At 68.0% G+C, this 87,757-nt stretch carries 79 protein-coding genes (1 of these 79 only partly in view); 34 read left to right on the top strand and 45 right to left on the bottom strand.

Annotation, left to right across the window (positions count from 1 at the left end; all coding sequences use genetic code 11):
* Positions 1-193, bottom strand: partial view of a nuclear transport factor 2 family protein gene (locus tag Aple_RS12025; protein ID WP_170321418.1) — the 5' portion only. 413 nt of this gene lie to the left of the window's left edge; only the first 193 of its 606 coding nucleotides appear in the window; it begins with the start codon at positions 191-193; the stop codon falls past the left edge of the window.
* A gap of 16 nt (positions 194-209) precedes the next feature.
* Positions 210-1,364, bottom strand: coding sequence for an alpha/beta fold hydrolase (locus tag Aple_RS12030; protein WP_218038266.1), 1,155 nt, complete (start codon positions 1,362-1,364; stop codon positions 210-212).
* Positions 1,365-1,580: 216 nt separating this feature from the next.
* Between Aple_RS12030 and Aple_RS12035 the strand changes: the two genes are divergently transcribed.
* From Aple_RS12035 to Aple_RS12065, 7 genes are read left to right on the top strand one after another with little or no spacing between them, the layout of a single operon-like run.
* Positions 1,581-2,438: an SDR family oxidoreductase gene (locus Aple_RS12035; RefSeq protein WP_170321419.1), complete on the top strand. Its 858-nt coding sequence runs from the start codon at positions 1,581-1,583 to the stop codon at positions 2,436-2,438.
* Positions 2,435-3,640 (top strand): homogentisate 1,2-dioxygenase, encoded by a 1,206-nt coding sequence (locus Aple_RS12040; RefSeq protein WP_155344624.1) that lies wholly within the window; start codon positions 2,435-2,437, stop codon positions 3,638-3,640. The genes Aple_RS12035 and Aple_RS12040 overlap by 4 nt, the downstream gene beginning before the upstream one ends.
* Before the next feature lie 4 nt (positions 3,641-3,644).
* Positions 3,645-4,547 carry an SDR family NAD(P)-dependent oxidoreductase gene (locus Aple_RS12045; RefSeq protein ID WP_155344625.1) on the top strand — a complete coding sequence of 301 codons (903 nt, stop codon included), beginning with the start codon at positions 3,645-3,647 and terminating at the stop codon, positions 4,545-4,547.
* Positions 4,540-5,595, top strand: a complete 1,056-nt coding sequence (locus Aple_RS12050) for an FAS1-like dehydratase domain-containing protein (RefSeq protein WP_155344626.1) — start codon at positions 4,540-4,542, stop codon at positions 5,593-5,595. The genes Aple_RS12045 and Aple_RS12050 overlap by 8 nt, the downstream gene beginning before the upstream one ends.
* Positions 5,588-6,712 carry a thiolase family protein gene (locus Aple_RS12055; RefSeq protein ID WP_155344627.1) on the top strand — a complete coding sequence of 375 codons (1,125 nt, stop codon included), beginning with the start codon at positions 5,588-5,590 and terminating at the stop codon, positions 6,710-6,712. The genes Aple_RS12050 and Aple_RS12055 overlap by 8 nt, the downstream gene beginning before the upstream one ends.
* Entirely contained in the window at positions 6,709-7,839 is a 1,131-nt protein-coding gene (locus Aple_RS12060; protein ID WP_155344628.1) for an acyl-CoA dehydrogenase family protein, read from the top strand. Before Aple_RS12055 ends, Aple_RS12060 begins: the two co-directional genes overlap by 4 nt.
* A 15-nt stretch (positions 7,840-7,854) precedes the next feature.
* Entirely contained in the window at positions 7,855-8,901 is a 1,047-nt protein-coding gene (locus tag Aple_RS12065) for an acyl-CoA dehydrogenase family protein (RefSeq protein WP_155344629.1), read from the top strand.
* Here Aple_RS12065 and Aple_RS12070 read toward each other — a convergent pair.
* Positions 8,898-9,446, bottom strand: coding sequence for a nuclear transport factor 2 family protein (locus Aple_RS12070; RefSeq protein ID WP_170321420.1), 549 nt, complete (start codon positions 9,444-9,446; stop codon positions 8,898-8,900). The two genes, Aple_RS12065 and Aple_RS12070, sit on opposite strands and share 4 nt — an antisense overlap.
* A 95-nt stretch (positions 9,447-9,541) precedes the next feature.
* On the opposite strand from Aple_RS12070, the gene Aple_RS12075 reads away from it, so the two are divergent.
* Complete coding sequence (locus tag Aple_RS12075) at positions 9,542-10,018, top strand: nuclear transport factor 2 family protein (protein ID WP_155344631.1); 477 nt, start codon at positions 9,542-9,544, stop codon at positions 10,016-10,018.
* Here the strand turns inward: Aple_RS12075 and Aple_RS12080 are convergent.
* Entirely contained in the window at positions 9,986-10,771 is a 786-nt protein-coding gene (locus Aple_RS12080; RefSeq protein ID WP_155344632.1) for an SDR family NAD(P)-dependent oxidoreductase, read from the bottom strand. The genes Aple_RS12075 and Aple_RS12080 overlap by 33 nt on opposite strands.
* A gap of 332 nt (positions 10,772-11,103) precedes the next feature.
* Here Aple_RS12080 and Aple_RS12085 point away from each other — a divergent pair, with 332 nt between their 5' ends.
* The 6 genes from Aple_RS12085 to Aple_RS12110 are packed head-to-tail and all read left to right on the top strand — an operon-like array spanning position 11,104 to position 16,397.
* On the top strand, positions 11,104-12,318 hold the full coding sequence (locus tag Aple_RS12085; RefSeq protein WP_170321421.1) for an ABC transporter substrate-binding protein: 1,215 nt from the start codon (positions 11,104-11,106) through the stop codon (positions 12,316-12,318).
* Complete coding sequence (locus Aple_RS12090) at positions 12,315-13,100, top strand: ABC transporter ATP-binding protein (RefSeq protein WP_155344634.1); 786 nt, start codon at positions 12,315-12,317, stop codon at positions 13,098-13,100. Before Aple_RS12085 ends, Aple_RS12090 begins: the two co-directional genes overlap by 4 nt.
* Positions 13,097-13,837, top strand: coding sequence for an ABC transporter ATP-binding protein (locus tag Aple_RS12095; RefSeq protein ID WP_155344635.1), 741 nt, complete (start codon positions 13,097-13,099; stop codon positions 13,835-13,837). Before Aple_RS12090 ends, Aple_RS12095 begins: the two co-directional genes overlap by 4 nt.
* A gap of 3 nt (positions 13,838-13,840) precedes the next feature.
* Positions 13,841-14,728 (top strand): branched-chain amino acid ABC transporter permease, encoded by an 888-nt coding sequence (locus Aple_RS12100; protein ID WP_155344636.1) that lies wholly within the window; start codon positions 13,841-13,843, stop codon positions 14,726-14,728.
* Positions 14,725-15,831 carry a branched-chain amino acid ABC transporter permease gene (locus Aple_RS12105; protein WP_155344637.1) on the top strand — a complete coding sequence of 369 codons (1,107 nt, stop codon included), beginning with the start codon at positions 14,725-14,727 and terminating at the stop codon, positions 15,829-15,831. The genes Aple_RS12100 and Aple_RS12105 overlap by 4 nt, the downstream gene beginning before the upstream one ends.
* Positions 15,831-16,397, top strand: a complete 567-nt coding sequence (locus Aple_RS12110; RefSeq protein ID WP_218038267.1) for a VOC family protein — start codon at positions 15,831-15,833, stop codon at positions 16,395-16,397. Before Aple_RS12105 ends, Aple_RS12110 begins: the two co-directional genes overlap by 1 nt.
* Before the next feature lie 30 nt (positions 16,398-16,427).
* On the opposite strand, the gene Aple_RS12115 is transcribed toward Aple_RS12110, so the two are convergent.
* Positions 16,428-17,285, bottom strand: coding sequence for a T3SS effector HopA1 family protein (locus tag Aple_RS12115; protein WP_155344639.1), 858 nt, complete (start codon positions 17,283-17,285; stop codon positions 16,428-16,430).
* A gap of 31 nt (positions 17,286-17,316) precedes the next feature.
* Between Aple_RS12115 and Aple_RS12120 the strand changes: the two genes are divergently transcribed.
* On the top strand, positions 17,317-17,817 hold the full coding sequence (locus Aple_RS12120; RefSeq protein WP_155344640.1) for a hypothetical protein: 501 nt from the start codon (positions 17,317-17,319) through the stop codon (positions 17,815-17,817).
* 476 nt (positions 17,818-18,293) lie between these two features.
* Here Aple_RS12120 and Aple_RS12125 read toward each other — a convergent pair whose 3' ends face one another.
* From Aple_RS12125 to Aple_RS12145, 5 genes are all read right to left on the bottom strand, one after another.
* Entirely contained in the window at positions 18,294-18,533 is a 240-nt protein-coding gene (locus tag Aple_RS12125; protein WP_155344641.1) for a hypothetical protein, read from the bottom strand.
* 115 nt (positions 18,534-18,648) lie between these two features.
* Positions 18,649-20,112 (bottom strand): DUF2079 domain-containing protein, encoded by a 1,464-nt coding sequence (locus Aple_RS12130; protein ID WP_246264394.1) that lies wholly within the window; start codon positions 20,110-20,112, stop codon positions 18,649-18,651.
* A complete protein-coding gene (gene dprE2, locus Aple_RS12135) occupies positions 20,109-20,855 on the bottom strand; it encodes a decaprenylphospho-beta-D-erythro-pentofuranosid-2-ulose 2-reductase (protein ID WP_155344643.1) in 747 nt (248 codons plus the stop codon). Before dprE2 ends, Aple_RS12130 begins: the two co-directional genes overlap by 4 nt.
* Positions 20,852-22,138, bottom strand: coding sequence for an FAD-binding oxidoreductase (locus Aple_RS12140; RefSeq protein ID WP_155344644.1), 1,287 nt, complete (start codon positions 22,136-22,138; stop codon positions 20,852-20,854). Before Aple_RS12140 ends, dprE2 begins: the two co-directional genes overlap by 4 nt.
* Positions 22,131-23,000 (bottom strand): decaprenyl-phosphate phosphoribosyltransferase, encoded by an 870-nt coding sequence (locus Aple_RS12145; RefSeq protein WP_155344645.1) that lies wholly within the window; start codon positions 22,998-23,000, stop codon positions 22,131-22,133. The genes Aple_RS12140 and Aple_RS12145 overlap by 8 nt, the downstream gene beginning before the upstream one ends.
* Before the next feature lie 266 nt (positions 23,001-23,266).
* Between Aple_RS12145 and Aple_RS12150 the strand changes: the two genes are divergently transcribed.
* Positions 23,267-24,865, top strand: coding sequence for a phosphodiester glycosidase family protein (locus tag Aple_RS12150; RefSeq protein ID WP_218038268.1), 1,599 nt, complete (start codon positions 23,267-23,269; stop codon positions 24,863-24,865).
* A gap of 110 nt (positions 24,866-24,975) precedes the next feature.
* Here Aple_RS12150 and Aple_RS12155 read toward each other — a convergent pair whose 3' ends face one another.
* Positions 24,976-25,152, bottom strand: a complete 177-nt coding sequence (locus Aple_RS12155) for a hypothetical protein (RefSeq protein ID WP_155344646.1) — start codon at positions 25,150-25,152, stop codon at positions 24,976-24,978.
* Between the two features lie 65 nt (positions 25,153-25,217).
* On the opposite strand from Aple_RS12155, the gene Aple_RS12160 reads away from it, so the two are divergent.
* From Aple_RS12160 to Aple_RS12170, 3 genes are all read left to right on the top strand, one after another.
* A complete protein-coding gene (locus Aple_RS12160) occupies positions 25,218-25,802 on the top strand; it encodes a SigE family RNA polymerase sigma factor (RefSeq protein WP_218038269.1) in 585 nt (194 codons plus the stop codon).
* A complete protein-coding gene (locus Aple_RS12165; protein ID WP_155344647.1) occupies positions 25,799-26,596 on the top strand; it encodes a hypothetical protein in 798 nt (265 codons plus the stop codon). The genes Aple_RS12160 and Aple_RS12165 overlap by 4 nt, the downstream gene beginning before the upstream one ends.
* A 421-nt stretch (positions 26,597-27,017) precedes the next feature.
* Positions 27,018-28,913, top strand: coding sequence for a VWA domain-containing protein (locus tag Aple_RS12170; protein ID WP_170321422.1), 1,896 nt, complete (start codon positions 27,018-27,020; stop codon positions 28,911-28,913).
* A 52-nt stretch (positions 28,914-28,965) separates the two neighbouring features.
* Here Aple_RS12170 and Aple_RS12175 read toward each other — a convergent pair whose 3' ends face one another.
* A complete protein-coding gene (locus tag Aple_RS12175; protein WP_155344649.1) occupies positions 28,966-29,676 on the bottom strand; it encodes a class I SAM-dependent methyltransferase in 711 nt (236 codons plus the stop codon).
* 146 nt (positions 29,677-29,822) lie between these two features.
* On the opposite strand from Aple_RS12175, the gene Aple_RS12180 reads away from it, so the two are divergent.
* Positions 29,823-30,503 carry a dihydrofolate reductase family protein gene (locus tag Aple_RS12180; RefSeq protein ID WP_246264396.1) on the top strand — a complete coding sequence of 227 codons (681 nt, stop codon included), beginning with the start codon at positions 29,823-29,825 and terminating at the stop codon, positions 30,501-30,503.
* A gap of 151 nt (positions 30,504-30,654) precedes the next feature.
* Here the strand turns inward: Aple_RS12180 and Aple_RS12185 are convergent, their stop codons facing one another.
* Positions 30,655-31,038 (bottom strand): PPOX class F420-dependent oxidoreductase, encoded by a 384-nt coding sequence (locus tag Aple_RS12185; RefSeq protein ID WP_155344650.1) that lies wholly within the window; start codon positions 31,036-31,038, stop codon positions 30,655-30,657.
* Positions 31,039-31,619: 581 nt separating this feature from the next.
* Here Aple_RS12185 and Aple_RS12195 point away from each other — a divergent pair.
* The 3 genes from Aple_RS12195 to Aple_RS12205 are packed head-to-tail and all read left to right on the top strand — an operon-like array spanning position 31,620 to position 34,271.
* Positions 31,620-32,459 (top strand): CPBP family intramembrane glutamic endopeptidase, encoded by an 840-nt coding sequence (locus Aple_RS12195; protein WP_218038270.1) that lies wholly within the window; start codon positions 31,620-31,622, stop codon positions 32,457-32,459.
* Positions 32,456-33,583, top strand: coding sequence for a sensor histidine kinase (locus Aple_RS12200; protein WP_218038271.1), 1,128 nt, complete (start codon positions 32,456-32,458; stop codon positions 33,581-33,583). Before Aple_RS12195 ends, Aple_RS12200 begins: the two co-directional genes overlap by 4 nt.
* Positions 33,584-33,587: 4 nt before the next feature.
* On the top strand, positions 33,588-34,271 hold the full coding sequence (locus tag Aple_RS12205; protein WP_155344651.1) for a response regulator: 684 nt from the start codon (positions 33,588-33,590) through the stop codon (positions 34,269-34,271).
* Between the two features lie 164 nt (positions 34,272-34,435).
* On the opposite strand, the gene Aple_RS12210 is transcribed toward Aple_RS12205, so the two are convergent.
* Together Aple_RS12210 and Aple_RS12215 are read right to left on the bottom strand one after the other, a co-directional pair.
* Entirely contained in the window at positions 34,436-35,368 is a 933-nt protein-coding gene (locus Aple_RS12210) for a MerR family transcriptional regulator (RefSeq protein WP_155344652.1), read from the bottom strand.
* 33 nt (positions 35,369-35,401) lie between these two features.
* Entirely contained in the window at positions 35,402-35,788 is a 387-nt protein-coding gene (locus Aple_RS12215; protein ID WP_246264398.1) for a hypothetical protein, read from the bottom strand.
* Between the two features lie 157 nt (positions 35,789-35,945).
* Between Aple_RS12215 and Aple_RS12220 the strand changes: the two genes are divergently transcribed.
* Positions 35,946-36,875 carry an ankyrin repeat domain-containing protein gene (locus tag Aple_RS12220; protein WP_155344653.1) on the top strand — a complete coding sequence of 310 codons (930 nt, stop codon included), beginning with the start codon at positions 35,946-35,948 and terminating at the stop codon, positions 36,873-36,875.
* 21 nt (positions 36,876-36,896) lie between these two features.
* On the opposite strand, the gene Aple_RS12225 is transcribed toward Aple_RS12220, so the two are convergent.
* Positions 36,897-37,583 carry an SDR family NAD(P)-dependent oxidoreductase gene (locus Aple_RS12225; RefSeq protein ID WP_155344654.1) on the bottom strand — a complete coding sequence of 229 codons (687 nt, stop codon included), beginning with the start codon at positions 37,581-37,583 and terminating at the stop codon, positions 36,897-36,899.
* Positions 37,584-37,656: 73 nt separating this feature from the next.
* Between Aple_RS12225 and Aple_RS12230 the strand changes: the two genes are divergently transcribed.
* Entirely contained in the window at positions 37,657-38,088 is a 432-nt protein-coding gene (locus tag Aple_RS12230; RefSeq protein WP_246264400.1) for a GNAT family N-acetyltransferase, read from the top strand.
* Between the two features lie 370 nt (positions 38,089-38,458).
* On the opposite strand, the gene Aple_RS12235 is transcribed toward Aple_RS12230, so the two are convergent.
* The 15 genes from Aple_RS12235 to Aple_RS12305 all read right to left on the bottom strand — a co-directional run bounded on the left by Aple_RS12235 (position 38,459) and on the right by Aple_RS12305 (position 59,298).
* On the bottom strand, positions 38,459-38,926 hold the full coding sequence (locus tag Aple_RS12235; RefSeq protein WP_155344655.1) for a hypothetical protein: 468 nt from the start codon (positions 38,924-38,926) through the stop codon (positions 38,459-38,461).
* 345 nt (positions 38,927-39,271) lie between these two features.
* Positions 39,272-39,481 (bottom strand): hypothetical protein, encoded by a 210-nt coding sequence (locus Aple_RS12240; RefSeq protein ID WP_155344656.1) that lies wholly within the window; start codon positions 39,479-39,481, stop codon positions 39,272-39,274.
* Positions 39,482-39,551: 70 nt separating this feature from the next.
* The gene (locus Aple_RS12245) at positions 39,552-40,679 is read right to left on the bottom strand and encodes an FAD-dependent monooxygenase (protein WP_155344657.1); all 1,128 of its coding nucleotides are present in this window, start codon (positions 40,677-40,679) and stop codon (positions 39,552-39,554) included.
* A gap of 189 nt (positions 40,680-40,868) precedes the next feature.
* Positions 40,869-41,597: a DUF6193 family natural product biosynthesis protein gene (locus tag Aple_RS12250; protein ID WP_218038272.1), complete on the bottom strand. Its 729-nt coding sequence runs from the start codon at positions 41,595-41,597 to the stop codon at positions 40,869-40,871.
* Positions 41,598-41,974: 377 nt separating this feature from the next.
* Positions 41,975-42,559: a DUF6461 domain-containing protein gene (locus Aple_RS12255; RefSeq protein ID WP_155344659.1), complete on the bottom strand. Its 585-nt coding sequence runs from the start codon at positions 42,557-42,559 to the stop codon at positions 41,975-41,977.
* Positions 42,560-42,869: 310 nt separating this feature from the next.
* Complete coding sequence (locus tag Aple_RS12260) at positions 42,870-43,853, bottom strand: epimerase (RefSeq protein ID WP_246264402.1); 984 nt, start codon at positions 43,851-43,853, stop codon at positions 42,870-42,872.
* Between the two features lie 160 nt (positions 43,854-44,013).
* The gene (locus Aple_RS12265) at positions 44,014-45,549 is read right to left on the bottom strand and encodes a carboxylesterase/lipase family protein (protein ID WP_218038273.1); all 1,536 of its coding nucleotides are present in this window, start codon (positions 45,547-45,549) and stop codon (positions 44,014-44,016) included.
* A 133-nt stretch (positions 45,550-45,682) separates the two neighbouring features.
* Positions 45,683-47,752, bottom strand: coding sequence for a prolyl oligopeptidase family serine peptidase (locus tag Aple_RS12270; RefSeq protein WP_155344661.1), 2,070 nt, complete (start codon positions 47,750-47,752; stop codon positions 45,683-45,685).
* Positions 47,753-47,924: 172 nt separating this feature from the next.
* The gene (locus tag Aple_RS12275; protein ID WP_170321423.1) at positions 47,925-51,464 is read right to left on the bottom strand and encodes a serine protease; all 3,540 of its coding nucleotides are present in this window, start codon (positions 51,462-51,464) and stop codon (positions 47,925-47,927) included.
* Positions 51,464-51,790 (bottom strand): CU044_2847 family protein, encoded by a 327-nt coding sequence (locus Aple_RS12280; protein ID WP_155344663.1) that lies wholly within the window; start codon positions 51,788-51,790, stop codon positions 51,464-51,466. Before Aple_RS12280 ends, Aple_RS12275 begins: the two co-directional genes overlap by 1 nt.
* A gap of 200 nt (positions 51,791-51,990) precedes the next feature.
* Positions 51,991-52,380: an integrase core domain-containing protein gene (locus Aple_RS12285; protein WP_155344664.1), complete on the bottom strand. Its 390-nt coding sequence runs from the start codon at positions 52,378-52,380 to the stop codon at positions 51,991-51,993.
* A 202-nt stretch (positions 52,381-52,582) separates the two neighbouring features.
* Positions 52,583-53,743: a cutinase family protein gene (locus Aple_RS12290; protein WP_170321424.1), complete on the bottom strand. Its 1,161-nt coding sequence runs from the start codon at positions 53,741-53,743 to the stop codon at positions 52,583-52,585.
* Positions 53,734-56,994 (bottom strand): WD40 repeat domain-containing protein, encoded by a 3,261-nt coding sequence (locus tag Aple_RS12295; protein ID WP_155344666.1) that lies wholly within the window; start codon positions 56,992-56,994, stop codon positions 53,734-53,736. The genes Aple_RS12290 and Aple_RS12295 overlap by 10 nt, the downstream gene beginning before the upstream one ends.
* Entirely contained in the window at positions 56,991-58,244 is a 1,254-nt protein-coding gene (locus Aple_RS12300; RefSeq protein WP_155344667.1) for a hypothetical protein, read from the bottom strand. Before Aple_RS12300 ends, Aple_RS12295 begins: the two co-directional genes overlap by 4 nt.
* Before the next feature lie 40 nt (positions 58,245-58,284).
* Positions 58,285-59,298 carry a tRNA nucleotidyltransferase/poly(A) polymerase family protein gene (locus Aple_RS12305; protein WP_170321425.1) on the bottom strand — a complete coding sequence of 338 codons (1,014 nt, stop codon included), beginning with the start codon at positions 59,296-59,298 and terminating at the stop codon, positions 58,285-58,287.
* Positions 59,299-59,709: 411 nt separating this feature from the next.
* Between Aple_RS12305 and Aple_RS12310 the strand changes: the two genes are divergently transcribed.
* On the top strand, positions 59,710-60,516 hold the full coding sequence (locus Aple_RS12310; RefSeq protein ID WP_155344669.1) for a hypothetical protein: 807 nt from the start codon (positions 59,710-59,712) through the stop codon (positions 60,514-60,516).
* 125 nt (positions 60,517-60,641) lie between these two features.
* On the opposite strand, the gene Aple_RS12315 is transcribed toward Aple_RS12310, so the two are convergent.
* Both Aple_RS12315 and Aple_RS12320 read right to left on the bottom strand, forming a co-directional pair.
* The gene (locus Aple_RS12315) at positions 60,642-60,929 is read right to left on the bottom strand and encodes a hypothetical protein (RefSeq protein ID WP_218038274.1); all 288 of its coding nucleotides are present in this window, start codon (positions 60,927-60,929) and stop codon (positions 60,642-60,644) included.
* 356 nt (positions 60,930-61,285) lie between these two features.
* Positions 61,286-61,450 carry a hypothetical protein gene (locus Aple_RS12320; RefSeq protein ID WP_174889815.1) on the bottom strand — a complete coding sequence of 55 codons (165 nt, stop codon included), beginning with the start codon at positions 61,448-61,450 and terminating at the stop codon, positions 61,286-61,288.
* A 215-nt stretch (positions 61,451-61,665) separates the two neighbouring features.
* Between Aple_RS12320 and Aple_RS12325 the strand changes: the two genes are divergently transcribed.
* Positions 61,666-62,130 carry a nitroreductase family deazaflavin-dependent oxidoreductase gene (locus Aple_RS12325; protein WP_170321426.1) on the top strand — a complete coding sequence of 155 codons (465 nt, stop codon included), beginning with the start codon at positions 61,666-61,668 and terminating at the stop codon, positions 62,128-62,130.
* Positions 62,131-62,186: 56 nt separating this feature from the next.
* A complete protein-coding gene (locus tag Aple_RS53185) occupies positions 62,187-63,119 on the top strand; it encodes an SDR family NAD(P)-dependent oxidoreductase (RefSeq protein ID WP_155344671.1) in 933 nt (310 codons plus the stop codon).
* Between the two features lie 50 nt (positions 63,120-63,169).
* On the opposite strand, the gene Aple_RS12335 is transcribed toward Aple_RS53185, so the two are convergent.
* The 4 genes from Aple_RS12335 to Aple_RS12355 all read right to left on the bottom strand — a co-directional run bounded on the left by Aple_RS12335 (position 63,170) and on the right by Aple_RS12355 (position 67,044).
* Positions 63,170-63,346: a hypothetical protein gene (locus Aple_RS12335; protein WP_246264403.1), complete on the bottom strand. Its 177-nt coding sequence runs from the start codon at positions 63,344-63,346 to the stop codon at positions 63,170-63,172.
* Positions 63,347-63,724: 378 nt separating this feature from the next.
* Positions 63,725-64,912: a glycosyltransferase family 4 protein gene (locus tag Aple_RS12345; RefSeq protein WP_155344673.1), complete on the bottom strand. Its 1,188-nt coding sequence runs from the start codon at positions 64,910-64,912 to the stop codon at positions 63,725-63,727.
* 72 nt (positions 64,913-64,984) lie between these two features.
* A complete protein-coding gene (locus Aple_RS12350) occupies positions 64,985-65,842 on the bottom strand; it encodes an SGNH/GDSL hydrolase family protein (protein ID WP_218038275.1) in 858 nt (285 codons plus the stop codon).
* Between the two features lie 11 nt (positions 65,843-65,853).
* Positions 65,854-67,044 (bottom strand): glycosyltransferase, encoded by a 1,191-nt coding sequence (locus Aple_RS12355; RefSeq protein ID WP_155344675.1) that lies wholly within the window; start codon positions 67,042-67,044, stop codon positions 65,854-65,856.
* Between the two features lie 326 nt (positions 67,045-67,370).
* Here Aple_RS12355 and Aple_RS12360 point away from each other — a divergent pair, with 326 nt between their 5' ends.
* Complete coding sequence (locus Aple_RS12360; RefSeq protein ID WP_170321427.1) at positions 67,371-68,168, top strand: PHP-associated domain-containing protein; 798 nt, start codon at positions 67,371-67,373, stop codon at positions 68,166-68,168.
* 100 nt (positions 68,169-68,268) lie between these two features.
* Here the strand turns inward: Aple_RS12360 and Aple_RS12365 are convergent, their stop codons facing one another.
* The 4 genes from Aple_RS12365 to Aple_RS12380 all read right to left on the bottom strand — a co-directional run bounded on the left by Aple_RS12365 (position 68,269) and on the right by Aple_RS12380 (position 73,919).
* Positions 68,269-69,201: a lysophospholipid acyltransferase family protein gene (locus Aple_RS12365; protein ID WP_155344677.1), complete on the bottom strand. Its 933-nt coding sequence runs from the start codon at positions 69,199-69,201 to the stop codon at positions 68,269-68,271.
* Between the two features lie 331 nt (positions 69,202-69,532).
* Entirely contained in the window at positions 69,533-69,958 is a 426-nt protein-coding gene (locus tag Aple_RS12370; protein ID WP_155344678.1) for a hypothetical protein, read from the bottom strand.
* 215 nt (positions 69,959-70,173) lie between these two features.
* Positions 70,174-71,595, bottom strand: coding sequence for an AAA family ATPase (locus Aple_RS12375; RefSeq protein ID WP_218038276.1), 1,422 nt, complete (start codon positions 71,593-71,595; stop codon positions 70,174-70,176).
* A gap of 203 nt (positions 71,596-71,798) precedes the next feature.
* Positions 71,799-73,919 (bottom strand): alpha/beta hydrolase, encoded by a 2,121-nt coding sequence (locus Aple_RS12380; protein ID WP_155344679.1) that lies wholly within the window; start codon positions 73,917-73,919, stop codon positions 71,799-71,801.
* Between the two features lie 175 nt (positions 73,920-74,094).
* Here Aple_RS12380 and Aple_RS12385 point away from each other — a divergent pair, with 175 nt between their 5' ends.
* Positions 74,095-74,685 carry a TetR/AcrR family transcriptional regulator gene (locus Aple_RS12385; RefSeq protein WP_218038277.1) on the top strand — a complete coding sequence of 197 codons (591 nt, stop codon included), beginning with the start codon at positions 74,095-74,097 and terminating at the stop codon, positions 74,683-74,685.
* Positions 74,686-74,834: 149 nt separating this feature from the next.
* On the top strand, positions 74,835-75,152 hold the full coding sequence (locus tag Aple_RS12390) for a hypothetical protein (protein WP_218038278.1): 318 nt from the start codon (positions 74,835-74,837) through the stop codon (positions 75,150-75,152).
* 25 nt (positions 75,153-75,177) lie between these two features.
* Here the strand turns inward: Aple_RS12390 and Aple_RS12395 are convergent, their stop codons facing one another.
* Positions 75,178-76,554, bottom strand: a complete 1,377-nt coding sequence (locus Aple_RS12395) for a PQQ-dependent sugar dehydrogenase (protein WP_218038279.1) — start codon at positions 76,552-76,554, stop codon at positions 75,178-75,180.
* Between the two features lie 171 nt (positions 76,555-76,725).
* Between Aple_RS12395 and Aple_RS52765 the strand changes: the two genes are divergently transcribed.
* Positions 76,726-76,911, top strand: coding sequence for a hypothetical protein (locus tag Aple_RS52765; RefSeq protein ID WP_174889816.1), 186 nt, complete (start codon positions 76,726-76,728; stop codon positions 76,909-76,911).
* Here Aple_RS52765 and Aple_RS12405 read toward each other — a convergent pair.
* The 3 genes from Aple_RS12405 to Aple_RS12415 all read right to left on the bottom strand — a co-directional run bounded on the left by Aple_RS12405 (position 76,908) and on the right by Aple_RS12415 (position 82,227).
* Positions 76,908-79,034: a prolyl oligopeptidase family serine peptidase gene (locus Aple_RS12405; protein ID WP_155344681.1), complete on the bottom strand. Its 2,127-nt coding sequence runs from the start codon at positions 79,032-79,034 to the stop codon at positions 76,908-76,910. The two genes, Aple_RS52765 and Aple_RS12405, sit on opposite strands and share 4 nt — an antisense overlap.
* A gap of 550 nt (positions 79,035-79,584) precedes the next feature.
* Positions 79,585-80,838, bottom strand: coding sequence for an FG-GAP repeat domain-containing protein (locus Aple_RS12410; protein ID WP_170321428.1), 1,254 nt, complete (start codon positions 80,836-80,838; stop codon positions 79,585-79,587).
* 153 nt (positions 80,839-80,991) lie between these two features.
* On the bottom strand, positions 80,992-82,227 hold the full coding sequence (locus tag Aple_RS12415; protein WP_155344683.1) for an esterase/lipase family protein: 1,236 nt from the start codon (positions 82,225-82,227) through the stop codon (positions 80,992-80,994).
* 549 nt (positions 82,228-82,776) lie between these two features.
* On the opposite strand from Aple_RS12415, the gene Aple_RS12420 reads away from it, so the two are divergent.
* Positions 82,777-86,469 carry an nSTAND1 domain-containing NTPase gene (locus Aple_RS12420; RefSeq protein ID WP_155344684.1) on the top strand — a complete coding sequence of 1,231 codons (3,693 nt, stop codon included), beginning with the start codon at positions 82,777-82,779 and terminating at the stop codon, positions 86,467-86,469.
* 274 nt (positions 86,470-86,743) lie between these two features.
* On the top strand, positions 86,744-87,205 hold the full coding sequence (locus Aple_RS12425; protein ID WP_170321429.1) for a hypothetical protein: 462 nt from the start codon (positions 86,744-86,746) through the stop codon (positions 87,203-87,205).
* Positions 87,206-87,757: the final 552 nt, after the last annotated feature.

Below are 87,757 nucleotides of genomic sequence, written 5' to 3' on the forward strand. Positions count from 1 at the left end.
TCCACCCCTTCTCTGAGCCGATCGACGAGACCCACCAGGTGGCGTCGTCGTGGAAGACCTGGTCCAGCATCTCCCAGCGCCGCCGATCGACACAGTGGGCGTAGAGGTGGATCCGGTCGGTGATCTCGGCCCTCGCGGCGAGCGCTTCCGCGCTGTAGTTCGCGGCCCGGCTGGGGGCGACGGTGGGTGGCATGAGCTGTCCCTTCAGATCAACCCCGGACATGGTCCGGGTGGGCGTCTATCCACGTGGACAATGAATCGATCATGGTTGCGAGCTGCTCGGGCTGCCCGTGCAGGTAGTGGCGACCCCCGCCGATGGCGGTAAGGGCGCGGTCATCGTGCGAGATGCTGTCGTAGAGCTCGCGGGCGTGCGAGGGAAAGCAGCTCTGGTCGGCCGTGCCGTAGATGACGTGGACCGGCGCGGTCACCCCGGGCAGCAGATCGGGGGCGTGGCCGTTGCTCCGGGTGCGCGACCACTGCGACAGCCAGGCTCTGACGGTCGTGAAATGGCCGAGGGTCGCGGGCTGGAAGTTGGCGTTCCAGGGCTCACCCCACAGCGTTCCCGGTTCCCGGTCGTTCGGGTCGAGGGACAGATCGACGTAGCGCGGGTCCGCGCCCACGCCGTGCACGACGAACGGCAGGTCGGCGATTCCTCGGCCGGTCAACTGGATGAGCGTCTCCTCCGCCCAGGCCGTGATGGCGTCGTTGCGGGCCCGCTGGGCGGTCCGGTACGCCCGGAGCCAGCCGGCGTCGTAGGGAGGGCCGTTCGCGGCGTCGTACATGTCCAGCCCGGGGTCGCGTTCGAATGGCGCCGTCTCGTCGGCGATCGAGGGGTCCATCGTCTCGGTGAGCAACTGCGAGCGGCCCGGATGGGCCATGGCGAGAACGAGGAGATCGGCCGGTGGGAGGTCGGCTCTGGTCAGATCGGGCCCGCCACCGCACGGGGACGACGTGATGCTCGGCCGTTCCGCCTGGTTCTGGTAGAGCGCCGCGAGCGCCCCGCCGCCGGAATTGCCGAACAGGACGACCTGGTCGTACCCCTCCGCCCGCAGGTACCGGATGACGCTGCCCACGTCGACCACACAGTTCTCCAGCAGGAGCGCCGAGTCGTTGCCGAGGTAGCGCGTGGTCATGCCGACGGCGTCATAACCGGCGTCCGCGATCGCCGCGAGGGCGTAGTGGCCCATGAAGTTCGAGGAGGGATGCATGGCGACGACGGCCGTCGCCGCCAGCCGGTCCGGGCGGGCCCGGTGCCGGGTGCACCACAGGGTGCCACTGATGCGGGCGACTCCCGAGTAGATCTCGTTGGCCGAAGGCGCGTCCGCCATCGGCACGGCCAGGAGGTCCGTGCGGGTGCGGCTCACGACCTGTCTCCGTTCGCTTATCGGATACACATCTCCGAATATTTCGCAATGTGTCATCGGGATCGAATCCTGTCAAGGTCACGGCCACCAGCCATGCTCTCGTGGAATGGACGGGCCTTGACAGCGTGCTGCCCGAACGGGGAAGGTAGATCAACCGATAATCGGACTTACATCTCCGACTGTCGTTGGGTTTATGAGTGGAGGTGGCACCACATCGTGACGCGAGAGACCGTCCTCATCACCGGCGGGGCACGCGGCCAGGGCCGTAGTCACGCGCTCGGCTTCGCGGCGCGCGGCGCCGACGTGGCCGTGCTCGACATCGGCCAACCGATCGACGGCCTCCCCTACGAGCTGGCCACCTCGGACGACCTGCGGGAGACCGCCGACCTCGTCGCCCGGACGGGCGTTCGTGGCCTGGCGGTCGCCTGCGACGTCCGCGACCCGGCTCAGGTCCAGGCGGCGGCCGGCACCGTGCTGGCCGAGTTCGGCCATATCGACACGCTCGTGCTCAACCACGGGATCTGGAGCACGGGGCGATTCTGGGAGGTGGAGGAGGAGGCCTGGACGTCGACATTCGACGTCAACGTGAACGGAAGCTGGCGGGTGGCCAGGGCGGTCGCGCCCTCCATGATCCAGCGACGCGCGGGCAACATCGTCATCATCGGGTCGACGTCGGCCACCACGCCGACCCAGAACTACGCGCACTACGCGGCCTCCAAGGCGGCGCTCGTGCAGCTCACCAAGATCTTCGCCGCTGAGCTCGGCGAGTTCGGGGTGCGGGTCAACTCCGTCAGTCCCGGGCTGGTCGACACGCCGATGGTGAACTTCCAGGCGGTCTACGATCGGGTCCGCCCCGGCGCCTCACGCGAGGAGTTCCTCCAGGGAGGTTATGCGATGACGCTGCTCGCCGGCCGCCGGCAACTCGATCCCAGCGCGGTCACCGCGGCCGTCCTGTGGCTCGTCTCGGCGCAGGCGGCCGATATCACCGGTCTCGACCTCGTCATCGATGCGGGTAACCGCCTGCTGCCGCGCCACAACCCGCGGCCGTGGACTCCCGAGGGGAACGTGTCATGACGTACTACCGGGCCGTCGGCTCGATCTCGCGTAAACGTCACACCGCCCATCGCCCGGACGGGTCGACCCTGGCCTACGAGGAGATGATCGGCGAGGAGGGGTTCTCGTCGACGTCGTCCTTGCTCTACCACCGCAATCTGCCGCCCGCCATCGTCCGGGCTTCGACGTGGCAGCCCGGCGACCTGCGTCTGCACGAGAACGAGCCGATGATTCCCCGGCACTTCACGCTGCACGGGCTCTTCCCGGAGGGGGGCGCCGGCAAGGACCTGATCCGGGACCGGCGGCTCATCCTGGGCAACGACGATGTCCGCATCACCTACGTCGTGGCCGCGGAGCGCTCGCCCTTCTACCGCAACGCGGTGGGCGACGAGTGCGTCTTCATCGAGCGGGGCGGCGCGCGCCTGGAGTCGGTCTTCGGCACCCTCGAGGTGACCGGCGGCGACTACGTGGTCGTGCCCCGGGGGACCACGCACCGGTGGGTCCCCGACATCGGTTCCGGTCCGCTGGGGGCCTACTGCGTCGAGGCGAACTCGCACATCCAGGCTCCGAGCCGGTATCTGTCCCAGCATGGCCAGTACCTGGAGCAGTCGCCGTACTGCGAGCGCGATCTGCGCGGACCCGCGGGACCGTTGCTGGCCGAGGATGTGGGCGAGGACCCGGGCGCCGAGACCGATGTGTACATCAAGCACCGGATCCGCGGCGGCATCGGCGGAACGATCCACACGATCCCGTTCCATCCGCTCGACGCGGTCGGCTGGGACGGGTGCCTCTATCCGTACGCTTTCAGCGTGCATGACTTCGAACCGCTCACCGGCCGCGTCCTGCAACCCCCTCCGGTGCATCAGGTGTTCGAGGGCCGCAACTTCGTGATGTGCAACTTCGTGCCCCGCCTGGTCGACTACCACCCCGGCGCCGTGACGGCGCCCTACTACCACGCCAACGTCGACAGCGACGAGGTCATGTTCTATGTCGCCGGCAACTACGAGGCCCGTTCGGGATCGGGCGTCGCCCCCGGTTCGGTGACCCTGCACACCGGCGGCCATTCGCATGGCCCGCAACCGGGGGCGTACGCGGCGTCCATCGGCGCGAAGGCGGTGGACGAGCTCGCCGTGATGGTGGACACGTTCCAGCCGCTGCTCCTGGGCGAGGGGGCCCTCGCCAGCGACGACGGCGTCTACCTGCGTTCGTGGCTCGAAGGGTGAAGAGATGAGCAGACTGCGGGACAGAGTGGCGATCGTCACCGGGGCGGGCCGGGGGCTGGGTCGTTCGTACGCCCTCCGCCTCGCCCGGGAGGGCGCCAAGGTCGTGGTCAACGACCTGGGCGGCGGGCTGCACGGCGAGCGGGGTGACGGCACCCCGGCGGACGACGTCGTCCGCGAGATCCGCGAAGCGGGCGGCCAGGCGATCGCCAATGGCGACGACGTCGCCGACTGGGAGGGCGCCCACCGGCTCGTCCAGGCCGCCCTCGACGCCTTCGGGGACGTCGACGTGCTCATCAACAACGCCGGGATCCTGCGGGACCGGATGCTGGTGAACATGACCGAGCAGGAGTGGGACGACGTGGTCCGGGTCCATCTGCGCGGTCATTTCTGCCCGACTCGGGCTGTGGCCGCGCACTGGCGGGCCCGGGCCAAGGAGAACCCCGGGCCGCGCGACGCGGTGCTGATCCACACGACGAGCATCTCCGGCTTGTTCGGCAGCCCCGGCCAAGCCAACTACGCCTCCGCCAAGTCGGGGATCGCCACGTTCGCCTACGAGTGCCACCTCGAGCTCAACGAGCGGCTCGGCGTGCGCTCCTATGCGATCGGGCCGAGCGCCCGTACCCGGCTGACCGAGAGCTCACCGGCGGCGGTCGAGGCCGTGGCGAAGCCGGAGGCCGGATTCGACTTCTTCGACCCGGACAACGTCAGCCCTTTCGTGGTGTGGCTCGCGTCGGCCGGGTGCGGCGCCCCCTCCGGAACGGTCTACACCGTGGAGGGCGATGAGGTGACCGTCGTCCAGCCCTGGACCCGGGGCCCTCGGATCAAAGCCGGTGACAGCCGATGGACGCTTGAACAGCTCGACCAGGCGTGGCCCGAGCTGTTCGGACAGGCGGGTGCGCATGCCTGACCGGCTCGGCAGTGTCCAGCTCACCGATGTCGTCCGCTACGCCGGAGCGAGCGGCGATCTGAATCCCATCCACTACGACCCGTCGTTCAACCGAGCGGCCGGGCACGAGGGGCTCTTCGCCATGGGCGCCCTCCACGGTGGATGGCTGGTGTCGCACGTGGTGTCCCAGGGGGCGTCCCCGCCGGAGGACGCGCCGTGGTTCCTCCGGCTCAGGTACCACGGGATCGTCCCCCTCGGGCTCGACCTGGAGGCCGAGTCGTCGGTCGGGCCCGACCGGACCACCGCCGACCTGACCGGTGGGGGCGAGCGCAAGGTCAGCCTCGAACTGGCCGGCCTCGACGCGCCGCCCGCGGCCGGCGGTGGCCGGGACGAGCAACGGTGCACGTTCCCGGTCGAGCTGGGCACGGCGAAACGTTTCAGCGAGGCGGTGCGATGGCCCGAGCCGATGGCCCCGGGTAGCCCGGTACCACCGACCTACCTGTCCGTGCTGAGCTTCTGGCTGCCCAATCCCGACCCCATCGACCGAGTCGGATTCGACCACTCCCGGACGCTGCTCGGTGAGACCTCGATCTCCATGACCCGAGGTCCGGTGCGTGTCGGCGAGGTCTTCGAAGTCCGGGAGTACGTCGGCGAGGAGCGCACGCGCGAGGGCCGGGCCGGTGTGATGCGCCTGGTCGATCTGGTCGCGGAACTCTCCGACGACACGGGACTGCGCGTGGCCTACCGGAACACCTTCATCCTGATGCCGGCGGCGGACGGGCCAGTGCGACCGTTGACCGGAAGCAAGGATCCCGAGACGGGGCAGGTCTTCTACCCGGCGAGGGCGCTGAGCGTCGACGGCCGGATGCGCCCATTGGTCGAATCCGCTCTCGCATCCGAGGGAGTCCTCTACTCGTGGACCACCTACGCGGGGACGGCGTACGGACAGGTCGATCTCGACGACGGGGTCAGACTGCAGGTACGGCTGGCGCCGGGCGACCATCAGATCGGGGCGCGGTACCGGCTGGCCGGCTCACCCGACGGGGACAGGTGGTTCGAGCATGCGTGACGTCATGGTCCTCGGCACCGGCATGGTGCCGTCCGGACGGTATGCGCCGGGCTCGGCGCGCCGGCTGGCCACGGACGCCTCGGTGGCGGCCCTCTCGGACGCAGGCTGCGCCTTCGCCGACCTCGACGCCTTCGTCTGCGGCTCCGCGCACCCGCTGACGCCGCGCGGGGTCTACCTCGCCAAGGAGCTGGGGGTCACCGGCCTGGCGGTGCTGCACGCCGAGCACGCCTCCGCCTCGGGCCTGGCCGCCATGCATCTGGCGTGGCTGGGGGTGGGCTCGGGAGCGTACGAGGCGGTGCTGGTCCTGGGCGTCGACTGCCCGGAGAGTGAGCAGTCCGCTCTTGAGATCATCGAGGGCGAGGGCAATCTGCCCGCTCCCGCGCTGTTCGCCATGTGGGCCAACCGCCGGATGCACGACCGCGGCACGACTCCGCGCCACCTGGCGGCGGTGGCCGCGAAGAACTGGAACTATGCCCGCGGCAATCCGTACGCGGCCCGGCGGGCGGCCGAGCCGATCACCGTGGAGAAGGTCCTCGCCAGCCGCATGATCGCGCCGCCGTTGACGAGCATGATGTGCACTCCGTGGGGCGAGGGCGCGGCCGCCGCCGTCGTCTGCTCGGCGGAGTTCGCGGCACGGCACGGCGCCGACCGCGCGGTGCGGATGCTGCATTCGCACATCGAGAGCGAGACGTACAGCCCCGGTCACGTCTTCCAGGGGGCGATCGTCGGGCCGCCGGCAATGTCCCGGCGAGCGGCCGCCGCGCTCTACCAGGCCACCGGGCGGGGGCCGTCCGACATCGACGTCGTGCAGGTGCACGATGCCTTCGCCATCGAGGAACTGTACTACTACGAACTTCTCGGCTTCGCCGCGGACGGCGAGGCCGAGGGCCTGGTCGAGAAGGGCGCTTTCGGTCCCGGCTCGCGGGAGCGCTTCGGCCTGCCGGAGTTCTCCACGCACGGCGGCCTCATCGCCGGCGGCCACCCAGGCGGCCCGACCGGGCTGGCCCAGGTCCACGAGACCGTCCGCCAGCTGCGCGGGGGCCGATCGGTCGGCCTGTGCCACCTGCTGGGGGCCGGATCCGTCGCCATCACGCAGCTGTACGAGCGACCTTCATGACCGCGGCGCTCCGCGCGGAGGCGGCCACCTGGCTCCGCGAGCACGCGCCCCGGTTCGAGCCCGCCGGCCCTGGACCACTCTCCCCCTTCGAGGTCGTCGACGAGGCCGAGGAGCCGGCGCTGGTCGAGCTCGCCCGCCGGTGGCAGCGGCACAAGTTCGAGGCCGGGTGGGCCGCCCTCTCGCTGCCGCCCGAGCTCGGCGGGCGCGGGCTGTCCCGGGCCGATGACGTGATGTTCACCGACGAGGAAGCGCGCTTCCACGTGCCGACCCATGTGCTGGAAGTGACGACCCGGATGGTCCTGCCGACTCTGGTGCACTGGTCGCCCGAGAAACGCGCCTCGATCGAGGGGATCATCAGCGGCCGTGACATGTGGTGCCAGCTGTTCTCCGAACCCGACGCGGGATCGGACCTCGCCGCGTTGCGCACCCGCGCCACCCGCCGGACCGACGGCACCTGGACCGTCACCGGCCAGAAGGTGTGGACGTCGTGGGCGCATCTGGCCCAGCGCGGTTACCTGCTGGCCCGCACCGGCGCCGACGGCCACGGCGGCCTGACCGCGTTCGAACTCGACATGGCGGCACCCGGTGTGTCGATCCGCCGCATCCGGCAGGCGACGGGGGCATCGACGTTCAACGAGGTCTTCCTCGACCAGGTCCCGTTACCCGCCGAGGCGCCGATCGGCCCGGTCGGTCAGGGCTGGGCCGTGGCCATGACCACGCTCATGAACGAGCGACTCGCCGTCGGCGCCGACCAGATCCCGTACGACGAGCTGCGGGCCGAGGCGGTGCGACGCGGCCTGCTGAACCAGCCCGACGTGGCCGCGGCCCTGGGCGCCCTCCGGGCCAGGCGGATCGTGCTGGAGCAGCTGCGGCAGCAGATGGTCCGGTCGGTACGGCGAGGCGGCGATCCGGGTCCCGAGGGCTCGGCGGCCAAGCTCTTCCTGGCCGAGAGCGTGTTCGAGGCTGCCCGGTTCGCCCGGCGGCTCGTCGGCGGCGACCTCGTCGTGGATGACCGGTGGAGCCGGCTCGCGCTCGCCTGGCCCGGCATCAAGAACGCGGGCGGGACCGATGAGATCCAGAAGACCATCATCGCCAACCGGATCCTCGGCCTGCCGAAGGAGCCGTAGACGGAAGGGTGACGCATGTACGCCGACGACGACGTGGAACGCCAGATCAGGGCCGAGCTGTCCCGGGTCGTGGATTCGGCGCGAAGCCGCCGGAGTCTCAGCGAACACGCCGAGCGCGGCGACGATGATGTGACCCGACGTCATCTGAGCGAGCTCGGGATCCTCGAGGCTATGCTCCCGGACGAGCCCGGGCGGACCGGTGGGCGGCTGCGACACGTTCTCGCGGCCGTCGAGGAGGCGGCCGTGGGACTGGTCGCGCCGGATCTACTCCCGTCGGCCTTGGCGCTCTGGACGGGTCTGGCGGCGTCGTGGCCTGGGATTACGCAAGGGGAGATCCTGTCCGGTCCGACCACGGTGGCCTGGCCCGGGGTCCTGGCCGGTGCGGAATCGGTGCGGCGGGCGGCGGAGGACGGGTCGGTCACCGGCCGCCTGGGCTACGTGCCGGGCGGATTGTCGGCCCAGCACATGGTTCTGGTGCTGCCTGACCCTTCCGGGGCCGTAGTCTCCCTGGTCGCGCTCGACAAAGCTCGGCGTGAACCCTTGCAGGTCCTCGACCGGAGCCGACCCGCGGCGGTGGTGGAGCTCCCTTCCGCGACGACCCGGGAGCTGGGACGCCTGTCCCCCGCGGACCTCACCCGGCTGCGCTCAGGGTGGCTGGCGGCCATCGCGGCCGACTGTCTCGGCGGCATGCGGGCCGCGCACGACGCCGCGGTCGGCTACGCCCGGCAGCGGACCGCCTTCGGCCGGAGCATCGGCAGCTTCCAGGCGGTGCGGCACCGGTGTGCGGACATGTTCGTCGACGTCGAGACCACACGCGCGGTCGTACGGGGCGCGATCGCCGCCGTCGATGAGGGCGGCGAAGACGCGCCGGCACTGTCCCTGGCCGCCGCCAGCCACGCCATGGACGCGTTCTGCCGCGTCGCCGAATCCTCGATCCTGGTGCACGGCGCCCTGGGGTTCACCTACGAGTGCGACGCCCACTTCTACGCGCGCCGGGCCTACAGCAACGCCGCGTGGCTGGGTGGGGTGAACGCCCTGCGCGCCGAGCTCGCCACCGTCTAGGCACCCTGAAAATGGGCATACGAGGGATCGGCGCCCAGTCCGCCAGGCCGGAGCCCTTGCTTGATCGTCGCCCAGACCGGATTGCCCGGCAGGTCGTCGCGCGACCAGTCGATGAGCATCACCCGGCGCGCGATCCGCCACTCCCCGTCGCGCCGCTCGAACCGGTCGAGGGCGCGACCGCCCATGATGCGCAGATGGGTCCCGCTGTCCTCGGGCTTGAGCACGAGGCTGGTCTGCGGGCCGACCGGATGCATCACCAGGTTGTACGTCTCGACGTTCGCGACACCGGCCTCGATGTCGAGGTCGATGATCACATTGGTGATGTGGTGCTGGCTGAACTCCGGCAGGTCGCCGAACCCGTCGACGAGCCGCCGCGCGAACTCCGCCGGTGTCGCGTCGGGGGCGTCGTAGGCGCGGATGTCGACCGCGTCCGGGAAGTAGGCCGACTTCACCAGTTCCGGGTCCCGCCGGTCGCACCCCCGGCAGTACCGCTGGAGCACGTCGCGTATCTCGAGGTGAGCGCTGATCTCTTCAATGGTGTACAAAGCCGTCCACCTTCTACTAGCCGATATTCGGATACTATCCTCCGAATAATGGATGGGGAATAGCTCCCTATCCAAGGTTCGGGAGGGAGGCCCCAATGGTCGAGGACCGCGCCCGGGGTCGGCAGGCGCTGGCTCGCTTCTACGCCGAGGAAGAGGCCTACCTCGCGCGGGCGGGGACGGACCCCGCCGCCCAGGCCCGGCTGCTCGCGTGCTTCGCCGAGGATGTCGTGATCCAGGAGGCGCCGAGCCTGCCGTACGGCGGCGACTGGCACGGCCACGCCGGCGTGCTGGCCCTGATGAACCGGCTCTCGGAGGTGTACGAGCGCGCCACGTTCGGCGACCGGACGGTATTCGCCGATGGTGACGACGTCTTCGTCCTCCTTCGAAGCACCGTCCGGTTTCGCGCGTCGGGGCGGGAGCTGCGGAACATCGTGCTCCAGCACATCACCTTCCGGGACGGGCTGATCGCCTCGATGAGCCCCTTCCACTGGGACACGCACGCGGTCGTCGCCTCGGCCGGGGACCGAGCCAAGGGGACGTCACAGGACGCCGGTGGCGCGGGCGATCTGTAGCGCGGCGGCCCCGGAGCTGAAGCCTCCGTCGACCGGGATGTCCGCGCCGGTCAGGTAGGAGGCCCCGTCGCTCAACAGGAAGATCACCACCTGGGCGATGTCGGCCGGCACCGCCGGTCGCCCGGCCGGTGTCACGGCGGTGACCGCGTCCCGCTGCCGCGGATTGGCCGCCACCATCGGGGTGTCGACGACGCCCGGATGCACCGCGTTGACCCGGATGCCCGACGCGGCGAACTCGAGCGCGGCCGCCTTGGTCAGTCCTCGCACCGCCCATTTGCTCACGCCGTACGCGACGGCGTGATAGCCGGCGAGCGCCACCGCGCTGCCGATGTTCACGATGGCCCCACCGCCCTGCTCGATCATGGCCGGCGCCACCGCCCGGATGCCGAGAAAGCTGCCGCGGGCGTTGACGTCCATGAGCTCGTCCCACAGGGACGGCGCCGTGTCCAGGATCGTCCCCGGCCGAGCGATTCCGGCGTTGTTCACCAGACCGTCGAGTCGCCCGTACCGGGCCAGCGCGTCGGCGACGATCCGCTGCCACGACTCCTCGGATCGGACGTCGAGGCCGGCGAAGTGGGCGGTGCCGGTGCCGTGGCGGGCGTTGAGCACCCCGGCCAGCTCGACGCCCTCCGCCTCGAGCAGGTCGCCGATCACCACCCGCGCCCCCATCGCCGCAACCAGTTCCGCCTCAGCTGCCCCTTGGCCGCGAGCGCCGCCCGTGATCAGCACGACCTTCCCATCGAGCGTGACCATGACCGTCCTCCCAGTGCTCCGATTATCGGATATAGATGACCACTTTCCAGATTCGTTCGGGCGAGCGTAGCAGCGGACAAGAGGGTGATGGAACGCAGCTGATCCAGGTAGTTCTCTCCATGTTCGTGCTTGACGTCACATTACGGACATGTTTCAATGAGCAACATTCGGATAGGCAACTCCGAAAATCGGATATCTTCAACACTCCAATCACACCATGGGCGACCACACCGCGCGGCGGGTGGGACGCGACCGGTGTGCCGCTCCAGGCACCCGGCTCGGGGGAGGGACATTCCACCTGGCTCCGCGGAGCCCTCACGCAAGGCAAGGCCATGAGAAGGAACAACATCGCGACGTCAGGGCTGCTCGTCCTGAGCCTTTTGGCGCTGATCTCGTGCAGCGTCGAAGAAGGTACGGGCGACACGGCCGCCGAGACGGTCACGGTCGGCATCATCGGGTCGTACACCGGGCCCATCTCGAACTTCGGGCCCGCGTGGGAGGACGGCTTCCGCGCCGGACTCGACGTGGCCACCAAGGGCACCAACCAGGTGGGCGACGTCAAGGTCCAGATCCAGGTGCGCAACGACACCAGCGACCCGACGACCGGTCTGAGCGTCGCCAAGGAGTTGCTGGGCGCGGGAGTCCGGATTCTCGCCGGGCCGGCAAGCTCGGCCGTCGTCGTGCCGGTCGCGCAGCTGGCCATCGACAACGACGCCATCCTCATCGCCGGCCCCACCGGAAGCGCCGACATCGACGGCATGGGGGCCGGCGTCTACCGCACGTCGCCGACGACGCCCCAGCTCAACACGGCGGTCATGCAGGCGGCCGCCGCCCGTGGCGCCAAGACCCTGATGTACATCGGCCAGGACTACGCGTACGGCAAGGCGGCCGTGGCCTCGCTCGAGCAGATCGGCCCGGACAAGGTGATCGAGGTCGACAACGTCCTCCTGCCCGTCGGGACGCAAGACTTCACCGCCGGGGTCGCCACAGCGCTCGCGGCCAACCCGGACGCGATCTTCGTCGGCTGGGCCGGTGAGGGACTGCCACAGCTCTTCAAGGCCCTCGCCGACCAGGGCGGGTTCGACAAGTCCCACATCATCACGATCGGTCCCGGCCGGCCCCAGTTCGAGTCGTACGCCGCCGCCCTCGGCGACAACCTCGACAAGGCCGAGCTGATCACCTACTACGCCCAGGACACCATGGGGAATGACGGCGAGAAGGCCATGGACGAGGCGCTGAAGCGGCTCGGGCTCAAGGCTCCCATCGACCACCAGCAGGCGGAGGGGTACCTCGGCGCGCTCATGGTGGTGAAGGCCATCGAGCAGGCCGGACCGAGCCTGAAGGTCGACGCCGTGCACAAGGCGCTGTCGGGCGCCAAGTTCGAGACCCCGGTCGGTACGGTGACGATCCGGCCCGAGGACCACATCTGCGTCCAGCCCATCTTCGGCTACGCGATGGAGAAGGCCGGTGCGGAATATCGGCTGAAGGTCATCAAGACCTACGCCGCCGCGGACGTCCTGTCGCCGGTGACCCGGACCATCCCATGACGGCCGCCCCGGCCAATGAGGTCCTGCCCGAGAGCGTCGCGCTCTCGGGCAAGGCCATCAACCTGGTGGTCGACGGCCACCACATCCTCGTCGACGTCTCCGTCGACGTCGCCGCGGGCGAGTTCCTCGCCATCATCGGGCCGAACGGGGCCGGCAAGACCAGCCTCATCAACGTGCTGAGCGTGGCCACGCCGCCGACGTCGGGCACGGTGCACCTGCGGGGCCGGGACGTGACCGGCCTGCCGCCACACCGGGTCGCCCGCAGCGGGCTGGGGCGCACGTTTCAGACGTCCAACCTCTTCCTCGGCCGGAGCCTGCTGGAAAACGCCCGGCTGGCCGCCAACGGCCGGGACGCGCGGCTGCGCACCGGGTTCCGCCGGGTGTTGAAGGACGACCCCGTCACCGAACGGGCCCGGGAGACCCTCGACCTGGTGGGCCTGGGAAGGCGGCCCGACCGGCTGGCGTCGGAGCTCTCCCACGGGGAACAGCGCAAGCTGGAGCTGGCCATGGTCCTCGCGCAGGGCGCCAGCGTCATCCTGCTCGACGAGCCGATGGCCGGCGTCAGCGTCGACGACGTGGCGGAGCTCGTGGAGCTGATCCGCAGGGTCCACCGCGAGCAGGGCAAGACCACCGTCATGGTCGAACACCACATTCATGTGGTCCTCGACCTGGCTGAGCGCATCGGTGTGATGCACCACGGCGCCATGATCGCGATCGGGCCACCGGACGAGATCATCGCGAACGACGTCGTCCAGACCGCGTACATGGGTGAACCATTGTGAAAGCCGATCCTCACCAGCGGGCGCCCGGGTCCGTCCTGTCCCTCCGGGACCTTCACGCCTACGTCGGGCAGTCGCACATCCTGCAGGGAGTCTCGTTCACGACCCGGCCCGCCCAGGTGACGGTCATCCTCGGCCGCAACGGGGTCGGCAAGACGTCCACCCTCAAGTCCGTCCTCGGGCTCATGAACCACACCGGCGTGATCGAGTTCGACGGCCGCCGGCTCAGCGGCCTGGAGACGCACGAGATCGTCCGGCTCGGCCTGGCCTACGTCCCCGAGGACCGGGATGTCTTCCACGGACTGACCGTGGCCGAGAACCTCCGCCTGGCCGAGCGGCGCGGCCTGACCCCGGACTATGACCGCGTCTTCGCGCTCTTTCCCGAGCTCCGTGATCGTCGCGGTCAGCGGGCGGGCACCATGTCGGGCGGCCAGCAGCAGATGTTGTCGCTCGCGCGGGCCCTCCTGCACGACAACCGCCTGATGCTCATCGACGAGCCGACGAAAGGTCTCGCGCCCCGGCTGGTGAGCGAGTTCGTCGCGACGCTGGAGCAGATCACCGCGCATACCAGCGTGTTGCTGGTGGAGCAGAACCTCGCCGTCGCGCGCCGACTCGCCGACCACGTCCTCGTGCTGTCGGAAGGCCGGGTCGTACGCGACGGGCCGGCCGAGGATGTGCTCGCCGACGACTCGTCCATCCGCCGGCTCCTCGGAGTCGCGGCCGACCACGAGGAGAGCTGACGCGTGTCGACATTCCTGCTGATCATCATCTCCGGTCTCGGCCTGGGTTCGCTGTACTTCCTGCTGGCCGCCGGCCTCTCCGTGATCTTCGGGCTCATGCGCGTGCTGAGCTTCGCCCACGGCGCGTTCCTGTCGGCCAGCGGCTTCGCCTCCTGGCTGGTGCTGCGGTCGTTCGAGGCGCCGTCGACACCCTGGCTGCTGCTCGCCCTCGTGGTCTCCGTCCTGACCGGCGGCGTCGTCGCGTACCTCGCCGAGGTGCTGCTCATCCGCCCCCTCAAGGGCAAGGAGCTCGAGCAGCTGCTGGCGACGGTCGGTCTCGGCATGGTCCTGGTGGCCCTGATGGCCGGTTCCTGGGGACCGGACGAGCACCTGATCCCCCGCCCCGCCTGGCTCACCGACACGACCTCGATCGCCGGGGCGCCCATCTCCAACAGCCGCCTTCTGCTCATCGGCCTGGCCGGCGTGGTGGTGGTCGGCATCCAGCTGATCCTGTCGCGGACCCGCTACGGCCTCATCATCCGGGCAGGTGTCGAGAACAGTGCCATGGTGTCCGCGCTCGGCATCAACGTGAAGCGCGCGTTCACCGTGGTCTTCGTCGCCGGCGGCATGCTCGCCGGTCTCGGGGGCGGCCTGGCCGGGACCTACTACGGGGGAATCTCCCCGTTCCTCGGTGACGGCATGCTCATCTTCTCGTTCATCGTGCTCATCATCGGCGGCCTGGGTTCGATCAACGGTGCCCTCATCGCCTCGGTGGTGCTGGGCGTGAGCCAGTCGGTGGCCAACTACTACATCCTCAACGGCATCGGGGACGTGCTCGTGGTGGTGCTCCTGGTCGCCACGCTGCTCGTCCGCCCGCAAGGTCTCCTCGGCCAGAAGGAGAGACTGGTATGACGAAGTCAGGCGCCCTCCGCTATGGAGGCGCCGGCCTCCTGGTGGTGGTCCTCGCCGTACTGCCCTTCCTGCACCGCAGCGTGGGCGGGTTGCTGCCCGGCCCGATCAACAGCCCGGGAAGCCTCCAGGTCCTGGCCCTCATGCTGGTGGCGGCGGCCGCCGCCATCACCCTGGACCTGATGTTCGGCTACACCGGGCTGATGTCGTTCGGCCATTCGCTGTACGTGGGGTTCGGCTGCTACGCGACGGTCATCCTGAGCAACAATCCGAGGCTGGGCTTCGCGCTGGGGGTTCCGCTGGCGATGGTGCTCAGTGTCGTCGTCGCCGTCGTCGGCAACGCCGCGGCACTGCGGCTGACCGGCATCGGCTTCAGTATGGCGACTCTGGCCATGGCGCAGGGGTTCGCGATCGCGGTCGAGCGCGGATTCCTGGGCAGCGGTGGCGAGGTCGGAGTGACCTTCGCGCGCGGCGTGCTTCCCGATCCGCTGCGCGGAGTGCTGAACACCCGCAACGTCTACTGGCTGGCGCTGGCGCTGGTCGTCGTGGTGTACGTGATCTGCGCCGTCCTGGTGCGCACCCACATCGGTCACGTGTGGCAGGGCATCCGGGAGAATCCACTGCGGACGAAGGTCATCGGTTACAACGTCTACGCCTACCAGCTGGCCGCCGCGACCATCTCCTGCACGCTGGCCGCGATGTGCGGAGTCGTCTTCGCGATCGTCATGGGCGGCGCCAACCCGGGCATCGCGGGGCTGCACTACTCGCTGGCCGTAGTGCTGATGGTCGTGCTGGGCGGGCGGGGAGTCCTGTGGGGCGCGGCACTCGGCGCGGTCCTCTACCAGTTCCTGACCCTGCGCCTGCCGACGCTCTCCGGCTCCCAGATCGTCACCGGGCTGCCCGAGTTCCTCCAGATCCCTCTGTCCCAGCCGAACTTCCTCCTCGGCGTGGCCTTCATTCTGATCATTCTCTTCATGCCGGGCGGGCTCGCGTCCCTCTTCACCCGGCGCCGGCGCGTGACGTCGAGGCGCGGCGGGGAATCCGATGGCGACGTGCCCGCGGCCGCCCGTGAACCCAACCTGGTCTCCGGAGAGGTAGGTCGTTGATGGTCCGCATCGGTGTATCCGAAGTGGTGCTGAGAACGTCCTGGTATGACCGTCTGTGCGGGTGGTACGGGGAGGTGCTGCGGCAGCCGCCGACGCTCGATCTGACACCAGAAGCGAACCGGGGAACCGACGATCCCGACCTCCCCACGCGCATGGCGTTCTTCGACCTGCCCAGCGAATTCCCCTATACCCAGCGCATCGCCGTCTTCGAGTGCCTCGATGTCGGCTCGACCGAACGCAGAAGCGTCGGCCTCCACCACATCCAGCTGAGATTTCCCGATCATGAGTCCCTCTTCGACGCCTACCGGAGACTCAAGCCGCTCGGCATCATTCCGGCCGAAACCGACAATCACGGCATCGCGACCAGCTTCTACTACCGCGATCCGGACTACAACCGGGTGGAGCTGTCCGCGCTGAACTTCGCCACGCTCGCCGATGTGCGCGCGTACACGACGACCGATCGGTTCCGCCGCAAACCGGAGGGTGAGCCCATCGACGTCGAAGAACTGATCAGGCGCCGCGAGTCGGGGGAACGCTACGCGGACATGCTGACGCCCTCGTGGTGAGGCGAGACACCTGTCAGGAAACGTTCAGGTCTATAGGCCGAGGTGCCGATGTGGTTTCTTCGGCATGACGCCGAAATCTCCTAATCCCGCCTCGATCAGACGCTGCAGCTCCTCCGCGCTCCGCACCGGCTCGGCGTGACCCTTGAGCAGACTGGCGATCACCGCGGCCCGGGTCCAGGTGAAACTCTGGTCTTTGCTCTGCCTGAGTCCCTGTATGTAGTCCACCGGTTCCTCCGCCCAGGAGATGGCCGGTGACACCTGCGAGTAGAACGGGGTGACGGTCTCGTCGGCATCCCCTTCCTGGAGCGCGTCGGTGACCGCGGCCACGATGCGGTCGCCGACGTAATCCGCATCGCCCTCCATCTGGTCGCCGACCCGGTAGTACACGACGATTTTGTCGTTCTTGACTTCCGTGGTCGGCTGGGCGGTGGCGGACAGGAACACCTTGAACTGCATCAGGTCAGAAAAGACAGTCTTGTCAGAACTCAGCGAGCCCAGCGCTTTCGTGGCGCGCACGGCGGCCTGCTGCGAGGTCAGGTTGATGACTATCCGTCGTTGACGATAATTGAGCCCCGTGGGCTTCTCCCCGATGTCGGGGTTGAGGAAGCCTATGTAGGATCCTATTTCCAGCGCCTGCGATACGTTCAGATACTTGCCGTCCTCGGTTTGCGCCTGAATCGTGAAGGCTTCAGTCGCCTCATAGATTTCTTCTATTTCCTTTTGGGACAGCGCGTCCTTGAGGTAGCCGACATCGCTGACCGCCATCATGTTGTATATCTTGGAGGCCAGGGTGTTCGGATCGGCGACAAGAGAGCCTTTCTTGTACCAGGTGTCATAGAGCTCTTTGTAGAACCGCTTATCACGATCCTCGTTCCTGGCGGACCGCACGCTGTCCTGGTACGGGGAAAGCGTGCCACGTTTGGTCTTGTTCAGCTGGCTCGACCTTCCGGTCGGCGATTCCGTCCGAGCGGACCTGCTGAGAGCCGTGCTCCGATCCCTGGATCTCGGCTCCCGTTCGGACTTACTCGAATCGGACCGTTCGGCGTCGGATCGTGTTCGCGTCGTCGTTGTGGTCGTCGACGTGGGCGGGGGCGGGCTGAGGGGAGGCGGCCTGTTCGCCGCGACCGGGAGCGGAGCCGGCTTGAAGGGCTTGAGGGGCGCCGAAGGCGTTGGCATCCCCAGGCGTGTGGGTGGGCCCACAGTACGCGGAACGTTCGAGGTGAGCGGCGAACTCGGCGAGGCGGGCATCGGGCGGCTTGGCACCGGTGGGCGGGTGAGCGGCGCGAATTTGAGTGTGAACGGGGGATCATTTGCGTTGCCGGGCATCCGCATTACAGGCGGCCGGCTCGCGGAAACCGACTTCAACGGCTGGGAGGTGAACGTCGGCGTAGGTGGACTCGATCGCCCGACGCTCGTCTGAGGTGGGTTCGTTCGGGCGGGCGGTGGCACCCTCGCAGGCGTCACCGGCGGCCGGACGGGCTGCGTCTGGGTTGGGGCCGATCTCGTCGGCGTGGGTGTGTTCAGTCGCCCGACGCTCGTCTGGGGTGGATTCGTGCGAACGGGTGGCAGCACCCTCGCAGGCGTCACCGGCGGCCGGACGGGCTGCGTCTGCGGTCGGACCGGTGTGGGCGACGGGAGATTGCTCCTTACCGGAGGCGTGCTGGTGTCCTGACTGGAGGAGGTACTTCCACCAGGGCGGCTGCGTGGCGGAGAGGTCCGCTTGCGGTGATAGGCCAAGGCTTCCGTCCGTGGATAAGGGCATGTCGTGAAGATAGGGAGCAATATCGTCCCTTAGCCCTAGATCACACCGCATCCTGATCGCCTATTCGGTCATCGATACGTACCCGCCGAAAAGCGACCCCGGTTCCTGAAGGCGCGGGCCTTCTGCCCGCAATGTCACACCGCCTGCCGGTAAGCGGTGGTCACGGCGTTCAGCGCCCAGCGCATGCGGCTGGCGAAAGACTCGGGGTGATCACCGGCTTCCTGAGCGACGTAGGCGACGCACACCGCGGCGTCGCCGTCGCAGGAGCACAGCCTGTCGTCGATGGCCGTCCTGATCTTGTCGGGCGAGAGGTCGTCCGAGGGCTGCAGCGGGGAGGTGAACAACACCTGGGCCAGGTCTGATGTGGTCAGCATGCCTTCACTGTGCGCCCGATTCCGGGCTGAGAACATCCGGGGCAACCACTGATTCGCCACGGTAAGAACCACGTAACCATCAGACGGGTCGTAGGGGTCGGCACACCGGAGCCGGTCACGGGCGATGCAGCACCACGTACCCCTCCTGGTCGAAGACCACCTGGTAGCCGTCGCGTTTGAGCTCCTCCACCCGTTCGCGCTGCCGGTCGGGCGACCCCCACGGGTAGGAGATCCGGGCCACGTCGGCGACGATCCACGGCGCGACGGCGGGCCGGTCCTCCCACAGCAGCACGGTGGCGCGGCCGGACAGATGCGGCCCGACGTGGTTGATCGCTTCCACCACGACCCCATCGGGTACGGCACGCACCGCCGCCTCCGCCGCCACCACATCAGGCTGCGACTCGTAGAACTCGGGCCGGATGAGCTGGTCGAACGGAAACCGCGGCACCACCGTCAGCGCCACCGCGCACGCCCCGGCCGCCCAGGCGAGCCCGAGCCCGCCGCGCCCGGTCCACCGCATGAGCCGCGCCGTGCCGTCCACCCCGGCGCAGATCACCACGGCCACGATGAACGCGCTGTGATGGAAGTCGGTGCCCCACCAGATCGACCGGTCCGACAGCATGCGTTCCAGGTACGGCGGCACCGCCATCAGGATGATCGGCGAGAACAGGCAGGTCAGCAGCGCGGGCCAGAGCAGGTACGCCAGCGTGTCGACCTTCACCATGGGACTGACGAGCGTGTGCAGCACCCCGATCGGGTCCTCGATCATCTTCCCGGCCACCGCCGGCACGTCGGTCCCGAGATGGTCGTACGCCCAGTACATGTGCGAATCTCCGCCGACGGCGGGAATGAGCATGCCGAGCGCGAAGAACGTGTAGAAGAGCCCGCCCCCGACGTACATGAGCCCGTCGAAGCGCCGTCCCTTTGTCAGGACGAACAGCCCGAAACCCACCACCATCAGGCCCATGTCCTCTTTGACCAGCGCCAGCCCCACGGCGGCCAGCGCGACCTGCCCGTGCCGTCCCGCGTGGAACCGCTCGACCATCAGCGCGATCAGCACCGGCGCGAACGCCACCTCGTGGAAGTCGAAGTTGACCGCCCGCGCGACCGGCCACGACAGCGCGTAGGCGATGGCCACGAGGTAGGCGGGAGCCGTGCCGAGCACCCGCCGGGTGTACCGCCAGATCGGCACGATCGCCAGGGCGAACAGCGCGGCCTGCGCGACGATCAGCGTCTCCGGGCCGTCGTGCACCCAGTACAGCGGCGCGAGCAGCGCCAGGATGGGCGAGAAGTGCTCGCCGAGCTGGTTGAAGTCCATCCCCTGGCCGAGACTCATCCCGCGGAGCGGACTGGTCGGCGCGCCGAACCCGGCCATTCCCCGGACCGCCTGATCGAAAAGCGTGAGATCGAGACTCGTCGTCCGGAACAGGTTGTGCCGCACCAGCCCGAGCAGCGTGTAGATCCCCATGGCCGCGAGCGTGATCGCCGCGACGGCCACGACATGTCTGGCCCGATCGCCAGCCAGCAGGGGAATCGCAGTCCGTGCGGCCATCCGGATCTGCGGGCGAATGGCTATCAACCGGGCAACCTACGGAAGATCGCTCGCGACAGCCGCCGGAGCACCGCCATGACCGGGCGCAACACCCCTGGAACCCAGATCGTCCCCGCCTGGGACCGCAGCCCGGCGTGGATCGCGACGGCGACCGCGTCCGGTGTGGTCGCGAAGGGCGCGGGCGGCAGGCCTTTCGTCATCTTCGTGTGCACGAATCCGGGGCGTACCACCAGGACGCGCACCCCGGAGCCGTGCAGCACGTCGGTCAGCCCCTGGGCGAACGCGTCCAGACCGGCCTTCGCCGAGGCGTATACGAAGTTGGCCCGGCGCGGCCGTTCCGCAGCGACGGAGGAGAGCACGACGAGCGTGCCGTGCCCCTGCTCGCGCAGCGCGTTCGCGCAGGCCAGCGCGGCCGACATGGCCCCCACGTAGGTGACGGCGGCGATCTCGGCGGCTTTCACCGGGTCGAGCGCGTTCGTGCCGAGCACCCCGCATGCCACGAGCACGACGTCGATGTCGCCTCTGGCGAACGCCTCGCCGAACGTCTTCTCATGATCGCCGACCGCCGTCGCCTCGAATTCCACGGTCTCCACGGCCGCGCCCGCCGTACGCAGCTCGTCGGCCGCCCTGGTCAGCGCCGCTGACGGGCGGGCGGCGAGCACCACCCGGCGGACCCGCCGCCGGACCAGCAGCCGGGCCGTGGCCAGCGCGATGTCCGACGTCCCGCCGACGACCAGCAGCGACTGCGGGTCGCGAAAAGCGTTGTTCACAGGCGCAGCCTCCTGGCCAGGTCGGACTGGAACACCCCGGCGGGATCCAGCAGGGCGCGGACCTCGCGGAACCGGGCCAGACCCGGATACATCGCGGGCATCGACTCGGGCGCGAGCCGGGCGTCCTTGGCCAGGTAGACCCGCCCGCCCGCGGCGATCACGGCCTGGTCGCAGGCGTCCAGGAGTTCGGGCAGCCCAGGCGCGGCGGCCGGGAAGTCGAGCGCGAGCGTCCAGCCCTCGATCGGGAACGACAGCAGCCCCTCCCCCGCGGGCCCGAGCCGTTTGAGCACCGCCAGGAACGACGGCACCCCGGATCGGGCGATCCGCCGGACCACACTTTTCAGGCCTTCGCCGTACGGCACCGCGAACTGGTATTGCACGAACCCGGCCGGCCCGTAGATCCGATTCCAGTCGCGAATCCGGTCCAACGGGTGGAAGTACGCGCCGAGCGGCATCGAGCGCACGCTCGCCCGGGGGGCTTTGCCGTACCAGAGGTGGTTGAAAAGCGCGGCCGTGTGGCGGTTCAGCAACCCGCCGGGCATGTGCGGCGGCACGCTCAGCAGCGGCCTCTGGAGCGCCGCCGTCGCGACCCGGCCCTCGGTGTGGACGGCCTGGTCGACGATGCCGCGCCCGCGCTCGGACAGGCAGTCGAGCCAGGCCACCGCGTATCGGGCGGTGCTGCCGGACAGGCAGGCCAGGACGTCGTCCAGGTCGCCGCAGCGGCGGGTTTCGACTCGCATCAGGGGCGAGCCGATCGGGATCGGGCGCAGGGTCGCGCGGGTCACCACCCCGGTCAGGCCCATCCCGCCGGTGGTGGCGTGGAAGGCCGCCTCGCCGGGTCGTACCGTCCGAATCGTGCCGTCGGCGGTGAGCAGGTCGAGCTCCTCGACGTGCGCCGCGAACGAGCCGTCGGCCGGATGGTTCTTGCCGTGCACGTCGGCCGCCACCGCCCCGCCGACCGTGACATGCCGGGTGCCGGGGACGACCGGGAGGAACCGCCCTCGCGACGCCAGCGTGCGGATCAGCTCGCCCAGGCTGGCGCCGCCCTCGGCGATTAGCCGGTCACCGATCAGGTCGAACCTCCGCAACCGGGTCAGGTCGACCACGACCCCGCCGCCGTTCTGCGCAGGATCGCCGTAACTGCGGCCGAGCCCCCGGGCGATCACGCCGCGTCGGCCCGCCTCCCGTACGGCCGCCGCGAGCTCGTCCACCGAGCCCGGCCGGAGCACCCGGGCCCGCGAGGGAGACGTCCGCCCCCAGCCGGCGAGCAGCGCGTCAGCCATTCGCGGCCACGAACAGCACCACCCACACGCCGCCGAGCCCCAGCAGCCAGCGATCCCCGAACACCACGCTCTCCGGCGCGCCGGCCGCGGCCCGGTCGATGTGCCAGGCATACCGCAGGAAGGCCAGGCCGAACGGGATGATCGTGAGACTGTGCGCGGGGAACGCCCACAGGCAGTAAACGGTCATCGCGACCGTCCCCGCCGCCTGCCAGACGAAGCGCAGGTAACTCACCGAATACTGGTCGAGCGACGGCCGGGCGGTCAGCCCGTCCGCGCCGAGCCGGGCCAGCTCGGAGAACCGCTTGCCGGCCACCGCGAACAGCGCCGTCGCGCCGATCACGATCAGGAACCACCGGGTCAGCGGCACCGCCGCCATCGCCCCGCCGTACACGGCCCTGAGCAGGAAACCGGACGACACCACCGCCAGGTCGACGATGGGCACGTGCTTCAGCCACCGGCAGTAACACACGTTGATCAGCAGATATGCGGCCAGCACCCCGGCCGCCACCGGCTGCCAGGCCAGCGTGAGCGTGAGCGCGGCCACGGCGAGCGCCGCCGCGCCGCCCAGCGCCGCGCTCTCCGGCACGATTCCGGCGGCGACCGGCCGCAGGCGTTTGTCCGGGTGGGCCCGGTCCTCGTTGGCGTCGAGCACGTCATTGAGGAAGTACACGGCGGACGCGGCGCAGCAGAACGCCACGAAAGCCACTGCCGTGGCGGCCAGTGTGCCGCCGTCGTACCGCTCGGCGGCCAGTGGCGCCGCGGCGACCAGCACGTTCTTCACCCACTGGCGTGGTCTCGCGGTGCGGACCAGACCGCCGAGCCTGGTGGGCGGGGCCACGAGGGCGGTGCTGGTGGTGCTCACGGGCGATCCCCCTGCGGTCGCTGATCTCCAGCCGATGCGGACGATATCCACTGGTCCGCTACCGGGGGGAGAACGGCGGGTGAAGGCTGGGCCGACCGACTGTGACCATCGGAGGCGGCACGTCCAGTGAATTGCCAGTGGGTGAGCGGACAGTGAAGACCGCGGGCCGTGGGCGGTTTCGACGTCGTAGAAGCGGGCGATGATGATCGCCAGGGGGAGTGCGGCTCGGCTGTTGGCGAGTCGCGGGGCGGGGACAGGGTGGAGTCGTGCAGGTCGGTCGTATCACTCGTGCGGGGCTCGGCATGGCCATCGCGCTGGCCGTCGCGGTGCCAGGGCCGATCTCCGGTGTGGTAGCGGCGGATACGCCGCCCATCCCGGCTGCCGGAACCACGGCGGAGTGGACCACGCGAACCGTCGCGCCCGGCGTGGAGGTGCGGACCGGAACGCTCAGGAACGCCGCCGCCTCGCCCAGCTGGACGGTCACCGTGCGGGCCCCCGTCAAGGCCCGGTTCACCGGCGCCCGGGCCTGGGCCGCGGTGGGGACCGAGTCGTGGGCCTCGGAAACCGCTGACATGTTGCGCACCGCCGGGTTCGAGCCGGCAGTGCGGCAGATACCGTGGCCGGACTACAGCGACACTCCCGGCGGTCCCATGGGCGTGCGGGTCAGGATCGGCTCGTACGCGACGCGGAACGCGGCGAAGAGCATCGCCTCCCAGGTCACCGTGGCCGGCTTTCACCCCGCCGTCGAGTGGACGGGCTATGACGCCGACCAGCCGGCCGATGTGCGGAACATCCATGTCGCGGTCATCGATCCCCGCACCTTCCTCGGCTCGATCACGGCCACCCACGAGGGCGACGTGACCGATCGGCGGCCGACGTCCTCGGTGGCCGCCACGCTCGGTTCGCTGGTGGGCGTCAACGGCGGCTTCTTCATCACCTCCGATGACGACGGCGTCCAGGGCACCCCGGCCGGGATAGGCGCGTACGACGGCGAGCTCACGTCGATGGCGGTGGGCTCGCGCGCGGCGCTGATCCTCACGGACGGCGGCCGGCGCAGCCGGATCACCGATCTGACCACGACCGTCACCGCACGCGCCGGCCGCTCCTCCTACGCCGTCCAGGGCATCAACCGCACGCCGGGGCTGGTGCGCGACTGCGGCCGTACCGGCGGGAAGCCCACCGAGGAGCCGCGCCAGGACGTCACCTGCACCGAGACCGACGACTTGGTCAGGTTCACCTCCGAATACGTTCACGCGCTTCCCACCGGCCCGGGCGTCCAGGTGGTGCTGAACTCCAGGGACCGCGCGGTGTCGATCGGCCGCCGGGGCGGCGCCGTTCCCCCCGACCACACCGTGCTCCAGGGCATCGGCTCGGCGGCCGACTGGCTCACCGCCCGCGCCGAGGTGGGCAGGAAGATCTCCGTGACGGAGGTCATCCGGGACGCCGACGGCCGACGGGTCAGGCTCGACGCGGACGACAGCATCGTCAGCGCCGCCCCGACCCTGGTGGAGGACGGGCGGACCCACATCGACGCCGCCGCCGAAGGCGTCGTCGACCCGGTGGACCTGTCCTTCGGCTACACCTGGGCGAACAAGCGCCAGCCCCGCACGATGGCCGGCATCGACCGGCGGGGCCGGCTCCTGCTGGTCACGGTGGACGGCCGCCTCAGCGGCGGCAGCGAAGGCTTCACGCTCACCGAGGGCGCGGCCTTCATGCGGTCACTCGGAGCGGTACAGGCGCTGAACCTGGACGGCGGAGGCTCCACGGCCATGGCCGTGAACGGGACACTCGTGAACCGCCCGTCGGACCCAACCGGCGAACGCCCTGTCGGCGACACGATCCAGGTACTCCCCCGGACCCCCTGACACATTGCGACCGTTTCGAACAGACTTTCAGGACCCGCAAGAAGTACGCTTTTCTTGGCTACGAATTTGGTTGGTCCATAACATCCCGGCGAGGCCTCAGGTGCCTGTCATCACGTGGAAGCGGTAGCCGATCCGCCGAAGTTGCTCTTGACGGTGATGCGTAGGGGGTTGAAGACCCAGCCCCGCTGTTCCGCGTAGCGGCCGCCGCCTTGGTTGGTGAGCGTGAGTCCCGGCCCGTTCTCTCCCTCGGTGAGTGCGATCGAAACCAGATCACGCCCGATCGGCACGAACGTCGTGACAACGATTCGGGCCTCTGCTGCGTGGTGAAGAGCAGGAGATGGGAGAAGACGGCATGAATCCGGAGCGAGCCCGCCTCCCCATGGCTGAGGGTGGAGAGCTTGGGGCGGACCATGACGCTGTCGCGTTCCTGCGCGTCGGCGTGGTCGGCGACCGTGACGAGCAGTTCGCCGCATTCGTCGACGCCGCCGGCCCGTACCTGCTGCACACCGCGGAACTGCTGTGCGGCGACAAGGCCCGTGCCCAGGATCTGGTCCAGGCGACTTTCGAGCGCACCTACCGATCCTGGAGCAAGGCGCGCGACGGCGACCCCCGCGCCTACGCGCGCCGCATCCTGGTGAACCTGCGCATCGACGGCTGGCGGCGCACCCGCCGCGAACTCCTGTCGGCACCCGGCGAACTGCCCGACCCGACGACACCCGACCACGCCGCCGCCGTCACCGCCCGCGGCACAGTGGTCCACGCACTCGCGCGACTGCCGGTCACCCAACGACGCGTGGTCGTCTTGCGTCACCTGCTCGACCTGACCGAACCCGAGGTCGCCCGCGAGCTCGGCATCTCGGTCGGAACAGTCAAATCCCACAACGCCCGCGCACTGACCAGACTGCGCGAGATCCTCTCAGAGGGTGATCGGTCATGAGCCCCCGAACCGGCCCGCGCACCCCGGACGACGTCGTCACCCACCTGCGCGAGGCCGCCCACGCAATACCCGACGTGCGGTTCGACACTCCAGCCGTACTCGCGACGGCACAGCGGGCGCTGCGCCGCCGCCGACGCCGGCAGACCGTCGCCGGCGCCGTCACGGCCGGGCTGCTCGCGTTGACCGTGGCCAGCCCGGTACGCCTGCCGGGCGTCGGCACCCTGACCATGCCCGGCGGCCACCAGGTACGCACCGTACTCGGCCTCGAAGACCCGGCCGCCCCCGCTCCCGCGCGGCCCGGCTTCGACCTGAGCGAACTGCTCGGCCTGTTCACCTCCGAGCCGCCCTCACCCGAGACGATGGCCGAGGAGGTCGCGAGCCTGCAAACCCACGTCCTGCCCGTGCTCAAAGACATCCAGCCCACCTGGTACGAGCAAGCCCCTTGCGACATCCTGGAATACCCACGCGGCACGTTCAGCGACAACGGAACATGCGGAGGCCGCCCAGCCGAGCAGCCGTTCGACGCCCTCGCGCGCGCCAACCTCAACCGGATCCTCGCCGCCGTCGAGCAAAGCGGAGTCCCCACCAACGAGCTGATGAACGCGAGGTACGCCCCAGACGGCACCGTCAAGTCCGCCGGCTTCCTACGCTCCGGCGGCGGGATCGAGTGGAACTTCGCCTACCTGTACTCCCCCGACGAACAACCACGCGAGTGGCAGAGCGCCCTGGGTCCCGTCACCATCACCCCGATCGGAGACACCGGCTGGTGGTTCGAGAAGTCACCGAACGACTGAACCGCAGCCGAAGGCAATCGACGCACGAGCGTACTCGGCACGCGCGCATGACCGGACATAATTCGGCTACAGCTCTTGTCGCATCAACGAATCCATCGACCTCATTGACGCCCCGATCGGTGGAAATGAATTTTCTTCACATTACTTGATCGCGGTTGCATTGGATTACACGAGAAGTCAGAATGTTGACGCCACACAAAAGCGTGTGCCACGATCCGGAACTAAATTTCCAGCGATGCTGGATGTGCACGGCGCGCGGCGCCCAAAAGATTTCAGGTTTGGACCCAAAGGCGGAAGTAGTCGGCTAGATTCATTCGGTCGCACCCGTTCTCCCTGACCACTCCTGAAACGGATCTCGGCCATGTACTTGTTAGGCAATAGGACGAACACCCGATGGTACGTCACCGGGGCGATCGCCATAGTGACAGTTCTGTCGTCGGTGGTTTTGGCCCCGCACTCTCAAGCAGCAGGAAGTCGCGCGGTCATCTTCTTGGTCGACACGTCGGGTTCGATGGCCGGCACGAAGCTCGGTCAGGCCAAGAGTGCGCTGAACGCCAGCGTCAACGCACTGTCACAGGCTGACGTTGCGGGACTACAGAATTTTGGCGGCAATTGCGGGGACGGCGGGACGCTGCAGGTCCCGCCCAGCTCAACGAACCGCACCGAGCTTCACGAGGCCATCGATGGCCTTTCGGCATCCGGCGGTACACCCACGACGGACGCGCTCGAGCTGGCTGCAGCAAATTTCCCGTCGGCTGCGACGGAGAAGATCCTGGTCCTGGTGTCAGACGGTGAGAGCACTTGCGGGGATCCGTGCCCGACCGCGAAGCAGCTGCACGACCAATTGGGTATTTCTTTTACTGCGTACACCGTCGGATTCCAGACCAGCGGGCAAGCCGAGACCGAGCTGTCCTGCATTGCGGACGCCACTGGTGGGAAGTACTTCGCAGCGACCGACACTGAAGGTATTCGAAACGCCATCAACGCGGCGTTGGGCTCGACACCGGTGGCCTGTCCAGCACTGGGCCAATCGATTTCGGCAACCCTGCGCAAGTACGGCGTCTACCCTGACCCCGAAGCGATGAAGCCATACATGATCGAGTATGGCAACCTTCCGCTGACCTTCACGTCGGTCGAGCTATCGCCCGGCGCCTCCTGCTCAGTGCAGTCCAATAATGGTTCCCTGCCCGTAAATCTCGTCTTTGGCGCCCCGCCCCTCGGTTTCGCGGTGACCATCGGTACGAGTACCACCCAGGCCAAGCTTGATTTCTTCCGGGCGCCGTCGAGTGAGGTGCCCAGCGTGGCGTGTAACTTCGCCGAGCTGAAAGCCAGCAGCGGGCTGGATTCCGTACCCACTCCGGCCGTTTTCGGCGGCGTGGACAAGTGCTTCCTCAACGCGGCGCGCGCCACCGCGGGCGGTGTCGTAGTCCGCTGGACGATCCCGGGCTTTACCGAGGAATGGAAGGACCCGACCTCCACTGTCCACAAGTACGTGTTCACGACCCGGTCAATGGAGTTCTACGTCGACCTGACGACTCTACTCAACAGCACCAGCGTGGCGAGCGTGCCGTTCGCTGATCTGGTGGACCTTGTAGAGAACTACATCCACGTCACGCTGGTCAACAACCTGCCGCACCTGATGAGTATTGCGGCAGTCCAGGACCCGCCAGCGCACTTGACGGTCCAGGATCCGTTGGGCCGCACCATCGGGTTCTCACGTGGCTCGCAATCCTACGCCGGCACGGGATACGTGGAGCAGGGAAACCACTCCGCCGCATGGATCGTCAACCCCGCGCCGGGGCGGTACGTTGTTACGGCGTCGGGACAGCCGCGCAGCAGTTTCCAGACGGAGTTCAGCGTCTCACAGCTCCTGGGTCACGGCGACCTGCCGCTGACATCGACGGTTGCCTGGAGTTCCCGACTCTCCAACCGGGGCACTGCAACTCGCTCGTTCACCGTGCCGAAGGTGTCGTCGACGCCCACGCTGCGCCTCCGTGTCGCTGGCTGCTCGCCGTCCCAGGGAATCGTTGTCAAGAAGGCCAACGCGACTGTGACCTACTCCCTGAGGGGCTCTACGTTCCCTCTGGGCGTACGCGAGATCCGTTGGAACTTCGGCGATCAGAAGCAGGCCGTCGGTCTGACGGCCAAGCACAAGTTCCGGGTGAGTGGACGGTACCTGGGTTCGGTGACGGTGATCGACCAGGCCGGGCAGAGCACGACGGTGAACCTCCCGACGATCGTCGTCCGGGCCCACCATTCATTGACGCCGAAATCCCCCCAGAGGCCGACCCTTCCCGCAGGGAAGGCAACACGGTAATCCAGGGCCGCCGGTGTTGCGCCGCTCTATGGAGTCCCGCCAGTTGTACCCCTTAGTTTCTGCGTGCGAGGACGAGCCGGCACCGTGGGCTGCCGTCCTCGCGTCGGCCGAGGGCCGTCAAGGGGACTGTTGTCACGGTGAATCCGGCTGCTGTCAGGTCGTTGCGGACCGCGTTCAGGTAGCAGGTGCCGTAGTACATGACGAAGGGGGGACGCCACACGGCATTTCGTACCTGCATGGCCAGGTCGAATCCGAGCAGCGTCCAGTACCTGCGCGATGTGATGGGCGGCGGCGCGCCGATCGGGAAGGCGAAGAGTCCGTCAGGCCGTAACGCGCGGTACACGCCAGCGAAGAGCGAGAGCCGTTGGGCGGGCAGGAAGTGTCCGAGCGCTCCGAAGCTGACGGCGAGGTCGAAGTCCTCGGCGAAGGGCAGGGCTCGAGCGTCGGACTGTACCCATTCGGCGTCCGGGTGTGTTCGGCGCGCTTGCGCGAGCATGCCGGTGCTGAAGTCGACACCCGTGATCCGTCCTTGGCACAGGGGTTTGAGGGTCCGCATGCCTGCGCCGGTGCCGCAGCACACGTCCAGTCCCTGCCCGAACGGCCCGAGCGGACGCAGAGCGTCGGTGGTTGCGTCAAGGACGCTATCGGGAGTGCGAAAGGGCGTGTGTTCGAATTTGGGGGCGAGCAGGTCGTAGCCGCGCTCGACCGAGGACAGCGCCTGGACCGTCAGTTCACGCAGCGAGGGGCCTTGGGGCGAAAACACCAACTAAGGGTACTTCTCGGATGCCGGGCGGACTGTCGGCTACGGGGTCGCGCATAGACACAGGACAGCCGGCGAGCCTGTGCCCTGGATGGTCGGGTGCTCGGCGAGCGTTCGATGAGTTCGCGTCCGGACGCCGGTGTAAGTTCGTGCCGGAAAACGAGCCAGAACACCAGGAGGAGGACACCATGGGCATGATCCACATCGACCTGTTCGCGACGCTCGACCTGGTTGGCCAGGCACCGGGTGATGCCGAGGAGGACCCCGACGGCTTTCCGTTCGGGGGATGGCAGGCGCCCTTGTTCGACGAGACGGTCGGCCAGCACGTCGGTGCCGGCATGCAGGGTATGGACGCCCTGCTCCTGGGCCGCAAGACCTACGACATCTTCGCCGCGTTCTGGCCGAATCAGGCCGACGGCGTCGACGGCGGGGTCGCCACGCTGTTCAACAGCATCCCGAAGTACGTCGCCTCGCGAGGCAACCCGGATCTTGACTGGGCGGGCTCGACGCAGCTGGGACCCGACCTGGTGAGCGCCGTGCACGAGCTACGTGACAAGCACGAGCACGTCCACGTGATCGGAAGCCTGAACCTGGTGCAGACCCTCCTGCACGAGCGCCTCTTCGACCGGCTCGACCTGTGGGTCTTCCCCATCATGCTCGGCGTCGGCAAGAAGGTGTTCGACGGCGGTACGGTGCCTGCCAACCTGGTGCTCCTCGAGCCGCCCGTCGCTTCGTCCAAAGGCGCGGTGCTCCTGCGTTACGGCCTCGGTACGGGAACCCCCGGCACCGGGGACATGCGGCGCGAAGACCGCGGCGTCGGTTCGAGCTGAAGCACGGACGCTTCCCGCGCGGGCGGGCGGACTTTCGTGACGAGGTGGTGACAGACCAAGACGCTGGCCCGCAGCTTGGGCCTGTATCGGGCGCGACCGGAATGCGGCAGAAGGGGACCGCAGCACAGGGTCATGGGTGGGTAGGGGCGGCTCAGCTGACGCCGACGGTCTGCCGCTCGGGCTCGACGACGGCGACGACGCGTTCCTCTCCTCGGGGATAGGGCTTGCCGGTGTACTTCGTTGCGATCTGGTCGATGATCTCCCAGGCCGAGTCGCCTTCGAGCCATTCGGTGACCCGACCGCGGACGATGACGGGCAGGAACGGGTTGTCGGCGGGGGCCATGGAGAGCGCCACTCGCGGGTCGCGACGCAGGTTGCGGGCCTTGCGCGAGTGCGGACCGGTGAGGAAGACAACGTGGTCGCCGTGAGTGCCGACCCAGAGCGGGACGGTGTGGGGCGAGCCGTCCGGTAGGACGGTGGCGAGGTGGGCCAGCGAGGTGCCGTCGAGAACGTGGCGTACGTCGGGGTTGAGCATCTTCTTCTCCTTGCGGGGGGTTGTCGGCGGCATAGTCGGCGACTGCGGTGGCGGCGTCGAAAGCGGGCGAACCCGCTGTTAGCGGGCGGTGTGGGCGCTGATCATCGCCAGGGCGCCGGTGGATGAGGATCAGCGCTCAACCTCGTAATGGAGGTGGTGACTCCCGGCGCCCGGGTCGCGCCCGGTGATGTAACCGTCGACCGACACCGCGTGGGCACTGAAGACCTTGCTCATCTTGACGACTCCTTCTTGGGTTCCTTCAAGAGACTCCATGACCATAACATCCAGAGTTCCTTGAGGGAACCCCAAGTGCGGGCCGATCGGGTTGTGCAGGTGGTCGTCGTACTCATCAGCCGTTGCGCATCCCGAGGAAAAAGACCGCCACCACGGCGATCACGACAGTGGCCATGCCCATGCTCCCTGCGTGCCATAACAGCCTGTTCGGAAAGGACAGGATGCCGCTGTGCGCGCTACGTCGCTTTCATGAACCTGCTATTGGGCTGCGCATCCCCCGCGAGAGCTACAGAAATCGTCCTCTCGATGGTGATTCGCGGACATCACCGCCTTTCTAGCGTTGCCTCATGGATCAATCGCCAAGGGAGGCCATGATGGGCACGACGCCCGCCGAACGCCACGAGAGAGGTGGTCGTCTGGTCCGGATCGTCCGCTCGCCGCTGGGCTGGATGCTGACGGGGTTGGTCGGCATCGCCGCGGTCTCGGCCGTGACCGGCGCGCTACCGTTGCTGGGGGCGGTCGCCGCAGTGGGGGTTTATTGGGCGGTCATGCGCTACGTCGCGAAGCGGCCCACGCCGGAGCTGGCCCGGCGGGGGGCCGCGCGGGAGGTGCTGGTCGGCGGCGGGATCGGCCTGGGCTTCGTGTTCCTGTCCACTCTCCTCATCACGGCGTTCGGGGGCTATTCGTTCTCCTGGGCGGGCAACAGCTTCTTTCCGGTCGTGATCGCCGCGGCGGCGACGATGGCAGCCACGGCGATCACGGAGGAGCTGATGTTCCGCGGCCTGGCCCTGCAGGCCCTGGAGCGGCTGGCCGGCAGCCGCATCGCACTCACGCTCACCGCGGTGTTCTTCGGCTTCGCGCACCTGGCCAACCCCGGTGCCAGCCTGTGGAGCTCGGTGGCCATCGCCATCGAGGCCGGAGTACTGCTGGGCGCGGCGTTCCTGTGGCGGCGCAGCATCTGGTTCGTCGTGGGTCTGCACTTCACCTGGAACACCACCGTGCAGCTGCTCGGCATCCCGGTTTCCGGGCACGCCGCCGAAGGGAGCCTCCTGACCGCGCACGTCACCGGCCCGGCCCTGCTGACCGGTGGGAGTTTCGGGCTGGAAGCGTCGATCATCACGGTTATGGTCGGGCTGGCGCTCGCCGTACCTATGCTGGTCTTCGCTCGCAGGAGGGAAGCGGTGTGACGCGGGACGAGTACGGCAAGGACGGCGCCCTGGCGCTGCTCCTTGCCCTGCTGGCCTTCGTGCCGGTGCTGTCGAAGATCGGGACACAGCTCGGCGACCTGTTCGCCCGGCCTGTGGACGCGCTGGGCATCGGACTGACCTTGGCGCAGGCCCTGCCACTCGTGGCCCGCCGCCGGTGGCCCGCGGTCTGCCTGCTGATCGTCGGGGGCGCGTTCGCGGCGCATCAGTCGCTGGGCTTTCCGACCACGTTCGCCAGCTTGGGGCTGTACCTGGCGCTTTATGCGGCCGGGGCCTACCAAGTGTCCTTCCGCCCCGCTCTGGTCGTCGTCGGGAGCGCGGGCTATGCCCTGCTGGCTGTCGGTCTGCACGGCCTGGGTTCGCCCCAGGGCGTACCGGATTATCTGGCGTTCTACCTGAGCCTGGCCGTGGCATGGCTGGCCGGAGGCGCCGTGCGGAGGTGGCGGATGCACGAGGTCGAGCGGCGGCGGCTGGCCGCCGAGGTGGCCACAGCTGCCGAGCGGGCACGCATCGCGCGGGAGCTGCACGACGTGGTGACCCATCACGTGACGGCCATGGTGGTCCAGGCCGACGCGGCGCAGTTCGTACTGACGTCCGCGCCGGAGCGGGCCGGCGAGGGGCTCGCGGCGGTCAGCGACACCGGCCGCCGCGCGTTGACGGAGCTGCGCTACCTGCTGGATGTGCTGGAGGCGACCGGCGCGTCGGCCTCGGCGGACCGAGCGCCCACCTTGGGCAAGGTGAAGGACCTGATCGAGCAGGCCAGGATGTCGGGTCAGCCCGTCGAGTGGGACGAGCAGGGCCTGCGGCGGCCGCAGAGCGTGGAGGTGGAACTGGCCGCTTACCGCGTGGTGCAGGAGGCACTCACCAATGCCATGAAACACGCGGCCGGGCGGCCGACCGTCGTTCAGATCCGGTACGGCGAGCAGATCGAGATCGACGTGACCACCAACGGGCCCGCCCTCGCCGCACCGAGCACCACAGGACGGGGGCTGGCAGGACTGCGCGAGCGGGTACGGATGATCGATGGTGAACTGGTGACCGGACCCCGGCCCGACGGCGGGTTCGGCGTCCGTGCCGTGATTCCGTGCAAGCCCGTCCAGGAGTGACTCGATGAGCAGCGATCCGATCCAGGTGCTCGTCTGCGACGACCAGCCGCTGGTACGCACCGGATACGTCACCATCTTCTCCGCGCAGCCCGACATGGAAGTCGTCGGAGAGGCCGACAACGGGCACGCGGCCGTGGAAGCCGCGCAACGGCTGCTCCCCGACGTGGTCGTCATGGACATCCGCATGCCCCTGCTCGACGGCATCGAGGCCACCCGGCGGCTGGCCGGCCCCGACGCCGTCGCACCACCGAAGGTCCTGGTCGTCACCACCTTCAACGTCGACGCGTACGTCTACGACGCGTTGCGCGCCGGAGCCAGCGGCTTCCTCCTCAAGGACGCGCCCCCGGCCGAGCTGGTGGGCGGCGTCCGCACGGTCGCCCGGGGAGAGGCGCTGCTGGCACCCGCCGTCACCCGATCGCTCATCGGCCACTACGCGGAACGGCTGCGCCCCTCAGACACCTCCCGGCCCGCCAGAGAAGAACTCATCCGCGCGCTGACCCGCCGCGAACTCGACGTGCTCGAGCTGATCGCCGCAGGCCTGTCGAACGCGGAGATCGCCGAGACGCTGTTCATCGCCTCCGAGACCGTCAAGACATATGTGTCGCGGATCCTGACGAAACTCGGCCTCCGCGACCGCGTCCAAGCGGTCGTCCTCGCCTACCGGGTGGGACTGGTATCGGGTCGGTAGGCGCGCGCACCTTCTGGACGGCATAGGCGATGCCGCACAGGAGCGGCACGAGGTCGCCAGATCGGGGCGGACCACCTCGGCCTCTCGGCCCACTGGAGCAAGGCGACGGCAGCGTGAGGGCCGGTTCACCACGCATGTCCGCGCGGAGAAGGCGGAGAGCGACCTCACCGACCCGCGCGCAGAGCCTGGCTGAACCAGCCGAACAGCGGCGCCATGCTCGGCGGCACCGGCCAGCCGTTGATCACCGCGAGCAGCTGCATGTAACGCTCGGCGAGCGGTTCGTCGGCCGCCTCCAGGCGGTCCAGCATCCAGTCCCGCAGGTGGGCGTCGTCGGCGCGGCCGAAGGTCTGCGCGTACCGGGTGGCGAGGGCGCCGACGATGGCGGCCGCCTGCGGCGACGCGGAGTCCACACCCGCGGCCACCGCCGCGCCGACGCGGTCGCGGACCTCCTCCGTGAGCTCGTGGTGCAGCCCCGTGGTGTCGCCCTGGGCGCGCTCGGCCGCCTGGTACTCGGCCAGCCGGCGGACCGCCGCGCGAAACTCCGGGTCCTGGACCAGTTCGGCCAGCTCCGCCCAGGCGTCCACCTGCTCGGGATCAGGGTCGTCGGGCAGGTCCGGCATGGCCGAGCGCATCATCGCGACCCACTCGGGATTGGCGTCGAGATCGCCGAAGACCTCGTCGATGAAGCCGGTGACGAGGCGGTGGCGTTCCTCGTTGGAGAGTTTGGCGAGCCTGTGCATGAGTTCCGTCTCCTCTAGCGTCGATCCCCGTCTGGCCACCGCGCGCAGCACGGCTCGGCGCAGCCGCAGGATGCGGATCTGCACGTCCAGCGCCTCGGCGTGCTCCTCGGCGACCTGCGCCACCGGAAGATCGCGTTCCAGCAGGCGCTGCACGGTGGGCAGATCGATCCCCAGCTCGCGCAGCGTGCGCACGAACTCCAGCCGGGCCAGCGCGCCGACGTCGTACAACCGGTAACCGGCGGGACTGCGGGTGGTGGGCGGCACGAGCCCGCGTTCGGAGTAGAACCTGATCGCCTTCACCGTAAGCCCGGTACGCCGGGCCAGGTCTCCGATCGTCAGCAGCACGTCACCGTCCATGCGCCCACTCTGCCGTCTCCCCTCAGGGGAGACTCAACCGCAATAACCGGGATCTTCACGGCTGCGGACGGTGGATTTGAGTAGCCTCTGTCCCGGACGCAGTGCCTTCAGATATGCCCATAGCTGGGGGTTCTCGGTCGCGGACCGTGAGAGCAGGACCTGCCGCTCTTGGAGATCAACGGCGATCACCTCGGCGGAGACTCGGCCGCCGACTTCAAGGATTTCAGCAGCCGATCGCCCAAAGGACCGCCAGGAAAGATCGAGCGGACCGATGATGCCGACCGGATCCCTGGCGAACACGTCGAGGAGCACCGTCGCCTCCGAGTCTGTGACCTCCGCGACAGTTCCAGCGAGGAGATCGCCGACGTTCACCGTCCTCAGAAATGCGGTGAGGGACTGTTCGTCGTCCACTATCCCCATGGCTCCAAGGATTCCGGCTGGCGTGACCTCTGGCTAGTGGCACGCCGGGGCCGATCGAAATGTCAGTCCGATCCGCCATGCTGGCCGCTCAAGGACGTCCACGTAGGTCCGTACAAGGAGCGCCGTTATCAACGCAGAGGGAGCCAACTGGTCCTGGATGGCTTTGCAGGACTGGACCAAGATCCAATCGGTTCGTGCCCGGCTCGACGCGGGTGCCGACCCGAACGCCGGGCCGTCTCACGGCTCGCCGTTGCATCTCGCGGCCAGATGGGGTTCGCCGGATGTGGTCGAGGAGCTGGCCGCGCTCGTGGACGATGTCGACACCGAGTATGAGGGCCGTACCGCGCTTTGGACGGCCATCTTCGCCAACCGTCCCGAGAACGCCGACATCCTGGTCGACGCCGACGCGGACCCATGGCGGCCGATGATGTCCGGATGGTCCCCCGGACGGCTCAGTTTGGCCACCCCAATACCCGACATGTACGACATGCCTCCCGGGGAAGCCGGGCTGTCCGCCGCGGAGGCCGAGGCCGTGGCGGAGGCTGGACGCCTGATCGCGGCGTTGGGCCGATTCCCCTACGACGGTGTCAGCCTGGCTTGTGTGGCCGGAGTCCACGCGGCCGAGGCGGTACGACGCCTTGGAGCCACACCCGCCGCCGACTACGTTGAAGCGATCATGTATGAGCCTCTGGCGAACTATGACGAGAGCCTGGCCATCGTCGGGGTCACCGACGCGCCCGGCGGATGCGTCGTCTCGCACCCCTGCGGGTTCACCGCGTCGACACCCGCAATCATGAAACAGCTGTCGGTCCGCACCGTGTGCTACGGCATGTACGCCAACCCCAAGAGCGGCAACCAGGGCAGCGTCACCCGCGATGGCGTACTGGAGGATTGGGACACCCACCCCGGCGGGGGTGACGTGCTCGCCGACGCGCCGTCAGACGAAGTTCTCGCCTCGTATCTTTACCAGCGCAAAGCCGTGGCCTACTGCTGCGCCCGCGCGGGCCTGCGACTGCCCGACGCCCGAGCGATCATCGGTCCACCCGACATGTGGGTGAAGCTGCCCCAACAGGACCACTGGCGCTAAACACCCCCACCGACATGTCCCTCACCCTGGCGGGCGCGGCGAGGGCAGTACGGACAGCTCGCAGGCGTAGGCGTCAATTGGTGCGCTCAGCACCCAGACGATCATCGCGGCCAGCGTCTGTGGCTGGATGCACAGCTCGGGATCGTACGGGCGCCCGAAGGCCCGCCTGACCTCACCCAGCAAGTCGGTCGCCGTCGCTGCGGGATAGACCGTGGTGACGCGTATCCCATGGGCGGCCTCTTCCTCGCGCAGTGAATCGGCCAACTCCCGCAGCGCCGCCTTGCTGGCGACGAACGCCGACCAGCGGGGGATGCCCGTCATCCCGGGTGAAGCGTTGACGAAGATCACGTGGCCCTTGGACCGTCGCAACGCGGGCAGCGTCAGCCGTACCAGCTCTGCGGCGGAGGCCACGTTCACCGCCAGCGTCCGCCGCCATGTCTCGGGGCCGGCGTCGGCGACGGCTTCGATGGGGGAGATTCCCGCGCAATGCACCAGCGCGTGCACCTCCCCCAATTCCCCCGCATCCTCCAGTGCTCCCACGGCGGCGGCCAGCGTCCCTGGTTCGGCCAGATCCGCCTCAATCCCCCGCACGTCCAGCCGCGCCACGCCGCGCCCCACGGCAGTCACCCGATGCCCAGCCTCCACGAGCGCGCCGACCAGCGCCGTCCCAATCCCTCCGGTGGCTCCAGTCACCAGCACATTTCCCATAACGGCCCCCTATTTCGCGCGCAATACCCGATCATGGCCCCCGGGGAAGTGGCACACAACATCCCTTCTGTACGTGCCTGGCTCTGGACTTCTGGCGGAATTTCAGGGCGGGCTGCCCAGCCCCGACGCCACCTATCACGGCGACCGGCTGCGCTCGGCGTTCGAGGACGACGACTGGGCGGCCTACCTGTTCACCAGCGGCGACCGGCCTGTCGGGTTCTCATTCGTGCGCGCGCTGTCCGGCCCTGCGCGCGTGCTGAACAGCTTCTTCGTGGTACGCGGCGCGCGCCGGTCCGGGATCGGGATGAAAGTTGTGCGGGAGGTGATCTCCCGCCACCCCGGCCCCTGGAAGATCGCCTTCCAGGACTCGAACACGGCGGCCGTCGCGTTCTGGCGGCGCGTCGCCACCGAGATCGCCGGCGACGCGTGGACGGAGGAGCGCCGGCCCGTGCCGAACCGTCCCGACGTACCCCCGGACGTCTGGATCTCCTTCACCACCGCCTGACCAGGGATCAAATGGAAGCGTAACCGGCGGGGCCCGTGGTGAACGTGCCCCGGCCCTGCGTCAGGAAGGGGGTCGCACCTACTACGCGCGAACTGGTGAGCGTCCGGCGCGAGTGCCTGGACCGGATGCTGCTCGTCGGGCGGCGGCATCTGCACACCGTCCTAGTCGACTACATTGATCATCACAACGCTACCGGCCGCACCAGACGCTGCCGGACAGGTGCGCAACTTGCCCACCGCTAGCCGATACAGGCACCCCGCGATCGCCTTGTCGGACTGATCCACGAGTACGCCCAGGCCGCATAGGGGTGACGAATTTCCCGGCACCGTCTATGCGGACTTCACCTAGCCGGGTGACCTGCGTGCCAAAATCAGATATGGGCTATGACCTGGCGTACGGGATGGCCCAAGGCGTTCGCGAAAGCTGCCAGTTCCTTGTCGTTGAACCAGCCTCGATCCGGGTTCCAAATAGCGATCTCAAACCGCGCGAAGCCGCAGGGCCAGTCGTAGTCCAGCGCGTCCAGTGAGGTCTGGCCGCCGCAGCACGGAACCTGAATCGCCAATGTGGTGAAGCCCTCTTCGTCACGAACCTCAGTGAGCTCGGCCCACCACTCGGTGTCGATCGAAGCAGCGCAGAGCGGGCAGCCGATCTTTATCAGGTTGGACCCGCAGTCGACAACGGTGAGGCTCTCATGCCAGGTGACTTCGATCTCGACGTCCACGCCGTCAGGGGTTCCGGGGGCGAGTTCCGCCGCGAGCGCGGCGGCACGTTCGGCGGCGTCTCGCTCAGGTTGCCAGTACGGATCGGCCGGGATGATCGAGAGCACGTCGTCACTCATTGCCCCTCGCAGCATGCCTGGGATGCATGCCGACAGATAGTACATGCCTACCTATAGAAGGCATCCTGACCGGGATTCGCGGGGCGAAGGTCGCGGACGATGACATGCCCTGGGCCCTTCGGGGCAACACAGTCCGGGCCGTGCACATCAAGGTGGTCGAGGTCGGTGGGAAAGGCGGCGGCAGGCCCGAGGTGTCCGCGATCGAGGTCGAAGACGATACGCGTACCGCTGCCGACCGGCGCATCGATTTCCCGGGGCTCGGCGAGCGGCCGGATGCCGGCGAGCTCCTGGCGACGATCTCCGCAGGCAGCGGAGCCAAGAGCAACCCCACAGGCGCCCTCACCCTCATCCTGTACACCGCCGCCCGATCCCCACGCCCTGGCCGAACTGCTGGGCGCCTTCCTCCCCGTCAACACCGCACTGGGCGAACCGCGCGCGGCGCTGGACCCCTGGCCGCTGGCTGGTCACCTGCGCCTGCCCAGCCAGGGCGCGACCCAGCAGGCCCGCGATGTGACCGGGATGGGGGACGTTGTCCAGCACCAGCAGCCACCCCATGGCAGGCCAGCCAGCCGACCGCCGCGAGGGCTTGGTCGTCGTCGAGTTGCCGCACGGCGACGCTAAACGGCTATCGCTCCGAGAAGCGGTCGAGCCGTAGGTTGACGTCGGGAAACGAGCCGTCGCCGAACAGGATCCGCGACGCCAAGGCACGACCGGGACGACTGCGTAGTAAGGTCACTGCCGCCTCTACCGCGGCGGGGGATCGGATGCCGGCGAACACGCGGCGCAGCAACAGTCGGCCGCGGAACCGGGTCCGTAACGCGCCCCCGTCGTAGCGGCGTAACACGCGTTGGTCGCCGGTGCGCAGGTACCCGGCGGTGACCGCCGCGGCGAGTTCGGACATGCGTAAGCAGGGGTCCAATCCCCCGGCGGTCAGCGGCGACACCGCGCCCGCCGCGTCCCCGACCAGCAGCCCGGCAGGACACGCCAACCGCCGCAGCACACCGCCGACCGGGATCGGACCACCTCGACGCTCGACCGGACCGGCGGGCGCCCCGCGGCCGGGCGCGTCCGCGGCGAAAGCGTCCAGCAGAGGGCGGATACCGGTGCGCATCGCGTCCGGATATCCTGCGACGCCAACATGCGCGTGCTGGCCGTCGTCGATGACCCACCCCAGGTACCCCGGAGCTACCCGGGGGTCCAGCACGCAGTGGAACGCCGGGGTGGTCGTGCCCGACGCGATCGGGTGGACGATCTCGGCACCGACGAGAAGGCGCCGGTTGACATCGAGGCCGAGATCACGAGCCACCCGGGAGCGGGCGCCGTCCGCGCCGACGATGAACCGGGCCATCACCGGTTCCGCACCCGCGAACCGCACAAAACCCATCGACACGTCGACGTACCGAACGCCCAAGAGGACCCGTGCCCCAGCTGACTCCGCCGCACGGAGCGCGTGCTCGTAGATGGCCGGCATGTCGGCTACGCGGTACTCGTCCCGGTCACTGGTGAGCCGGATCGGTGCCCGCCGCGACGGCGGATACAACAGCACGTCCCGGACGCCAGGCCCGAGCAGGTGGTCGGGCAGGTCGAAGTCATCGAGGGTGCGGCGTACGAAGATCCCCGTCGTGCGGATGCCCGTCGACAGCGACCTGCGGCTGTCGACGACCATCACATTCAGTTCCCGTTGCGCCAGCAGGCGGGATGTGTGCAGGCCAGCCAGACCCGCCCCCACGACCAGTACATCCACTGTCTGCATACTCTGGGACGGTAGGGGCGATGCCCCACCCGCGCGACCGTTTGCACGCTACCCGCACCGTACCTCCACACCGCCGCCACACGGGTCCTGGAAACAACGGAGATGCCGGTCATCCGTCCGTTTCTAGGCTGAGCTCAGAGACCCTCCAACCTGAACATCCGTTAGAAATTTCGCCGGACCGCAGCAACTTCAAGGATGCGTAGGCCGGTCGTTCGGACCGAGGTCAGCTGGAAGTCGGTTCACTGCGATGCTGATCGCTTCGGCAGGTGTGGGAACCCGGGTCAGCGCCGGGCCGTTCGACCATTCCCTGATGGTGTAGCCGCCTCCCCGAGAAGCTTCTATGGAGACAAAGCTCGGAGTGAAGGGGTACGGGGTGGCGGAAAAGCTCAGCGCCCAGTGGCTGGTATAGGGATAGAGCTTGCATAGCTTGGGTTCGGCGTAGGCCGCCTCGATGAGCGCCTGGTATTCAGGCCAGTCGGATTGCTGGGCGTCCTTGAGCGTGTACTGCCACTGTGCGGCGATGACGTCAGCGGAATTGCCGTCCGGCACCTCAAATCGCCCAGTCAGGAGATCGAAGTCCGCAGCTTGGTCGATCTCCTGGAGAGTGGCACCTTCAGCCCAGCCGTGCACCAAAGCTGGGACGTCGTTCAAGTCGTCCGTGACGCCCTCAATCAGGATCCCATTGTTCGCGGAACCACAGATACGCCACCGCCGTTCGAAAACCCATGCGGACACGAACAGCGCTTCGCGGTGCGGGACAACGCTGGGAGCTGTGGCATGACGCAATGGATCCGACGCGCTGGCAACCATGCTGAGAGACAGACCTTGATCGGCCGCCATAGCTTGTAGCGCTGCAGCAAGACTCCCTAGCTCGGCCACATCCGGATACAAGACTGCTGGGTCTGGTTCTTTCCTCATCAACGGCTCCGATCAGGAGACATGCGAAAAGAGATCGTAACCGCGACAGCTATCGAGATCTGTACGCAGCCGCCAAGAAGAGCTAGGGAGGCCAGCCAACAAACTCTGGGAACCACAGAATCCCACAGGCTGAACCACTCTCAGCCGCCGTCTATGCCTGGGGGTCACAGCTCGATCAACTGCGGACGGTTCGGCGGCGCCAACTATCGGTCCCATCCGCCAGCTATCGATCAAAGCCTCACTTGACGTTGGGGGCGTTAGTTGGCCCCTGAGCGCGATAGATGGCCCACCTGGGAACGCGAATCTCGCGGGAGCTTGCAGCGGCGTGGTCCACCGGCTGCGACTGGCCCGAGGGGGTCACAGACGATGGATCCGGCTCACCTCGGTTCGAGGATGACTCCGCACAGGTAGGTGGACCCCTCCAGCAGCTCCGGTGTCAGCGTGATGCCGGTGAGATGCTCGGCCAGGAGGAACGCCGGCCCGTCGCTGGGGTAGAGGTGCCTGTAGTCGGCGTCGATCCGCTGCATGGTCTTCACGACCTCATCCGGTACCTCTTCCGAGTAACCTTCATCAGCGATGAAGCAGAACCGGATCTCTCCATCTTCGCTCCAGTAGCAGTACTCGACGCCTTCGACGTCGCGGAAGTGGGAGACGAGGCGGGTTCCCGCCGACAGCGAAGCGATGATTTCTTCATCGATGCCGAGCCCACCGTTGGGCTCAACGATGAACACCCAGTCGCCTATGGTCGTGGCGCCGAGAAACGCGGTGTCGTAGCTGTTCCTGTGGCGAGTCTCGATCAGCTCCTCAAGCGTCATGGGCGTGAAATCCTCCGGCCGACCACCGAGCCGGAGCACCAGCTGCTCGGGTGCCAGGCCGCGGAGGTAGGTGAAGCAGTAGGCCTCCGCCAGCTCGGGGAAGCGCTCGTAGGAGAACCAGGCGTAGTCGCCAGGGGTCGCGATCATTTCGTCATCCTCGCAGCGCCAGGCACAGGCAGGCGCACGAGTTCGTGCTGCCCCTGGTGGAGAAATTCGCGCCGTCCCCTGGCCACGATCCACGTCACACGATCATCCGGCAGAGTGAGCACGTGGCCCAGATGGCCATGCATGTCGATGGCACTTTCGGCTATCACCAGTGGTTCCTGTTCGACGACGTGTGGGCCGCCGCCTACCCCGATCTGGCCGCCTCACTGCCGCACTACGGTCGTACGAGGGGCGACATGCCGACGTCCGACGACGACGCTCCCAGCACGAGGTCGGACCGGGCGGCTGAGTGTTACGGTCCTGGTGGGCGGCTGCGGGCCACGAGATCGCGGGCGGCGTCCAGCCATTCGGGCAGGTCGAAGGTGAAGCCCGCGTCGACCAGTCGTCCCGGCACGACCCGCCGACTCTTCAGCAGCAGTTCGGTGTCGCTGCGCGCCACGAACGCGCCGATCTCCGCCATCCATCGGGCGGCAGGCAACCCCACCCGTACGCCTACCGCCTGGCGCAGACCCGCCATAAACGCCCGCATCGGCAACGGATTGGGTGAGGCCAGGTTGACCGGCCCGGCCAGGTCATCACCTACCAGCAGGAACTTGACCGCGCGCACGAAGTCGCGATCGTGAATCCACGACATGTACTGCCGCCCACCGGCGACCGGCCCGCCCAAGCCCGACCGGGCCAGCCGCCACAACGTGTCGAACGGCCCGCCCCGGCCGGGCGCCATCACCATGCTGGTGCGTAGCGCGACCTTCCGCGTAGCTGGGGTTTCCGCCGCGAGCTGCGCGTTCTCCCAGTTCCGGGCGATGTCGACGCTGAACCCCCAGTAGGCGGGAACGCCGGGCTCGCCGCCGCCGATGACCCCGGTCGCCTCGTCGTTGGCGTGGTCGAAGCTGTGCGCGTATATGGTGGCGGTGCTCATCTGGAGCCACACCTTCGGCGGGCGGGCTGCCGCGGCGACAGCCGTACCGACGGCGGTGGCGGACTCCACCCGCGAGTCCATCATCTGCCGCAGGTTCTCCTTGGTGTAACGGCAGTTCACACTGCGTCCGGCCAGGTTGATCACCGCGTCCACGCCGTCGAGCTCGGCCGCCCACGCACCCGCCGTGCGGCCGTCCCACAGCACCGTACGCGCACCGGGCACCCGCGTCCCCGCGTGCCTACTGAGCACGACCACCTCGTGGCCCGCACCCGCGAGGGCGCCGGAGAGCAGCACCCCTAAATGTCCGGTCCCACCCGGTATCACGATCTTCATGGCATCCCCGCTTCCGATCGACACACCATCCTCCTCGACCGGTGCGCATCAGGCGGGGTCGGGGGCGTGAAGTTCAGCGCACGACCATCCCGGAACAGAACATCACCAATAAAGGAACTTCCGCTCCACCATGTCGATCGTCTTGCCCAGCGCATTGACAAGCTCGGCAAGTAGCTCCCGTGGCTCACACCGGCCGCGCGAGCAGTGGGAGCGCCGGGAAGGTGTGGTTCTGCCACAGCAGTCGCGAGGTCTCTTCCGGGTACGCGGCGACCATCGACGGCATGTCGAAGAGCTGTGCGAGGCGGTGGTCGGTGTCGTACGGAGGCCAGCCCGGGTCGCCGTGAGCGGCGAATGCCGTCCACGCCCTGCGGATCTGCGCGGAGAGCTCCTCCGCCGCCGGGGAGGGCGGGTCGCCGATCAGCATGGCGGGCTGTCCGCTGCTCAGGTTGCCGAAGACGAGCGGCACGTCCAGGCCGTGGCAGGCGCCGAGGCCACCGCCCATTCCCGGGGCGGACCAGGTCAGTTCGTAGAGGTGGGCCTGGCCGCCGCCGGCGATCTGCGCGTCGGCGAGGTGGAGGCTCGGCATGCGGAACAGCCAGTCCGCGTTGACCAGTTCGTACAGCTCCTCATCGGTTGCGGCCGGGAAGGCCTCACGGTACCGGCGGGCGCCGTCCGGGTCGGGGGCGAGCATGTGCAGAGCGGTCTCGGTCTGCTCGTGCGTGACCTGGCCGAGCACGCCGTCGATCAGGCTGAACAACCGGTGCTCGTCACGGGTGTGCCCGACGAGAAGCTCGACGTCCCGGGCGGCGCCGTCGGCCAGCGCCCGCCAAGGGGTCGCCGGCAGGACGTCACCGTCGACGACCGGTGCGTACGGGATCGGCCGGTGTGTGATCTGCCCCCAGCGGTCCCGCCATTGGACCATCTTGGCGAAGACCGCGTCGCCCACGGCGGGCAGCTGGGCCGGGGCCACCGCCGACAGGCTGGACACCGTGGGCCGTACCCCAAGCTCGGCGGCGAAGGCGGCGGCGATGTCGGCGGCCAGTTCGGGTGAGAAGAACGTCCCCGGCACGCTCTGCGCGATCGCCCGGCGGAAGAGCCCGGCGGCGCGCGGCATGGCGAGCAGCGCGGCGACCGATCCGCCGCCCGCCGACTCGCCGAAGACCGTGACCCGGTCCGGGTCGCCGCCGAACACCCGGATGTTGTTTCGCACCCACTGCAAGGCCGCGACCTGGTCGAGCAGTCCCCGGTTGGCCGGGGCTCCGTCGATCTGCGCGAAACCCTCAATACCGAGACGGTAGTTGAGGGTCACGACCACGGCTCCGCTCCCGGCCAGGTGCCCGGCGTCGTATTCCGGGAGGCTGGAGTTGCCGATGGCGTAAGCGCCGCCGGGGATCCACACCATCACCGGGAGCCCTGCCGCCGGATCCGGTTCCGGGGTCCAGACGTTGAGCGTCAACCAGTCGTCTCCGGCGGTGTCCTGGGACACCCCGAGTACGCCGGACTGCGGGGGCGGCGGGCCGTACACGACCGCCGGGCGCACGCCGTCCCAGCTGCGCACCGGCTGCGGCGCGGCGAAACGGAGGGCGCCGACCGGCGGCTCGGCGAACGGGATGCCGCGGAAGACCGCCAGGCCCGCCTCCCGGCCGCCGCGCAGGACGCCGGCCACCGTGCGGACTTCCGGCCCGGACTCGGACGACTTGCTGGATACGCTGACGGCCACTTTGCGGCTTCCTCTCCGTTCCCGCTCTGCTCCTGCGCGGCCGAGCATCGCAGCGCACGCCATCCACGGGCAAACCATTTTGGGGCAGCCCACATGAGCCTGAGTTGATCTTGAACGCTTCCCGGGCCTGCCGCTATGTGGTGTAGTCATTCAGGGGTTGCTGGAGAAGGTTACGGCGTAGGAAGTCCAGCTCCAGCAGGAGCAGGTTCTCGGCGACCTTCTCCTGGGCGGCCATATGGGAGACCCCGGGCAGCGGCAGGACGGTGTGCGGGCGGCCAGCGGCCAGCAGTGCGGCGGACAGTCTCAGCGTATGGGCGGCGAAGACGTTGTCGTCGGCCAGACCGTGCACGAGCATGAGCGGGCGGCGCAGGTTCGGGGCGTCGGCGATGAGGGAGCTGCGGTCATATACCTGGGGGTGCTCGTCGGGGTGGCCCAGGTAGCGTTCTTGCCAGTGGGTGTCGTACAGGCGGGTGTCGGTGACCGGTGCGCCCGCGATGGCGGCGTGGAAGACGTCGGGCCGGCGCAGTACGGCCCCGGCCGCCAGATACCCGCCGTCTGACCAGCCACGGATCGCCACCCGGCCCAGGTCCAGGTCGGGGAAACGGCCGGCGGCCGCGTGCAGCGCGTCAACCTGGTCTTCCAGCGTCACGCTCAGCTGATCGAGGTGGATGGCCCGCTCCCAGACCGGTCCCCGGCCCGGCGTGCCGCGCCCGTCCACGACCAGCACGGCGAAGCCCTGGTCGGCGAACCACTGCGAGACCGCGAAGTCGTCCAGCCCGCGCAGGACCAGAGCGCCGGCGGGCCCTGCGTACGGGTCGAGCAGGACCGGCAGCCGCCGCGAGCCCGGCACGTGCCCGGCCGGGAACATGATCGCGCCGCGCAGCTCCCGCTTGCCCAGCGACACCAGTTCCACCCTCGGACGCAGGACCGGAACCGCGCCGTTCGAGGTGATCCGCGTGGCCGCCCGCCCATCGGTCACCGTGACATGAACCCCGTGCTCCGCCAAGGTGCGGGTGACCACCAGCGTGACGCCACCGCCGCGCGTTCCGGTGTGCACCCCCGGCTCGGAGGTCACCCTGACCAGCCCTTCGGCTCTGGAGTAGCTGTACAGGTGGCGTTCGGTCGGCTCGTCGCAACACTGCGCCAGTACGGTGTCACCGTCCACCGCCAGGATCCGCAGCACCTGCAGACCCGGCGGCGTGACCAGGTCCTCCCCCACCATCAGTCGGCGGGTGTCGTCGCGGTCCACCGTCCAGACCAGCTCCCCGCTCGCCGTACGGGCGGGCGTCCCGCGCACGAGCGCCAGCCAGGCGTCGTCGGTGTCCTCGCGCAGCAGCGTGGTTGCGCCTGTCTCGGGGTCGGCCTCCAGAACGCGGGTGGTGCGCTGGTCGCGGCTTTGCACCAGCACCAGCAGGCCCTGCCCGGTCCATGACACCGCCGCGACGTACTCGAACGCCGTCCTGTCCCACATCACTTCGGTGCGCTCTCCCGCCGGCGTGGTCAGCCAGAGCGTCACTTCGGCGTTGGCGGTACCGGCCGCCGGATAGGCCATGATCCTGGGCGGCCCGGCGGGGTCGGCGGGGTCGGACAGGTGCCATTTGCTCACCCCGGCGTTGTCCACGCGCGCCACCAGCAGGCGCGTGCCGTCGGGCGCCCACCAGTAGCCCCTGTGCCTAGCCATCGACTCGGCCGCCACATGCTCGGGCAGTCCCCAGGTCACTTCGGGCCCGTCGGGTGTCAGCACCGGCCTGCCATCGACGTGCAGCGCGCCGTCGGACACGTGGGCGACATGTCGCCCGGCCGGGTCCAGGCGCGGGTCGGAGCCGGTCACACCGAGCGGGGTGATCACGCCGGTCAGCAGGTCAACGGTGTGTAACTCGCCGTCGAGCGCGTAGACGGCTTTGGTGACGGCGGCGTCGGTGGCATAGGCGACGACGCCGCTCGCGCGTTCGCGCGTGCGTTCCCTGCGTGCACGCTCCGCCTCCGGCAATGCCGCGCCCGTCGGGGTGCCGGCATCCACGAGCAGACGCTCCTGCCCCATGTCCACCGTCAGCGTCCACAGCTGGTTCACCGGGTCGTCACCGGCCGAGGACCTGAGGAAGACCACCCGGGCACCGTCCGGGGAGATCGTGAAGTCCCTGGGGACGCCGAGCGTGAAACGGGCCGTGCGGGCATGCTGCCGGGGAAGGGTGAGAAGAGGCATGGCGGATCATAGGCACGGGCTATCAGCCCGCCGCAAGGTGATTGTTTCCCACGCCAAGGACATCACCGAGTTCGGCAGCTGGCCCGAGTACCTGGACGACCTGGGAGGTGAACTCCGCCCGATCACGTCAGCGGATGCCGGACCCGGCCCGGAGCGCCGGGTGAGTGACGATCTACGAGGGAAGCCTGGTAGCGTCCTGCCTCTCCAATTCGGACAGCACAACCGGATCACGGCGAAGTTTGGCGAGCGACAAGCTGCCCTGGACCCGATCGATTTGAGAAAGCGTCGTGGCGGCCGTTATTCGTTTGGCCGGTTCAATGTTGCTGTCGACGCAGATGGCGTCAAGCAGCGAGATGGCTTTCTTGCGGTCGATGGTCGCGAGTTCGAGTGCAGCGCCGGGCGCCTGAGCGCTGGTGTGATCCTCCGCTATTCCCACCAGGATGGGCTTGGCTCTCGCTGGATCGAGTTTGGCCAGGGCGCCTAGCGCAGGCAACCGTGCCCGGCCCGTCAGGTCATCGCAGAGGGCGGTCAACAGCGCGATTCCTCGTTGGCGGTCGTACCGCGCGGCGCTCTCGGCGGCCTTCAGCCGGGTCGCCGGTTTGAGCTTGCCGTCTTTGACCAGGCGGGCCAGGCACCGCAAGCCCATGCGGACATCATGATCCGCGGCGTGTTCAGCCGCCTGCCGCCTTTGCAGACCGGTTAGCTGATCGTCTCCCACAATCCGATCGAACGCCTGTGCGCCTATCTCAGAACCCCACCCGGCTGCCGCCTCGGCGACCGCGACGCGGGTCTCGTAATCGAGGGCTTGGTCCGCCGCCATCGTGGTCAGGATGACACTGGTGCTCGGGTCGACCACCATGAGCTCATCGATGGTCGCCAGCCGCAGATCGGGTGCCACGTTCTGGTCTTCAGCGATCGATCGGAGCAGCGGAACTCCTCTGCCGGGCTCTTCGCGATTAATCGCCTTCGCGGCCCTCAGGCGCGCATCGGGCGGTGCCAAGGCATCGAGGCACAGCTCTTCCAGGATGCTTATACCCGCCCATTTGTCGATCATCAACAAGACCGCGCCGCACTCCGCACGGGTCGCCGCGGAGACCGTGGTATCGGCCGTGAGTCTTCGCATGAGGTCCGGTAGTTCCTCGTATCCGGCGTCGATCAAGGCACGGGCTGCCCGCAAACGTGCGGCATCGCTGAGACGGTGATCCCGGACCAGTTGAGCGAACAGGCTGACGCCGACTTGCCGGTCCGCGCCGAGCAGGTCGCTGGCCGCGTCGATGCGATACTCGTCGGGCACATCGCTGTTGTGGGCGAGGAACGCCAAGGCGACACGGCCCATTGAGGGATCGTGCTCATGCAACACTCTGGCTGCTCGTAACTGCACGTCGAACGCGTGCGGATCGTGGATCAGCCTCTGCAATGTCAGGATGCCCCGCGCGCGGTCAATTCTCGCGAGAGCCGTGGCCGCCTGATAACGCCGCCACCGGTCGGCTAAGGGGCTCACCGCTATGGACTCGAACTGCTCCGCCGCACGTTCAGGATCGAGATCGATCAGCGCATCCCTGGCGTCTGTCCAGCGCCGATCATTGGCGCCTATGGCGAGCATCGCGCAGAACGCCGCGCACGTCTGGGCGAAGAGGTCCTCGGGCAACCGTACGCCCTGTCTGACCAATTCGGCGAGGAACTCCGCATTCGCCTGGCGATGGGCCCGGGTGAGCAATCGGCGGAGAGCCGGCCGCAAGTCGATTCCCTCCTGTCCCCAGATGGCGGCCAGAAACAATTTCACCTCGAGGTGGGACCAGGGCCATTTCTCCTGAGGGAAAAATGGCCGATGGCCGCGGAACCGACCGGGCTTGCGAGTGGTACGTGCCACGTGGCAGGCCGCCAGGTACTCCTCGATCGTGTGGTGGATGAACACGAGCCGCCCTCGGCGCTCAACGAGGAGGCCAACGAGCTGCAACGTCTCGGTGACCAGCGCGGCCCAGCTCTCGCGCGGCATCGTCGGCGGCGGCGCCTGCATGGCCGGGTCGGCGTGACCGAACTGCCGATTGTGGGCAAGCTCTTCCATGCCGGACCGCAACTCGTCGAGGAGACGCTCGGCCGCCTTCTCAGCCTCGGCACCGTACGGCATGGCCTGCTCGCGTAGCTGGCGCCGGGCTGCACCTTGGACGCGGGCCTTGTCGAAGAGCCGCTCGATGAAGCGCTCGTACAGCTCCGCCCTGCTCATGGGGAGCCTCTGGCGTGGATCCGCAGCGTAGACAACGCAGATCATGGTCGCCTGGAGCGGAATGTGGGCGATTTGGCGCAATCGGCCGCGTTGGAGTTCGGCAACGAATCGGGCGGCGGATTCGGCCGGGTTCGGGAGTGCCAGCGCGGAGAACCAGAGGGTGGCGAAACGTTCCAACTGATCGTCGGTGAAAGGTTCGATTTTGAACGACGGCGCGTCATCGGTAGCGATCGGCATATGAGTGAGCTCGGGAACGGGCCGGCTGGCGACGAGGAAGCGCAGATACGGGGTGTCCTCGCGATTTCGATCGACAGCCTTGAGCACACGGGTTCGCGAACGCGTGCCGATCACCTCGTCGAGACCGTCCACCAGAACCAGCCAGGGGACGCCCGGCAGGGGTTCGCGGGAGAACAGGTCGGCGAGCCCTCCATCGGAGAGTTCGGCACCGAGCTCGTTCATGACACCGTCGGCGAGAGCGCGGTTGAACGGTTTCCTGCTGAGCAACGCGGAGGCGTGGATGGGGATGGGCACGTAGGGAGCGCTCTCACCGTCCAGCCATGTGCTTGCCGATCGATCAGTCAGGTGGCGGAGCAGACTGGACTTGCCCGCACCCGGCTCGCCGATGATCTGCGCCCCCCGATGATGACGCAACACCTCATCTGCGGTGACCACGTCGGACTCGTCGTCTATCGCGGTGGCCTGCTGCCGGAGGTAGACGACATTGAGCGGCGGCGCATCGCGCAGGGACAAGGGGTACGGGTGCTCGCGGGCAGCGCCCCTGATGGCGCGCAGGTAGGAGGTAAGCGCTGCGCCGGGGACGCGGAGTCCAGCCTCGCGGAGCTGGTTGTCCGACATCAGCCGGTGCCAAGCCCGGTTCACTCTCGCTGAGCGCTGAGCCTTCGCCACCTCTGGAAAACTGTCCAGCACGTCGGCGGAGGTCACCATGTAGATGACGGGCGTCTCCTCGATGAGGCGGCTCATCCGGATCACCCCACACACGCACCCGGTGCGCCAGTTCAACGCCGGGCTGCCGCTGTGGCCTCGACTCGCGCGGCCGTGCGAAGCACGCAGCAGCCGGGTGCCGTCGCTACGCACCGACGGTCCTTCGACGCGCAGACTGACGGAGTCGCCCTCGCGGAACAGCCCGGTGGGGTAACCGTACGTCCACAGCTCGTCGCCCGGTTCGGCGCTGTCGTTCAGGCAGATGACGGGGTGCTCCAACCCGTCGGGAAGGTGGAGCAGCGCGAGGTCGGACCCACCCTCATAGGCGGGACGGTAGTCGTCGCGTGTCACGGCGAGCGTGACTGCCCGTCCGGCCCAGGTGGCGTCGACCTGCGACCGTAAGATCCGGCCCTCCTGTCCAATGACGTGGGCCGACGTCAGGACCCGGCCAGGCGCGACGAAGAAGCCCGTCCCCTCGCCGACGTTGCTGGTGAGTTTCAGCGTGGCTTCACACAGAGCTGCGCGGAGCCTGGAACGTTCCGCCATCACGTCTTCGTACGATCCCATTCGAGTGTCACCTTCAGAGCGCACTTCGCGCTGCCCTTGCCGAGGATGGCGACGACCTTGCCCGTCTCGACCGCGAGTTCGCAGCCGAATTCGACCGAATACTTGGTCGCTTCACTCGGTGCGAGCGCGGTCCGCAGCTGATCGGCGAGCCCGCTGAGAGCCTCGGTGACCTCGTCGAGGGTGCCGTCGATCGCCGCCACTAGTGTGGAACCCGCCAGTTCCTCTTCCTCGTCGAATCCGCCCAACTGGGAGGCTTCTACGTAGAGCGCCACCCCGGTCTTCGATCGCAGCCGGACCAGTGTCATCGCTACCTCAATCTTGAGTACGCGCGGCTCCTACCGCATATACAACGACCAACGAGCCAAGAGGACGCGATGTCACCGATGACAGGATTGGCGTCTCCTCCATCACGACTCGCTGCCCACCCTGTGCCGTGCCAATAATCATGTAGTGCCTCTGACCTGGGATGAAAATGATCGCGAAGCTGCCCGCCAGTACTGATTGATCAGGCCCCCACAGCCTTTCTCCGACGAATCAGTGCAGTCATATCGATCATTCGGCCAGATTCGCCCAGGGGCGGCATCTGATCTCGGGACTGATGCGGACGATGGTCGTTGTAATGCCGCTCGAATTCGGCGAGCACACAGCGCAGATGCCGCTCACCATAGATCAACACATGGTCCAGGCACTCACGCCGTAGCATCCGGGCAAACATCCGCATAACAATTCGCCCGCGGCGCCCGGGCGGAGTCTTGATGATCCGTACGCCGTCGGCGAGCACCTGGTCGAAGACCTCGGAGAATTTGCCATCGCGATCTCTGATGAGGCAATTGAACCGGCCAGCACGCTCCCCCAGTTCTATCAGTATGTTCCGGGCCTGCTGCGCGGTCCACATCCCGCTGCCCGGTCCGGCCGCGGATGAGCGACCTGGCGGCGCGGTCCCGCCACCTCATACCGCAGTGTCGGCACACCACAGGCGTACAGCGGGGACCGCGAAGCGGCGCGGAGCCCCGGTCGGCCTGATCTGCGTGGCACAGCCCTCCTGCCTGGCAGGAGGGCTGTGGTCAGGCCGAGCGGGTGCGGCGGCCACGTGCAGGTCACTCGTAGAGCACGGAGTCCAGGAACGTCGCGCCCCGCGCGGTGCCGCCCCTGGTGTACTGCCCATGGGGGCATGACGCCACGTCGCGGAGACATTTCTGAAGCGGCTTGAGGTCATAGATTAAGGCTTTACCCTTCTTCGGATCGCAGACGATGTCATCCGGAATGCAGAAACCCTGGTACGGAAGGATGTCCTGGTCGTAGGGGCTGAGATCGAGCTGGTAGGCGGAATTGATCTCACCCGCCCGGAAGGCGATACCGGGACCGACCGAATACTTGTCCGGCCATTGCGGATCGCCGTACACCTGGACGCCGCGAACAAGTTCGTACACCTCTTCCCAGCCGACCTTCCCGGCCCGCTTGGACAGGTACTCGTCGATCACCCACGCGCCTTCGGAGTACCCCACGAGACCGAACTTCGTGGTGGAGCAGTAGCGGCGCCATTTCGCGATCTCTCGTTCGAGCCGGGTCACCCCTACATCTACGGCGGCGGCCATTTTGCGCATCGGCCTCAGCAGCCCGCCACGGCCTTTGAAGAGGTCCAGCGGATCGGTCGTCGGGTATCGCAGCATGACCGTTTCCAGAGCCGGTCTGTCGCGCTTCACCGCGAGGTCCCGTACCCGCTTCAAGGTGTCGCGGACGATGCGCGAGTCTCCGTACCCGCTGTCGTTGGGACCTTCTCCCATTCCGTGTACGCCTATCACCTTGACAGCGCAGTCCGGTTCGTCCCCGGTCTGTCCCCCGCGCGCCGGTCCCTCGACCGTGAACCAGGCGTCCGCGCTGCCGCCGTTCCCGATGACCGCCCATATCCTCAGCTGCCCGGCGGGGGCGTTACCAGGGATCGTCAGCTTGATGGTGAACTCGCCTTGCGCGTCGGCGCGGGCTGTGACCTGTGCACCAGGCGAGGCGTCGGTTCCGATGGGCACCGTCCAGTCGTTCGGCCAGCCCTCACCGGCCACGGTGACCGTGGTGCCGGGCGGGCCGCTGACGGGGTTGATGGTAATGGTCTCGCCTGCGGCCGCCGCAGGCAGCGGCACGAGGATCGCCAGGAATAATACAAATATGCTTACTAAGACATAACGATGTTGATACCACATATCGGACACCTGCCTTTGAGGTTGGGAAAGAACCGGTGAATCGTGGGCGATGCTCAGGGGCACACCTCCCCGAACGGTTCTCCTGGCACGTACCTGCGCCATTCCTCCCGGGTGAGAGAGCGGCCGGCGATGGCGCAGACGGCCCGGAATGGGTCCTTCGGCATCGCCACGTTCCACAGCAGGACACGCCCGTCCTCGCCTGCGGAGGCGAGGATCGTGCCGTCCGGGCTGAAGGTGACGTCGGTGAAACCTTTGCCGTGGCCGCGGAGCGGGCCGCCCAGAGGACGGCGGGTGGCCACATCCCACAGGCGAGCGCTGCCGTCACCGGCTCCGGTGGCGAGGATCGTGCCGTCCGGACTGAACGCCAGCCCCCACAGCGAGGAGCCCGGTACTCCGATGGGATCGCCAACAGTCTCATGGGTGGCGGGATCCCAGAGTTGGACGGTGCCGTCGTCCTGGGCCGCGGCGAGGACCTCCCCCTCCGGGCTGAAGTCCACATTATTGATGGCGTAACCGCCCTCCAGCGGATCGCCGACCGGCTGACCGGTGGCGGCATCCCATAACCGGACGGTGATGTCGACCCCGGCAGTGGCCAGGGTCCGCCCATCCGGGCTGAAGGCCACTGCATTGACGTAGTTCACCGGGCCCCAGTGACCGAGAAGGGGACTGCGGATCGCCCGACCGGTGGCGGCGTCCCAGAGGCGGGTGGCGCCGTCGTCTCCGGATGAGGCGAGCAGATGACCGTCAGGGCTGAAGGTGACATCGAGCACGGCGCCCAGGTGCGCCATGATCGGGGGGCCGATCGGCCGTTGCGTGGCCACGTCCCACCGGCGGATGGTCCGGTCGTTGCCCGCGGTGACCAAGGTTCGCCCGTCCGGGCTGAAGGCCACCGTGTTGATCTGGCCATCGTGCCCGTTCAGCGGGTCCCCGACGGGAAGGCGCGTGGCCGTGTCCCAAAGCCGGGCAGTCCCGTCCCAGCTCCCGCTGGCCAGTATCGCTCCATCCGGGCTGAACACCACCTCCGCGACAAGGCCGGCGTGCCGACTGAGCGGCTTGCCGGCTGGGCGGAACAGACTGAGGTCCCACAGCCTGCTGGTGCCGTCGGCGCCCGCTGAGGCGAGGGATCCGCCATGTGGATCGAAGGCCAGCGCGATGACTATCGCGGTGTGTCCCCGCAAGGGGTTACCCACTGGTTCACCTGTGGCGATGTCCCATAGCTGGATGGACCCGTCGCTGCCGGCGGCCGCGAGCGTCGCGCCGTCCGAACTGAACGCCGCCTGGGTGAAAGCCGTGGCGGGGCCCTTCAGCACCTTGCCGATGGGACGGCGGGTACGCACTCCCCACACCCGCATGCCGTCATCGCCGACGACGGCCAGCCGCTTGCCGTCACCGCTGAACTCGACTGTGCGGCCGCCGCTGAGTGGAGCACCCAGGCGCCGGCGGGTGCTGAGGTCCCACAGCTGAACGGACGCGCTCTCCCCTACTGTGGTCGCCAGCGTCCTGCCGTCACGGCTCAACGCGACCGCCGAGGAGCCCCGGGGAATCGTGAACGGCTTACCGCTGGGACGGCGCGCGGCCACATCCCACGTCCGAACGGCGCCATCCCGGCCGGCGGTGACCAGGGTGGCCCCGCCACGATCGAAAGCCACCAACGGCACAGTACTGCTGCCATGGTTGAGCGGACCGCCGATCGCCGTCAGGCCTGGCACAGTCCACAGCCGGATGGAGCCGCGATCGTCGCTGGTCGCGAGCAGGTCACCACGCGGGCTGAAGGCCAGCCCGTATGCGGAGAACCGATCGGTATCGGAGCGGCTGCCGATCACGCGACGAGTAGCGGCGTCCCACAGCTGGATAGCGCTTCCTCCGCCGATGGACGCCAGCGTTGAACCGTCCGGGCTGTAGGCCACCCCGTGGACGATGAGCGGATGCCACTGCAGAACCGTCTCAGCGGCGGTGGCGGTCGCCGCGAGCATGCCATAGCGGGCCTCGTCCGTAGGGGCGAATCTCCACGCGGCGGCGGACAGCAGTCCCGAAAGGACAGGATCCCGCTCCAACAGTTCGTCGCTCCGCTGCGAGGTCTGCCGGGACATGACCTCTTGCTGGTGCGCGCCTACGGCTTGCTGCCGATTCAGTACGGCGAGACCGGCGATGATCAGCACAACTACGAGCGGGGCGACAGCCCATTGGGCGATTGGCCGGAAATCCGGGCGACGTGCCTTGTTCGCGGCGATCGCCCAGTTCGGAGCCGGAACGATGAGGACGTCCCGGCCAGCCTCGTTGGCCTTCTGCTCGTCCACGGTGGGCACGATCACACGAGCGTTCCCGCCCACCGCCTCCAGTTTCTGCGCGTACCCTTCGACCGACTGGAGATTGCCCCAATCGTCGATCCTCCCGACGACGGCGTTCGTGCCCACCAGCCGGAAAACCGCCGGATTGCGGTAGAACGGCCGATGCCGTCGCCGTAATTCGTCGATCATTACGGCGAACGCGGCGCCGAGCGATTCGCCGACGACAGTGCCGATCGGCCCGTCTTCGGCTTCGATGGACCAGATCACCGTCCCGGTGACCGCCTTCCCCGCCTGTGCCCAAGCGCGAGTCAAGGCCAGCTGGAAGTCCTGGTCGGCGGTGAACAAGGTCATGCGCCTCGGGTCGGGCACCAAGCCCGGCGGCCATGAGGGAATCAGGGTTCCCGTAAGCCGTGCTTTCAGACCTCGGCTGCCGAGGTTGAACAGCACGTTCAGGCTCGCGCTCGGCCCTTTCCGTGGGGAGAAGCCGGTCAGGAACCGCAAGGTGACGGCGACGGTCAGGGCGGTGCCCGCGCATCGCCGATCGTCGTTGACGAAGGCGGACAGGGTGGCCAGCTGCCGGCTCAGCCCTTGATGATCCTCTGGCTCGGCCCAATCGAGGGTCAGCGGTGAGGTGTGCGCGGCCATGCACCACTGAAGGCTCGCCCGCAGGTAGCCGTCGTCCGGATTCTCTTCGAGCAGGCTCCGCGCCAGTCCGGCGGCGCTTCGCACCGCGTGCACCGCCGACGAGCTCCCGTCCGTGAACGGCGGGCCAAGCCTCCTGATGAGGTTCTCATCGGAGATGGGGTAATCGGCGGGCAGCAGTTCGTCGAGGAGGACATGCAGCGGCGTGTTCTCCTGGTGAAGAAGTCGCAGCGCGTGGACGTCGCCGGCCGCCACCAGTTCTCTGATCAGCCCGGCCAGCGGTTGCGCCGGGCCCACCAGGTCAGCGCAGATTCTCTCGATCTGCCCGGGTGTGACGGGGACATCGCCGTACAGGAGGCCCCTGGCCGGATCGTCGGTGCTCAACGGGGTTCTCCGGTCGCGCGGGCCACCATCGAGCGCAGCACATGACCGGCGGGCATGGCGGCAGCGAGGTCCTGCCAGGGACGCAAGGCCGTACGTGTCCTGACCGCCAGCAAGGAGCGTTTCATATCGTCTTCGGGAAGGAATCGTGCTTCGGCCGTGCCGATCGGCGGTCCCGCCAGCCCCACCTCGTACTCGACCTCGGCGCCGCCTGCGGCCAACGGAATACTGATCGCGCCCGCCAGGCCGCCGGGAACACGCTGCAGGGGGACAAAGTAGGCACGTTCGCCGTCGCCGCCGTGGACGTCCAGCGGTAAGACCATTACATGATAGGGATCGATCACGGGGGCCGGGTCAGCTGATGCCAGGCCGGCCTCCACGTCGATCTCCAACCGGCCGGTGTCGGTGACAGTCAGATCGATGACGAACGGGTCTTGGTAGATCCGCCGCGTTTGCCTGCGGATACGTCGCCGCGTGTCGGCGGCGGCCGGCAATCTGGTAGGCAGGTGCACGGACCCCTCATCCCGGGCCCCGGTCCCGCCCTCCGGGGCGAGGCGTTCGGATGCCTGCCTGGCCCAATAGGCCAGAAACGGATCCCGTACAGCGAGTTCGTCCATCAGCCCGCACAGGACCTGGCGAGTCGAGAGGGGTACGCGTGGCACTTTCGCTTCCAGCAGACGCGTGCACAGCGCTGTGCGACCGACCCGGACCGCGAGGTCGTCGCCCGCGCGCAGTCCCGCGCCGATCTGATCGAGAGCCGCGGTGAATCGTGATCCGGCGGGGGCGAACCAGTGTCGCAACCGGACATCAGGGCTGGCCATGCCTCCCCGGAGTGCGGCGATCACCTGCTCGGCGAGTTCGGAGACCAGGTGCCAAGGCAGCGTATGGAAGAGTTCCGGCAGCGGGAGTCCTTCGTCGGCGAGGCGCGACAGGAGCAGATGCCGCAGCGCGAGGTCCTCTCCGCTGATCACATCCAGGTCGCCGGCGTCCAGGTCGGCCTCAGGCCAGCGCCCCTCGATCCGGTCGATGATCGCCAAACCGGCCGCGGTGACGGGTATCGGCCGGCTCGACTCGGTGAGCTCGACCACGGCGTGACCGGTCGACTGGTGGACAAGGCCGAGGGCGCCATAGCCGAGGTCGAGTTCGACACGACGCCGCTGCCAGCCCTGCGTGAACCACGGCAGATGACGAGCGTCGGCGCGTTCGTCACCGTCGTTGACGTCCCCGAAGGGATCCCACGGTACGATTCCCACCTCGGGTACCCGTACGGAGACGACCCAGTTGCTGAGCGGTTTATGCGCCATCGTCGCAGCCGTCGCGCAAGAGGTGGACCAGACGGTCGGCGGCGGACCCGAGCCTTTCCGCGACCTTCACAGCTTCGTCCCGGTGCTCTTCCGGAACACAACGCCGCCACATCCGATGCAGCCGCGGCCACCGGTCCTCTGGTATCCGCTCGGCGAGATTGGCGGGAAGGGAGCCGACCCACGTGGCCATCTCGGTCATATCAGCGTCGGGCCAGCGAATCTTGAACTTCAGGCCACGCAGGATGACCTGGGCCCGCTCCACGGCGTCGTCGTCGAGGTAAATCGGGACGATTTTCCTGGGCACCGCGCGGATATGTTCGACACCCCGTCGTGACGGGTCGATGATCAGCTGATGGTGAGGATCATAGTAAACACCGTTGACGGTCAGGTCACGGGTGACGACATCGTCGATCAGATCTCCGCCCGAGGCGGGAAACCGGAATCCCGTGAGGCTCAACGATTTGTATTCCAGCAGCCGCGCCGCGTCCACATCGGCAGCGACCGAGAACACTCGTCCGGGCGAAATCCTCCGGACATGATCGCCGAGCCCGGCGAGCGTCAATAATTCGTCAGCGGTCTCGTACAATTCTCCGAGTAACATGGTGCCGCAGAAGTCGAGGTCATTGACCGGCTGGCCGGCGTCGGCGATCAGGTCGCGCACGGCGCCGCCGACGAGCCAGATCGAGTGTCCGTTCTCGACGATCGTGTCGATCAGCGACCGGACGAAGTCGCCGTCCGGTGACCATCGCGGAATCGCCTGGTCGACGGCGGCGGGGAAGTGGGCCGCGATGTCGGCAGCCGAGGCCAGATCCTCCTTCCGCAGCCGATGCGCGGCGTGCGGGCCATTTCGTTCGACCCGCACGCCGGTTTCCTCGTCCGTGGCGCTTGGCAGCGTCCGCGGCGGCGGCTGATCGCACTGCTCGTCCCCCGGAAGCAGAAGCCGGTCGTTGCGCCTGCGGAAAGGTTCCGGCTCCGGCGCGAACCCGAAGCCGAGAACGCGCATTCCATTGACATGATCGCCCTTTGCGAGAGGCCCGTTGCCCGGTCGTTCGTACCGCGCGCGTAGATCGTTAACCGCGGCGGGCTCCGCTGACGACATCACCATTGACATCCCCCATCAACCCAAAAGCACTAATATCCGGCTATTTACAGACAACAGCCTCACCAAGGGCCAGTTCTTTCCCGTCACTTTCGGAGGCCGGAGCCTATTCGGCCGGTGCGTCGCAGATGTAAGCTAAGCACCGGTTTGTCGCTGATGCGTCGCATGCGACTAGGAGGTGCGGCCATGCCCGACGATCATGTTCTTGACAGCACCAGGGCGGCGGGACGAGTCCTCCGCGACTTACTCCTGAATCGCAGGGAATATCGGACACGGTGGCAGCGACACCAGCAAAGAAGACCGTCAGCGAGTGCCATGAGCAGGCAGGCCATCGCTCTGGTGATCGCCAACTACCTGGTGGATTCGGGGATATTCCCTGAATCGGAGACAAAACTGGACCGCAAGCTGAAGGACCGCGTCGGCCGCGCACTCGACGGCAAAGTCCTGAGCCCGGAAACGCTCAACTGGTTCATCGAGGCGTTTCATCTGACGCCAGATGACGAGCAGATGTTACGTGAGGCGCACACCACAAAGAAGGTCGTCACCAATGTTCCGCTGGTGAACACCCTGCGGGTCCGGCAACCACTGCCCATCCCACAGCGGCACCGGACCATCATGCTTTTCGAGCGCCGGATAATCGACGCAACCGGGCGCGCCACCACCCATCACTCCGCGCACACGATCGTGGCGTGCGAGGACGGCGTCGACCACTACCCGTGCTTTCTGTCCCCCAGGACATCCGACATCGTCGTCATCCACGGCGGGCACGTCTCGGCCGGACCCGACCACGGCGCCGATCCACGGATCATAAAGATCACGCTATCCACGTCACTGCGCGAGGGAGACAGCACGTCTTTTGAATACCGCAGCGAATTCCACCGCGAGAAAGGCATCGACACGGAATATCGGCGGGTGGTCAACGCGCGGACGCAGAACATCGATATCGTCGTCAAGTTCCATCCGCGCCGACTGCCGAGCAAAGTTTGGTGGGCCGCCTGGGACGACTACCAGGCCGGAAACGTGGTGGAACAAGAGCCGGTGACACTCGACCTGGAACATCGCGCGCATCGTTTCCTGCCGTACATGGAAAACGCCGCGGCTGGCTTCCGCTGGGTTTGGTGAACCGCAGGACTGTCGCCGCGGAACCCCTGCTCGACCGCGTCACGCCGGAGTGCTCCAGGTCAGCGATCATGCCTCGCCACCGAGGTGTTCCAGGTACTCGGCGAGCCGTGCGCCCGCCGAAAATCTTATCCACGCATCTCAGGCGACAGTAACCGGATCCGGCGCAGGACCTCTCGGGGCAGCGGCGTCAACAGAGCGGCCAGGAAGGCCCGGTCCTGGGGAGCGAACCGCGCCCTGTCTCCACTCAGCTGCCGCTCCAGAACGGTGATCTGGTGACGCAGGGCAAGGATCTCGACGTCTTTGTCCCGATCGCTCATCGGCAGCAGCCGCAGCGCGGCCGCGTTGAGCCTGGGACTGACCGTCGTGACCGCGAGTCCGGCCGCGGCCGCCCCGAAATGCGGCCTGACCGTCACCAGCCTTCACACTTACGACCAGGCGTACAAGTTGGAGGTCGCATGCGGGCCTTTCATGGCGCCGGCGGAATGGCATCTGTACGGCGATGAGATCTTCGCCACGGTTGTCTACAGGACCACCACCGGAGCCGTACTGGACCGTACGCACTGGCCGTACAGCTAGGGCATGGTGCATCTGCTCGCCGTCACCCGGCACAGCACTGCGAGATGCCGAAAATTCATCCGTGCAGGTCAAGCCGCATGTTGCGATGAGCCTTGCGATGTCGCAAACGACATCGCAGCGGCTCCAGTACTTTGCGGATGATCAAATGCGCAGCGCAGATGGACGAATGCGAGGCTCTCCTACTCACGGCGGCTCAGCTCAAGCAGCGGAAGGCCGAGGAGCGAGCCCGGCGGCGGCAAGAGGTGGCCTCCTCCAGCGGGGCGTCAAGGCCCTTCGCCAGGAAGATGTCCAGCGCGGCGGCGTGCAGCTTCGCCACGTTCTCGCGGGCGTCCCGCCGCACGCTCTTCGATCGAGCCATGTCCGTCCCGTCACAATTTGAGGGTGCCCTCAAAGTTGGTGCGAGAGTCTGACTTTGAGGGCGTACTCAAACTTACCGGAAGGCCGTGACCGCAGCGCCGGCGTCCGAAGGGTCCTCGCACGAATCGGACTCCGCCTCGACGGACGCATGAAGGACCAGGCCGTCACACGACGGCGACTCCGATCACCTGACCCGATTGCCTGGAAGGCATGCCCATGGCCCGCAAACGACCGAGCCTCGCCCAGCGCGTCCTGGCTGCCCCGACTCTGCTCTACCGCGCAGGGCTGGGATGGCTCATGACCGAGCGGTACCTGATGATCGAGCACACCGGCCGGCGAACCGGACTGACACGACGGACCATCGTCGAATGCCTGCAGAAGACGCCGGAAGGGGGCGTGATCGTCGCATCCGCCCTCGGGACGAAGGGCGCGTGGTTCATCAACATCACTGATTCCGGCAAGGCGCGAATTCACCACGGACGCCGACGCTACGACGCCACCGTCAAGGTCGTTCCGCCACACGAGAAGGCAGCTCCGCTCACCGCGTTCTCGGCCGCGCACCCCACGGCCGCGCGTCTGTACGCCCGCCGCTTCCGAGCCGCCGGTGAGCCCGGGACGACGACGCTCGCCGACTACCCCGACCAAGTCGTCCTGGTCGAGTTCCGACCGGGCCGCGGCTAGCGCACACAGCCGCTCGCAATCCTCACCACCCACCCGCCCAGTAGGGAGATATACCCATGTCTGTCATCGCCATCGTCGGAGCCGGTCCCGGCCTGGGAGTCGAGATCGCCCGCGCATTTGGCAAAAAGGGCTTCACGGTCGCCATGGTCGCCCGCAACGCCGCGAAGCTCGACGCGCTAGCGGCCGGACTCCGGGCCGAGGGCATCGAAGCAGCCGGATTCCGGGGCGACATCGGCGAGCCCGACACCATCACCGAGGCGTTCACCCTGATCAAGGAGCGGTACGGCGCGATCGACGTCCTCGAGTTCTCCCCCGCCGATCCGACACTCGGCGGCGCCGGGGTTCTCAACGTCGACCCCGCGAACCTCCAGCCACAGATCGACTTCTACCTCAACGGAGCCATCCACACCGTCCGGCAGGTGGCCGCCGACATGATCGCCGCCAAGTCAGGCACGATCCTCATCACCACGGGCGGGGGCTCCATCACCCCGGTTCCCGCCCTCGCCAACATCAACATCGCCGCCACCGGGCTGCGCAACTGGACGCTGAACCTCCACAACGAGCTCAAGCCCCACAACATCTCAGATCAAGGTCTGCTTCGACCAGGCCACACGCCGTTTCTCGTACATGTCGCAGACCGACGACGGTTGCCAGGCGCGCCCGACCGCCCGCGCCGCCATCCTGCACGCCCTCAACCGCACCCTCGGCCGCGGCGGCCTGATCCTCACCTGCCGCACCGACGACTACGCCGACACCGTCACCGCCGCCGACACCGCACTGACCAGCGGCCCGGGCTCGATAGGAGTGGTAGAGCGTCGTGGAGTTACCTATTCACTGTTAGCTACCTGAATCGACGCAGGATACTGCCCCGTAACCTGATGGCGTTTCTCGATGACGCCCATCGGCTTGGCCTACTCCGCGCTGTCGGCCCGATCTATCAATTCCGCCATGCCGACCTCCAAGACCACCTCGCCGACCAGCCCACCTAACGTCCTCGACCAGGACGAACACCCAGACCGTAACGGTGAGCTGCATGTGATCAATCCGTCCGTTGGCCGCCAACCATGCCGATGCGCTCGTGGCCCGCCCACGCGGCGGCTCGCAGCTCGAACGTGCGGATCTTCCCGGAGGCGGTCTTCGGCAGCGCACCGAACTCGACCCGATCGGGAACCTTGAAGGCCGCGAGCCGGCCGCGGACATGCTGCCGCCTCCTCATAGTCATCGTCCGCGAACAGGCACAACGCCATCAGCAGGTAGACGACCACATGCGCCGGGAGCTTCCGCACCCGCTCCTCGCGGCATCCGTGCAGCTCGATCGCCTCATCCAGAACCTGCCGGGGGCACCAGCGACGTCAACGCCCCCAGCCCCACCAGATCCGTCAACCGGCCCGACACACCGACCTTGATCCACTCCGCCACCCGGCGGACGCTACCAGCGCAAACACCTATCTAAACGACATTGCCCCCGATGAGCGTTCCCGCCCGGCATCTCAAGGCGCATCCGGGGCACACGAGCGCGGAAAGCGCTGCAAAACAATGACAATCAGCGGAAGCCATAGGGGCAGGTTATCCATGAAGGGGTGGGGGAGTCAGATCAGCGCCTCCTGGTCATCAGGTCTACGACATCAGCGCGACTCCGGTGAGGCCGCAGCCGGCCCGGCACCGGCACCTTCGAGGGACCCTCATCCCCTCCGAGGACCGTCTCGTAGTGCTCGACGAGCCGCTCGCAGATGGCAGTCCACGTGCTGGCCTGCACGGAATCCCGGGTCTGCGCGCTCATCCGGTGTCGCGCGGCGGGATCCGCCACCAGGTGCTCCACCGCCTCCCGCATCAGAGCCGGCGATTCCGGCGGGTAGAGCAGACCGTTGTGCCCCGGCCGTACGAGGTCCAGCGGGCCGCCCGCGGCCGCCGCGACGACCGGGACTCCGGCCGCCAGCGCTTCCTGCACGGCCTGGCAGAAGGTCTCGTTGGCACCCGTGTGCACGAACACATCGAACGAGGCGAGGATCCGCGATAGGTCCTCGCCGGTGCGTAACCCGCAGAACACCGCGTCGGGGAGTCGGCGGCGCAGCGCCGGCGCGGCCGGGCCGTCCCCCACGACGACCAGCCTGACGCCCCGCAGGCCCGCCAGCTCGGTAAGCAGGTGCACGCGCTTGTCCGGAGAGAGGCGGCCGACGTAACCGACGATCACCTCGCCGTTCGGTGCCAGCTCCCGCCGCAGCCGCTCCGAGCGGTGGGCCGGGTTGAAACGGTCGAGATCCACGCCGCGGCCCCACAGCCGCAGCCGGGGAATCCGACGCTCGACCAGCTCGATCATCGTCGCGGTGGAAGGAGCGAGCGTGCGGGCCGCCCTGCGGTGGATATGTCGCAACCAGGACCAGATCATCGCGTCCATCCCGCGCACGCCGTACTGCCGGGCGAAACCGGCCAGGTCGGTCTGGAAGACAGCAACGGCGGGTACGCCAAGCTGGACGGCGGCGGCCACGCCCGCCGCTCCCACGACCGTGGGGGAGGCCAGATGTATGATGTCGGGCCTGAACTCCTTCAGCACAGTGCTGATCCGCCGGCTCGGCAGCCCCACCCGGAACGACCGGTAGAACGGCGGTTGGAATGCCGGGGTGGCGTGGACGGGGAACCCGGCGTAGGTGCCCGGTTCACGGCACGGGGCGATCACGGTCGCCTGGTGGCCCCGGTCCGCGAGATGCTCCAGAACCCGGCAGACCGAGTTCGTCACCCCGTTGACCTGAGGGAGAAAGGATTCGGAGACGATGGCGACTCTCATGCGGGTCTCCCTTGGTCGTGCCGTTCGGTGAACGGATCTGCGACTGGCGCGATCGCGTCCGTGGGTGGGTGCTCATGCCGGGGGTAGGCAGATGCGGCGCAGGACGGGCTCCAGTTCCTCCCGGAACCGGTCATCCAGCACGGTCGTCCGCCCACGCACGGCGTGCCAGGCCTCACTGAGGACGAGCGCGCCAAGCCGGGGCAGGAAGTCCCTCGCCCGTCGGACGATCCAGCCGGTGCCCTCGACCGCCATCCAGCGGGCGCTCGCCCACGCCGTGGCGCTCGCCCCGGATGGTTCCTCCTCCGGCATCGCACGGAAGGGGACCCCGCGACCGGCCAACTCGGCGGCGAACAGCCGGGCCAGCAGATGGTGGCCGCGCACGCTTGGATGCAGGCGGTCGACGCTCCACATCCGGCGTTCGTACAGGGCGGGATGGGCGGCCAGGTCGACGTGGACCGTCCCGTACGTCTCCGCCAGCCCATCAAGGATCATGTTGATCGCGCGCATCCGTCGTGTGAGCGGTCGTCGTACGAGGTCGGGGACGCCGAGCATCAGGCCGGGGTCGGGCAGGCGGGCGGTGAGGACGGTAGCGCCCGTACGGCGTAATCCGCCCACCACCGCCTCCAAGTCGTGGGCGATCGCGGGCAGCGAGAAGTCGCCCCGCAGGGTGTCGTTGACTCCGGCCAGCACAGAGGCCAGCGTCGGCCGCAGGGACAGGGCCCGGGGAAGCTGGCCGGTGGCGAGATCCCGGCAGGTCGCCCCGCTGTGCGCGAGGTTTTCGAATGCCACCTGCTCGCGGGGGCCGAGCGCATCCGCCAGCAGCCGGGCGTAGCCCCGCCAGCCGCCGCCGGGCAGCGGGTCGCCCAGCCCTTCGGTCACCGAATCACCAAGCGCGACCAGTCGCGTCGTCGTCATCGTCAGCTCTGCCATCGCCGTCGTGGTCACTGTCGATCTCCGATGAACACCGGGAGCTCCGGGGGGACAGGCAACTCGTGAGCCTGCAGGAACCCGGCCGCAGAGGAGGGCCAGCCGAACCGTGTCGCCTGGCGGCGGGCCGCGGTGCGACGGTCCTCCTCGTCGCGGGCCAGCAGCCGCTCGATCGCGTCCGCGTACGCCTCAGGACCACCTTGGACGGCGATCCCCGCGTCACCGATCACCTCGGGAAGGGCGCTGTGCGCGGACACGACGACGGGCGTTCCGGCGGCCAGGGCCTCCAGTGCCGCCAGGCCGAACGTCTCGACAGGTCCGGACGCGATGGCGACATCCGCCCCGGCCAGCAGGCGTGCGACCTCGTCACGGTCGGCGACGTGCCCGAGGAACCGGACCGGCAGCCCGCCGGCCAGCTTTTCCAGGGCGCGCCGTCGGGGGCCGTCCCCGGCGACCACGAGCACCGCCGGCACGCCCCGGCGGCGCAGCTCCCGCAGCGCCAGGATCGGCTGGTCCGGCCGTTTCTCCGGGGAGAGCCGGCTGCAGTGCACGAGCAGGTGCTCGCTGGGGCCTGCCAGTGTTCGCCGCAGCGCCGGATCGCGTCGGCTGGGGGCGAAACGGGTCAGGTCGACGCCAAGCGGCACGCGAACAAGGTTGGGCACACCCAGCCGCCGAAACTCGGCGGACGCCCAATCGGTGGTGCAGATCACCACGTCGAACGAGCCGGCGGTGGCCAGGTTGAGCCGGTCCGTCAACGTCCGGATGAATGGGGCCGGCGGGCCGCCCGGGTCGCGTACGGCACCGCCGATGCCGGGGAGGCGGGGAGTGAACAGGCGCAGCAGGCCGTCGAGGCTCTCATGCGACACCATGGCGGAACGGACACCGCGGGAGCGCGCCCAGCCGCCCGTCCAGCGGAGGGTCGTACGGTCCGACACCTCCAGCCGGTCGGGCTTCAGATCGTCGAGCAAGCGGACGAGCGGTCGGCGGGCGGTGATGACGCGGTATCCACCGGTGGCCGGCACGACCGGCCCAGGCACGGTGACGACCAGCCCGGCCCGGGTCTCCCGGTGTCCGGGACGATCGCCTGGAACGACCAGGACCACGTCGTGCCCCGCGGCCGTGTAACCGGCGCCCAGCTCTTCAAGGGCTGTCCGGAGGCCTCCCGAGCGAGGAGTGACGAAATTGGCCAGCCTTACGATCCTCATGGTCCATCCGGGCGTTGGGAACGGTCACCTGCTCCGATCGTGGACAGGACTGCCGCCTGGACAGATAACCCCGTATGGCCTGATCCCCAACCTTCTCCAAATACAGCTGTCGATTCCGTCATGGCATGGGACGGATGAGGCAGGAGCCGTCTTGATCAAACGGTGCCGACGATGGTTTCCGCTGGTGATTACCATGCGCGACATCGGTACGAGCACACCATGGGGGTGTGCATGAGTGACTCCACCGCTCCGTGACTGACCGGGGAGCGATGGCCCAGGCCGAGCCACGACCGCCGCCAAACCGTGCCAAGTCTACGATTTGCTATGTGAACGACGAGACGGGCAGCGCGCCGGGAGACGATACGACGCTGGCGGCTGCCGGTATTGGCCGGGCCGACCTTCATATGCATACCAACTTGGGTGACGGCTGGATCAGCCCCGCGCGGTTGGTCCAGACGGCGATTCTCAGGCAGCTCACGTTGATCGCGGTAACCGATCACGACCATGTCGAGGGTGCGCGGCGGGTCGAAGAACTGCTGTCCGAACAGAACTGCACGGTGAGGATGATCACCGGAGTTGAGGTCTCGACCCGTCACGGTCACCTCCTCGGCCTCTTCGTCAAGAAGGCGCCCAGGCCGCTGCGCCCAGTTCAAGAGAGTATCGATGCCATCAAGGAGCAGGGAGGCCTGGTGGTTGTGCCGCACCCCCTCGGGATGCTGGTTCCAAGCCTGAGCCGCCGGAGGATCGATTCACTGCTGGCCGCGGGGTACGAGATCGACGCGATTGAGACGTATAACCCCAGTCCGGCTAACTCGGCTCAACGCGCCGCCGTGCGCTCGGCCAACAAGGACTGGGGCCTGGCCGAGATCGGTGCGAGCGACGCGCACTTCTGGCAGCACATCGGTGCCGCCTACACACGCTTCCCCGGAACCGCACCCGATGATCTGCGCCGAGCCATCATCGACCGCACCACGCGAGCCGGTGGCCAGGACCAGCGGCCCGCCCGCCTCAACCCGGCCGTCTATGCCGCACAATGCGCCTGGAGCTGGTTTGTGGATCCTCCGCGCCGTATGATCCGCCGACGCCGCGAGTCCCGTGTCGAGAACCGGGCTCACGAAGGTTGATCCCGGTGCCGTCACGCACCTTGCCAGGCTCGGCACTGGTAGAGGCGCTGGCCATCGCGCTATGCAGACCGGCACCGCGCCCGCCGCTTCTATGTGGGTTCTATATGGCAATCGCCTTGGTGGCATCCGCTTCGGGTGCCTCCACATCGGCCGGCCAGAACCGGCGGAACATGAACCACTGCGTCGGGCAGTGCCGTACCACCTCTTCCTGACAGGCGAACATGTACTGCGTCAGGCGCTGTATCTCCTGCGTTCTCTCCGTGTGGTTGCTCACCGCGCGCGGGAAAATCGGCGGGAACGCTCGAATGTAGAAGCGATTGCGGGGCGCGTACCAGACATATCCCGGCACGATTGACGCGCCCGATTTGACGGCCAGCGTGGCCGAGCCGGCGGGCACGTAGGTCTTGTGGCCGAAGAACGTCACCTCCACGCCCCGTTCCCTGGTCACCGGTCGGTCGATGACGATCGCCACCGCTCGACTCGCGACGAGTTCCTGCATCACGCGGCGGACGGCACCCGACACCGGGATGATGTCGACGCCTTTCTCTCGTCGATGCCCTTGAAGGAGGCTGTTCAGCCGCGGGTCCTTGAAAGTGTCCGCAACAGCCGAGAGCGGGACGTGGCGCGCGGCGATGGCACCGGCTAAATCCCAGCTTCCAAAATGCCCCGTAGTGATGATCGCCCCCTTGCCGGGTGCCATCGCCAACCGGACGCATTCTTGCCAGGTCATGCCTTTAGTCAGATCCTGAGTGCGCGCATCGACATCCAGCATGTCCATGTAGGGCAAGCAAATCAATGATGCCGCGGTTCGGCCGTAGTTGCTCCAGGAACTCAGAGCGGCGCGCTTGACGCGAGGGTCGGAGGCGTGCAGATCCAGGACCTTGGCCATGTTCTCCCGGGTTACCAAGCGCTTGGAGCGCCACCCCAGGTAGGTCACCGAAGTAGCGGTTGCGGCAAGCCCGTGCCTCACACGTCGCGGCGTCTTACCCGCAACGGCAATGCCGGAGCGCGCAAGCCAGTATACGGACGACACTGTTCGGTCTCCCTACGTCCACCCAATTCCATCATCAAGACGGAGACCGAAGCAGACAATGCGGACATCTGAAACCTGCATGACCAGGCGGTTAATTAGATGGGTGAACCTCTCTGGTCTTAGAAGGTGGACACCGCGCCTGCGCCTGGCTGGCTTTCTGCGCGACCAGGTCGACGCACTTTACTGGCGTGCGACTTTCTCGAGGTCGGCACCTTGACCTGGGGGGATGCGAGGCGGACCGGCCCAACCATCCACCAGCGCGCTGCCTCCCATCCGGGCCATCGTCAAAAACGGCCACCGGGCATGTCCGTCCCCAAAGCGGGCGGAACCATCATTTGAGCCGGAACACGGGCAGCGGGTCGCCCTTGACGTCGATCCGCTCCAGGCGGCCGACCTCTGCCGGCAGCGGAGGCCAGTCCCGGTAGGGCAGGTACGCGAGCCGCCAGATCCAGTTCACCCGCGAGAAGAGAACCTCCCGCCAGCTGAGCGACACCCGTTCCCCGAACGCGATCCCGACGACCGCGTACGGCGTCGCCACAATGAGAATCGCAAGCACCAGGGACGTCAGATCGTCACCCGTGGCCGACGTCCTGCCCACTGCGAGCCCCACCACGAACGGCACGCCGATAATGGCCAGCCAGATCGCGGTCGCCCGGATGCGCCGGGCCAGCCGGGAACGAGGGGGCCGCTCGTCCGGCCGCAGCGAACGACGCGGAATGTCCTTACTCCAAAACCCTGACAGCGGCTCCTGCTTCACCGAACGCTCCTGCTGTCCGTGGCCATGCAAAAGTGGGCCAGACCCACACGCACTCGGCCGTTGACAAACATGGCAGACCATCATGCCGTGGCGACAACATCCCCTTAGGCTGCTTGACGACCATGGGAGGATCCCGCGCTGCTGCTACACCCATCTACGCCAGCGCCCACCCATTCCCTCTTCCCATCCGCGCCAGAGCCTGAGTAACTCATCCATCAGCAGGTAGGCGTCAGACGCGTCGGAGTGCGCTCCTGCCGGGCGGGGGCGCCGCCGAGGAGGGCCCGGGTGAGGGCCTGGGCGTCGCCCGACATGGCCTGCAGTGCACTGTCGAAGTGGTCGTCGGTCAAAGCCCGCTCCCCCGCGCGCAGCGCGATCAGGACCACCCGGCGCAGCAGCTCCTTGACGAACGACGCCGTCACGCCGTCGGTGGCCGCGACGACCTTCGCGACGTCGGCCTCGATCGCGCGGTCGCGGGCGTACAGGCGGATCAGCCGCTCCCGGGCGTCGGCGTCTGGCTTGGGCACCTCAACCGCGAGGTCCACCCGGCCGGGCCGCTGCACAAGGGCCGTCTCGAGTGACTCCACCCGGTTGGTGGTGAGCACGAACGTGACATCGACGTCGCCGGCGATCCCGTCCATGGCGTCGAGCAGCGAGAACAGCAGCGGCGACGTCTCGTGGTGACTGCGGTCCTCGGCGATCAGGTCCACATCCTCGATCACCATGACCGACGGCGCGAGCTTGCGCGCGAGGGCCACCGCGTAGTCGACGTACCGCATGGCCGGGCCGGTCATCAGGATCGCGGTGTGGTCCTTCAGCGCGCCGATCAGGTAGCGCGTGGTGTGGGTCTTGCCGGTGCCGGGCGGACCGTATAGGAGCAGACCGCGCCGCAGGTGCTGGCCTGCCTCCAGCAGCTGCCGGGCCTCCCGGGCGATGCCGACGACGTGCTCCTCGATCGCCTCCAGGCGCCCGGTCGGCAGGACCACCTCGTCCTGGGTGAGTTCGGGGCGCGGCAGGAAGGTCAGCAGCTCGTTCTCGCGGTGCTCGCTGAAGCCGAAGCTGAGCACCTTTCCCCGGAACGGGTCGTGCTCGCGCTTGAGCCGGTCCACCTCGTCCCGTACGGCTCCCGCTGCCGCCCGGTCGGCCGCGATCACCGTCATCAGGCACAACTTGCTGAAGTCCTCGCGATCGCTGATGCCGAGGATCACCGGCGTGCCGTCGGGAGCGTACGTGGCGACCATGCCGAGCTGGAGGACCTCGATGGTCGCGTCATGGTCCACCGGCGCGGTGCCGTAGTCGGGCAGGCCGAGCAAGCGGCTGCCGTCCCGCATGGCGCCGAGCAGCATGTTGATCACGCTCTCCCAGCGCCGTTCGCCGCCGACGACCCCGAACCAGCGCGCGTCCGGCGTGTGTGCGCGCAGGTAGCGGTCGGCGCCGGTCTGCAGGGCGACGTGCTCGTAGAGGCGGTACTTCTCCTCGACCACGACCACGTCGCTCAGCGGGCAGCCCAGGTGCTCGGTCACCTTGGCCACCAGCGGAGAGCGGGCGTTGTCCTCGGTGATGCGCTGGGCAACCGCGTCGTACACCTGGCGCAGACTCTCGGCGAGGGCCCGCGCGTCGTGTGGCTCGATTTCCGTCACCTGTCCATGGTGCGCCACGCAAGGAAAGTTTGCGCAGTATCGGCAGACGAGGCAATATCCACCAGCACCGCTTCCAGAGGCTTCTTCGTCCACGCCTCCTTCAACGCTCGTGGCACACGACCTGACGGATGAATAATCGGCCCCCGCAGAGCCGGACGTCGCTCCGCTGCGCCGTACACGCGAATCTTTATGAGGGCAGCGCCTCAGAGCAGTTCGGCGAGGAGTGTCGCGGCGCGGGCGGCGCCGTCGGTGGTCACGGGACGGTAGACGACCTCGCGGCCGATCTCGGCGGCGATCGCCTCGGCGAGCGAGTCAGGCGTGATGTCGTCGAAGTCCATGCGGCGACCCGCACCGTGGCGCCGCAACCGATGCGCGACATGGAAGTTCTGCTCGAAGTGGTGGCGCAATGGCACATAGATGAACGGGCGGCCCGTGGCGGTGAGCTCCATGCAGGTCGTCAGACCACCCTGGACGATCGCGAGATCGCAGGCGGCGAGGTGGCGGTATAACCGGGGCACATAAGCGTGAATCTCCAGCCCCGCCTGCCGGGGCAGCGAAGCCGGGTCGATGCGGGGGCCCGCGACGACGACCATGCGCAGCCCGGACACGCGTCGCGCGGCTTCGGGGAACGCGGCCACGATCCGGCGCAGGAGATCCTCGCCCACACCAGAGCCGCCGACGGTCACCACACAGACCCGCTCGCCCGGGTGGAAGCCGAGCTCCGCGCGCAGCGCCGCACGGTCGGCGTACTGCTTCGGGTCGAAGCCGGTGACGTAACCGGCGAAGTCGTAGTGCGCTTCGGTCCAGTCGCGGATCATCGGAAGGTCGCGGCCGAACCGTTCGTCCACAATGTCCTCCGGGTCGCCGACGAAGACGGCCCGATCGCGCAGACGCGGGGAGCGCGCGATGTGGTCGATCATTTCCGCGTTGTAGTCCGCCGCGACCAGCGCCTCGCGGTCACCGCCGTCGGCGAAGGGCAGGTAGCCGACGAAGTCGGTCATCCAAGCGTAGGTGAACCGCTTGAGCTCCGGGTTCTCGTGCAGGAAGTGGTCGACGTCCCAGGCCTCGTCGCCGACGACCAGGTCGTACGTCTCCTCGGTTACCAGGTCGTTGAACACCATGAAGTTGGACACCAGAATCTCGTCCATCCGGCGCAGCGCCTGGAAGCAATGCAGGTCGTGTTCGTCCGCCTCGCTCTCGATGTGCGCCGACTCGTTGGCCAGCCACCGGCTGGCGGGGTGTACCCGCTCCCCGGCCTCGTCGAGCACGCGGGTGACCGGGTGCTGGGTGAGCCAGTCGATCCGCACGTCCGGATGCAGTTGGCGCAGCTGGCGGGCGATGGCCAAATCACGCTGGGCATGACCCAGACCGATCGGCGAACACAGGTAGAGGACCCGCTTGCGCCGCCGGTCCCATCGACTCCACGTCCGCCGTCGTGGGGTGGGCGGGCGGAACCGCTCGACGAACTCGCTGATCAGCAAGTTCACCCGGACGGGATCCCGGGCAAGCGGAATGTGGCCGCCTCCCTCCAGGAGGACGAGCTCACCGCCGGTCCTGGCCACGAGCTGCTCGCTGCGCTCCATCGGGATCACGTGGTCCTGGTCGCCGTGAATCGCCAGCAGCGGGCTCCTGATCCGGGAACACCACTCCTCCAGATGCTCCTTGCTCGGTCGCTGCGCCTCGCTCTCCGCCACAAGGACGGCTCCGCTCGTCTCGCGCCCCCAACCGACGCCGTCCTCGATCGCCTTCGTCGAGTGCGGCTCGCTGAAGCACTGACCCATAAAAAACCAGAGGAAGTCGTCGTAGTTCTCCAGCCAGTATTGCCGGTTGTACTTGGCCCAGTGTGCCTGCGGATCAGTGTCCCCCTCCGGCACTCGGGACGCTTCGAGGTTCGGTGCCGGATGGTCCAGCGCCGCCCTGCTCCCGGCGATCGCCGGGCCGATGACGATCGTGCCCAGAACCCGGGACGGGTGGTCGGCGGCCAGTTCGAGCGCCCAGTTGGCGCCTCGTGACAGGGCAACCACGACCGCCTGCTCGGTCTGGGTGGCGTCCAAGACGGTCAGGGCGTAGGCCATCTGGGCGGACTGGCCGTAGGAGTCAGGGCTCAGGGACCGGTCGGAGCGCCCGTTGCCGGGCCCGTCGTAGGTGACCACCCGGTAGTGACGCGCCAGATACGACAGCTGCATCTTCCAGAATCGCTTGTGGATGATCGTCCAGGTGGGCAGCAGGAGGATGGTGGGCCCGCCGTCGCCGTGCACCTCGTAGTGGATCTTCACTCCGAGATGCTCGATGAAGCCCTCCGCGTCCGCGAGTCTTGCCTGCATCGCGCCTCCGCCGCCTCCATGATGCCGCTGTACTCGGCGACAGCCCTCGAGCCGTACGCCATGCGATCAGTTTGCAATGCGGTAATGTCGGTCGATCGACCGACCGACTGGAAGGAAAGTATCATCCGATCGACCGAACGACAAGAACATGTGTCTAAGGGCAGGAGGCGCGACCGTGGGTGACCAGACCGGCGTTACCGCGACCCGGATCCTCGAGGCGGCCCGGTCGCGTCTGCTCGCCGAGGGCTACGCCGGGCTGTCCACCCGCAGAGTCGCCGACATCGCCGGCGTCCCGCTGAGCCAGATCCACTATCACTTCGGCGGCAAACAAGGGCTCGTGCTCTCTCTTCTCGACCATGAGAACAGCCGTCTCGTGGATCGGCAGCGGCGCATGTACAGCGCGGAGGCACCCCTCTGGAAGCGCTACGAGCAGGCCTGTGACCTGCTTGAGGAAGATCTGGCGTCCGGCTACGTCCGGGTCCTTCAGGAGATGATCGCGGCAGGCTGGTCGGATCCCGACTTGGCGCGCCAGGTGCTGGGGATGATGCGGTCGTGGTTCGACATCCTGCAGGAGGTCGCCCGCGAGGCGGAAGGCCGTTTCGGCAAGCTGGGCCCGTTCGCGGCCACCGATGTCGCGGGGCTGGTCGGCCTGGCATTCCTCGGCGGCGAGGCCCTCATACTGCTCGGTGACGAGCAGTGGGGCCGGCAGGCCCGGGCGTGGCTGCGCAGCATCGGTGACCTCATCCGGCAGGTCGAGGAGGCCTGAGCGTCCCGTAGAGCCAAGACACCGGAATCCGATGGGGGCTGCCAGAATCCCGCCGTATCCGCATCCTCGGCGCCACCGCGCACCCCACCGGAGCGTGGGTCACCCAGCTCGCCCGCAACCTCGTCATGGATTTAGAGGAGGCAGGCAGCATGGCCGGATTCCTCATCCACGACCGCGACACCAAGTTCACCACCGCCTTCGACGCCGTGCTCGTCGATGCCGGCGTGAAGGTCATCAGGACCGGCATTCGGATCCCGCGAATGAACTCGATCATGGAGCGGTGGATCCAAACGTGCCGACACGAGCTGCTGGACCACCTGCTCATCTGGAACCAACGCCACGTGCTACACGCCCTGCGCGAGTTCGAGACGTTCCACCAGACGGCCAGCCGGACACGCCCCTGCTCGCTGATGACTTGGATTAACGACGCATCCGGCGAACGGATGCTCGGCGACCTCATCAAGTAGGTACAGCTAAGCCATCGGTGGGTCGTCAGCTGCCGGGCGTGAGCCGGTAGACGAGGCCGGCGTGGTCGTCGGTGACGTAGATCGAGCCGTCAGGGCCGGGCACGGCGGCGACGGAACGGCCCCATCGGGAGCCGTCCGGGTTCTGGAACCCGGTGACCAGCTCGGTCGGCACCCCGAGCGTGGCCGTGGCGTCGTCCCATGCGCTGTAGGCGATATACGGCGGGCGAGGTGGCTGCCGGTTCCAGGATCCGTGCGTGGTGATGAGCGCCCCGTTGCCGAGCGTTCTGGGCAGCGCGGAGCCGCGGGTGAAGGCGAACCCGAGCGGAGCGCTGTGGGCGGGCAGGCCGACCATCGTGTGGCCGATGCTGCCACAATTCAGAGTCCGGCCGTCCGGGTTGTTGATCGGGTCGTTCACGAACGGCAGGTCCAGCAGATCCTTGCGGCCGCGCGAGTCCGGCACGCAGTACGGCCAGCCCAGGTCGGTCCCGGGCGTGATCCGCGAGATCTGGTCGACCGGGTTCTCGTTGATGTACTCCCGCACCGTCTTCGCGTACTGGCCGGTGTCGTCGCGGAACGGGTAGGGCTGGTTGTCGGACTGATTGACCGCGACGAACAGGGTGCCGTCCGGCGCGAACGACAGGCCGAAGCCGTTGCGGACTCCGACGGCGATCATGCGGTTCCCGGTCCCGTCGAGCCCGACTCGCCAGATGGTGCCGCGCTCGGGGGTGGAGGTGCGATCCACCGGGTCGCGGTTCGTGCCCGAGCCGATGTTGTAGTAGACGACGCCGTCCCCCACGGCGACCGCTTTGCTGCCGTGACCACCGCCGGGCAGCCCGTCGATGATCACCCGGCGGTTCGTCACGGCGCCGCCGGCGTAGTCCCACGCGACGAGCCGGGTCGCCTCGCCGACGACCAGGATCGTGCGACCGTCCTGCTCGGTGAACACCACGCCCTGCGGGTTGGCCAGGCCGTCCAGCAGCGTCGTCACGGTCGGCGCCCTCCCGGCGGAGGTCGGCGCGAGAATCGACACCACACCGCGACGCCCGGTGGAGACGACCAGGCGACCGTCCGGGCTCCATGCCGCCACCCGAGCGTCCGGCACATCGGCCCATACCTCTGCGGTCCACCCCTCCGGCAGGTTCAGCGAGCGGCCGCTCGCCATGCCCGCGTCGGCGCCGCCGGCGACCGTGAGGGGCACCGGGGACAGCGGACCGATTCCCCGCCCGGCCGCGAGGGGCTCAGGCGAAGCGGCCGCCGGCGTGACCGCCGGCAGGCCCGCGTCGCGACCGCCCGCCGCACTCGCGCACGCGCCGACCCCAAGGAGCAGCGCTCCGGCAACGACGCGCACGCCGATCGTTCGCAGCCCCAAGCTCATCTCCTGCACGGAGTGGAACGTCTGCATATCCTGACGGTAAGCGTTCTGGCCGCTCAGACGGGGACCGACACTGCCCCTCAGCCTGGGAGTCGGGAGTCGTCGATCCGTCGCCGAGGGCATGTCGAACGTCGGCGGCCGGCGCAGGGGATAGAGCCGTCCGGCCCTTCTGGCCGCGATGACGCCGCCGTCGATGAGGATATGGCCAAGCCCGTCTTCAGGCCGGAGGACCGGTTCCTCCTGTCTGGACTGCTCCACCATCTGCCGATAGACAAGCTCCAGCAGCTGGCGCCGGTGGTCCGCCCCGACACGATCATGCGCTGGCACCGTCACCTGCTTAACGGCGACACGCCCGGCAGCATGGCCGGATTCCGCCATTATTCTTAGTGTGGTTCTGCGGCAGTCTCATGAGGGCGCATGGTTGTCTTTTCCGGTGATAGACCGGTGTATTTTCCGGCGAAGGCAAGGATGTCTGCGGTCAGGGCGCGTTCTTTGCTCGCGGGAAAGGCGGCGTGGGCGGTATCCGGTTCTCGGCGCATGAGGATCGGTCGATCACTGCCGGTGGCATGTTGGAGGGCCGCGCACATTTTGGTGACGTGGGCCTCCCCGGTCTGCAGATCGATTACCGCGCCGGTGAGGAGGAATGCGGGATAAGGGGCTCCGGGCGTGATGTTGTGGTAGGGAGAGTATGTGAGTAGCCATTGGAGCTGTTCGGGTTGGGAGGCGGTACCGAATTCGTCCGTCCACGTGCATCCCAGGCCGAAATTCTCGTAGCGCACCATGTCACACAGCGGGCCTTCGGCGATAATCGCGGCGTACAGGTCTGGTCGCTGTGTGGCGGCGGCGGTGACCAGTAGTCCGCCGGCGGATTGGCCAAAGATCGCCAGTTGGTCGCGGGTGGTTCGACCGGTGTCGATGAGCCAGGTCGCGGCGTCGTTGAAGTCGCTGATCGCGCGATGTTTGTGTGGTCCGCGACCGGCGTCGTGCCAGTGCTGGCCTTCTTCGCCGCCTCCGCGTACACAGGCGATCGCGTAGGTGCCGCCGGCGCTGACCCATGCGGCGGCCAGGGGGAAGAACCACGGGCGCATCGGCATGCCGAAACTGCCGTAGCCGTAAAGGAGGGTGGGGCGGGGGCCCTGATGTTCTTCAGCTGGAGTGAACAGGAGCAGCGTGATCTCGGCACCGTCGCCGGCGGGATAGCGAACGCTGCGGCTGCGGATTTCTGGAGTACGTCCGGCTATTGTGGTGCCGGTTTCTTGTTCCGTCTTCCCGCTGGCGGCGTCGTAGCGATAGATGGTGGGGGGTGTTGTCGCGTCGCAGTAACTGAACCGCGCGTGACGTCCGGGTGGGATGTTGGTGCGCAGGGATGACACGACGCCCGCGCCGGGAAGGGGCAGATCGGTGAGCAGCCGACCGCTGGCCAGGTCGTGCAGTGCCAGGGCGGAGGTGCCGTGGCGGGTGCGTGCCACCAGCAGGAGGGGCCGCGGAAGTGCCGGGTCGTCCAGGACCAGACACTCGTCCAAGGGGGCTTGTGGATCTTCGGCTACCAGCGTCCGCCATGTGGCCGGGTCGGTGTCGCGCCAGTGCGCCGTACAGATGCGGCCACACGGGGCCTGGTAGTCGGTGACCAGCAGCAGATTGCCATCCGTGAGGAAGCGTGGGAGAACACGGGCGCGTATGGTGCCTCCGTCCACGATCTTGATGAGACGCGGGGCTTCGGGATCGACGAGCTCGGCCACGTACACATCGTTGTGCGAGGCGGGCCCAACCGTCGCCGTGATCGCCAGATAACGGCCGTCGGCGCTGACCGTGAGCCCGTAATAGTGGTCTGGGGCATCCTCGCCGCCGAACACCACCGCGTCGGTCTGCCAGGGCGAACCGATCCGATGCAACCGCACCCGCCGTTGCAGACGCATGTCGCCGGGGGCTAGTTCCTCATCGGGAAGACGGCTGACGTAGTAGAACGCGTCTCCTCCCGGCAGCCAGGCCAGCGAGGTGTTACGGGCGCGTGGTAACGGCCCGTCCACCGTCTCGCCGGTACGCACGTCCAGCACCATGATGTCGCTGCCGGGCTGCTCGGCGACCTCCATTTGAACAGCCACACGTTCGCCCTCGCGCGATGGCCACCAGGAATACAGCCCGGTATGGCCGGACGGATCGATCTCTGCCGGATCGACAAGCACCCGCCTGTTCCCCTCGGCGTCAACGACGAGCAGGCGCTGTTGCTCATCCCCACGGAGCTGCTCGGCAAGAAACATGACCGAACCACGCGCCATCGGAGGCTCCGACACGCCGAAGGATGACACCTGATCCACCAAAGACGCCCACGATTGCCTTTCACGCCATCCGGCGCGATACGCGTGGAAGAGGCGATCCTGGGCCTTAGCCCAATCCCGCACACGCGCGTCATCGCCGTCTTCCAGCCACCGGTAGGGATCGGAAACCGGGAATCCGAACAGATCCTCCACCACATCGCCGCGCCAAGCAGCCGGGTAAAACAATCGCGCCACAAACGCCCCCAACGCATCGCGTCGCCTGCCATGGGCGAGGTACTGCGGCCTATACGCACCGCAGTACCTCGGCCCACTCAGTTATGACTCGCCACGAAGAATGTTGGCCAGCCAGCCGCGTACGCCCCCAATGCGAGCAGCCGGACCGGTCTCGCGATACGGTAGGTGTCCATTCATGCCAGCCTCCCGGATCTGTTGATTCACCCAGAATGGGTGATTACGACACCAGCGTTCCCGTGCCTGCGATTGATAAACACAGGCGCCGCTCTTAGATCCTCGATAAATGCGGACTGGAGGGCGGGTCGGCCATATTGACTATTCTCCTGCTAAAATTTATGCAAGAGAAGAAGGTATCTGGTATGCTATGTGAAGATCGATCCCGCGCGATGCGAGATAACACCCGCTATGAATTCCTCTGGCCGTGTTGCCCGTCGATCCGCCGGTGCGGGCGATGCGGTGGGAGTCGATGGAGATGGAGTTCTCGACTGTGCGGGCGAATTGATGGCATTTAAGATGACAGCTGGGAGAGCCCGCTCTCAATGCCGATCGGTCAGGAAGGCTGGCTCCAGCCGAGACCGCTGAGGGCCTTGACGCTGAGCCTTTGGGAGCCGTCGAGCCCGCCGTTGGGAAGGATCTCCAGTTCTCCGTGGCCGTAGACGCCAGGTAAGCCCGCGATGATATCGGCGCGGTAGTCGCCGCGGACGTTCGTCAGCCGCAGGGTCGTGCCGTATCTGCTCTCGTAGGTGTAGTGCGAGTACTTCCAGATCGGCTTTGCGCCTACGCCCGTAGCGGTTCCGGCGTACAACACGGCCCAGTCGTGGTCGCCGTCGGTGGCGAAGTGAACGGCCAGGTCGGCGCGGCCGTCGCCGGTGACATCGCCGAGGGTGAGGTTGGACGGGTAGCCGTCCTCTGGCGGCAAGCTCTGCGCCGGGTCAAAGCCGTTTCCCTGGCTGAGCTGGACGAGTACCCGGTATGTCGGGTCGTCCCCGTCGGTCGAGGTGATCCGGACGAGGTCGGCTTTCTGGTCGCCGTTGACGTCGCCGACGGCGAGGTCGCGGGCGGCCCGCTCGGTGGGAGTGATCGACCAGGCGCCCTGGAGCGAGAGCCCCGACGGGGAGCCGGGCACGACCGTGATCCGCTGCGGCCCTACGGCGTCGGGCCAGCTCACGCGGTGCTCAGTGGCCACGAGGTCGGGACGCCGATCGCCGTTGATGTCGCCGATTGCGAGTTTCGCGCCGAACTGCGGGGCGCCGTTGGTGAAGCGTGCGGCCACGCGCAGGCCGTACGTGCTCCCGCGCAGCACAACGATCTGCTTGTTCCCGGTGACGGCCACGTCCGCGTACCCGTCACCGTCGAAGTCGGCTGAGGCCATGGCGGGTGTGGTGGCGGGCCAGGGGATCACTTTGGCGTCCTCGCCACGCAGTCCGTTCTTCGAGCCGCGGAAGACCACGAGCTTCTTAGCGGCGGACGCCAGGACATCGGCGTAGCCGTCCTTATCGAAGTCGCCCGTGGTGAGCGCCCGCCCGAGATTCTCCCTGGCGACGGGAACGGGGAGCATGACGATGTGTTCCTTGCCGGAGACCTTCTTCGAGCCGCCGAAGTAGACGAGGACTCCGCCGGCCTCACTCTTGCCCCTAGCCTTCAGGAGGTGGAGCCCCGCGATGACGTCAACCCGCCCGTCCCCGTTGACGTCCCCCGCTTTGGCCGGCCCTGAGGGCTTGGCCGCGGCGGGGGTCGCGACCCCCGCCAACCCGACCGCGACGGCCATGACGAGACCCTTCCACATGCTGGCAGTCACGCGCATGACCATCTCCCTCGGCACCGGCAGGGCTGGCGGACGGTTGATCACGTAGGGCCGCTGGCTCTTGATCAGCCGCCACGTCGGTGAGTGCGGATGAGCGCCTCCCGGCTGAGGCCCGACAAATCCTATGAAGAACTCGCGGGTCAGACCTCTCCGTCAGCCGAGCCAGGTGGTGAGCTGGGTCATCGCGGTGGCAGACCATCCGAGTTTGAGGTGGTTGAGGCTGAGCGTGGTCGTACCGGCTCCAGTGGTGATGCCGTCGGGGGCGGTGCAGCTGGCGACGAAGACCGCGCCGTCGGAGGGGCCGGTGTGCTCATTGTGCAGCAGCGCCATGTCCGGAGAGTTGCCGCACAGCTGGTAGACGGCCACGCTCGCCGGGGTGCCCGCGGCGATCAGCGGGCTGACCAGGGAGCCGCGGTCGATGGCCCACTGGATGCCGCGGCCGTAGGTGTAGAAACCGGTGCCGCCGTAGTAGGTGGTGTACCAGTCCTGCTCGGTGACGGGCAGCGGGTAGACGTCGTCCCAGCGGTAGAGCATGTCGTCCGAGCCCGGGTAGGCGTTACCCTCGTAGCTCAGCTCGGGGTGGTTGCGCCACAGGCCGTAGCAGATCATCTTCGAGTGCGGGGCGGGCGCGTTCAACGTTCCCCCACATTCGGGAAATATCGCGAAATCGTGGGTCCAGCCGTGCCGGTAGCCCCAGTCGAAGCCCTTGTTCGGACCGCCCACCAGCAGCAGCTTGCGAACATCGCCCGCGTACGGCGTGCCCCACGGCTGCCGCAGCGAGGAGACGTACATGCGCGCGTTGAAGGCCCCCTTCGACCAGCCGATCACGTCCACCTGCGCCGCACCGGTCTTGGCCCTGATCTTGGCCACCGCGTCGGCTATCTGCTCGGCCCAGTAGTGGCCATCGCCCGTGACGTGCGGGAACCCGATCGCGAAGACCTTGTAGCCGCGTGCGTCCAGATACTGCATGAGCCCCGTTGTGGGACAGCTGGCCTGGCCGCAGCCGTAGGCCCCGCGGGCGTTGGGGTTGGCCCAGGCCAGGTCGGCCGTCTGGTTGGCGCCGTGGACCAGCAGCACCGGGGTGGCCTTGGTGCCGCTCTGCCAGCCGGGCGCGTGGTAGAGCAGAAACCTGGAGGAATGCGGCCGGGCGACGTCGCCGAACAACCGCCTGGTCTGACCAGTGTGATCGCCCCGACCGTCGGGAGGATACGTCTCGGCCTGGAACCCGGAGGAGTTGTCGCGGTAGCGCTCCACCAGCGCCCAGCCGTTCTCCAGCGAGGTCGTGTAGCTCGCCTCCAGCGTCACCGAAGCGGAGGCGTCCGCCGGTAACGCCGACACCAGCAGGCCCGCCACCAAGGTCGTGGCCGCAGCGATTCGCCTGAGAATCATCACATCTCCCGTCAGCCGATCGTGATGTCACCTTCTTCCTCGCAATTGACCGGTGCAATATGGGCCGCGCCCACCTCGCGGCCCACCGATATGTGGAGATCCAGACTGAGAAGAATGTGTGGGGAGGGCTACAGCCGGGGCCGTCACAGTGAGAGATCGCGTGGCGACAGCGCAGCCCGACGGTGCCGGCCGCCGGGCGGGCGGTTGGAGCAGGACGCGCAGGCCCACCAGCGCCACGAGCAGAGCCACATCTGTAACCAACGTCCCTCCTTGATCGGGATACTTCCGTCCGGCTTCCTTGCAGCGGCATCGAATGGCGCGTACAGGCCGACCGCGTTATGTTCTGGGAAGCGGGATCGGCAGATGATCTCCGGCGACTCGCCCTCATGCGTATGACTTGGTGTAGTGCTGGCGGGGGTTGTCCGGCACCCCGTACGGACGGTGCCGGAATGTGACGGCGACCTGCGTGTTCTGTGGCCTGCGGGACAGCCACGGACGGCTCGCGCTGGACAATGCAGGGGGTCTGGTTTCGCCCAGGGGGTGATCGGGATGCCACGTCCAGAGCGGGTGATCGATCCGGCGGACGGTGTCGTTGAGCGGTTCGCGGTCGAGTTGCGCCGGCTGCGCCGCGGTGCGGGCAATCCCGGTTACCGGGAGCTGGCGCGGCGGGTGCACTACTCGGCTACGACGCTGGCGGAGGCGGCGGCGGGCAACCGGCTGCCGACGCTGGCGGTGACGCTGGCCTACGTGCGGGGCTGCGGCGGGGACGTCACCGCGTGGGAGGCGCACTGGCACTCCGCCGCGGCCGAGCTCGACGCGGTCAATGGCGCGGACAGGCGTCCTCCCTATCTGGGACTGGCGGTCTACGCTCCGCAGGACGCCGACCGATTCTTCGGCCGGGAGCGGATGCTGGCGGTGCTGGTCGAGCGTCTGGGCCGGCAGCGGTTCGTGGCGGTGGTGGGGGCGTCGGGGTCGGGCAAGTCGTCGTTGCTGCGCGCCGGGCTGCTGCCGTCTCTGGCGGCGGACGACCGGTTCACGCTGCTGTTCACACCTGGTTCGCATCCGCTGCGCGAATGCGCGGTCCGGCTCGGTGCCGAGTTGGGGCTGGCGCCGGGGAGCCTGGTCGCCGACCTCAATGATCATCAGAGCAATCTCGGGCTGGCGATGCGTCAGCTGCTGCTCGCGCGGCCGCCGGGCAGCGAAGCGCTCCTGGTCGTCGATCAGTTCGAGGAGGTGTTCACGCTGTGCGCGGACGCCGGGGAGCGAGAGCGGTTCATCGCCGCGCTGGCGGCCGCGGCGTCTGACGCCGACAACCGGGTCAGGGTGGTGCTCGGGCTGCGCGCCGACTTCTACGCCCACTGCGCCCGCCTGCCCGTACTGGTGGAGGTGCTGCAGGACGCGCAAGTCATGGTCAAGCCCATGAACGCCGACGAGTTACGCGATGTGGTCACGCGACCGGCCACCGGCGCGGGGCTCACCGTCGAAGACGGTCTGGTGGCCACGATCCTCGCCGAGGCCGGCGAGCAGCCCGGCGCGCTGCCGTTCGTCTCGCACGCGCTGTGGGAGACCTGGCAGAATCGGTCGGACGGAGCCCTCACGCTCGCGGACTACCATGCGCGCGGCGGAGTGCGCGGCGCCATCGCACAGACCGCCGAGCGCGAGTTCGACGGGTTCGGACCGGCGGAACGACAGGCCGCCCGGCGGATCTTCCTCAGGCTGATCGCGCTCGGGGACGGCACCGAGGACACGCGCAGGCCCATCGACCGCGCCGAGCTCGACGGAGTCGCCGATCCACCTGTCATCGCGGGCGTGCTCGACCGCCTCGTCGAGGCGCGGCTCGTCGTCCTGGACGAAGACACCGTCGAGGTCGCCCACGAAGCCCTGATCCGGGCCTGGCCACGCCTGAACCACTGGCTGACCGAAGACCGAGCCGATCTGCTGGTGCACCGGCGGCTGACCGAGGCCGCCCTCATCTGGGACTCGCTGGAACGCGATCAGAGTGCGGTGTATCGCGGAGCCCAGCTGGCGGCCGCGGCGGCGTGGGCCGAACGGCATCCCGAGGAGCCGAACCTCCTGGAGCAGGCGTTCCTGCGGGCCGGCCACGAACTGCGGGAGGCCGAGGAACGCACCGCGCGGCACCAGATCCGCCTGCTGCGCCGGCTGCTCACGGCGATGGCGGTGCTGCTGGTCCTGGCCCTGGTCGGCGGTGTGGCGGCCATCTGGCGCGGCGTCGAGGCGCGTAACCAGCAGGTGATCACGCTGGCCCGGCACCTGTCCGGAGAGTCGCGGCTGCTTTCTTCCTCCGATCCCGACTTGGCCGCGCTGCTGGCGATCACCGCCTTCCGCCTCAACCCCGACGCCGACAGCAGGGGCAGTCTGCTCAGCGCCGCGGCGGTGCCGCGCAGGGTGGAGCTCGACAGCGGCTCGTCAGCCGTCTACCACCTCGCCTTCAACCAGGACGCCACGCTGCTCGCTTCCGGGGACGCCAGTGGGAATGTCATCCTGTGGTCGCCGGTGACCCGTACGAAGGTGGCCGCATTCCCCGGACGCGGCGGCTACATCTCCCGCGTGGCCTTCAGCGACGACGGAACCCTGCTGGCCGCCGCGAGCGTCACCGGCGCGGGCGGGTTGATCACCGTGTGGGACGTGCCGACCCGTCGCAAACTGGCCGAGAGGACCGTTGCCATCCCCTCACCCGCGCTCGCCCTCAGCCCCGACGGAGCAACGGTCGCGGTCGGCGCCACGAACGGGGACATCGCCTTATGGGACTGGGCCCGCGACTCGTGGGCCGCACACGGGCACAGCGGACGGCCGAAGCAGGTACGGACGCTCACTTTCAGTCCCGACGGGCAGCTGCTGGTGTCGGTACGGGTGGGCGAGAAGCCGGTGGTGCTGAACGCGACGACGTTCACGAAGCTGGCCGAGCTCGACGCCGACGAGGTGCACGCGCTGATGTTCGCCCCTACGGGCAGGACGCTGGCCACCGCCTCCTACCGCGGGGGCGTCCGGCTGTGGGATCTGGACGAACCAGCCGCGCCCAAGCTCGCCGCGAGCCTGCCCGCGCAGCCGACCTACGCCTGGAGCATCTCCGCCCCCGTACATGGCAAGATCGCCGTGGCCGACGAGAACGGGACCGTCAACATCTGGGACACCACCCGCCGTGAAGTCCTGTGCACCTACCAGGACAGGGGTCTCACCGAGACCGTGTCGCTCGCGCTGTCCAGAGACGGCACCACCCTGGCTTCCTCCGGATTCGGTAGGTTCATCGCGCTGCGCACCCCTGTCCTGCCGCCCTTCGCCGGGCACGCCACACCCGTGAACGACCTGGCCGCCGACGGGCGGACAATCGCCTCGGCCGGGGACGACGGTACCGTGCGGCTGTGGGATCCCGGCGGCCGGCAGGTGGCCGTACTGCCCGGGCATGATGACCAGCTGCTGGGCGTGGCGCTCAGCGGGAACGGCCGCCTGCTGGCGGCCCTGGCGCGGGACCACGCCGTCACATTGTGGGACGTCGACGCGCGCCGGCGGCATGGGTCGGAGATCCGCTTCAGCGGCTTCGGCGCCTCCACCGACGTGGCGCTGGACACGACCGGGGACCGGATCGCGGTGGCGTCCCTGTACCGGTTCCTGTGGCATCGGGGCATAAGGGTCTCCTTGGACCCCGCCGTACCCAGGACAGCCTCAGCGGTGGCCTTCAGCCCTGACGGGCGGCTGCTGGTGTCCGCGAGCCCGACCGGCAGGCTCGTTATCCGCGACCTGACAACGAGCGAGGACGGCAAAGTGATCGAGACGGGGCAGGGTGCGCTGCAGGACGTGGCCATCAGCCCGGACGGCCGGCTCGCCGCCACGGCCGGAGCCGATCGCACCGTGAAGCTCTGGTCCCTGTCCGACGGCGGACTCGTCGCCACGCTGAGCGGGCACAGCAAATCGGTGTCGGCGGTCAGCTTCAGCCGGGACGGGCGCCGCCTCGCCTCAGCCGGTGAGGACCAGACCGTCCTGGTGTGGGACATCAGGAGCGGGCAGCGTACGGAAACCCTCTCCGGCCACCAGTCGGCGATCCGATCGCTGGCGTTCACCGCCGACGGCTCGCTCATCGCGGGCGCCGACGACGGGCGGATCATTCGCTGGGGCTTCGACACGGAAGCGGCCGTGTCGGCGTTGTGCGCGGCGATCGGGCGGGATCTGACGGAACGGGAGCGGCAGGAGTACGGCCCATCGATTCCGCGTGAGCCCACGTGCTGACAGGTCTGTTGGAAGCCCCGCCGCTTCCTGGACGTGGCTGGGTCGTAGCCGCGTAGAGCAAGCACGCATTTCAGGATCGAGAAGCCGCAACCAGACCCCCTGCATTGTCCAGCGCGAGCCGCCCGTGGCTGTCCCGCGGGCCGCAGAACACGCACATCGCCGTCACATTGTCCGCACGTTGTCCGGCACCGCCCGCACAGGGTGCCGGACAACCTCCGCCAGCACTACACCAGGTCATACGCAACAAGTCGCGGCATTCAACGGAGGAACATTCATGGTCAAACGTGTCGTTAGGGTCATGCTGATGGTCGTGATGGCCGGCATATCGCTAGCCCCGACCTCGGCTCAGGCCGCGTCGCAGGGAACGGGGGCTGTGCTCGTGGGACGGGTCTCCAATGGGACCTCGTACGACATCACCGCCGTACGATTCAACACGAGCGTCGATCACACTGATTGCACCGTCTGGAACGGTGTCAACGGCGGCCCCGCGCGAAGTGAGTACACATTCACGACATGCCAGCGCTACAACATCGGGGCTGGCACCATCTCCGGCACCCTGCTCGATCTAGACGGCTTCAGGCCCGCCTTGAGCTACCCCCCGAGTTACTACATGGTCAGATTCGGATCAGGCGCCTGGCGAGTGATCGACTGGTACCACTACACCCGCATCACCGACAGCGAGTACGTCGGATGCAAGAACGGCTCCGTCTACATGGAGTGCACGATCTACGGCTAAGGGTTGGACGCAACGCACCGGGACGCGGGCCTCCTGAAGCAACGTCCCATGAAGATCGGTTTCGTTGCGATAGAGGCAGGGCTGACCTGCGGCCGACCTCGGCTACAACGACCTCGCCGCACGGACAACGGCGATGGACGAGGATCGCGGGTACGGCCTGATGCGGGAGATCCTCCAGCGCGCCCAGCGACCCGGGGAGTACGGGCCGACGTCACACTCGCTGACATGGCCTTCGTAGTCTGAGGAGCGGCGGAGACCATCAGAACCAGCCACGAGGTGGCGCCGGGAGCCGGGCGGCGCCACCTCGCTCTGCATTTCCTACCACTCCGGACGATGCTGGTGCTTCCGCACCGGAACGGGGTGGGGTATCCCCGCTACAGCAAGTTCGGAGGAAGCCCTCACCGTTTCGCGGCCCGCCTGCGTGGCTGCAAAGTATCGGATGACCGACGAGCATCAGGCCGTGAAATTGGAGGCCATACGCGATCGGCTGGTTGTAGCAGCGGCCGGGCGATCTGCCAGCGCAGCACAGCGACCTCGCGCCGCACTATTGAT

The sequence above is a fragment of the Acrocarpospora pleiomorpha genome, from assembly GCF_009687885.1.
Classification (GTDB): Bacteria; Actinomycetota; Actinomycetes; order Streptosporangiales; family Streptosporangiaceae; genus Acrocarpospora; species Acrocarpospora pleiomorpha.

Bases quoted from the DNA above. Each gene is read 5' to 3' on its own strand.
- Aple_RS12390 (WP_218038278.1), top strand. From the start codon at position 74,835: ATGGCCGGATTCCTCATCCACGACCGCGACACCAAGTTCACCACCGCC.
- Aple_RS12205 (WP_155344651.1), top strand. From the start codon at position 33,588: ATGAGCAGCGATCCGATCCAGGTGCTCGTCTGCGACGACCAGCCGCTG.
- Aple_RS12065 (WP_155344629.1), top strand. From the start codon at position 7,855: ATGTACGCCGACGACGACGTGGAACGCCAGATCAGGGCCGAGCTGTCC.
- Aple_RS12075 (WP_155344631.1), top strand. From the start codon at position 9,542: ATGGTCGAGGACCGCGCCCGGGGTCGGCAGGCGCTGGCTCGCTTCTAC.
- Aple_RS12250 (WP_218038272.1), bottom strand. From the start codon at position 41,597: ATGAGGAAAGAACCAGACCCAGCAGTCTTGTATCCGGATGTGGCCGAG.
- Aple_RS12345 (WP_155344673.1), bottom strand. From the start codon at position 64,912: ATGAGAGTCGCCATCGTCTCCGAATCCTTTCTCCCTCAGGTCAACGGG.
- Aple_RS12055 (WP_155344627.1), top strand. From the start codon at position 5,588: ATGCGTGACGTCATGGTCCTCGGCACCGGCATGGTGCCGTCCGGACGG.
- Aple_RS12245 (WP_155344657.1), bottom strand. From the start codon at position 40,679: ATGCAGACAGTGGATGTACTGGTCGTGGGGGCGGGTCTGGCTGGCCTG.
- Aple_RS12195 (WP_218038270.1), top strand. From the start codon at position 31,620: ATGGATCAATCGCCAAGGGAGGCCATGATGGGCACGACGCCCGCCGAA.
- Aple_RS12060 (WP_155344628.1), top strand. From the start codon at position 6,709: ATGACCGCGGCGCTCCGCGCGGAGGCGGCCACCTGGCTCCGCGAGCAC.
- Aple_RS12185 (WP_155344650.1), bottom strand. From the start codon at position 31,038: ATGCTCAACCCCGACGTACGCCACGTTCTCGACGGCACCTCGCTGGCC.
- Aple_RS52765 (WP_174889816.1), top strand. From the start codon at position 76,726: ATGGCCAAGCCCGTCTTCAGGCCGGAGGACCGGTTCCTCCTGTCTGGA.
- Aple_RS12320 (WP_174889815.1), bottom strand. From the start codon at position 61,450: ATGGCTCGATCGAAGAGCGTGCGGCGGGACGCCCGCGAGAACGTGGCG.
- Aple_RS12280 (WP_155344663.1), bottom strand. From the start codon at position 51,790: ATGACACTGGTCCGGCTGCGATCGAAGACCGGGGTGGCGCTCTACGTA.
- Aple_RS12105 (WP_155344637.1), top strand. From the start codon at position 14,725: ATGACGAAGTCAGGCGCCCTCCGCTATGGAGGCGCCGGCCTCCTGGTG.
- Aple_RS12220 (WP_155344653.1), top strand. From the start codon at position 35,946: ATGGCTTTGCAGGACTGGACCAAGATCCAATCGGTTCGTGCCCGGCTC.
- Aple_RS12165 (WP_155344647.1), top strand. From the start codon at position 25,799: ATGAGCCCCCGAACCGGCCCGCGCACCCCGGACGACGTCGTCACCCAC.
- Aple_RS12310 (WP_155344669.1), top strand. From the start codon at position 59,710: ATGAGCAGGCAGGCCATCGCTCTGGTGATCGCCAACTACCTGGTGGAT.
- Aple_RS12305 (WP_170321425.1), bottom strand. From the start codon at position 59,298: ATGCGCGTTCTCGGCTTCGGGTTCGCGCCGGAGCCGGAACCTTTCCGC.
- Aple_RS12050 (WP_155344626.1), top strand. From the start codon at position 4,540: ATGCCTGACCGGCTCGGCAGTGTCCAGCTCACCGATGTCGTCCGCTAC.
- Aple_RS12090 (WP_155344634.1), top strand. From the start codon at position 12,315: ATGACGGCCGCCCCGGCCAATGAGGTCCTGCCCGAGAGCGTCGCGCTC.
- Aple_RS12125 (WP_155344641.1), bottom strand. From the start codon at position 18,533: ATGCTGACCACATCAGACCTGGCCCAGGTGTTGTTCACCTCCCCGCTG.
- Aple_RS12380 (WP_155344679.1), bottom strand. From the start codon at position 73,919: ATGCAGGCAAGACTCGCGGACGCGGAGGGCTTCATCGAGCATCTCGGA.
- Aple_RS12045 (WP_155344625.1), top strand. From the start codon at position 3,645: ATGAGCAGACTGCGGGACAGAGTGGCGATCGTCACCGGGGCGGGCCGG.
- Aple_RS12255 (WP_155344659.1), bottom strand. From the start codon at position 42,559: ATGATCGCGACCCCTGGCGACTACGCCTGGTTCTCCTACGAGCGCTTC.
- Aple_RS12040 (WP_155344624.1), top strand. From the start codon at position 2,435: ATGACGTACTACCGGGCCGTCGGCTCGATCTCGCGTAAACGTCACACC.
- Aple_RS12215 (WP_246264398.1), bottom strand. From the start codon at position 35,788: ATGGGGATAGTGGACGACGAACAGTCCCTCACCGCATTTCTGAGGACG.
- Aple_RS12350 (WP_218038275.1), bottom strand. From the start codon at position 65,842: ATGGCAGAGCTGACGATGACGACGACGCGACTGGTCGCGCTTGGTGAT.
- Aple_RS12210 (WP_155344652.1), bottom strand. From the start codon at position 35,368: ATGGACGGTGACGTGCTGCTGACGATCGGAGACCTGGCCCGGCGTACC.
- Aple_RS12225 (WP_155344654.1), bottom strand. From the start codon at position 37,583: ATGGGAAATGTGCTGGTGACTGGAGCCACCGGAGGGATTGGGACGGCG.
- Aple_RS12335 (WP_246264403.1), bottom strand. From the start codon at position 63,346: ATGAGGAGGCGGCAGCATGTCCGCGGCCGGCTCGCGGCCTTCAAGGTT.
- Aple_RS12140 (WP_155344644.1), bottom strand. From the start codon at position 22,138: ATGGCTGACGCGCTGCTCGCCGGCTGGGGGCGGACGTCTCCCTCGCGG.
- Aple_RS12270 (WP_155344661.1), bottom strand. From the start codon at position 47,752: ATGCCTCTTCTCACCCTTCCCCGGCAGCATGCCCGCACGGCCCGTTTC.
- Aple_RS12085 (WP_170321421.1), top strand. From the start codon at position 11,104: ATGAGAAGGAACAACATCGCGACGTCAGGGCTGCTCGTCCTGAGCCTT.
- Aple_RS12410 (WP_170321428.1), bottom strand. From the start codon at position 80,838: ATGCGCGTGACTGCCAGCATGTGGAAGGGTCTCGTCATGGCCGTCGCG.
- Aple_RS12160 (WP_218038269.1), top strand. From the start codon at position 25,218: ATGAATCCGGAGCGAGCCCGCCTCCCCATGGCTGAGGGTGGAGAGCTT.
- Aple_RS12285 (WP_155344664.1), bottom strand. From the start codon at position 52,380: ATGTGGACCGCGCAGCAGGCCCGGAACATACTGATAGAACTGGGGGAG.
- Aple_RS12080 (WP_155344632.1), bottom strand. From the start codon at position 10,771: ATGGTCACGCTCGATGGGAAGGTCGTGCTGATCACGGGCGGCGCTCGC.
- Aple_RS12415 (WP_155344683.1), bottom strand. From the start codon at position 82,227: ATGATTCTCAGGCGAATCGCTGCGGCCACGACCTTGGTGGCGGGCCTG.
- Aple_RS12355 (WP_155344675.1), bottom strand. From the start codon at position 67,044: ATGAGGATCGTAAGGCTGGCCAATTTCGTCACTCCTCGCTCGGGAGGC.
- Aple_RS12395 (WP_218038279.1), bottom strand. From the start codon at position 76,554: ATGCAGACGTTCCACTCCGTGCAGGAGATGAGCTTGGGGCTGCGAACG.
- Aple_RS12240 (WP_155344656.1), bottom strand. From the start codon at position 39,481: ATGGGGTGGCTGCTGGTGCTGGACAACGTCCCCCATCCCGGTCACATC.
- Aple_RS12110 (WP_218038267.1), top strand. From the start codon at position 15,831: ATGGTCCGCATCGGTGTATCCGAAGTGGTGCTGAGAACGTCCTGGTAT.
- Aple_RS12325 (WP_170321426.1), top strand. From the start codon at position 61,666: ATGGCCCGCAAACGACCGAGCCTCGCCCAGCGCGTCCTGGCTGCCCCG.
- Aple_RS53185 (WP_155344671.1), top strand. From the start codon at position 62,187: ATGTCTGTCATCGCCATCGTCGGAGCCGGTCCCGGCCTGGGAGTCGAG.
- Aple_RS12275 (WP_170321423.1), bottom strand. From the start codon at position 51,464: ATGGCGGAACGTTCCAGGCTCCGCGCAGCTCTGTGTGAAGCCACGCTG.
- Aple_RS12420 (WP_155344684.1), top strand. From the start codon at position 82,777: ATGCCACGTCCAGAGCGGGTGATCGATCCGGCGGACGGTGTCGTTGAG.
- Aple_RS12425 (WP_170321429.1), top strand. From the start codon at position 86,744: ATGGTCAAACGTGTCGTTAGGGTCATGCTGATGGTCGTGATGGCCGGC.
- Aple_RS12235 (WP_155344655.1), bottom strand. From the start codon at position 38,926: ATGAGTGACGACGTGCTCTCGATCATCCCGGCCGATCCGTACTGGCAA.